This is a genomic window from Flagellimonas alvinocaridis, assembly GCF_965248585.1.
Classification (GTDB): Bacteria; Bacteroidota; Bacteroidia; order Flavobacteriales; family Flavobacteriaceae; genus Flagellimonas; species Flagellimonas alvinocaridis.
This window is the reverse complement of the sequence record NZ_OZ252111.1, coordinates 3,089,301-3,204,643: the sequence shown is the minus strand read 5'-3', so window position 1 is coordinate 3,204,643 and position 115,343 is coordinate 3,089,301. Positions and strand designations below refer to the sequence as shown.

Sequence of the window (115,343 nt, the reverse complement as noted above, 5' to 3'; positions counted from 1 at the left end):
GTGGTGGGGTCATTTCCGCCTTGGGATGGAAGGACCACATACTATTGAATATCACCTTTATGGTCCTTGCCCTATTGGGAATTCTTTGGTCGAAGAAACAATACAACATCCAAACAAATCAAAATACTGTGCAGTAGGGGAAGCCGAAAACCTAGAAAAGAGTAGGCTAAACAATTAAAACATAATATGATGAAAAAACATCTTTTAAAAATCGTTTTACCGGCTTTCGCCATAGTAATGGCGGCTGGCCTAGCCTTTGCCACTGAGGAAAGTAATCTTCCATATGTGGGTTATATCGCAACTGAATCTGGATACGCTGAAATCCAGACAGATTGTCCTAATGAAGGTACAAACCAATGCTATGAGGGGTTAGATCCGGTGTTCAATGACATTGGGCTAACAGACCCAAAGCTCAGGAATTAAATTCCATGATTCATTGATTAAGGTGAGGCTGCCCGAATTGGGCAGCCTCTTTGGTTGAACCAAGTTTAGATTGGGCACTGAATCCAAACCGGGCCTAATCGAATGGGATGTTATATATTGGTTACCCAAAACCTCTCTGATCCTGTAATCAATATTTTACCAGAATTTATTTGAGTATGATGGGATTTATTTATTTGGTATGAAAGGAGTATTCGATGGCATTCCAAGGACTTGCCAAAGAAACTTGATTTTACCTTTAAGTTCAAGGATTTATAGATTTTTTCATAAAGGAAGCCGCCCAGAAATTCCTTCCCAGACGGCTTCATGGCTAATTCAAAACAACGGTCCGTCTCGCATTAAAATGAAACACAAGTCAGGGCCGAAATACCTTTTCCAACTTTGCTAGGCATAAGGCCCATTGTCCCTTTTGCGCTTGATGCGAACTATCTTGCCCTTCTTGAACTTTTTTCTTCAATTGTTTTTTTAACTCCATTAACTGTCCCATCATGATACCCTTGGCATAACCTGTATGTACAAACAATGTTAGATTCATAGTTATATCTTTGGGTTCCTTCTGGATAGCGGCTATCATCAAATCAATATATATTAACTGTAATCCTCGTTTTCTGGGGCTTACCAAAGCATTTTTTTGGTACAGCTCGTTAAAGAATCCCTTTTGCAGTTGCTCCAAATAGTTTTTCAATACCTCTTCGTATCCATTGATGGTCTCCATATGCTGCAACCGTTTCATGAATTGTGGTTTCAACATCTCTTCTATCAATAAGTTTTGGTATGTAAAAACATCATCAGGGTAGGAACTAAGCCGTGAATATGTCATGAATGCCGGATGTACCAACCACTCAGGAGGATCAAAAATCTGGCCCATCAAAAAATCCATGGCCTCCCTTTGAATCCCTAAAGGAAGAGGGTCATACATTTTACCGGGTTGTTCCATCGACTTATAGAAAACGTCATACCCTCCGACCAGTGAGAATACATGCCTCATGGTAAAATACCAAAGTTCGATTGCTTCCTTATAGATCCGATCCACACGTTCATTATCCTTTTGACCTTGATTCAGCTTAGGTAAAAGGGCAATGGCCCGCTCCAGATTTTTCAAGGCCAATTTGGACGCTTTGACCGGGTTGTTGGTCTCAACAACTTCATTGGTCGCAGTAGGACCGATGAAATCACCCAGCATATTGGTATAGCGATACCAGGCAACCGTATCTTGCATTCGGATGACATGTTCGGAACGAACGATCCGATCCTCAATTGAACTATCCTCTGAAAACTCCTGGTACCCCCATCTGATGTAGTATCCATCAGTCGGCCCCACCTTTTGTATCAGTAGGTTTGGAGATACACTGTCCTCGGGTTGGACGATGTTGTTATGACGGGCATAATTCATGATGCTTGGGGTATGCCCCATTGACCTTAACCACTGCCGATCCCTTATTTTTTCGAGGGGATACTTATACTCCCCATAGTTATTATCCTTGATACCCAGGGTATGGCCGATCTCGTGGGCCGTTAAAGATTGGATCAGTTCCCCCAAAAGGTCATCTGGGAAGGGATAGGTTTGGGCACGTTTGTCAAGGGCAGCGCATCGGATAAAATATTCATCCATGAGATTTTCATATGAAGAGCCCAAAAGCACATCGGATTTAATGATTTCCCCAGACCGCTGGTCTATTACAGAATTTACAGTTGATCCACTGGCCTTTTCACCAAAGTGCCTAATGTTTTTGTTCCTTAACCAGCGAATCACAGAATATCCAAGACTATAGCGCGACCAATCATCCAAGGTATCCGCTTCTTTTACGACTATGGCATCCTTAAAACCTGCCGATTCAAATGCCGGGAGCCATTCCTGGATTCCCGCCTTGACATGGGGCCTCCATTTCTTGGGGATATCGGGAGACAGGGTAAAAATGATTGGACTGATCGGCTCACTGATTTCCCTATCCTTATTTTTTTTCTCCAATCGCCAACGGGTAATACTTCCTATATAATTTTGGGTCCTATTGTGACCAACAGTTCTACTTTCGTTCCAATACCCCATTCGATAATCAAACCTCCTGGGTTCCATAGGCACAGGTAATTTCATAAAACTATAGTACACGGGCTGAACAATTTTTGCCCTTCCCTGTTGATGGCCTAATTGTAGCTTGACCATCAGCTCGTTCTTGAGCCATTTTGTATCGATTACCTTGTTCAAATATGGGACCATGGGCTCCTTGGATATCACTTCCCAACCCAAAGATCGATCGAACAACATATCAGTGATATCGAAACGATACCCCGACCCACTTTTCTCCAATATGGGAAAAACACCCAAGATATTCTTTTCCAGATTGGGATCATTTTGGATGGCGATCCATATCCCTGTTTCCGACCATATCCTGGGTTCCTCCAATACAATTTGGTCCCCAGACTTTTTAAAGAGCACCTGTTTGGTTTCGTTGGTATGTAAACGTCCAATTCGTGTCAATAGCAAGGGCTCCTCCAATGCGGTTTCGGGCAAATCGATATAGAGTCGCCCTTCCTCTAGGGAGGCGTTCAAAAAAGGGGCATTGGTCGTTCCCTCTTCTTTAGTAGTCCTTGGATGATCTAGGAATTGTGTCCATCCTAGGATGGGTATCCAATAAAAGACCAATATCCATAATAAGTTTTTCATTGTTCCTTTGTTTAAAGGACACTCCTCCGTCACAACTGCCCCCATTCCAAGGCAATTGATAGAAGGGGCAAGTCCTTCCATTTAATATCCTTGATTTTGTGGTAAGAGGTTGGGGTTGGCCTCCAACTCCATCTCCGGTATTGGCAACAGGGTATCAGAATCCTCCCAGTAAGGCTTTAGCATTCCAAGTACTATTGTTGCCCGATTGGTTCGTTTGAGATCGAACCAACGGTGTCCTTGTTCGGTGAACAGTTCAACCCTTCTTTCAGCAAGAATGGCCTCCAAAAGCCTACTTTCCGAATCGGCCATGATATCTTGGAGTCCCGCCCTATTTCGAATCACATTTAGGTCCTTACGTGCTCCAACCAAATCGCCTAAATGAGTCCGGGATTCCGATCGGATCAAGTATTGTTCCGCCAATCGAAATTGGATGGAATGTTCAAGGGACTCGGTGACATCGAATTGGGCCTTGTACTTGTGAGGAAAATAAAGTGTAATTGTTTCCTCGGCATTCATTATACTATCGACCCATTCCGACCTTCGCCCATCGCCATCCTCAAAAGCGGACATAAGTCCATTGGTCAAGGCGAAAGACTGCCCTGGAATGGAAGGAATGATCAATTGACTGGCCTCCTGGGTATTTCCGGGGAATTCCCCATGGTGCAACTGCCAAATCGTTTCCGGTGACCCTTTTAGAAAAACCATCCCAAGTTCATCTTCCAAACTAAAGGCCTCTATGAGCTCGGTCGCCTCGGTCGATGCCAATTCCCATTGTTCCGTATAAAGGTATAATCGGGCCAATAGGGCCTTGGCTGCAAAAGAGTCTGCTACTGTTCGCTCTTCATTTTCGATAGTACTCATATCCATGAGCTCCTCGGCCAGCTCGAGATCCGAAATTATCCTATCATAAACCAATACCTCCGGCATTCTTGAAACTTGGTTGTTCGGGGCATAATCTGTACTGGTAATATAAGGTACATCACCAAAAACGGAAACCAAAAGACTATGGATAAAGCCTCGGACAAAAAGCGCCTGTCCCAAAAACCTGTTTCGCTCACCCTCCTCCAAATCAGTTGATTCTTCAAGTCCTTCGACTATGGCGTTGGCACTGTACACAACCGCATATGCTTCACTCCACCATGATAAAACCTCGGCATTGGGTGACAACACCTGGTTTTGATAGAATTCCAACAATCGGGTATTGAAACCATAGTAATCTAGTTCGTCGCTGTAGATGGCCAATCTAGTGGTAAACCCATAATTACCTGAGATCATTCCGTTTTCCCGCATGGAAACATACATATCGGCCATTGCGGACTCCACGGTCGATGCATCTTCGAACACGGTTTCAGAAATCATAATGTTCTGTGGAGGGTCAGCTTCCACAAAGTCCGTACAGCCCACAAACCCAATTAGTGCCCATATCGCAACTATTGTTTTTCGAAAGGACGATGTCCATTTCATTTTCATATACTTCAAAATTATTTTCATGATACTTGTTTTGTTGGTTAGAATCCCACTTTAAGTCCCAATGTCAATTGTCTCAGTGGTGGCAATCGATTATTAAGCGTCTGCTCCGGATCGGGCCCTTTGTACTTGGTAAAGGTCAAGAGGTTCTGCCCTTGCAGATATAAATTGACATCCAGACCATTCACCAGATGGGGCACCTTATAGTTCATCGAAATATGGCGTACCCTGATAAAGGAAGCATCCGACACTGCGGCATTGCTCCTCCTCTGAAGGCTTTCGTTGCTAGCGCCTGGAATCAATCCCGAAGAGGCGATCTGAAATGGTTTTACATCGCCCGGTTCGCGCCATCTATCATAGAAAAGATCGACACTGGCATTTCTTCTGTAACCTGGAACGGCGTTGTCTTGAAGAGGATTATAAGCCTTTTGTTTTTTGAATTGAAGGAAGATATCAAAGGTCAGGTCACCCCAATTAATGGTGTTTCCCAGACCACCATAAAACTTGGGAGCCAAATCTTCTATCCATTGACGGTCTCCACTGCTACTGATGGCTCCGTCCCCGTTATAGTCCTCGATCTCATATTGGCCAGTTTCGGGATTGACCCCCAGGGAATGGTAGAGTTTGACAATGGACAACGGCTCTCCAATAACATAACTATCTGCGAAGGTGGAGGTTTCCAAACCATCATAGCGCAGCAATTTGCTCTTTGGAACTGTTAAGTTAAATGTCGTTGACCATTTCAATTTATCCGACACTAAATTGACGGAACGAAAATCCAGTTCAACCCCAGAATTCTCAACCGTAGCATCAAAATTTCCGGTAAGCTCGGGAAAACCGGTTGTTGCGGCCAAGGGTACCCCCACCAGTTGGTTGGAGGAACGGTTCCGATACCAAGAGGCATTGACAAATACCCGGTCCTTAAAAAATCCAAGTTCAAGCCCAGCTTCCAATTTTTTGTTCTCCTCCCATCCAAAATCGGGATTGTAGATGCCTGAAGGGCTCAACGTTGCGATACCACCATAATCCTCTCCTGTGACCGTATAGGTATCCAAGAATTGGTAATCTCCAATATTGTCGCTTCCTGTGGTACCATAGCTGCCGCGTATTTTTCCGAAACTCAGCACGGAACTATCAGTAAACATTGCCTCTTCGGTAAAGACCCAGGCCAGACCAACAGCTCCAAAATTTCCAAATTGCTTTCCGGGGCCAAATCGCGAAGATCCATCCCTCCTTCCGGTAAGGTTCAGGATATACCTGTTCATATGCTTAAGGTTGATCCTTCCAAATACCGCATTATATCTATATTCACTGTCGGTGCTGGAACGCACCTCCACCAGTTCGGCCGCTGTCAGGTTGAAGATCAAGGAATTATTGGGAAAGCCGGTTCCCCGCATGACAAGTTGTTGGGTGGCTTGCTGTTGAAAAGTGGTCCCCAATATCACATCCATGGAGAACCTGCTCCAATCGTGTTTCCATTGTATTTGGGGCTCAACGATCCAGGAAATCCGTTTTGACTCATTGGTGGTCAGATTGGAATAATTTTGAGGGGTAAAGTTGAACCTGGGATTTCTAGTGGAACTTGGCAAGGTCCGGTATGAATCCAAACTATAATCCGTATAGCCTATGCTAGCCCTCACTTGGAGGTCCTCCAATAGTTCATAGGATATCAGCGCATTGGCCAATATCGTATTTGTCTTGGCGCCGAACTTTTCTTCCAATCCCGCCAACGGATTATCCCACGTATTGTTTTCCCAATTAAGGTTTCCATCCTTATCAAATAGCGCAGGTGCATTCGGCGCCAGAGTATAGGCCTGAATGCTAAGGTCTGAGCGTGGCAACAGATTGTCTTCATAGGTGTAGCTGGTGGAGAGGTTCAAACTGAAACGATCATTGTTCGATCGATGGCTGATAGTGTTATGCACAGTGGCCCTTTTATAATTGGCATTCCCAGGAAAGACCGTAGTCTCCTTTAAATAAGATCCACTAACCAAAAACTGGGTACGATCACTGCCCCCAGAAATAGAAAGTTGGGCATTATTGCGATAAGCAGTGCCCCCAATAAGTTCCTTTTGCCAATCGGTATAGCGATCTTGGTCCCATAGTGTGATATCCGGCCAATAAAAGTCATATCTGGGAACTCCCAAAAAACCATCTAGACCATCATTGCTGACCCCTTCCCTTCTCACCTCCAAATATTGATGTGTGTCCATGAGATCCATAAAATGGGTTACCTGTCCAAGTGAGGAACTAAGGTGTGCATCGAACCGAGTTTTGCCTACTTTCCCCTTTTTAGTGGTGATCAACACTACCCCATTGGCCCCTCTGGATCCGTAGATGGCCGTGGCATCGGCGTCCTTGAGCACTTCGATGCTTTCGATATCATTAGGGTTGATGGCATTTAGCGGACTGATATCGCTGTACACGATACTCCTGGAGATGTCATCGGAACCCAGGGATTGGGAGCCAAAGGGTACCCCATCCACAATGTATAGGGGATCGGTAACCCCATTGATGAAATTCCGGCCACGTACCTCAATTTCAAAGCCACCTCCGGGCACTCCGGTATTCTGGACAATATTTACCCCAGAAAGATGGCCTTGCATCGCCGCCAATGGATTGCCTACAGGTTGTTTTTCCATCACCTCGGTCTTGATGGTGGCTATGTTTCCCGTACGTTCCTTTTCAGATACGGTATAATACCCCGCATTGAGTACGACTTCCCCGAGCTGGGTGACATCCTCTTCCATTTGGATATTGATGACAGTTCTTCCGTCAATAGGGACGTTCATAGCTTGAAATCCCACTATGGAAAAGATCAATATGTCATTTGGGCCTGCTTGAATATTATAGGTGCCGTCCATATCTGAAATGGTGCCTCTATTCTTGGACTCCACCACAATATTCACCCCGGCAAGGGGTTCTCCTGTACTATTGGTCACGATGCCGGAAATGGTGGACTGTGGTGGCTCCAAGATATTGCCCGCGTGCATGTGTTGGGCTAATAGGGGAGATATTAGTATATATAAGAGCAGGAAAAGCTTATTCCTGCCTAAACGTATTGGTGATTTCTTCATTATGTTGAGTTCGTTTGATTAAAGCGTTCGTTGGAATTTTAGTTCCCATAGGGCAATTGTTGGACTGCCCAAAAGGGTTTTAGCCACACTGCCCGAAAAGTCAAGACAAAGTCGTAACTTCCCTAAGGGCATTTAGGTTCGGATATAGGCCACCCTGTCCAAGTAGTAATGGTGCCTGGAAATAGGATTCCTAGATGAAAATGACTAAGATTTCGAGTTTGGGCCGGTTGCCCTGAAAGTGTATGCGTCAGTTATGGGACGGAGGATATCGTAAACCGGAAAAATGTTGCGCTTATCCCATAGCTATAGTCGTTGAGTTAGACAGGATTTTTGGGTTTTTTCTTAAAGAGAATATCAAATAGGGTCAGGCCCACTCTAGAACCAGAGCCGACCGAAGATGAATTCTCAATAAAAAAAACAAGCCATTTGTTTCCCATAACCCATTGGTTGGGCGATGCCCCGAAAGATAAAAAGAAACCAAACGCTAAGAAAAAGTTGGGCGTGGAACTCAACTTAACGGAAAGAGGTACTGGTATACCGCGCAACGATAAGAGAGCTCACGCCCGGGTCGTGAGCCTATCTGCTTGTCGTCTCGTTGCTAAAAATTACCAGTTTTCTTTCCGAGATTCAAAGCGATGGCTTCAAATATTGTCTAAATGAAGAATCGCAAATTATGTATTTCTTAGGCAAGATACCAAATAACTTTATTCGATACAAATATGTATCGAATAAATATTCCTCATTTCTCAATTTTTACTGAATGAGGAAATACAGCGGTGTTGAAATAGAATTAATTAATATTCAAATTGGCTGTCTTATAAGATTGGCAAGATTGAAAAAAGGGCTTTCTCAGCTTGATTTGGGACACCAAATAGATTCGAATTCAACCCTTGTAGGTAGAATTGAAAGAGCGGAGGGCAAAACAAGTTGGGAAAAAATTTTCATGTTAAGTAAACAATTAGATGTTAACTTTTATGATCTTTTTGAATTAAAGAAAAAAGATGTCTTGCTATCAATTGTTGATGAAGCGTTACATTATGAGAATAAACTTACTCAGGAGAAGAGGGAATACTATGATTCTCTTAAAATAAAAATTGAGGAAACATATAGTGACTTTATTATGAAACAAAAGTCAAATTAACCACTCGCATATATTTTCCCAATGTATTCTATACTAGAATTTTCTTATATTTAGTTCTCATACTCCCCAAAAGATTTATTGAACGATAAGAAAGCTTTGCTTTGTTTTAAAGAGTAAACTTGGGCATTGCCCACTAAAATGGTTGTATATTCTTAAAAAGATTACCTTTTAAATAAAATTTGTAAGCCTCATAATTTTTGCATGGAATTATCAATTACAAGAGCTAGCCAATATGATAAACATACTCAAAAGAACGATTTAAAAGGGCATGCGGACCGAATTATCCAAGGCATTAAAAAAATCGGATCCACACATGCCAAACGTGCTATTTGGGAACTGTTTCAAAACGCTGTGGACTTAAGTGAACAATGTGAAATCAATGTCAAGGTTACCGATGAAGAGCTCATATTTTCGCACAATGGCGTTCCATTTACGATGCATACTTTGGATTGTTTGTTTACGCAAGTGAGTTCTAAAACCTTAACTGAAAAGAAGCTGGACAGAGAAGAAGCCGACCCCATAGGGCAATACGGGACGGGTTTTATGACTTCACATTCGTTTGGTGATGTAGTAAAAGTTAGTGGAGCCATTAAAGATGAATTTGAAGGCGAAGACGTACAAACCAACTCAGAAGGGCACATCAAGTTTGAAAACCTTGAGATTGACAGAAGCACACAGGATTGGGAAAAATTATGTGACGAAATAAGTAAGCTGAGAAATCAAGTAAAAGAACTTTTAAACCATGCACTAACCGTTGAAGAATTACCCTCAACGGATTTCAGATTTGGTTTCAACAATGACCTTAACAGGAAACGGGCTATTGAAGCTATTGAATCTCTAAAAACAACTCTGCCTTATGTGATGATATTCAATGACCGATTGAAAAAAGTTACGGTCACAGACATTCATGGCACAGCAACAATTTATCAAAAAAACGATTCAGAGGAAAGCTTAGAACACTTCTTCAGCCAGGTGATACGCATTAATGATGAAGAAAAAAAAATCAATTACTTGAAAACGGATAGGCTAACCATAGCACTTCCTTTTACGAGTATTACCAATGAAGGCAACTATTTCGGAATAGCGAATGCCTTACCTAATTCATTGCCTAAGTTATTCTTGTTCTATCCCTTGATTGGAACTGAAGCTTTTGGTTTCAATTTCGTTATTCACTCCAAAAACTTTCAACCAACCGAACCAAGAGATGGCTTGCATCTGAATTCGGAAAACGAAAAGAACAAAATTGAAGAGGAAGCCAACCAAAAATTGATGGAGGAAGCTTCTCAACTCATTTTTGACTTTTTTGAGAATAATCTCTCAAGAGTTAAACAACCGCATTTTTTTGCTGAAATAAACTTTGCTATAAGCTTAGATAATCAGGAACTCAGCGATTATTTCAAAAGTCTGAAAGATACTTGGACAGTCAAGTTTAGAACATTGCCTTTTGTAGAAACACTTTCAGGTCCAATAGCAGCACAAAATGCCGTTTTTCTCGATTCATTGGTTCTTGATGGTGCAACGCCAGAAACTTTAGCTGCCATATACAATATAGCAGGTAGGTTCTTTACTAATCTGCCTAAACCAGACCTTATCCCTATCTGGACAAAACTGACGGATGAATGGAATATACCTGAAATAAATAGAATTGGATTCGCTGATATAGCCGAAAAAATTCAAGAATCAGGAACCATTGAATCTTTTGATAAAGACGAATTGATTCTCTTGTACAAAGAAATGATTTGTAAAGGAGAGGGAGAACTTTTTGCCAACAAGGCACTCTTACCTAACATAAAAGGCGAGTTTAGAAAGCAAGTTGAATTGAGCAAGTCTGTGGAATTGACAGATGAGCTGATTAAAATTGCGGACGTTATAAATCCTAAAATCTCCAATCGTCAGATTGAACCTGATTTTCTTTTAGAAGGTCTTGAATTTGAGCGTTTCGGTAGAAAGGATTACATGGGATTAATCAATGCTTCCTTAGACGAGCATGTTAAAGATGGTACTTGCTCGCATGAACTTCCCGAAAATTATTTAGCAAGATTGATGCAATACGCAAGTATTGTCTCAAGAGAAGATTCCATCAGTGGTCCTGTGCGAGTTATCAAACTAATTGCAGAGCATTATGACTTAACCCTCAATCAATTGGTTCTGCCTATTCTGCCGGGTGAAGATAATATTGATGTGCGTAAAGGTCAATTCGATTTCTTCAAAATTTATCTGAACGATATCAGTAGCAAAGACAAGGAATGGGTTAAAACTAATATTGATGCATTAGCGAAAGTTTTGAGCGAAGCATTTAGTTCAGCTGATGTAAAAAAGTTCTTCTTGAGGTATGATGTTTATCCGAATCAACTTTTTCAGCTTAAACCGATTACATCCTTACATAAAGACAGCCAAATACCTGATTTCGTAAAAGTTTTACACGATAGAGTAGTGGATTCTAACGAACCGGTTAAGTCAAAACTGGCACATTCCGTTATTAAAAATCTGTATGACGAAATGAAATCGACCAGCAGCTTGGATTTAACCAGACAAATTGAACAAAAGTTTTTTGGTGAGTCAGGTAATGAAATCCATATGGAGGAACATCCATACACCTCAGAAATTATTGATATCATCAGAAACTTCAAGGAAGATCAACCTCTATACGAGACATACGTAAAAATTTTCCCTGCCACACACCGTAATAAATCTTCTATTTTGGTTCAGCTGGCTGATGGTGAGGCTTCCTTCACAATTCTGAGTCAACATAAAGACGTTATAAAAAAACTGGCTGGAATTGCTAATCATCCACACCTTGATGAATTGCTCAAACTTGGCGAAGATGCTCTAAGAAAAAAACAACAGGATGAAGCCGAAATGCAGTATAAAAAGAAGATTGGCAACCACCTGGAAGATGTGCTAAGAAAGCATCTTGATAAAAATATTAATGCAACAATTACAAGCGAACAAGACGGACAAGACCTAGTCATATATATTGAAGACAAAGCTGTTTATTACATCGAAGTAAAATCAAAATGGTTGGAAACAACACCCATTAGAATTTCACGAAACCAAACCCTTAGAGCATACGAAAACTCAGATTGCTTTGCATTGTGTTCAATTGACATGACTAAATACACTGGAGCAGACAAAAATGAAATAGAATCGGTTGACAGTATTGTGCAATACATGAAATTCAATACAGATGTAGGTAGTAAAGTTGGACATTTAATCGACATCTATTCAAATGCCCATCAAGTAGATAAATTTAGCTTAGATGGAGATTACAGAACACTGATTCCTGCCAAATATATCCTTGGAGGAATTGACTTAGCGAGTTTTGAAAAATCGCTAATTATAGCAATCAAAAATAAGTACGGTAAAACAGTGGGGGTTTAAAAATGAAAAAAGGAATTCACTTCCCTCTCTTCACACAAAAACTCAGAAGAAGAATATGCTGATTTTGTCGATTAAGCTAACCCAATTTTCAAGCACATTGCAACCGCAGGAACTAGTATTGCAATGTGCTTTCATACCAATGTAAAGCCGTAGGTAGTTAATAGAGAATGAAAGCACAACAATTATAACTATTTTTTAGCCCTGTAACATTGTATACACCCTTATTTCATGGGCCTTACTTTTTTAGACACGTCCGTTAAGAACTTAAATTTAATCGGCCTTACAAGTTGAATGACGATTTGTCAAGAAATCTTTCCATAGTTTTCATAATAATAAATGGTTAATTTCAATGTTGTACCAAAAATGACTTATTGATAATGTTTCAAATAGATTTTGCAAACTCCAATAGGGCAGGGTCATTCTTCAACTTTTCCATATCATCAGATATTTTACTGTCCAATACCTTGGCATATATTTGGGTTGTTTTCAAAGAGGTGTGCCCCAGCATTTTACTCACTGACTCAATCGGAACCCCATTGGAAAGGGTAACAGTCGTCGCAAAGGTATGTCTGGCTAAGTGGGTGGTCAAGGTCTTTTTAATCTTACATGCCGAGGCAATTTCTTTCAGATAGGAATTGGTGCGCTGATTGGTGTATACAGGTAGCAATGTCTTTTTTTCGATTACCCTGGGATGTTCTTTGTACTTGTCTATAATGGCCTCTGGAATGCTCAACAAGGGAATACTGCTCAAAACCTTCGTTTTTTTTCTTTTGGTCTTGATCCACTTGCTTCCCTTGATGTCCTTGACCAGGTCATCCTTGGTCAACTTTTCGATATCGGCGAAGGCCAGCCCGGTATAACAGCAGAATAAAAACATGTCCCGCACCGTGTCCAGTCTTTCAAACTCAAATTCTTGCTTTAGCATCGCTTCCAGTTCCTCGTGTGTCAGGAACTCACGTTCTTTTTGTTTCCAACTGGCGGACCAGTGGAAGAACGGATCCCGGTCGATCCATTGATTGGCGTAGGCGATACGGACAATTTTCTTGAAATTGACAATATATTTGGTCGCTGTATTATGGGAACAATTTTTTTTGCTCTTCAAAAAGTAATCAAAACCCGTTATAAACTCATAATCGAGCTTTTTAAGCGGAAAATCCTTTTTTTGGTACTTGTATACTATATAATCAGAGATGTGTGATTTGGCGGCTTTATATCTTTGAAGTGTTCCCGCGGAATATTCCTTGCCCACTAAACTTTCCATTTCATCATTGTGGTTTTGGAATATTTCCAAGATCATATACTGTTTTTGGCCCTTGCCCAAAAAGATGTTCTTAACGGTATCGGCATCCGCATATTCCCCACTACGAACAAGCTCATCATAGATAGAAATGCACTTCGCCTTTAAGGTGTCGAAAAATCGGTTCAATACTAGTATTTCTGGGCCTTTACCACGAACCCTACAGTTGTCGGTGTCCCATCTGGAAAGCTCAATTTGCTTGCCTGTACTGAACTCCGCACGTTTCCCATCAAGGGTGATTCGTGCATATATAATAGATTTTTTGGGTTCCTTAACTACCTTTCGCTTTGGGTAAAAGATGACATTGATTGTTGAAAACATAAGAATAGGATTGAATTAACACTTTGAAGGTACAAAAAGAGGTCTTAAATAAATGTTAACAAATCTTTGCAATAAATTGCAAAACAGATAATTATGGCGATGGAGGTACCTCTGAAACCAGAGTCTTGAGAGGCACCGAATTAGGCACCTTTTATATGGTGTTTTTTGATGTTTTATGGTAACAATGGAAAAGAAAAAAGCCTGTAAACATTTAATTTACAGGCTTTTGCATAAATTTGGAAATATTCCAAGCGGTCTGGACGGGACTCGAACCCGCGACCCCCTGCGTGACAGGCAGGTATTCTAACCAACTGAACTACCAGACCAATGATTTTATCTTGTTAGACTCCCGCAACAGCGGGATTCAAATCTTGTTCATTTGCTTTTTTAAAGCGAGTGCAAATATACACTCTCATTTCGTATTCAACAAAACATTTTTTAAAAATAATGACTAAACAAATTTTTGCCGTTCCACCATGAAGGTATTCAATACTTGTGAGAAATTGGAACGTACATCCACACCAACATATTTGATCTTGTATTGAGCGCACTTCAACCGTAAGGCATTTGTGTAGTTTTGTACCTCTTGGGTGTAGCTTTTTTTGATGTTCCCGGCATATAGATCTATGTGGGCTCCGGTTTCTACATCCACAAAACGTTTGGGGGTGTTTTCAAAATTAAAGTCCATTTCATGTTCCTGGTCCAAAAGGTGGAACAGGACCACGGCGTGTTTGTTGTATTTTAAATGACGAAGCGCTTCAAATAGCTTCTCTTCCTCGGTTTCGGTTTGGAACATATCGGAAAACAAAAAGATAAGGCTTCTGCGATGAATCTTTTCTGCAATTTGGTGTAGAAAGGTATAGGTCTTGGTCACCTGAGATTTATCCTTGGTATTGGATACCTCATTCAATTTGGAATACAGCATCTGAAAATGACGCTCACTGCTTTTTTCGTTTGCATAAAAATTATAATGATCCGAATATATACTCAGGCCCACGGCATCGCGCTGTTTTTTTAAGATTTGCATCAAAGCGGCGATGGACAGAACCCCAAAACCTATTTTGTTGAAGTTGTCTATGGATGGATTTTTTGTCTCTGGATAGTACATGGAGGCCGAATTGTCCAAGATCATATGGCATCGGAGATTGGTCTCGTCCTCATATCGCTTGGTGTAAAGGCGGTCCGTTCTGGCAAACAGCTTCCAGTCCAAATGTTTGGTACTTTCCCCGGGATTGTAGATTTTATGCTCGGCAAATTCAGCAGAAAACCCATGGAACGGGCTTTTGTGGATACCACTGATAAAACCTTCAACAATTTGGTTGGCCAAAAGTTCAAGGTTTTTAAATAAGGGGGCCTTATGAAGTTCTGATCGGATATCCATAAATAGATTCTGATCTCAATATAAAACAAAAAAGGTTTGGCATTTGCCAAACCTTTTTTAAAATCCAAATAGGAATATTGTTTTATAGTGCCGCATCAATGGCGTCAGTATATACTTTTTTGGGAGATACGCCCACTTGACGGTTTACAATCTCACCATTTTTAAATACCAAAACGGTAGGAATGTTACGCACACCATATTTGGCAGCAAATTGTTGATTGGCGTCTACATCTACCTTCCCTACTACAGCCTTTCCTTCATATTCTTGGCTTACCTCTTCGATGATCGGTCCGACCATTCTACAAGGGCCGCACCATGCTGCCCAAAAATCCACTACGACAGGTATGTCGCTTTTTAAAACTACTTCGTCAAAAGTTGCATCTGTTATTTCTAGTGCCATCTCACTTGTTTTATTATTACGCAAAGTTAGTCAAATATTACGCATCATCCTTACTGTTAAAGTATTCGTTTTAGTTATTGTGCTATCAACTTAAATTATGGGCTCAGTTTAACTTATAATGAATTTCACTTTCTTCTAATGCGGATAGTAGTTCGCTACTGATCTTTACTTTCTGTTTTCGGCTGGATAGGTTCAGTTTTATCTCATCCTGCATTTCGTATACCACAAAATTAAGGGGATGATCTCCTTTGTAGGAATGTAAAGTGTTTTTCAGTGCTTGAATCCTTTTTTCCTGCAAACGGGCTATATCCAGTTTAATGGTCAGCTTTCTGGCATAGGCATCCATGACATCTTGTAGTTGTTTAAAATCATTGAACTGTAAACGAGGTTCCCCTCTTTTGCCTGTATCACGGTTTACCCAACCTTCACGCACATAGGCTTTGATATAGATAAAGGAGTTGATCATTAAAAAATGGCGAAATTTGAGGTACTCTTCGCCAAAAATTCGGAATTCATGAGAGTCGGTGTAGTCTTCAAGGGTAAAGAGGCCCCATCCTTTTCCGTTTTTGGATACCCGATGTTGCACATCCGTAATGACGCCAGCAACGGATAGCTCTCTGTTTACATATTCTTCCAAGTTGGTAAATGCAGAAACACTGCTATTGCAGAAAGCTGTGATCTCTTTTTTAAAGTCATCCAAGGGGTGTCCAGAAATGTAGATGCCCACCACTTCTTTTTCCCTGCGGAGTTTTTCCATGGTGCCCCAATCCTCGCAAGGTGGTACCACAGGTTCGGGAATCTGTACCTCACTGGCATCCCCAAAAAGGCTTACTTGGGAAGAATTTTCATTCTCCTGGAATTTTGCACCATACTTGACGGCTTTTTCCAAAAAGGTGACCTCGTCCCCTTCATGATGGAAATATTGTGCCCTATGGGTGTCCCCAAATGAATCAAACCCACCGGCTAAGGCCAAGTTTTCAAAAGCCTTTTTATTGGCGGCCCTTAAATCGACCCGCTTGGCCAAATCAAATACAGATTTATAGGGGCCACCTTCTTTTCTTTGTTCCACAATGGTTTCCACCGCGGAACGCCCCACGCCTTTAATGGCACCCATGCCAAAACGCACGGCATTGTCTTTGTTCACGGCAAACTTGTAATAGGATTCGTTGACATCCGGACCCAAAACTTCCAAGCCCATACGTTTACATTCCTCCATGAAGAAGGTTACCTGCTTAATGTCGTTCATGTTGTTGGACAGTACGGCGGCCATGTATTCGGCCGGGTAGTGGGCCTTTAAATATGCCGTTTGATAGGCAATATAGGCGTAGCAGGTGGAGTGACTTTTATTGAACGCATAGGAGGCAAATGCTTCCCAGTCCTTCCAAATTTTTTCCAGAATATCGCGGGGGTGTCCATTTTTCTCACCACCGTTCAAGAATTGGGGTTTCAATTTTTGTAGCAGGGCGAAAATCTTTTTTCCCATTGCTTTACGTAGTACGTCCGCATCACCTTTGGAGAAACCGGCCAGCTTTTGGGAAAGCAACATCACCTGCTCTTGGTATACCGTGATGCCATAAGTTTCCTGAAGGTACTCCTCCATTTCAGGAAGGTCGTAGGTGATTTCCTCGTCACCATGCTTACGGGCAATAAAGCTGGGGATATATTCCATGGGCCCCGGACGGTATAGGGCATTCATGGCGATAAGGTCATCAAAAACCGTAGGTTTCAGGTTTTTCATGTGTTTTTGCATCCCGGGTGATTCGTATTGGAATATCCCTACCGTATCCCCGCGCTGAAAAAGCTCATACGTCTTTTCATCGTCCAACGGAAAATCATCCGGGATCAATTCCATCCCGGTCCGTGCCTTAACGATTTTCACCGTATCCTTGATGAGTGTCAGTGTCTTCAATCCCAAGAAGTCCATCTTTAGGAGTCCGGCACTTTCCACAACGGAGTTGTCGAACTGGGTCACATATAAGTCCGAATCCTTGGCGACGGATACGGGAACGAAGTTGGTAATATCATCTGGGGTGATAATGACCCCGCAAGCATGGATTCCGGTGTTTCGCAAGGACCCTTCCAGAACCCGGGCCATATTCACCGTCTGGCCTTCGAGATCATCCCCTTCGGAGATGTTCAATAATTCATGGACCTTTTCCAATTCATCCGATCGGAACTTTTTACGCAAATCGGCCTCATCAACCCCAAATATTTTGCCCAATTTGGACATGTTGGGAATGAGCTTGGCAATGCGATCGGCATCATTCAAAGGTAAATCCAAGACCCTTGCCGTATCCCGGATGGAAGATTTGGCTGCCATGGTACCATAAGTGATGATCTGTGCTACCTGATTTGCTCCATATTTATTGATGACATAATCCATGACCCTTCCCCGGCCCTCATCATCAAAATCAATATCGATATCGGGCATGGACACCCTGTCTGGATTCAGGAAACGCTCAAAAAGCAGGTCGTATTTGATGGGGTCAATGTTGGTAATGGTCAAACAGTAGGCCACAACCGAACCTGCTGCCGAACCCCTTCCGGGTCCAACGGAAACCCCCATGTTCCGAGCTTCGCGGATAAAGTCTTCCACGATAAGGAAATATCCCGGATATCCCGAATTCTCTATGGTGGCCAGCTCAAAATCGATACGTTCCGAGATTTCAGGGGTGATTTCCCCATATCGTTTTTTGGCCCCTTCATAGGTAATGTGCCTTAAATAAGCATTCTCGCCCCGTTTTCCTCCGTCTGCCTCATCTTCCTTGACCTTGAATTCCTCTGGAATCTCAAATTTGGGAAGAAGGATTTCACTGGCTAGGTCATATGGGGTTATTTTATCCACAATCTCCTTTATGTTGAGGATGGCTTCGGGGATATCCTTGAATAGTTCCTTCATCTCATCTGAAGATTTGAAGTAGTACTCTTGATTGGGCAGTCCGTAGCGGTACCCCCGACCTCGACCTATGGGCGTGGCCTGTTTTTCCCCATCCTTTACGCAAAGTAGGATATCGTGTGCCTCGGCATCTTTTTTATCACAATAATAGGTGTTGTTGGTGGCCACCAACTTTACATCATGGTCTTTGGCCATCTGCACCAAAACCTGGTTCACCCGGTCTTCATCTTCCTGGCCGTGGCGCATCATTTCTATGTAGAGGTCGTCGCCAAAATGCTTTTTCCACCACAATAGAGCTTCTTCGGCTTGCTTTTCACCAACATTCAAGATTTTATTGGGTACCTCGCCATAAAGGTTTCCTGTCAGGGCAATCACATTTTCCTTGTACTGCTCCACAATCTTTTTGTCGATACGGGGCACATAATAAAATCCATTGGTGTAGGCAATGGAGGACATTTTGGCCAGATTTTGGTAACCTGCCTTGTTTTTGGCCAATAGCACAATTTGATAGCCATAGTCCTTTACATTTTTATTGGTATGGTCTTCGCAAACGTAAAATTCGCATCCCACAATGGGGGTAATTTCCTTTTCAGTGGTAGGTTCTCCCTTTTCCTCCAGTTCGGCATTTCGTTCCTTGACGCCTTTATTGTGGGTCATGATTTCTTTCACAAAGTGAAAGGCGCCCATCATATTGGCATGGTCCGTCAGTGCAACGGCGGGCATGTGATGGTCTGCGGTGGCCTTAACCAAATCCCTTATGTTGATGGTGGATTGGAGGACCGAAAATTGGGAGTGGTTGTGAAGATGCACAAAAGGAGCATCTTCCAAGGTTTCTATGTTCTCTTGGATTTCAGCCTCGGAAATGTCACCGGTATCTTGTGCCCAAAGGACATCTGCAATCTTTTTGGATGCTGCCTTTAGGTTGATGTGCTTTAATCCAATCAGTTGGATTTCCTGTGGATTGGCCTCGGAAAAACGTTCAAAATAGTCGGGGTGAACATCCAATTCTTGGGCAGTGAACTGCTTTTTTCGAACCAATTCCAGAAAACATCTTGTGGTGGCTTCAACGTCGGCGGTGGCATTGTGGGCCTCGGCAAAAGGTTCCCCAAAAAGAAATTCGTGAAGCTCGGTGAGGGTGGGCAGCTTGAATTTACCCCCGCGGCCCCCAGGAATTTTACAGAGTTCCGCGGTATGTTCCGTACAGGTGTCCAGAACGGGTAGTTCGGTCAGTAAGCTGTCCACTCCTTTTCTGTGGAATTCGCACCCCATGATATTCACATCGAAACCTACATTTTGTCCCACAACAAATTTTGCCTGGACCAATGCTTTATTGAAAGCCTCAAGAACAAATTCCAGTGATTCCCCATCTTGTTCGGCCAATGCTGTGGAGATACCGTGTACCTGTTCTGCTTCATAAGGAATGTTGAACCCATCGGGCCGTACCAAAAAGTCTTGATGCTCCACCACGTTGCCTATTTCATCGTGCAGTTGCCAAGCAATCTGTACACACCTCGGCCAATTATCCGTATCGGTGATGGGGGCGTCCCAGCGCTTGGGCAATCCTGTGGTCTCGGTATCAAATATTAGGTACATGTGCTTGCCGTTTTCGGAGTGGAAAAATCAATGTCTAAAAATATACAAACATGCAGGTTTTAGAAAATGTAGTTTTTAAGATTTATCAACCAACAAAAAACAAAAAACCTGTTGTTGGTTTGGGGATTTGAACTATATTTGCACCCGCTTAAGAGACAAGCGATTAAAAAGAATTAATAACAAGGGTCGGGCACCCTACAAATTAATGTGATATGCCAGTAAAAATTAGACTTCAGAGACACGGTAAAAAAGGTAAACCATTTTATTGGGTGGTTGCCGCAGATTCCAGAGCAAAAAGAGACGGTAAATTCTTGGAAAAATTGGGTACCTACAACCCTAATACCAATCCTGCCAGCATCGATTTGGATATTGACGGATCTGTAAAATGGTTGCAAAATGGTGCACAGCCTACCGATACTGCCAGGGCCATTCTTTCTTACAAAGGAGTTTTGTTGAAGCACCACTTGTTGGGCGGTGTTCGCAAAGGTGCTTTGACCGAAGAGCAAGTTGAGGAGAAGTTCAAAGCTTGGTTGGAAGAGAAAGAAGCTGCCGTTCAAGCCAAAAAAGATGGATTAAGCAAAGCTGAGGCTGAAGCCAAGGCAAAGGCTTTGGAAGCTGAGAAGGAAGTAAACGAGAAAAGAGCCGCTGCCGCTTTGCCAGAAGAGGAAGTAGCTGAAGAAGTTGCCGAAGAGACTGCCGAGGCCGCTACCGAAGAAGTTGCTGCTGAAGCTCCTGCTGAGGAGGCTCCTGCCGCTGAGGAAGCTGCCAAAGAAGAAGAATAGAAGAGAAGGCGATGCGCAAGGAAGATTGCTTCTACCTGGGCAAAGTCGTTTCAAAATATAGTTTTAAAGGTGAGGTGTTGGTCAAATTGGACACTGATGAACCTGAAATCTACGAAAACATGGAATCAGTTTTTGTTTCATTGGGAAACAATCTGATTCCATTTTTTATTGACCGTTGCCGATTGCACAAATCCAACCTGCTCCGCATCGATTTTGAAGAGGTCAAGGATGAGGCCACCGCGGATAAGATCATAGGTTCGGAATTGTATCTCCCCTTGGAAATGCTCCCGCCCCTTACCGGAAATAAGTTTTATTTCCATGAAGTCATTGGGTTTGCATTGATGGATGAGGTCCATGGAAATATTGGGACCATAGTCTCTATAAACGATAGCGCTTCGCAGGAACTGTTTGAAGCTGAAAAGGATGGGAAGGAACTCTTGATTCCCATCACCGATGACATCATAAAGAAAGTAGATCGGGAGAAGAGGGAAATCCATGTAAGAACACCGGAAGGTCTCGTGGAATTGTATTTGGGGTCGTAAGATTTGTGGTTTTCACCTATATTTAGGGCAACCTTTTATTTTACGATATGTTTCGATATTTCTTTGTATTTCTTGTTTTAGGACTGATTTCTTGTGGAGAAAAGAAGGCTCCCGTCAAGGAGGAAGAGCGTTCACCCAATATAGTGTTGATTTTTACGGACGATCAAGGCTACCAAGATGTTGGGGTTTTTGGTTCGCCCAATATCAAAACTCCCAATCTGGACCAGATGGCGGCAGATGGGGTTAAAATGACCCATTATTATGCGGCCCAAGCCGTATGCTCCGCTTCCAGAGCTGGAATTTTAACGGGTTGTTATCCCAATCGGATTGGTATCCATAACGCCTTGGGGCCCGATAACACCCACGGCATCAATGACACAGAGACCACCTTGGCCGAAATGTTGAAGGAGAAGGGATATGCAACGGCCATTTATGGAAAATGGCACTTGGGACACCACAAAAAGTTTTTGCCCACTCGACACGGGTTCGATGAGTGGTTCGGAATTCCATATTCCAATGATATGTGGCCCTATCATCCCCAACAGGGCCCTATTTTTAATTTTCCGGACCTCCCACTCTACGAAAACGAGACCGTTATCGACACCTTGGTGGAGCAATCCCAATTGACTACACAGATTACAGAGCGAAGTGTGGATTTTATCAAGAGAAACAAGGATAAGCCCTTCTTTTTATATGTACCACATCCACAACCCCACGTGCCACTGTTCGTTTCGGATAAGTTTAAAGGGAAATCGGAAAGAGGGCTATACGGGGATGTGATCATGGAGATTGACTGGTCTGTGGGCCAGATCATGCAAGCACTTAAAGACAATGGACTTGAAGAGAATACCATGGTCATCTTTACTTCGGACAACGGGCCTTGGCTTTCCTATGGAAACCATGCCGGAAGTGCCCTCCCCCTTCGGGAAGGAAAGGGTACCGCTTGGGAAGGGGGACAACGCGAGCCATTTATTATGAAATACCCCAAAAAGCTCAAGCCGGGGAGAACAGTGGATGTGCCCATGATGGCCATAGATGTCCTGCCCACCATTGCCCATGTCACCGAATCCAAATTGCCGGAACAAGTGATTGATGGTAAAAATGCATGGTCCATTTTAACGGGAGAGCGTACAGAGCCCGTGCAAGATGCTTACTTTTTCTATTATCGGGTAAACGAAATGTTCGGGGTGCGGTATGGGAAATGGAAGATGTATTTCCCACATCGTTACCGGACCATGGATGGCCAGGAGCCGGGCAAGGATGGACAGCCAGGAAACTACCGATACGTTGATATGGAGGAAATTGAACTTTATGATGTGGTCAACGATGTCGGTGAGACCAACAATGTGGCCGAAGCCCATCCCGAGATTGTGGCTGAAATTAAAGTTTTGGCAAATTCTATGCGACAACGATTGGGAGATTCCTTGTTCGATTTGGAAGGTTCCGAAACAAGGGAGCCAGGAAGATTGGAAGAGTGATTGTCATAAAATAAAAAGGGCGGCCAATGGCTGCCCTTTTTGTGGTTGTTGGTATAGAACTGAAAAGCCAGTTTTATTTTTTCCATTTACCCCCACCTACGTAGAAACCTAAGGAAATTCCAAAGTAGGAGTTTTTAATTTCAGCACTTTCGATTTCTGTTTTTCCTATTAAATTGTAGCTTGCAGCTAGACGAAATTTCCCCCATTCGAAACCTGTACGGATTAGACCACCAAATTTTCCATCTACTTCTGCTTCAGCATCCCCAAAGTCCTCAAAGCTGATATTTGCTAAAGCTGTATAACCGGCACCCGCTCCTACAAACGGAGCAAATGAAGAACTCCCGTTATGGAAGTAGTAGTCAAAAGTTCCTAAGTAGGATGAATTTGCAGCCAAATCAGCTTCAACGGTCAATCCAGTGTCGGTTACATTTTTAGCCATAATTGCAGATTCAAAACGAATACCCACATTCATGTTATCTGCAACATTATATTTAGCCTCAAGGCCGGTTGATAAACCACCGCCACCATCTGGCATGGCATAGCCAAGGTCTAACCCAACACGGAATTTACCTTCTTCTTGTGCTTGAACCATTTGAAAAGTACCAGCAATGATGGCAATCGCAACTAAAATTTTCTTCATAATAAGATGTTTAAGAATTGGAATTTTATGGAATAGGAGTTAGCCTATTCGTTATTTAAGCCACGAATAAAGGGTATAGCATTAAAAGAAATAAGGGTGATCTAACGGATGCCCATTTTCAGCCAACGAATGTTGGTTTTCAATTGACGAGGTAATTGGGTTACAAAGCAAAGTCATGGTTTTCTTTGGGGACTATTTTCCAATTATCTTTGTGTTTATGGGTGAATTTCAATTCAAACAATTCACGGTACACCAAGATCGCTGTGCCATGAAAGTGGGTACGGATGGGGTTTTGCTGGGGGCATGGACCTCTTTGGAGCACCAACCCGATTCCATCTTGGATATTGGCGCAGGCACCGGATTGATTGCCTTGCAAATGGCACAACGCTCTCCTGCCGAACTCATAGATGCCATTGAGTTGGATGAGGCCGCTTACGAACAATGTGTTGCCAATTTTGAAGCCTCTGCATGGTCAGACCGACTGTTCTGTTATCATGCGGGATTGGATGAATTTGTGGATGAGGTTGATGATCATTACGATTTGATTGTTTCCAATCCGCCGTTCTATTCGGAGAATGTATCCAGTGGGGATGCTTCAAGGGATCAAGCCCGTCAGAACAGCTCATTGCCCTTTGATGAGCTGATAGAGGGAGCGGCAAAACTTCTTTCCGATACGGGTGTTTTTTCGGTCATTGTTCCTTTTAAGGAAGAAGAAGGTTTTGTGTCCTTGGCCAAGACATCTGGATTGTTCATCAAGAGAATTACTAGGGTGAAGGGAAACCCAAAAGCAAATTTCAAGAGGAGTTTGTTGGAATTTGGACGCTCAGAAGCGAACACTTCAGTGGATGAGCTCATCATAGAGACCGAACGGCACCAATACACCGAGCAGTATACGGATTTGACCAAATCATTTTATTTAAAAATGCAACAGTGATAGATTAAATTGTTAAATTTCGGCATAACTTTTAGATAAATTTTTTCCGAATGAAGCCTGATCTATTTGAAGCACCGGATTATTATAATCTTGACGATCTTCTTTCCGAAGAGCATAAGCTGGTAAGGGATGCTGCCCGCCAATGGGTAAAACGGGATATCTCCCCCATCATAGAGGAATACGCCCAAAAGGCAGAGTTTCCCAAGCAGATTATCAAAGGTCTGGCCGAAATAGGTGCATTTGGTCCGTACATTCCAGAAGAATATGGAGGTGCGGGACTAGATCAAATCAGCTATGGTTTGATCATGCAGGAGATTGAACGGGGGGACAGCGGAGTGCGTTCCACGGCTTCGGTACAGTCTTCCTTGGTCATGTATCCCATTTTTGCCTACGGATCGGAAGAACAACGTAAAAAATACTTGCCAAAACTGGCCACGGGCGAATGGATGGGCTGTTTTGGTTTGACCGAACCCAACCATGGTTCCAATCCCGGCGGTATGGAAACCAAGTACAAGGATATGGGAGACCATTACCTGTTGAACGGAGCAAAATTATGGATTTCCAATTCTCCCTTTGCTGATGTTGCCGTAGTTTGGGCCAAGAATGAAGAAGGTCGTATCCATGGTTTGATCGTGGAAAGGGGCATGGAAGGTTTTTCCACCCCGGAAACCCATAACAAATGGTCGCTTCGCGCTTCAGCTACGGGGGAACTTATTTTTGACAATGTAAAGGTCCCCAAAGATAACCTGTTGCCCGGTAAGAGTGGGTTGGGTGCGCCGTTGGGCTGTTTGGATTCCGCCCGATATGGTATTGCCTGGGGCGCTATCGGAGCTGCCATGGATTGTTATGATACGGCACTGCGATATGCCAAGGAGCGCATCCAATTTGGGAAACCCATTGCGGCCTATCAGTTACAGCAAAAGAAATTGGCCGAAATGATCACCGAGATAACCAAGGCCCAGTTGTTGGCCTTTCGTTTGGGGCAATTAAAAAATGAAGGACGTGCCACCACGGCCCAAATTTCTATGGCCAAACGTAATAATGTGGACATGGCCCTAAAGATTGCCCGCGAAGCCAGACAGGTTCTGGGTGGAATGGGAATCACCGGGGAGTATAGCATCATGCGCCACATGATGAATTTGGAAAGCGTGATTACCTACGAAGGCACCCATGACATTCATTTGTTGATCACTGGGGCTGATATTACCGGTATTCCAGCGTTTAAATAATCGACACTATATTTTTTCAACCGTTACCTTGATGGATTTGCTGATGGGGGTCTGGCTCTTATCCGCAAAATGGTTGTGGGGCACCAGCAGATTGGTTTCAGGGAAGTAAGCGGCCATGTTCCCTTTGGGAATTTCATAAGGAATGACCAGAAATTGTTCTGCGGTCCGTTGGATACCATCATATTCGCTATGTAGATGCACAATATCCAGTTTTTTCAGTTGATGCTGCTCCATATCATCTTGGTTCATGAACACCACGCGACGCTCATTGTGAACACCTCGATAACGGTCATTCAAACCATAAATGGTGGTGTTGAACTGGTCATGGGACCGAATGGTCATCAACAAGAATTCATTCATTTTTAGACCATGGTCCGGCAATGTATTGATGGTAAGCTGTGCCATGCCGTTGGGCAGCATTCTAAAGTCCCGTTTGCGTACATTGTTGGGCAGGTAATACCCAAAACCTTTGGACTGTTCACTGGTATTTTTGAATCCCTTTATGGTTTTATCAATTAAACTTCGGATGAGGTCGTAATCCGCTCCCAAAGCCTCCCAGTCCATCGTATGTTCCCCTTTAAAATAGGTGTGGGCCATCAATGCGATGATTTCCGGTTCACTTTTGATATGCTCCGAAGCCGGTTTCAACAAACCTTTGCTTTGGCGGACTTTTCCCGTGCTGCTTTCCATGGTCAGAAATTGAAGGGAGCCGTTCTTCTCATCCTTCTCAGAGCGACCAAAAGTGGGAAGCAACAGTGCGGTTTTGCCCGTAATCAAATGACTGCGGTTGAGCTTGGTGCTGATCTGTACCGTCAGGCTGCAATTTTGAAGCGCTTTGGCAGTGTATGCCGTATCCGAGGCGGCCATGGCAAAATTCCCTCCCAAACAAACAAAGACCTTGGCCTTGTTTTCGTGCATGGCTTGGATGGCCTCTACAACATCATACCCTCTTTGGGTCGGAGGCTCAAAACCGAGATGTTCCCGAATCCTCTTGTTCAATCCTTCATTCACAAAATGATGGATGCCCACTGAGCGGTCCCCTTGTACATTGCTATGTCCCCGAACGGGACAAGTGCCCGCAAATGGTTTCCCGATGGCTCCTTTCAGCAGTAAAATGTTCACATATTCCTGGATGCATTCCACGGCATTTTTATGTTGGGTGATGCCCATGGCCCAACAGATCACGATTTTGGAATTTTCGGCCAATAACCGAACGGTCTTGTCAATTTTTCGCATGGAAACCCCAGTTCTCCGCTGAAGTGTTTCGTAATCGAAGTGCTCCAAATCTTTGAGCAGTTCATCATAGCCATCCACATATTCCACAATGAATTCATGGTCCAGGACATTGCTGTTTTTGGCATCGTGGGCCACCAATTTCTTCAAGATCAGTTTGGCGAGTGCAATGTCCTCATTGATGCGAACAGGAAGGTGTAGGTCGGCAATGGGCTGCCCACTGCCCAACATATCCGAAACGTTTTGCGGGTTTTTAAAGTTCACCAGTCCCGTTTCCGCCAGAGGGTTGATGCTGATGACTTTTCCCCCATTCTTTTTGCATTTTTCAAGGGCAGAGAGCATTCTGGGGTGATTGGTCCCCGGGTTTTGGCCCACGACCAAAATAACTTCGGCGCCATAGAGATCATCCAAGGTTACCGAACCTTTTCCAATGCCGAGGGTCTCGGATAGTGCCACACCGGATGACTCATGGCACATATTGGAACAATCGGGCATGTTGTTGGTGCCCAAAGCGCGGGCAAACATGCCGTACAAATAGGCGGCTTCATTACTGGATCGTCCAGAGGTATAAAAAATGGCCTCATTGGGGTCGTTTAATTGATGGAGTTCATTAGATAGTAAATCAAAAGCCTCCTGCCATGCAATGGGTTCGTAATGTACCTTTCCTGGCCTGAGCACCATGGGCTCTATGATCCGACCCAACTTGTTGAGTTGATAATCGCTGAGTTGGGATAGTTCCTCTACCGAGTGCTTACTGAAAAACTCGGCACCTATATGTTCATGGGTAGCTTCGTCGGCCAACGCCTTGGCCCCATTTTCGCAATATTCCGCAACCTTGGAGGGGTGTTCGGGAACGGGCCACGCACAGCTAGGACACCGAAAACCGTCTTCTTGGTTCATTTCGAGCAGAGCCTTCATGGAGCGCACAATGCCCATTTCCTTGAAACTGTGTCTCAAAGCTTCTTTTACCCCCAAGAAACCGGCAGCGGTATGCATGGGTTCCTTAAGACGCAATCCGGTAAATTGGATATCCCCCGTAAGTGAAATGTTTCGTTTGAATTCTTTTTCCATGGGGTTCAATGTTGCAGTTTGGGGTTGGGATAATTATCCGATTGGTCTTCCAGGGTATTGTCCAAGCAGGTAAAATCTTTTTCAAGAAGTAGATGGAGTTTTGTCCCGTTCTTGGTGGTGAGGGTGTGTTCAAAGCCAACACGTTCATCCAAATCCCAGTTTTTTGCCAGCTGTTCGGGAACACTTAAGGTGATTCGGTTGTTTTCATACGAAGACGAGAGGGTCGGTTCAGTTTTACTGAGTTGTACGGCATAGCCGAATACATTTTCCCCGAAAGAGGTGGTCTCCATAAAAAAACCTTTTTCACAAAGCTGTTTTACTTCGCTCTGGGTCAGTCTAAAACGTACCGAATTGCCTCGTATCCTAATTTTCATCGTAACTGATTTACTAGGTAATTTAGCAAAAATCGAGTACTTTGAGGCATGTTTGCGTTGGTGGATTGCAATAACTTCTATGCGTCATGTGAGCGGGCCTTTCAGCCTCAGTTCAATAACATCCCTGTGGCCATTCTTTCCAATAATGACGGTTGTTTTATCTCGCGTAGCGATGAGGCCAAGAAATTGGGCCTCCCTATGGCGGCCCCGGCATTCAAGTACAGGAAGTTCTGTGAAGAAAATGGGATAAAGGTATTCTCGTCAAACTATCCTTTGTACGGCGACATGAGTACCCGGGTGATGAATATTCTGGGAACATTTACCCCGGACATGGAAGTGTACAGCATTGATGAGGCTTTTTTAAAGTTTGATGGATTCCAGGACTATGATTTTGAGGCATATGGAAGGGAGATGCAATACAAGGTGCAAAAAAGCACAGGAATTCCGATCAGTATAGGTATAGCACCGACCAAGGCACTGGCCAAGGTGGCCAATAAGATTGCCAAAAAATTGAAATCCCGGACCGGAGGGGTTTTTGTGATCCAATCCGAAGAGGGGCAAATAAAAGCACTCAAATGGTCAAAAATAGAGACGGTTTGGGGCATAGGCCACGGAAATTTAAAACGACTTCAGACTAGAAACGTAAAAAATGCCTTTGATTTCACCCAGTTGCCCGATAAGTGGGTGAGAAAGCAAATGGCCATTGTTGGGTTGCGGTTGAAAAAAGACTTGGAAGGCATACCTACCTTGGATTTGGAAGATGATGCCCGGGACAAAAAAGCAATTGCCACCACAAGAAGTTTTGAACGGACCTATTCCGATATCGAAGATATTCGGGAACGGATTTCCACCTTTGCCAGCAGTTGCGCCGAAAAACTACGGGCCCAAGAGAGCAGTTGTAACCATATTGTGGTCATTTTAAGAAGTGACCGACATAAGCAGGATGAGCCCCAAGACAGGGGTACGGCCATTATAACCTTGCCCTACGCTACGGATTCCAGTCTTACCATAAGTCGTTATGCGGTCAAGGCGGTGGATACCATTTTCAAAGCCGGAATCAAGTACAAAAGGGCAGGGGTGATCGTATCTGGTCTGATTCCCACCAACGAGCGTCAGTTGGACCTGTTTTCATCAGAAAATCCAAAACACCATAAAATCATGGAGGTGATGGACAGCATGAATGATAGGTATGGGGACTATAAAATGAAAATAGCCAATCAAGATTTAAAACGGACCTGGAAAATGCGCCAAGAGCATCTTTCCCCAAGATATACAACGGACATCAATGACATCATTGTAGTAAAATGACCTCAAAAAAACCTCAAGAAACCAATTCGCTCACGTTTTTTACCCCAGATGATGAGCTAAGCTTAAGTATTCCCATTTCCAGAAATACCGTCTCAGCAGGATTTCCATCCCCTGCTGAGGACTTCAAGCAGAAACGAATCAGTTTAGACAAGACTTTGATCAAGAACAAGGAAGCCACGTTTTATGCAAGGGTCAGTGGGCAATCCATGACCGGGGCAGGGCTAGATGATGGCGATTTATTGATCATTGACAGAAGCTTGGAAGCGGAGAACGGAAAAATAGCAGTTTGTTTTTTGGAAGGGGAGTTTACCGTGAAACGATTGCTGATGGAAAAGGATTCCATAACACTAATGCCGGAAAACAATGCGTACAAGCCTATCAAGATATCCAAGGATAGCGACTTGTTGATATGGGGAATAGTGACTTACGTTATAAAGGCAGTTTGATGAAAAAAATAGCCTTCGACCCCATTAATCGAAAACCTTTGTTATCTTTGTCCCGTTGTGTTGGATTCCAGTCGCGATGATTGGAATCAGGTTGAAGCATCAGACTGATGCTTGCCAATGAAAGGCTTTCCGTTTGGAAGGCTTTTTTTGTTTGTGAGACAGAGAGGTCGAAATTTTCACCTTATGAATTTGAGTAATAGTATGTCACCTCGGCACAGTCGAGAGGTCTTACTTTCTATGGTCTCGACTTCGCTTGACCGGGCAGATAATAAAGCATTAGTACTAATTTGTGCAATTCGTGTTAAACCTTCACACTACTCAAAATGAGAATTCCGGATAATGCCTTTCAATGAATATTGTGGGCTACATAATGCATCAAGGAGGCGGCCAGTTTAGCCGTTTGCCCGTCAATATCATACTTGGGATTCATCTCGGCAATATCCAAGCTGATCAGCTTTCCAGAACCTATAATCGTTTTCAAACATTCCAAAACAATGTGGGGAGTAAAGCCCATGGGAGAAGCGGCACTTACCCCTGGCGCGTAGGCCGATGAAAATCCGTCCAAATCGATGGTTACATAAATGTGGTCCACATTTTTGACGAAAGCATTGATCCATGTGGTGATTTCCTCCAAAAATGGGATTTGGAAGGTGTCAATAAGAATATAATTGGCCTTAAGGTCACGAGCGGTTTCAAATAGGATCCGGTCATTTGCATCTTTTCGAATGCCCAAACAGAGATAGTTGAAATCAATGTCTTCCTTTTGGCAATCCTTGGCAATCTGGTAAAAAGGAGTCCCCGAATTGTTTTGCTCCGAATTTTTCCGCAAATCAAAATGTGCATCAAAATTAATGATGCCAATGGTCTGTCCTTCTTTTTTGCTATCCAAATAGGTTTTGATACCCTTGTAGTGGCCGTAAGCCATATCGTGTCCGCCACCTAAAACAATGGGAAACTGTTTTTTGTCTAAAAGCATCGTGACTGCTTCGGCAAGTTGTTCCTGGGCAGACTCCATATCGCTGTTGGTGCAGCTGATGGAGCCTACATCCTGCAATAATACATGACTGGCCAGATGATTGGGCATTTTCCCAAAACTACTTTTAATGGTATCCGGGCCATCCGCTGCGCCAACCCTACCTTGATTACGACGGACTCCTTCATCACAGGCGTAGCCCAAAAGGGCAATCGATTTTTTATGGGGTTCCGAAAGTTCGGTCAAGGGAGTGCAATGTACCTTTTCATGTAGGTACAACCATTTGTTGGAAACCCTGCCTGTCCAAAGATCTATTTTCGGGGAGTCGTAGTACTTCATCGCATTAAAAAAGATGGTCCAAAATATCCGGTTCAACCAGATGGGGTAAAGTTACTTTTAAATTTGGAGTTCGTTTCATTTCTCGTTCAATGGCAAATCTTGCTTCCTTGTTTCTGGCCCAACTTCTACGGGAAATTCCATTGTTCACATCAAAAAACAACATTCTCTTTAATCGTATGGAGGCTTCTTTGGAACCATCGAGCACCATTCCGAACCCACCGTTGATGACTTCGCCCCAACCAACGCCTCCACCGTTATGGATGGAAACCCATGTGGCGCCCCTAAAACTATCGCCGATTACATTTTGAATGGCCATGTCAGCGGTGAACCTGCTGCCGTCGTAAATATTGCTGGTCTCCCGAAACGGAGAATCGGTTCCACTGACATCGTGATGGTCGCGACCCAATACCACGGGAGCACTGATTTCCCCATTGGCAATGGCGGTATTGAATGCATCGGCAATTTTGCTTCGTCCCTCGGCATCAGCATAAAGGATTCGCGCTTGAGAACCGACCACCAATTTATTCTGTTCCGCTTCCGAAATCCATTTGATGTTGTCCTGCATCTGCTGTTGGATTTCTTCGGGAGCTTCGGATTTTATTTTTTGCATCACCTCAAGGGCAATGGCATCTGTTTTTTGAAGGTCTTTGGGGTCACCAGAGGTACAGACCCAACGGAAGGGGCCGAATCCGTAATCGAAACACATAGGTCCCAAAATATCCTGAACGTAGGATGGATACCTGAAATCGATATTGTTTTCAGCCATCACATCACCGCCCGCTCTGGAAACTTCCAATAAAAAGGCATTGCCATAGTCAAAAAAGTAAGTGCCTTTGGCGGTGTGTTTGTTAATGGCATTGATTTGTCGGCGTAGCGATTCCTGTACTTTTTCCTTGAATGCTTCGGGATTGTCTACCATTAAGGTGTTGGATTCCTCAAAAGAAAGTCCAACGGGATAATAACCACCCGCCCAAGGATTGTGTAAGGAGGTTTGGTCGGATCCCAAGTGCACAAAAATGTCCTCTTCATAAAAACGTTCCCAAACATCAACTACATTGCCGATGTACGCCAAAGAAACCACCTCTTTATTTTTTACAGCTTCTTTGGTGCGAATCACCAATAAGTCCAAATCCACCAACAATTCATCCACCCATCCTTGGTCGTGGCGTTTTTTGGCCGCTTCGGGGTTGACCTCTGCACAAATAGTGATGCCGCCTGCAATATTTCCGGCTTTGGGTTGAGCGCCACTCATTCCCCCAAGTCCAGCGGTCAAGAAAATCTTGCCTTCGGAGGATTCATTTTTCTGCAATACTCTTCTGAAAGCGTTCATTACCGTGATGGCGGTTCCATGGACAATGCCCTGCGGTCCAATGTACATATAGGAGCCGGCCGTCATCTGTCCATATTGAGTGACACCCAATGCGTTGAAGCGTTCCCAATCGTCGGGTTTGGAGTAATTCGGAATCATCATACCATTGGTAACGACCACTCTTGGCGCTTCTTTGGATGACGGAAAAAGCCCCATCGGATGCCCTGAATACATGTTCAAGGTCTGCTCCTCGGTCATTTCAGCCAAATATTTCATGGTGAGTAGGTACTGGGCCCAGTTTTGGAATACCGCTCCATTTCCTCCGTATGTGATCAATTCCTCGGGATGTTGTGCCACCGCAGGGTCCAAATTGTTCTGAATCATCAACATTATGGCTGCCACTTGATGCGTTTTCGCTGGGTAATCCGAAATGGGTCGCGCATACATCTCATAATCGGGCTTGAACCTATGCATATAAATGCGACCATAGGTTTTTAGCTCCTGCGCAAATTCTGCAGCCAGTTCTTGGTGCCAAGCCTCGGGAAAATAGCGTAGCGCATTTTGAACGGCCATTTTTTTCTCTTCCTTGGAAAGGATGTCTTTCCGTTTTGGTGCTGGATTCCCATTTTTCTGATAGGCCTTTTTTGTGGGTAATTCCGAAGGGATTCCTTGAAGAATTTGTGATTTGAAATGATCTTTTTTCATTAGTAATAAAGAATGATTTGTCATTCCTTCGAAAGCAAGAATCCAAAATAGGGTAGTGGATTCCGAATCAAGTGCGGAATGACAAAGCTATTTGCAAACGTTAATTCCATTTTTCCATACCATACTTGGCTTTAATTGTCCTTGGTGGTAGGTGATTTCTTGATAGTTGTCCGTCGGGAAAACCACAAAATCTGCCTGTGCACCCTCTTCCAGTTTGCCTCGGTCCATCATTCGTAATGCTGCGGCTGCCCTAAAGGTGATTCCAGACAAAACCTCGGTATTGGACAATTTTTCAAAGGTTCCCAAAATACTGGCTTGGGCCAACAGGTCGCCCATGGGAGCAGACCCTGGGTTATGGTCGCTGGCAATGGACAAAGCACCGCCTGCATCCAAAATTTTACGGGCAGGGGTGTAGGCACATCCCAAACCGAGTGATGCTCCCGGCAAAGCGGTGGCAATGGTATTGCTATTGGCCAACAATTGAATTTCTTTTTCAGTGCTGGCCTCCAAATGGTCTGCACTCACCGCATCAAAATCTACGGCTACTTGACTGCCTCCTGTGGTAAATTGGTCGGCATGTACGGTAATATCGAATCCCATTTCTTTCGCTTTTTGAAAATAGGGTTTGATTTCCTCCGGAGAAAAAGCACTTTCCTCTACAAAGGCATCCACTCGGTGGGCCAAGTTTTCTGCTTTGATGATGGGGAACAAATCCTTGATGATCACATCCAGATAATCTTCGTTTTGATTCCAGTCTTTTGGTTTCATGTGGGCTGCCAGACAGGTCGGCACCAAGGTCACATTTGAAGTTTCATTGGCCTGTTTGATGGCACGTAGCATTTTCAGTTCTTCATCAACCGAAAGACCATAACCACTTTTCACCTCAATGGTAGTGATTCCGTTTTTCAAATGTTTTTGACTTCTGGCAAGGATTCCGTCAACCAATTCATCCTGCGAAGCTTTTCGGGTTTGGGTCACGGTGTCCCAGATGCCGCCACCCGCTTTGGCGATTTCCAAATAGGTTTTTCCGGCATTTCGATAAGCGTAGTCGCGTGCCCGGGTACCACCAAAACAAATATGGGTATGGGAATCCACAAATCCAGGTAGACAAACATGTTCTCCTTCGATGTGGTGCACATTGACATGATTGGATTTTAATTCATCAAAAACCCCGACTTTGAGAATTTTTCCATCAGCAACCAAAATACCCCCATTTTCAATAATGGGCAGTTGTTCATCCTTGAGTGCTCCCTTTAAAGGGAGCCCCGTCATGGGCAGCAGTTGGGTGAAGGGTCCTATTAAAAGTGGTTTGTTCATGCTAATATGTTTCAAATTCATCGAGATAGGGAGCATCCCAAGTCAGTTCTTTCTCTTTCATGACCGATTCCACCAAATCAATGATTTCGTGGGTTTGAATGATTTCGATTCCTTTTTCAATATCATCCGCAAAAACGCGGTCGTTTTTGGCAAAAGCCACCTTGGTTCTCAGGAAAGTATGGATTTCGTCCAACACAATCCCTGATTTTAAGGGTTTTCTGAATTCAAATGCTTGGGCTGAGGTCAGTAATTCGATAGCGAGAATTTTCTCGACGTTCTCGATAATGTTAAGTGCTTTTCTACCACTAATGGAGCCCATACTCACATGGTCTTCCTGACCTAACGAGGTGGGAATGCTATCGGCACTGGCGGGGAAACACAGACTTTTGTTCTCGCTGGCCAATGCAGCCGTGGTGTACTGCAAGATCATGTAGCCCGAATTGATGCCCGTATCGTTCATCAATAATTTAGGAACCCCGGGACTGTTGCCCTCGAGAGCCAAATAGATGCGTCGGTCAGAAATATTTCCAATTTCCGAGGCGGCCAGAGCGGCATAATCCAAGGCCATGGCCAAAGGCTGTCCGTGAAAGTTTCCACCGCTAATGGTGAGTTCATCATTGATGATGACAGGATTGTCCGTTACCGAATTCAATTCGATTTCCAACAATTCCTTTAAATGCAACCACGCATTTCGGGATGCACCGTGTACTTGCGGCATGCAACGGAGGGAGTAGGGGTCTTGGACCCGTTCGCAATCGATATGGTCTTCCAAAATCTCGGAACCTTGAAGTAGGGTACGGATTCTTCCTGCTACGTGTTGATTGCCCTTGAATGGTCTCAGTTGATGCAATTCTTCAAAAAATGGCTTCATGGAACCTTGAAGTCCTTCCAGCATCATGGCGCCGATAATGTCGGCATGGCGTAAACAATGTTGCAGTTTGTGAACGACCATCACTCCATGGGCAGCAATAAATTGGGTGCCATTGATCAGGGCAAGACCTTCTTTTGGGCCTAATTCCAATGGTTGTAATCCAGTTTGCTTAAAAAGTTCCTGGGTTGGGATGGTCTTTTCTTGGTATTCCACCTTGCCAAGACCTATCAATGGGAGGAACAGATGGGAAAGGGGAGCCAAATCCCCTGAAGCCCCAACCGAACCTTGAGAGGGAACTACGGGAATGGCATCGTTTTCCAAATGCCATAGCATGCGTTGCAGGGTGGTTTCGGCAATGCCCGAAAACCCTTTGGCTAGAGCATGGATTTTAAGAATCAACATGATTTTAGCCAATTCGGTGGAAATGGGGTCTCCCACACCCACACTATGACTTTGCAGTATATTGGATTGAAGGATTTTGGTATCGGCTTTGGATATCTTGGTATTGCATAAAGGACCAAAACCCGTGTTGATGCCATATACCGTATCGCCCTTTTCCACGATACGCTGCACCCGCTGGTAACTGGCATTCACATTTTTTAGGCATACTTCGGAGAAAACACCTGTAATAGTGCCATGGGCCAAACCCAAAGCTATGCTTGCTGTTAAACGGTCCTCGCCAAATTGGAATATTCGGTCTATTGCCATGCTTTAAAATTAATTCACTAGTGATTGTACGCAATCAATCCTATTGATAAAAGGTGTCAGGTCGAGCGCAGTCGAGACCTTGTTTTAAGGCAATGGATTCAATTACTTCTCGACTGCGCTCGAAGTGACAGCGTATGAAGATTGATTACTGTTATCCAAATTTACAGATTAGGTTTAATAATCACCAATACTTATTTTTGTAATAATCAATAAGTATGAATTATCAAATAGAGCTTAGACATTTTATCTATTTTTTGGCCGTGGCCGAAGAACTCCATTACAGAAAGGCAGCAGAAAAGTTGTTTATTTCTCAACCTGGCTTGAGTACCCAAATCAAACAAATGGAGGGGATATTGGGCACCCAACTTTTTGTGAGGGACAAGAAGAAGGTGAGCTTGACCCAAGCAGGGGAGTTTTTAAAAAAAGAGGTTGAATTTATCCTGAATCATCTCGACCAGACCAAAAAGCAGGTAAAACTCATTGGGGATGGACAATTGGGAGAGGTGCGAATCGGCTTTTTGGGTTCCGCCATGCAGAATGTGGTACCCAATTTGTTGCTGGGATTGAAGGAGAAATATCCAACGGTACACACCACGTTGGAAGAACTTTCCAACCGGGCACAGATCAATGCAATCTTGGCCGATCGACTGGATTTGGGTTTTGTACGATTGTCCCGCGTACCCAAAGGATTGGATGTGAAACCTGTTTTTGAAGATACCTTTTCCTTGGTATTGCCCGAGGATCATCCTTTGGATGAATCGAGCTTCAAAAATATTGAACAAGTAGCCGATGAAGATTTTATTCTTTTTTCCCAAGATTATAGTCCCATGTACTACGATACGGTGCTGAGTATTTGTGAGGATAGTAGGTTTGTGCCCCATGTTTCACACAAATCGGTTCATGCGCAGACCATTTTTAAATTGGTGGAAAATAAATTGGGGATTGCCATTGTGCCCACAACGCTTCAGCATGGGTTCCAGATGAAGGTGAAGTTCATAGAAATGAAAAAAATAAAACAACGAGCCGTATTGAGTATGGTCTGGAAGACCGATAATAGAAATCCTGCACTTCAAAAATGTATGGATTTGCTCATGAAATTATGATTCCAACATTTTGGGGAGTAACTTTGGATTTCATCTAAAAGAATAGCTATGATTTTTGATTTGATCAAGCAGCGAAGAAGTATTTTTCCTGCCCAGTATATTGATAAGCCCATTCCCAAAGAAACCCTAGAAAAGATTTTGGAAGCGGCCAACTGGGCCCCTACCCACAAGAAAACAGAACCATGGCGTTTTAAAGTGTTGACAGGGGATAAGAAACAGGAATTGGGGATTTTCCTTTCCAACAAGTATGAGGAGGTGGACTTCAAACCAAAACAGGTCACAATCAAAAAATTACAATTCAACCCGTCCAATTCTGGCGCGGTGATTGCCATTTGCATGCAACGGGACCCTTCTGAAAGTCTGCCCGAGTGGGAGGAAATCGCTTCCGTGGCCATGGCCGTCCAAAATATGTGGTTGTGTTGTACTGAACTGGGTATTGGTTGTTATTGGTCTTCCCCAGGGCTCATCAAATACATGGACGGATTTTTTAATTTGAATGAAGGGGAAAAATGTTTGGGCTTTTTCTATATGGGGTATTATGAGGGTGATGTGGAACCTTCCAACAGAACTCCGATTGCTGAAAAAGTGGAGTGGTTGGATTAAGTAAAGGAAAATAGGTCACCCGCATATTTTACGGCAATGTAGACATAGAATATAGCGTAGAAAACGGTCAAGACCAGTTTCATAAAGGTGCCCGTTAAAAATCCAAGAAATGAACCAAAGGCCGCCTTCAGGGCGGTTTTTTGATTGGCCTTGTTCAATAATTCACCCACCAAGGCACCGATAAAGGGCCATATAATAATTCCGAATGGGCCAAAAACGGGAAAAAAGATGGCCACCAACAACCCAACGATGGTTCCCCACATACCCGCTTTGCTGCCACCAAATTTCTTGGTGCCCATAGCGGGAATCACATAGTCCAGAATGGTAATGGTAATCGCTATGACAAAAGTAACTCCAAGGATCCACCAATTATCGGGGACAGCCTTGGTTAGATATAATAACAATAGTCCAACCCAACTTATGGGAGGACCGGGTAGCACAGGTAAAAAACTACCCAATATCCCAACCAGCATCAGAACAAATCCCAAAATCAATAAGACAATATCCATGGTATGGTGTTTATGGTTAGACAAATGTAGGACACAATTGTTACAAAGAAAGTGGAATAAAACCGACTTGGTAAAGATTTCGTAAGTAGATTTGAAACCCAGAAAGCAATGCTTTTGAAATCGATACCGACATATTCCAAATCCAGACTCACACGAGCAAGCTGCCTTGTACTATGCCTTTTTTATTTGGTGGGACTTTTTAATGGACTCGTAATTGAAGTATTGCACGAAGCATCCCATGCTTTGGATGCCGGCACCCATCAACATGGGAATGAGGAACACCATAGCTTTTTTGCAAATCATCAAACCGTTGACTATTCGTCCTTGGGGGCTATGGCGGGCCACTCGCACGAAGCTTTGGAGGCCTTAAAGGATTTATTGGAGGCCAATCAGCCAGATGAAAAAGAGTCGAAAGATGAAATCCTCTTTAAATTGGACAAACATTTTAGTGAAGAAACCCGTATTACATCGGAAATAAATACGCTGCAAGTCAATGATAGAAATTGGGCGTATCAGGGCATAACTTCTTTTTGGAGCCTAAGTGTGATTACGCCTCCTCCTAAATATTACTGAAAAGGGCTAGGCCAAATTTTTGAGAACAGGTTCCAATCTTCTTTGGAACGGGTCTAGTGTTTCCATAGTTCAGATCTATTTACATAAATCAAATTAAAAAGACAACGACATGAAATATTTTATGGCGGTATGTTCCCTATTTGTCATGGGGGCAGTTGCCGCGCAAGATTATAAGGGTCAATTGGTAACTGCCGATGGCTCCCCGTTGGAAGATGCGGGCATATTCAATAAGACCAATGGCCAACACAGCCATACCGATGGTACCGGACATTTTTTTCTGGACCGTACTTCGGTGAGCGATACCATTTATTTTTCACGGTTAGGGTATGCCACTCAAACTAGGGTAGTGAGTGCTCAAGATTTACAGCAACCCGTTCGGATCGTGCTCAATGAAAGTTCCATTTCCTTGGATCAAGTGGTTTTGGTTTCCGAGGTGAACGCTTTGAGCCGTTTGGTGGATGTGGATGTAAAGGCCGACCCGGTAAAATCCTCACAGGAAATCCTGAGAAAAGTCCCCGGCTTGATCATAGGGCAACATGCCGGAGGTGGAAAGGCAGAGCAAATATTTTTGCGTGGTTTTGATGTGGACCATGGGACCGATGTGGCCATCAATGTGGACGGGATGCCGGTGAATATGGTATCACATGCCCACGGTCAGGGGTATGCCGACCTTCACTTTGTAATTCCGGAAACCATTGAAAACGTCAACTTTGGCAAGGGGCCGTATTATATGGAGCAAGGCGATTTCAACACGGCCGGTTATGTGGATTTAAGGCTGAGAAAAAGCTTGCAAAACAGTATGGTATCCACAGAAGTGGGACAGTTTGATACGCGACGGTTTTTGGGGATGTTCAATGTGTTGGAGCAAGGGAATAGCAGTGCCTATTTGGCCTCCGAGCTATATCTGACCAATGGCCCGGTGGAATCGCCCCAGAATTTTAATCGCCTTAATATTTTGGGAAGATATCGCTATGCCTTGCCCGGCGATCAGGAGTTGTTGTTGACCGCTTCGCATTTTCAAAGCAAGTGGGATGCCTCGGGACAGATTCCGCAACGAGCTGTTGATCAAGGATTGATTAGTCGGTTTGGCTCCATTGACGATACCGAAGGGGGGCAGACCAGCCGGACCAATTTTGTGGTGAACCACAATAAAAATCTAAACGATGGGAAATCGCTCAACACCATGGCTTTTTTATCGCACTACGATTTTGAACTGTACTCCAACTTTACCTTTTTCTTGGACGACCCAGTAAACGGAGATCAAATCAAACAATATGAAGACCGCATGATGTTGGGGGCCAGGACCATATTTAAAAATAATACGGCGCAATTAGGGTCCACTAATTTCAAGTATCAGGCAGGAGTAGGGTTTCGGTACGACAATGTGGATGATAATGAACTTTCACACACCTTGAACCGTCAAGAGCTTTTGGAGCGTTTGGCCTATGGTGATGTGGATGAAGTAAATACCTATGCATTTGCCGGGGCAGCATTCAAATCCGGGAAATTTACATTTGAACCTGCCTTACGGTTGGATTATTTCAAGTTCGATTATGTGAACAAACTCAGTGAACTGTATGACAACCGAAGTGAGGAAAAAGTGGCCTTCAGTCCCAAGTTCAATACTATTTTTAGCCCAACGGCAAACACCCAGTTCTTCCTAAAAACAGGAATGGGATTCCATTCCAACGATGCCAGGGTCGTAGTGGCCAATCAAGGCGAGGATATTCTTCCCACGGCCTATGGTGTGGATTTGGGAACCATCTTAAAGCCGGTGGACAGGCTAGTGTTGAATGCTACAGTTTGGAGCTTGTTCTTAGATCAAGAGTTTGTGTATGTGGGAGATGCCGGTGTGGTGGAGCCTAGTGGCAAGACGCGGCGATTGGGATTGGAAGTGGGGGCCAGATACCAACCCTTTGAGGGACTCTACCTCTATACCGATGCCAATTATACCCATGCCAGAAATACTGAAGAGGCCGATGGGGAAGATTATATTCCTTTGGCCCCGGATTTTACCGTGGTAGGTGGATTTACTGCAGGAACCGACCAAGGGTTTTCAGGGGGACTTAATTACAGATATGTGGACGACAGACCGGCCAACGAGGACAATTCCATTGTGGCCGACGGCTATTTTGTGACCGATGCCACCCTGAACTACGGCCTCAACAATTGGACGTTCAGTGTGATTGTGGAAAACCTGTTCGACACGCAATGGAATGAGACCCAATTTGCTACTGAGAGTAGACTGTTCAGTGAACCTAGCCCCGTGGAAGAGATACATTTTACCCCGGGAATGCCTTTTTATCTTCGAGGGAAGGTCAGTCTTACCTTCTAAAGAAAAATCCGCTGGGGAGGTATACTTCAGCGGATTCATTTTGAACTTTTTAACTATAAAATTAGTTTAAACTAAAAATTTAGTTATATTTGTTTCATGTTGAACTAAAAAATTAGTTGAAAAATGAAACAACTCACCAAGGCGGAAGAAGAAGTGATGCAGTTGCTCTGGAAATTGGAAAAGGCCAATGTGGCGGCCATTTTGGAGGAGCTGCCAGAGCCCAGGCCTGCATACAATACCATTTCGACCATTATTCGGATTTTGGAGGACAAAGGCTTTGTATCCCATGAGAAAGTGGGCAAGGGACATGTGTACTTTCCCTTGGTACAAAAGGAAGCATATAGCAACCAACGGATAAATACCTTGGTTGATGGCTATTTTCAAGGTTCCTTTGAAAGTATGGTGTCGTTTTTTATGAAGAAGAACGATATCAGTATAAAGGAACTGGAGGAAATCATGAAGAAAATCAAAGAAGAGGAAGAATGATCAACTATATCTTGGAATGTCTGGTATTTCAGTTGGTCTTTTTGTTGGTCTATGACCTTTTTCTTAAGAAAGAGACCTTTTTTCAATGGAACAGGATATGTCTTTTGGTCACCTTTGTTTTGTCCTTGGTGTTGCCTTGGGTCAAGATAGAGGCGTTTAAAACAACTATGCCGCCAGAGTTAGCCGAAATCCCGGGCTTTATGTACCAACTGGATGGGGTGGTATTGGGAGTGGAAAGCGCAACCCGGTTTTGGGAAGTGTTGCCATGGTACTATTGGATAATGGGATTGGGCAGCGTTGTTGCTGCAGGTTGGTTGGTACATAAACTGTTTCAGATCATAAAATTGAAGAGGGACGGGGTTGTGGAGCATCACCCGGATTTTACCAAGATCATAGTAAAAGAAAGCGTATTAGCCTTTTCATTCTTCAGGAATATTTTCTTGGGTGGAAATATTGAAAAAGAGAGGGAAGTCCGCATTATTGCCCATGAACTGGTCCACATTAAGCAATGGCATTCCCTAGATCTTCTCTTCTTTGAGTTGGCCCGAATCGCTTTTTGGTTCAACCCTTTGGTCTATGTGTACCAAAATAGAATGGCAGAATTGCATGAATTCATTGCCGACGCAAAAGCGGTGAAGCATCATAAAAAGGCGCATTTTCAAATGCTGTTGTCCGAAGCGTTCCAAACTCAGAACATCAGCTTTGTCAATCAATTTTTTAATCAATCATTAATCAAAAAGCGAATAGTCATGTTACAAAAAAAACGATCCAAGGCCATTTGGCAGCTAAAGTATGTGGTATTGCTCCCCCTTGTTTTGGGGATGTTGGTATACACTTCATGTGAGGTTGGAAAGGAAGATAATAATGAAGAACTTGATACGAGTATACCCCTGACCGCAGTTAAGAAAATACCATTTGGGGTGGTGGATGAAGCTCCAGTTTTTCCGGGTTGTGAAGATGCAGTGGATAAAAGAGCCTGCTTTGTGGAAAATGTGGAAAAGCATATCCGAAAGCACTTCAATTACCCAAAGGAAGCACAAGAAAAAGGCATTCAGGGTAGGGTGGCTGTGATATTCATCATAGATGCCAATGGTAAGATTGTGGATATCAGAAAAAGAGGGCCTCATGAGCTATTGGAGAATGAAGCAGTACGTATTATAGAAAAATTACCCCAAATGCAACCCGGAAAACAAGAGGGCAAAATGGTAAATGTTGCTTTTTCGGTTCCCATTGCATTTCAACTTCAAAATGGACCAGAGGTGGGAATTGGTGCTGACATTCAGAAAGTTATCCAAAGGGTTGCGGACACGCCTACATTTTCCAGTATTGATGAAGTTCCAATCTTCCCCGGTTGTGAAGATGCAACCGACAAAAAGGCATGCTTTTTAGAAAGTGTTCAAACCCATATACGTAAACACTTCAATTACCCAAGGGAAGCTCAGGAGATGGAAGTTCAGGGGAAAGTTTATGTGATTTTCAAAATAGATGCCAATGGGGCCATCACGGATATTAGAACTAGGGGACCCCATGAGTTGTTGGAGGCGGAAGCGGAGCGGATCATAAAACGATTGCCGGTCATGCGGCCCGGAAAACAAAAAGGAGAGGCAGTGGATGTTCCTTTCTCCATACCCATAACCTTTAAACTTCAGTAGTCGTAATAGTTGGAAGTAGGGAGGCCTGAAACATTTTCAGACCTCTTTGCTTTTACCATTCTTCGGTAAAAAGTCGTAATTTCAGCCAAATTCTCGGGGCTGTTATGCAGAAGTACATGTTGTTATCCTTTTTTGGTTTGCTGGTTTCCTGTGAACTCTTTATGTCCAAGGAAGAACAGACCCAGAAAGTGGTCAATGAAAAACTACTGGCCATAGACTGGAACGATGTGGACCAATACCCTCTTTTCGAAGATTGTGATGAAATGGCCACAAAACCTGTCCAGCGGGATTGCTTTCAAAGTGTGATGTTGGACTATTTTTCCGAAGCACTCTCCGGTTTGGAATTTCAGGTGGATAACGATATGAACGATACAGTCTACATTGATTTTCTCATTGATGAACATGGTTTTATCTCCGTGTTGAACGTGGAGGAAAAGAACACCGTGCTCAATGAAATATCGGATTTTAACTTACGGGTCTCCGAACGCTTGAACGATTTGACCACCGTGGCACCGGCCCTAAAACAGGGAAATCCAGTTGGTCTTCGATTTAGGCTACCTTTGGTACTAAATACCCAATAACGATTTGGCAACAGAAAAAATCATTTTAGGGATAGACCCGGGAACCACCATCATGGGGTTCGGGATTATCAAGGTCGTCAACAAACAGATGCACTTTGTGCAGATGAACGAGTTGATGCTCAAAAAATACGATGACCCTTATACCAAACTCAAACTGATTTTTGAACGCACCTTGGAACTCATCGACACCTACCACCCCGATGAAATAGCCATTGAAGCTCCTTTTTATGGGAAGAACGTACAGTCCATGCTCAAATTGGGTCGTGCACAGGGCGTGGCCATGGCCGCTGGACTTTCCCGACAGGTCCCTATCACCGAGTACATGCCCAAGAAGATAAAAATGGCCATTACGGGAAACGGAAACGCCAGTAAGGAGCAAGTAGCGCGAATGCTTCAAAGTGTCTTAAAATTGAAATCACTTCCCAAAAATCTGGATAGTACCGATGGTCTGGCCGCGGCTGTGTGTCATTTCTACAATGAGGGCAGGGTAGAAGTTGGGAAAAGCTATTCGGGATGGGAAGCTTTTGTGAAGCAAAATGAATCTAGAATTAAAAAATAGGAATTGGACAATGTGCAATGATCATCAGATGTCAGATATCGGACATCAGATATCAGATTGAAGTAAATGATCATTGTAAATTGCTAATTGTTAATTGTCCATTGAATGAGCGGTATTTATATCCACATCCCGTTTTGTAAACAAGCATGCCATTACTGTGATTTCCATTTTTCCACACAATTGGGAAAAAAGGAAGCTATGGTACAGGCCATTGCCAAGGAATTGGTGTTGCGGAAATCGGAGGTCGATGATGTGGTGGAGACCATCTATTTTGGAGGAGGTACCCCATCGGTGCTTTCCAATGAAGAGATTGAATTTCTGATTCAAACCATATACGACCATTACAAAGTAATGGACCGGCCCGAAATCACCTTGGAAGCCAATCCAGATGATTTGGTGTCATCTCGAGCGCAGTCGAGAAATCTCTTTTCAATATATAAAAAGTCGGGAATCAATCGCCTCAGCATCGGCATCCAATCTTTTTTTAATCAAGACCTGAAACTGATGAACCGGGCCCACAATGCCTCCGAAGCTGAAAAATGCATTCAAGAAGCCACAAGGTATTTCGATAACATCACCATCGACCTGATTTACGGCATTCCGGGAATGGACAATGACCGATGGAAGGCCAACATCCAAAAAGCCCTCGATTTTGGATTGCCTCATATTTCCAGCTATGCATTGACGGTGGAGCCACGGACCGCCCTCCAAAAGTTTATAGAAAAAGGCGTGGTGCCCAATGTGGACGACGAACAGGCCCAAGAACAGTTTTATATGTTGGTGGACACCTTGGAAGCCCATGGTTTTGTGAACTACGAAATTTCCAATTTTGGAAAACCCGGTTTTTTTTCCAAGAACAATACAGCGTACTGGTTGGGGAAAAGCTACGTTGGGGTAGGTCCGTCTGCCCACTCCTTTGACGGCATAAACCGCAGTTGGAACATCCGCAACAACCCTACCTATATTAAAAAAATTACCGAAGGAGTATTGCCCATGAAAATCGAGACCCTTTCCCAAATGGACCGCTACAACGAGTATGTAATGACGGGCCTGCGAACCATTTGGGGCGTTGATTTGAAACGGGTGGCCTCTGATTTTGGACAGAAGTATGTAGAGTATTTGAACCTACAAGCCCAAAAATATAGGGATAATGACTTATTGGTAGAAAGTGAAGGGAAACTGTTGGCCACTAAAAAAGGAAAGTTTTTGGTAGATGGAATAGCGAGTGATTTGTTTTTTGTGGAGTAACCGTGTCACGTTCAGTCTCATTGGGTGGGGTGCAGTTATCGGTTTGGCTATGGTTTCGTTGTTAGAGGTAAGGATTTCCCTTTTGGTAAATCCGTCACAATTAATCATAGGCAGTATTACAATGAGTTATTTAAATCATTTAGGAATTTTATTATCATTTTGAAACGATTTTTATTAGAGATAGGTTTAATCTTGTTTAAATTATCTTTCAGGAGATTATTGGATTCATGAAATTCGCTTTCTACATCAAATAAGCCCTTCCAACAGTTCATCCGTTCGTCTTTCAAACTTCTTAGGGCTATTCCGTTTCCATAAAATTTCAATGGAGAACAATTGAACTCGGAGTTTATGTCAATACGACCCTGTTTATTATTTGATGCATCTTCAAAAACTTTTATTAAGTATTCGATATGCGATTTCAGCTTTTCTTTTGGACTCTTGGATTTAAATCTCCAGGCGTTGTTTTTTGGATTTCTAGATAGTGATTGATTTTCGCTTTATGAACAAATAGTGTGTCCAACTCCCATAATGCTGGGATTTTTTCTGATTTTAGAACAAAAAAGTTGGTGGTGTCATTGGAATAGAATTGTAGACTAAAATTATGGGGACTTTGTTCCATTGGAGTTTTGTAGGCAACAATTGAAGATTTGTTTGATATTGAAAATTCTAAGTCCGACGTATCAATGATAGAATATGTTCCAGTAAAATAATATGGATAAAAGTAGAAGCTAAAAGTATTGTCTTTATATAATGAGATAAAACCACCATCATGAAATTTGGACCATGATTTTTCCCCGCTTAAGTCAAGTTGTTTTGCCAGTACGTTTCTAATTTTTTCTTTCTCAGATTCTGGATAGCTGTCGTACTCTTTGATAAATTCTATGTTCCCGATTTTTTTTAAATATTGTTTTATTGCATAATCTGAAGCAAACATTTTTACTGCTTTGTAGTAATGTGTTTGGGTCTTCATATCATACATTTCCCAATCTCCCAACAACTTCTTCTTAGAATTAGAACAGGAAACTAATATGAAAAGAGTAAAAGCAAACAGATACTTTAATTTATTCTTCATAATTCATTTTAACGTTAGAGATATGATTCGTTTGTAATGAATTATATCAACCGATTACTAAAACCAGTTCAGCACAAGAAGTGAAGTTAGTGGATGCCATGCTACTATTCTTGTCCAAATTGATGGATGCACTCTCCCTGTTCACAAAACCTGCTTCCCAATTGATATCCCATTTGGGCACTATATGGTCTTAAGTGCCAAGGAGTACTATAAACACCAAAAAATAGAAAGTTTTTGGTGGATGGAATAGTGAGTGGTTTGTTTTTTGTGGAGTAACCGTGTCACGTTCAGTCTCATTGGGGGGGTGTATTTATCGGCGAGTATTGGAAGTGTAGTTTCCCGAAGGTAGGGTGCTACGATTTTTATTCATTATTCTCTTTCAAATATTTAATTATTATTCCGAGTTGTCCTAAATGATAAATGTCGTGATGAAGCATACCATTTACCACAAAACTATATTTAAAGTAGTCTTTAAAATCTGTGTCAAAATATTTCTCATCCAGAAACTCATCATTCTTTAATTTTAACAAGTCAATTAACTTCGTCAAAGTTCTATCATACTCTGATTTAATGTGCCTCCATCCCAGTAATTTAAGTTTGTCATTGTTAAGCCAATTCTCTTCGCAATCATCAGTTTTACTGCCTTCTCCAGTTTGTATTTTTAAAATTGTTTCTTTTCTCCATAATGTCAAATGAGAAATTATTTCTGCAATACTGTGCAAATCTTTAATTGGTCTCGAAAAAACAAGGTTTTCATCAACTTGATTCAATTTGCTGTCGAAAGAGCTGCCAATCCACAATTTTCCATTTTGGACTTCTTGATATTGCCGGATAATATTATCAATTAAGATGTTCATTTTTTAAAAGAATATCTATTTATACCTGTCTTTAGGTAGACAGAAGTGAAGTTGGCTAATCTCACCCAAAAAAAGCATATTTATTGGATTTATCAAAGGAATTGATTTAATTACTGGAATAAGTCCAGCGTACATGATTGCAACCATAAAACACAATTCAAAGAATTACAAGATAGATTTGGCCAACCCCTTGGATATTTCCATTCCCTTGACCGGGAAGAAAACCAATGTGAATGCCTGGTATTTGGGTCCGCCCAAGATCGAGGCCCATCAAGAAGGGGATTTTGTGGGAAGTGTTGCCCAAGGGGCGCCGGTGAACTTTAACGATATCTGGTTCAACCCCCATTCCCATATTACCCATACCGAGTGTCTGGGCCATATCACCGAAGCGTTCCATTCCATCAACCAAAAAATGAAGCGGTTTTTCTTTCTGGCCGAAGTCATCACAGTGGCCCCGGAACAGCAGGGAGACGATTTTGTCATTTCCGAAAAACAACTCCAATACGCCTTGGGCAACAAGAAAAGGGAGGCACTGGTAATTCGTACCTTGCCCAACCTTGGCGATAAGCGTTCCAAACAATATTCAGATACCAACCCGCCATACCTTTTGGAAGAAGCGGTGCAGTATTTGGTGAAAAAGGGAGTGTACCATCTGTTGGTGGACCTTCCCTCGGTGGACAAGGAACGGGACAATGGAGAATTATTGGCGCACAAAGCCTTTTGGAATGTGAATGGAAAACCGAGGAAATCGGCAACCATTACCGAGTTCATCTATGTGCCCAACACCGTATTGGACGGCACCTATTTTTTGGATCTTCAGGTGGCCCCTTTCGAGAATGATGCCAGCCCCAGCAGACCCATTTTATATAAAATCGAGGACAAGTGAAAACAACATTGAAATTGGAGAGGTGATGATGTTCGTTCTGGGCATCTATCTTTTCAGCCTTTTGGACTACGCTTGGTGGTGGTTCCCAGTCTTGATCCTGACCCCGGACATTGGTGCGCTGGGCTACCTTTTTGGGAACAAGGTAGGGACGTTTACGTACAATTTCTTTCACCATAAGGGAGTGGCTATTTTGGTATATCTGCTGGGAAGTTACTTTTCAATACCTTTATGCCAGCTCATTGGGATCATCTTGTTTTCCCATTCGGCCTTGGACAGGGCCTTGGGCTATGGATTAAAATATGAAAAGGGATTTAAGTTTACCCATTTGGGTGAAATAGGAAAAAAGAATGGGTGATATCATCGACGTACTTCTTGGATTGATACTGGGAGCCATACTCATGTATTGGTTGTTCTCGCTATTCCGGAAGAAAAGAAGCAAAGAACTCACCAAACAGCAGTCCACCGTGTTGCTGGACAAGATCAGGAGCGTCTGCAAACTGGTTTCGGTGGAAGGGGATTTTGCCGAAATCTACCACTACGAAAATACCAAAGACCGATTCATGAGCTTGTTGCGAAGCAAAAAAAAGGCATTGATCGTGGTCAAGGCAAAGGCGCATATTGGGTACGACTTGACCAAATTGGACCTGCAGGCCGATACGGAGAAGAAGCGGATCATTTTAAATAATTTTCCAGAGCCCGAAGTGCTTTCCATTGAGCCGGACCTGCAGTTTTATGACATTAAGAATGGATTGTTCAACAGCTTTTCGCCGGATGATCTTACCAAACTCAATCAAGAGGCCAAGGAACACATCAAACAGAAAATACCGGAAAGTGGATTGATGGATACCGCTCGCAAAGAAGCGTTGCAGGCCGTTCTTTTGGTGGAAAAAATTGTGGAGACCATCGGATGGAGATTGGACTACTCCGCTTTGGAAATCTCCAATAGGGAAAAACATTTTTTAGAAGAATAACATTATGAAAACAAGAATTTTGACCCTGCTTTTGGTTGGGGGATTTGCTGCGAGTTGTGTACAGATCAAAAACGGTGGGGAAAATTTTGACCACGCTTTTGCGCATACCGTTTACTTCTGGTTCAAAAATCCGTACAGTCATGCGGACAGGACCAAGTTTGAAGCTTCGTTGAATACGTTTTTGGAAAATTCAAAGTATGCGAAGACCAATTTTATGGGTACTCCGCCCAAAGCGGTCAGGGATGTGGTAGACGATTCCTTTACCTATTCCCTTATCGTGACTTTTGAGTCTGCAGAAGCCCAAGAAGCCTATCAGGAAGAGGAGGCCCATCTGATTTTTATTGAGGAGTGCAAAGACTTGTGGGAAAAGGTGATTGTGTATGATTCCGAAGGCGTGAGACCATGAACATTGAAGAGTTTCGCAACCTGTGCCTGAATAAAAAAGGGATTACCGAGGAATTTCCTTTTGACGAAAGCACCTTGGTATTCAAGGTGATGGGAAAAATGTTTGCCTTGGTGGCCTTAGAGCGACTTCCGGCCCAGTGCAATCTAAAATGTGACCCGGAAAGGGCCATTGAACTTCGGGAAGAACACGATGGGGCCATTATTCCGGGCTACCACATGAGCAAAAAACATTGGAATACTTTGTTTTTGGACAATCTTCCGCCACAGTTGATTAAGGATTTGTTGGACCATTCCTATGATTTGGTAGTGGCCAGTCTTACCAAAAAACTAAGACAGGAATTGGAGGATTTAGATTGATTTTTGAATGAGCAAAGTAAAACAGTTCTACACCCAACAACGGGATAAACATACTGCCCATCTTCAACAAGTAAAAAAGCGATTGGGCCTTTTGGCTACCATCCGACTTGCTATTTTTGTGGCCCTAGTGGCAGGCATCTATTTCTTTTGGGGGCAATCCGCTGTAGTTGGAATTTTTGTGTTTGGCATCACATTGTTTTTATATCTCGTGGCCTGGTTTGTCAATCTGAAAAAGGAAAAAGCCTATTTGGAACGGTTGGTGGGCCTCAATGAGACGGAATTGGAGGTGTTGGACCGTAAATTTCACCATTTGCCAGATGGAAGGGAGTTTTTACAACCAGAGCATCCCTACGCACAGGATTTGGATTTGTTCGGTAGGGGGTCTTTCTATCAGTATGGCAACCGAACCGTTTTGAAACAGGGGAGCGGTGTGCTGGCCCAACTGTTATTGGATGATAAACCCAAGGATATTCTCAAAAAACAGGAAGCCATCAAGGAATTGGCAAAACTTCCTGAATGGAGGCAACATTTCTTGGCCTTGGCGGGGGAAACAAAGCCCAAAATATCGCCTAGCGTGGTTTCCAAATGGATGAAAGACCATAAAACGTTCACACCAAAATGGGTTGGGATAGTGGCCCCGATCTTTGTAATGCTCTCCATTTTATGGATCATCTTGGCCTTCTTGGGAAAAGTGCCTGAAAGTTTGGTACTGGTATGGTATTTTTTAGGATTGGGAATTGTGATGCGATACGCCAAGAAGATTCTAAGTTTTGCAACAAAGGTTTCGGAGGCACAGGAAACCATTCAGCAACATCAAAGGCTGATTTCCGAACTGGAAGGGCAGCAATTTACTTCGGAGCTTTTGCAGGAACTTCAAAAAAAGTTGGAGGTAGAAGGGGAGAAGACCTCCAAAATCGTAAAACGCTTCTACCAAGATATGATGATGTTGGAACAGCAGCAAAATTTGCTCATTGCAATGTTTGCACAAGGCCTTGGTTTATGGAGTCTTTACTACACCTATAAGGTTGAATCTTGGATAGAAAAATACGGTAAGGACATCGAGGATTGGTTTTCTGTCATTGCACAGTTTGATGCGTACATCAGTTTGGGGAATTATGCCTTTAACCACCCCGACCACACTTATCCCGATTTGGTGGAGGGTGATGCCGTTTTAACCGCTAAAGCCGTGGGACATCCTTTGGTAGACCCTAAAAAGAACATACTGAACGATTTCGAAATAGGAAAAGGGCGTTTTTGTATCGTTACCGGAGCCAATATGGCGGGGAAGAGTACCTTTTTGAGGGCGGTTGCCTTGCAAATTGTTATGGCGAACTTGGGGTTGCCGGTAAAAGGGCAAGAGGTAAAATATGCTCCCGTCCGATTGTTGACGAGCATGCGTTCTTCGGATTCGTTGGCGGATGAAACCTCCTATTTTTATGCTGAGCTCAAGCGTTTGAAATTTATCGTGGAAGAATTGCAGAAAGGGAATTGTTTTGTGGTGCTCGATGAAATCTTGAAAGGCACCAATAGTGTGGACAAGGCCGAGGGCTCCAAAAAGTTTGTGGAGCGTTTGGTGCGGATTGGCGCCACAGGTTTGGTGGCCACACACGATTTGAGCTTATGCACATTGTCCGACCAACTTTCGCAAGTGGAAAACAAATATTTTGATGCCCAGATTGTAAAGGGCGAACTCTATTTTGACTACCAATTTAAAGAGGGCATTTGCCAAAATATGAATGCCTCTTTCCTGCTCAAAAATATGGGAATAGTGGATTAAAGTCCCTTTACCTGCACTTTGTGAAAAGAATCCGCCTGAAGACGAAGCAATTCCTCTGCTTTTTGCTTTTTGTAGCGGTACAGTTCTTCCTCATTTTTAATGTCGGCGTAAATCTGCTGGTTGATTTCACCATCGGTAGACAACAACAATTTGCGCTGTTCCACTTTTTGGGTCACCCATGTGGCCACTACACTTTCCTGCTCCTCAAATTTGTAATCGTACTCGCCTCTTGGGGCCAATAATTTGGCGATGATAGGGGCGGTTTCAATCGCCAGGAACAATAAAAAGATAAAAAAGGAGGGAAACCAAGATAATTTGCCCAAGGCATTGATGCGGGCCATCAATCCATCAAACCCATCAATAATGGGTTGTGAATTCGTCACGGCTGTAGCGTAATCGGTTTCCAAAGCCGCAATTTGGGCTTCTATATCTTCAATTTTGGAAGCGTTGGTTTCCTTCAATGTGTTGAGCTCCGCCAAATAGGCATCGTGCTTTTCGCGTTTCTCTTCGTATACGGGGCCTTTGCCCAATAGACCGGTTCCCGCCGTACCTTCCGCTTCGGAAATGTAGGTGTCGTACAGTGCATTGGTTTCGGTTTCCTTCTGGACAATTTCGGATTTAAGGGCTGCTATCTCTTGTTGGAGTGCCTCTATTTTTGGAGTGTATTGAAGGGCCAATTGTTCCTTGTTGTTCAAAGTCATGGCGTTTTTTTCTTCCAACAACACTTGATTGATTTCTTTCTCAAAAATCTTCATCTCCAAAGGCTTCGAAATCACCACGGCAATGATAATCGCCAAAAGGATTCGTGGGGTGGCTTGGAGCAGTTCACTTTTGATATTGTCCCGCTTTTTTATGGTCGATACAATGTATCGGTCCAGGTTGAAAATCAACAGTCCCCAAATCAATCCGAAGAATAGGGAAGTGTAAATATTGTCAAAAACGGTGTATAGGGCATACCCACTGGCGATGAATGCCATGACGGCGGTAAAGAATACGGTGGCGCCAATTCCGGCATATTTGTTTCGTTCCCCATTGGAACAAGTGGATAGAAGGTCTGTATCTGCCCCAGAGCAGAAAATAAAAAAACGTTGCAACATGATTGTGTTCTCTTTGATTGATAGAGTATTAGAACGCAATTTATGGTGATTTGTTACACGAATAGCCGGGAAATTGAGCGTAAACCTCTGGTTGGGGTCATTTTAAAAACCTAAGTTTGCGCATCTTAAAAAAAATGAAATGGGTCTTTTTGAGGATTTGCAACAAAGAAGTGGAGGTGTGTGCGAACTAAGTGGCGCTGCCGACGACTTGGTTATTTATGAGGTTCCGCCCGTATCTACAGGAGGATTGGATGGCAGTATTTTGATAAGTGCCACGTGCAAAAACCAAATAGAAAACCCAGAAGCCACAGATGCCAACCATTGGCGCTGTTTGAACGACAGCATGTGGAGTGAGCATGATGCCGTAAAGGTGGTGGTATGGCGTATGCTGAACCGATTAAAGTCCGAAGGATGGCCCCAAGACCTTTTGGATATAATGTATCTGGAAGATGAAGTTCTGGAATGGGCCAAGGCTACTGGTGAAGGTAAGGAAGAAGGGGAAAAGGTCATCCACAGGGATGTGAACGGGGTTATTCTGGAAAACGGGGACAGCGTAGTGCTGGTCAAGGACCTGAAAGTAAAAGGCTCTAGCATGGTCGCCAAACAGGGAACCGCCGTTAGACGGATTTCCCTAGATCGCGATAATGCCGAATATATTGAAGGTAAAGTGGATGGTCAGCACATAGTGATCATCACCAAATACGTAAAGAAGCTCTAAGCGTTCATTTCCGTAAAGTACTTATAAAAGTAAGGGATGGTCTCGATGCCCTTTAGAAAATTCCAAACACCAAAATGTTCGTTGGGGGAGTGTATGGCATCACTGTCCAACCCAAACCCCAGCAAAATGGTCTTGCTTTCCAATACTTTTTCAAAAAGAGCCACAATGGGGATGCTTCCACCGGTACGTTGGGGTACAGGGGTTTTTCCAAAAGTGGTTTCCATAGCCTTGGCCGCGGCTTGGTACCCTATACTATCTATCGGAGTCACATAGGCCTGTCCGCCGTGGTGTGGTTTAACTTTTACCTTGACACTCTTTGGGGCAATGGATTCAAAATATTGGGTGAAGAGGTCTGTGATTTCATGCCAATCCTGGTCAGGCACCAAGCGCATGGAAATCTTGGCGTAGGCTTTACTGGCAATCACGGTTTTGGCTCCCTCACCCGTATAACCACCCCAAATACCATTGACATCCAAGGTAGGGCGAATGCCGAAACGTTCTGTGGTGGTATAGCCTTTTTCGCCGTGCACATCACCAATATCCAAGGCTTTTTTATATTCCTCAAGATCAAAAGGGGCTTTGGCCATCTCGGCACGCTCCTCATCGGAAATAACTTCAACCTTATCATAGAAACCGGGAATGGTGATGTGGTTGTTCTCATCATGCAAGGTAGCGATCATTTTGGCCAACACATTAATGGGGTTGGGTGCCGCGCCCCCGTAAATCCCGGAATGCAGGTCTCGGTTGGCCCCGGTCACTTCCACTTCCACATAACTGAGTCCCCGAAGTCCTGTGGTTATGGAAGGAACATCATTGGCAATCATTCCCGTGTCGGAAATAAGAATAATGTCGTTCTTTAATTTTTCGCGATTTTCCTTTAGGAAATCGCCCAAACTATCACTGCCTACTTCTTCCTCACCCTCAATCATAAACTTGACATTGCAGGGCAATTGGTTGTTTTTGATCATAAACTCCACAGCTTTCACGTGCATAAAAAACTGTCCCTTGTCGTCACAGGCCCCTCGGGCAAAAATGGCACCATCCGGGTGCAGTTTGGTAGGTTTGATCACAGGCTCAAATGGCGGGGACTCCCAAAGGTCCATGGGGTCCGGAGGTTGTACATCGTAGTGTCCATACACCAATACCGTTGGTAGGTTTGGGTCTATAATTTTTTCACCATAAACAACAGGATAGCCTTTGGTTTCGCAGATTTCGGTGTTTTCGCAACCCGCGGCCAAGAGCGATTCCTCGACAGCCTTTGCCGTGGCCAAAACGTCCTCTGCATAAGCTGGGTCGGCACTAATGGAAGGAAGTCGTAGCAGGTCGTTGAGCTCATTGATGAATCGGTCTTTGTGGGTATTGATGTAGGTGTTTATTTGTTCCATATTTCATTTAAAAAGTGCCCTAAAAGTACAAAAAACAAGTTTTTGCATGTAGTCCATTTGCAAATCGGAAAATTGGGCTATATTTGCACTCCAATTTCGCGGGTGTGGTGGAATTGGTAGACACGCTAGACTTAGGATCTAGTGCCGCAAGGCGTGGGGGTTCGACTCCCTTCACCCGCACCGAAATAAAGGCCTCCCAAAAAGGGAGGCTTTTTTGTTTAAAAATCCTCTGATCCTAGCTGACATAGGGCTGTCACTCCTTCATTTTACTTTTGTTTCAAACAAATCTAAAATCTAAAATGAAACCATTATTGATTATACCTGCGCTACTGTTTTTTATTAGCTGTGGTAACCAAAACAAAGTGAAAATAAATGGACAAACTGAAAAATTGGAAGAACAGCAAGCAATTCCAATGTACCCAAGAGCAAGTAATTTTGTGGAAAGCCCTGTTCGTAACCGTTTAACTTTAGAATTGAATCGACCTGTTTCAGAAGTATATGCATTGGTGGGTGATCCGGGTAATATGCCCAAGTACAGTGCTGGACTGGAAAAGGTTGAAACGGAATCGGAAAATGGAAGATACAGTTCGTACACTTGTTATTTCAAGCCCAAAACTGAGGGTGAAGAGGGTTTGGTTCATACAGAAGCCATCGTTTGGCAAGAAGTTAACCAAGGTTGGGCGTCCATGTCCCATGGACCAGATGAGTTTGGATTTACAGATTACTTTTCATTGACTACTCTTGAAGACAAGGGAAACAAGACCTTGTTGCAATGGCATATGCATTATAATCATGAAAGCCTAGAAATGATTAAAATGAATGCGTCTGAGTTGGTTGATGTATTTGATGATATGGGGAACCAATTGATTGCAAAGTTTGGGGGAAAGGTTGTTGAGAATTTTGCAAAACCGAATCTGTAACATAAAGTACAGTTGTTGATGCGGTAAGCACTCTGAACCGTCCTTTGTGTATAATGCCTTGCTTGATTTGGGTGACGGGAACTGTGCTGTTTTTTGCTTTGTAAGCCCATCATTCCCCTATCAACTTCCAAAAGTTTGGAAGAAAGTAGATTGTTGAAGACCATCTGGGTTGGGAGGCAACTTTTTTGCTCGTACGTTTTTTCATCCCAATCCCCAATGTCTTTTTATTTCTGCATTTTGTGACACTCCCTATAGCTTTGCTGTGAAAATGGTTAATTTTGGGTGTCTGCCATGGAAAGAATAGAAAACATACTAGAGGGCAAACTAGTCCGGCCCACAGCAATGCGGATGTTGGTCTATCAATACTTTATGGGTCAAGATGCTGCCGTTTCGTTGACGCATGTGGAAAATGCCTTTGACAAGGCGGACCGTACTACTCTATATCGCACCTTGAAGGTTTTTGAAGAGAAGGGTGTAGTACATCAAATTGATGATGGCACGGGTACCAAAAAATACGCACTTTGCGAACCTGGCTGCAATTGTGAATTAGAGCAAGACCTACATCTCCACTTTCACTGTGTCCGTTGCAATGAGACCGTTTGTTTGACGGAACATAAAATACCACACATCAATCTTCCAGAAGGCTTTGTGGCCGAAGACGCCAATGTGGTGCTGAAAGGGCTGTGCGATAAATGTAGCGGAAAATAAATGCACTTCCGTTGCATGAATGTTTTTGGGAACTTGCGGCCCATATGGCACAAAAGAAAAAAATTCAGCTGCGAAGTTTAGACCACGATCACAATCACGATCACTGTTGTTCAGGAGAGACCTCCGATTTTAGGACCTATCTGCCCGCACTCTTCAGTTTTGTAATGCTCCTATTGGGCATAACCGCGGATTATTTTGACAGTGTTCCTTTTTTTAAAGGATGGACAAGGGTAGTTTGGTATGTAATTGCCTATTTGCCCGTAGGATTTCCGGTGGTAAGGCAGGGTTGGAACAGCATTAAAAGAGGAAACTTCTTTACGGAGTTTTTCCTGATGTCCATAGCCACACTGGGGGCATTTGCCATTGGGGAATATCCAGAGGGTGTTGCAGTCATGGTGTTCTATGCTGTAGGGGAATTGTTTCAAGAAGTGGCGGTAAAACGCGCCAAAGGAAATATAAAGGCCTTGTTGGATGTGCGTCCCAATGAAGCCTTGGTGTTTCGGAATGGGAATTTTGTTGCGGTAAACCCGGAAATGGTGCAGATTGGAGAACGCATTCAAGTGCGTGTTGGGGAAAAAGTACCTTTGGATGGCGTATTATTATCTTCCAAGGCATCTTTGAATACCGCGGCCATAACCGGTGAAAGCAAACCCCAAACGCTTCAAAAGGATGAAGAGGTGTATGCCGGAAGCATTAATTTGGATGGCGTGATAGAAGTTCAGGCAACCAAAGTGTTCAAGGATAGCTCCATAGCACGGATTTTGGAGATGGTGCAACATGCCACGGCACGAAAATCAAAAACAGAACTTTTCATTAGAAAGTTTGCCCGGATTTATACCCCTATTGTAGTTTTTCTGGCCATTGGACTTACGTTTCTGCCCTACTTTTTTGTGGACGAATATGTGTTTGGGGATTGGTTGTACAGGGCTTTGATATTTCTTGTGGTATCCTGTCCCTGTGCATTGGTCATATCCATCCCTTTGGGATATTTTGGTGGATTGGGTGCCGCTTCGCGGAACGGTATTCTCTTTAAAGGAGCTTCTTTCTTGGATGCGGTGACAAAAGTAAATACCGTGGTGATGGATAAAACCGGAACCGTGACCAAAGGCGTGTTCAAAATAAAAGAGGTGGTGATCTATGCTCCAATGCAGGAAAATGATTTTATGAAATACCTCATGGCCATTGAGGGGCAATCCACCCACCCCATTGCTAAAGCTATCATGGAATATAAGCTTAAAGGTGAAGCATATACTGCCACCGAGGTTGCCGAAATTGCAGGAAAGGGTTTAAAAGGACTTGTGAATGGAAAATCCGTATGGGTTGGGAACAAAGCTTTGATGGTTTCAAACCATGTTGAAATACCCCAAGAACTGGAAGAAATAGTAGAGTCCATGGTCTTGGTGGCCATTGAAGGTCGTTTTGCCGGATACGTTATAATTGCCGATGAGCTCAAGCAAGATGCCCGTGAAGCCATTCAACAGTTACGGAAGGCGGCTGTCTCAAAAATTGGTATGCTTTCTGGGGATAAGGATTCGATCACTCAAAAATTGGCGAAGGAACTTCGGTTGGATTGGGCCAAGGGAGGGTTGCTTCCCGAAGACAAGCTCAAAGAGGTTGAGAAGCTCAAGAAAGACCCAGATACCAAGGTGGCCTTTGTGGGAGATGGAATTAACGATGCTCCCGTGCTTGCTGCTAGTGATGTGGGTATGGCCATGGGAGGCTTGGGCAGTGATGTGGCCATTGAAACTGCCGATGTGGTCATCCAAACCGATCAACCCAGTAAAATAGCCAGAGCCATAAAAATTGGGCGCTCCACACGCAAGATTGTTTGGCAGAACATTACATTGGCATTTGGCATAAAGGCGTTGGTCCTTATTTTGGGTGCCGGTGGACTTGCTACCATGTGGGAAGCTGTCTTTGCTGATGTGGGTGTGGCCTTATTGGCCATCCTAAATGCGATTAGACTGCAGAGGATGGAATGGAAATAATTTGACAAATGAATAGAAAGAAGTCAAATCGGAACCTTGGATAGACTAAAAGCCAAGAAAAAATTCTTACACTACCGTTAAACGACTGACCCTTTGAAATCTATTTTTGTTTTTCATGTGGGAACGTGTCTGTTCAAACTTTAATTATTGATTAGTAGTTGGTTATGTGTTTTCGAGTGAGATAAATGGCGTGTATGTCCTATAAATAATTGACTTTTGTCAATTGACCGTCCTCAATTTTCTTACATTGAAGCGACAATAATTCCCTTCAAAAAATGTTCTCATAGTCGTGAGCTATCGTTTTTTTACGATATTTAACATAAATTACCAAAAAACCAAACAAAACTCATATTACTACCAAAATCATGTACAAGGAAATCTATTTGGTCGATGATGAAGACCTGGTGAACACCGTGAATGCAATCCATTTTAGAAAACTAGGATTGGAAGATAGGATCAAAAGTTTTACAAATCCCGAATTGGCTCTGGATGATCTTCGTTTTAGGGATAATCCCAATACGAAAACACTTATACTGCTTGACATTAATATGCCCGAAATGAGTGGCTTTGAATTCTTGGAATTTATGGCTCTCGAAAGTTTTCCGGAAACCAATGAAGTACTATTGGTCACTTCTTCCGAATCAGAGGCCGATCGCGAGGAAGCGGAGAAATACAAAGCATATGTAAAGGAATTTATTACAAAGCCATTACGCATTGAACATTTGGAAGACTATTTGCAGGGCTCATACAAAGCCAAGTAAATGCTTTAGAAGAATCACATAGTTCCCCTTTGTGAAAACCCGTAGCATTGAAAGAAAAGCAGGTAAGAATAAACAATGACAAGGAAGCCCTTAAAGCAAAGAATGATGCTGTATGGGCCATGGATAAAAGTTTTCTGCTAACTGCTTTCAACGCCCCGTTCAGTGAGAGGTTTAAAAAGGAGTTTCACAAAGACCCCCATATAGGAATCGATTTAAGACCCTATTACAGGAAAAGTATTTTTTTTAAAACTTGTGAGCAAGGCTGTGACCGGGCATTGGATAGATATGCTACCACATCAAGGCAGTCTGTAGGGGACAACGATGGTACGGAAGTTCTTGAATTTTTCTTCCAACCCTATATGGATGCCTCTGGAGCTGTGGTCGGATGTTGTGTTTGGCAAAAGAGCATTTCAAAGGAAGTCGAAAATGTAATCAGATTAAAGGAGGTCGAAAGAAAATATAAGGAAGCCCAGCAAATTGGCAACATGGGGCATTGGAGTTATGATGTTTTGAAGAACGAAATCACTTGGTCCGATCAGGTGTTCAAAATTTATGACCAAGTCCCAGGCGAGTTCAAGGCCAATTCAGAAGCTTTGGTGGAGCTTATTCATCGTGAAGATCGCGAGGCATTCATAGAGGATGTAAAGCGTTGCATGGAAGAAAAATTGCCCCATGACATTACCAATAGGATTATTGTAAGAGATGGGGGAGTAAGATACCTACACCATAAAGGACGGGCATTTTACAATACCGATAATGAGCCCATAAGAATTGCGGGCATTACTCTGGATGTGACCAAGGAAATATTGGCCAATCAACAGATTGTTCAACAAAATAACGAACTTCAAAACTTCATCAGAATCATATCCCATAATTTAAGAGGGCCTATATCCAACCTGTTGATGCTGTCCAAGATTTATGAATTTGGTAAGGATGAAATGAACGATGATTTGCTCAGAAAAATAGAGCAAACCACCGAAGCCCTAGATCAGACCATTAAAGACCTTAGCCTTTCACTTTCGCTTAAAAATGCAAGCAAAGAGCAGTTTAAGAAAATCAGTATGAGCCATGTCATGAAAGATGTGGATGCTTTGTTGGCTGAGGATATAAGCAAGTCCAAAGCCGATATTAGAACAGATTTTTCGAAAGCGGACACCATATTTGGGCTCAAAGGCTATTTGGTGAATATTGTGTACAATCTTGTTCTAAATGCTATCCATTATAGCAAAGATGGAGTTGCTCCAATTATTGACATCTTTACTGAGGAAACAGAGGATGCGATAATTTTAAATGTTTCAGATAACGGTATTGGTATGGATTTGACCCCAGAGCGCGAAAGGAAAATTTTTGATATGTACGGAAGGTTAAGTGGGGCAACAGAAGGGAAGGGACTGGGATTGTATTTGGTGAAGACCCAAGTGGAGGCCATGGATGGAAAAATTGAGATAAAAAGCGAAAAAGATATAGGCAGCACGTTTTTAGTGTCTTTTATAAAATAAAAGATTAGCGGCTTTTGCTTAAAAGGGTAAATTATTTACATCCACATTTCCACCTGAAACAATAACCCCTATTTTTTTGCCTTTAAACTGAAGCTTTTTAGAAAAAATTGCAGCCAAAGCGACAGCGCTTGAGGGTTCACAGACAATTTTCAACCGTTCCCAAATCATCCGCATGGCCTCAATGATCTCATCCTCTGTGACCCGGATAATTTGGCTCACATAGTTTTGAATAATGGGAAAGTTACGGTCACCTAAGTGGGTTTTTAGCCCATCCGCAATGGTGTTTGTGGTGCTATTGGTTTCAATTGTGCCACTTTGCAAGGATCGGTAAGCATCGTCCACTTCTAGGGGCTCTCCACCTATTACTTGACAGGAATTTCCAAAATAATGTGCGGCCAGGGCGGTTCCGGCAATCAATCCGCCACCGCCTACGGGAGCAACAACATAATCAAGGTTGGGATAGACTTCCAATAGCTCTTTGCAGGCAGTTCCCTGTCCCAAAATCACATTGTCATCGTTGGAAGGATGTATGAAAGTTGCACCATGTTCGTCTTCTATCATTTTTGCTTGTCTTTCCCTTGCCTCTAGGGTTGGGTCGCATTCAACAACGATACCGCCATAGCCCTTCACGGCATTTTTTTTTACCTGTGGTGCATTTTTGGGCATCACAATAAAAGCTTTCACACCTAGACCTTGTGCGGCCAAAGAAAGTGCTTGGGCAAAGTTTCCCGAAGAATGTGTAACCACCCCCCTTTGCTGCAATGCTTTGGGTAGTTGCATAATGGCATTGGCAGCCCCACGCATTTTAAAGGCGCCCATTTTTTGGAAGTTCTCGCACTTAAAAAAAACGGAGGCACCTACCATCTGGTCAATAAGGTGGGAGGTAAGCACGGGGGTGTTGTGGATATAGGGTTTTATCCGTTCATGGCATTCAATAAGTTGGTGCTTATCCATTCAATTGCTTTGGTGTACAATGGCATAAAGATAGCGACCCCGAATCAATTTATGATGATGGAAAGGAATGTTCCCATGTTTTGGCTTTGATAGTTGTTCCCTCCATGCCTATTTCGGGAATGACCAATAGCGGAATCTGTGTGTGAAAGGCGGTTTTCTTAACTATGGGCTCTCTGGTCATTTTCTCCATTTGGCTATGCTGATAGTTGAGCATTGCCAATAAATGAATATCGAGCTCCTTAGAGAATATTTCCAAAGTTTTTGAAACAGAATGAAGTTCGGATACAGTATGAATGTAGTGCTCAACATCCTTTAAATATCTGCGTAGCATGTTCAAATTGAACTGCTGGAGTTCCGATAAGGCCTTGATGGTGTATTGTACATGAACGATTCGAATAGTGGCTTGGAACATTCTGGCCATTTCCAATAAAGGGGCAAGTTCCGAAGTGGTGTAGAATCGGTTAAAATCGGTAGCAAATGCAATTTCGGTTGGTGACACAAAATTAAAATGGCGCGGTATTGCCAAAATGGGGCATTTTTTTATACTCTTTATAATTCGTACGGTATTGCTTCCCATGAAAACTTCTTCAATACCGGAGGCTCCCTTGGTTCCTGTAATCACCAAATCGATATTGAATGTGTCCACAATCTCTTTTACCTCTTCAGAGAGTAAGTTAAAGGAGCTGATGGTTTCAAATTGATGATAGGGATTGTTAAACTGTTTTTGGATGCGTTCCACAGTTTTTTGCAGCCCCAATTCGGAAGAATCACGAACCGCATCAACGATACGCTCCCCATCCACCATTTTGGCCATAAACCTACTACTTGGAATTATGGGGGTGTACGTATTCAACAAATAAAAAGTGCACTGCTTATTGCAGAACAGCTGCATGGCGTATGTTATGGCATTCCATGCATTTTCCGAAAAATCCGTAGGTATTAGAATCCTTTGCATCTGGGCAGCTTTTATATAAGGTAAAATTAAGCGTGCAACCCAGGGGATACTATGATAAATATCAGGTTTTAGGAGATGCTAAAAACCTTCGACCATCTCCAATAGTTTTTTTTCGTCTTTGATGCCGATTTTTTTTCCCGAGGTGTGGATAAGACCTTTTTTCTTGAATTCGGAAATAATCCGGATGGCCGATTCCGTAGCGGTGCCAACCACATTTGAAATATCTTCCCGGGAAAGGGTCAAGGCCAAAAAGCCATCTTTGTCCTCGCCAAAATTCTTTTTCAGATACAAAAAGGCCTCGGCAATGCGTTGCTTTACGGTTTTTTGGGAAATGTTGACGATTACATCATCGGCCTCTTTTAAATCATGGGCCATGTGGCGAAGCACTTCCAAGGTAAAGTCTGGGTTTTTCTGAAGAGTATGGGTAATACTCTCTTTGGGAATAAAGCAAACCTCCATATCGCTTACGGCAATGGCACTAAGATTGGTGCTCTCCTCGGCAATCACGGAACGTTGTCCAATGACCTCACCTTTCGAGGCTAATTTTACAATCTGATCTTTGCCGTTGGCACTAAGTTTGGAGAGTTTGGAAACCCCGCTACGAACACAATAAACCCCATTGAGTTTATCACCTTCCCCAAAGATGGATTCTCCCTTTTTTAGAACTTTGGTGGTTTTGGAATCTGAAACTTGTTTTAACTCCTCCTTGCTCATGGCACGCAAGGAATTGAATTGTCTTACAATACAATTTTCACATCTACTTTCCATACCGTTGACTGATTTACCTGACTTATCAAATTTACGGCTTATAATTAAACCAATAACTGATAAATATCATATTTTTAAGAGGAAGAGTATTACAAATTTGCACTAGGTAAAGCAAATGTAAATGGCAAACACAACCTGTTATCATTGTGGGGATGAATGTGGGAAGAACGGGGTGCAGTTTGATGAAAAGGAATTTTGTTGCAATGGTTGCAAGACCGTGTACGAAATATTCTCATCAAATGGCCTTACAGCATTCTATGAGATAGAAGCAAAAGCAGGGACCACACCCAATGAACTGCGTGGTAAATACGATTTTCTGGACAATCAGGAAATTGTAGAACAGTTGGTGGAGTTCAATGAAGAGGGAGTGCAGGTGGTGGGTTTAATGATTCCTTCAATTCACTGTAGCTCCTGTATATGGGTGTTGGAAAACTTGAACCGTCTACATTCGGCGATTACAGTCTCCCAAGTTGACTTTCCCAAGAAAACCATTAGGGTTACCTATAAAACGGAAGAATTTTCTTTAAAGACCTTGGTGTTGCTATTGGGAAGCATTGGGTACGAACCCAATATATCCTTGGAAACCTTGGAAGGGAAGAAGAATGTGGTAGACAGGTCGCTCATATACAAATTGGGCGTTGCCGGATTTGCCTTTGGCAATGTAATGCTGCTTTCCTTTCCCGAATATTTTGAGGTGGAGGAGTTTTGGTTGGATCAATACAAAGGCGTGTTCCGTTGGTTAATGTTCGCCTTCTCCCTGCCTGTGGTTTTTTATGCTGCGCAAGACTACTTTGTTTCGGCTTACAAGGGATTGCGTTCCAGGCTTTTAAATATAGATGTGCCCATTGCCTTGGGGGTTCTCGTGCTTTTTCTGCGAAGTACCGTGGATGTAGCCTTGGATTTGGGTTCAGGATTCTTTGATAGTCTTACCGGGCTTGTTTTCTTCCTATTGCTTGGAAAGTTTTTTCAGCAAAAAACCTATGCGTATCTTTCCTTTGAGCGCGATTACAAATCCTATTTTCCCATTGCGGTCACCCGATTGGATTCCAATGGAAATGAAGAGAACATCCAAATACATAAAATACAGAAAGGTGATCGGATTTTGGTTCGCAGTCAGGAAATCATACCAGTGGACTGTATCTTGATCAAGGGAACTGCCGAGGTTGACTATAGTTTTGTGACGGGAGAATCCCAAGCAGTTTTTAAGGAGTCTGGAGAAAAACTTTTTGCTGGGGGAAAACAGCAATCGGGGGTTTTGGAAGTTGAAGTCCTAAAATCCGTTTCACAAAGCTACCTTACCCAATTGTGGGGGAATACGGTTTTTTCCAAAGATAAGGCCAGTCAATTCCAAACACTCACCGATAGCATTGGCAAACGTTTTACCGTGGCTGTGCTTACCATTGCTTTTCTGGCAACAGCTTTTTGGTTGTTCCATGATTCCAGTATGGCGCTCAACGTCTTCACAGCAGTATTGATTATTGCCTGTCCTTGTGCCATCGCCTTGGCGGCCCCATTTACATTGGGGAATATGCTTCGCATATTTGGAAGACATAAATTTTACCTCAAGAACACGAATGCCATTGAGCGTTTGGCCCAAATAGACATGGCCATTTTTGATAAGACCGGTACTTTGACCACCAATCAACAAGAGACTATCCTGTATGAAGGTGTGGAATTGACAGACGATGAGACCGCTCTTCTTAAGACCACACTTAGAGCATCCAATCACCCTTTGAGCCGTTCGTTGTACGACATTCTTAAATCCAACGCGATAATGACCTTGGATGAATTCCAGGAACATACCGGCAAGGGTATCGAGGGGAAAGTAAACCAACACTCCATGAAAGTGGGTTCGGCCACCTATGTTGGGAAAGAAGCATCCTCGGAATTAACCCATACTGCTGTCTATGTTAGTTCAGATGAAGATGTAAAAGGTCGTTTTGTGTTCAAGAACACCTATCGGGAAGGTGTAAAGGAACTTTTTGATGAATTGGGCACTCAATATAAAGTGGGAATATTGTCCGGAGACAATGATGGAGAGCAAAAACAACTGGAAAAGATACTTCCACCCCAAGCCCATATGCTGTTCAACCAAAAGCCAGAAGATAAATTGGAGTATATAGAAAAAGCACAAGAATCCCACAATGTGCTCATGGTCGGGGATGGGTTGAATGATGCCGGGGCATTGGCCCAGAGCAATGTAGGAGTGGCCGTGTCGGAGAATGTCAACGTGTTTTCTCCCGCCTGTGATGGTATTTTGGATGCATCCAACTTCACCAAGTTGCCTGCTTTTTTGCAATTGTCCAAGAAATCCATGCAGGTCATTAAATTGAGTTTCATGCTCTCGTTGTGCTACAATGTCGTGGGACTCTACTTTGCTGTAACAGGTCAATTACAGCCCGTGATAGCTGCCATTTTGATGCCGTTGAGTTCCGTAAGCATTGTGGCTTTTACCACGGTATGCACAAATTTGTTGGGAAAGAAATTAAAATAATAGGAAAGCTGATATATGTCATTTTTTGAGGAAGATCACCATAGTAGTTTTACATCTAAATTCAGTAAGGTATGAGTGTTATTTATGTTTTGTTGGCCATAAGCATCTCTGTGGCCCTTTGCTTTTTTGCCGCTTTTGTGTTTTCGGTAAAAAAAGGGCAGTATGATGATGTATACACCCCTTCGGTAAGAATGCTCTTTGAAGATGAGCTTCGCAAGGATTCGGACAAACACGCTCACAATAAAGAAAAAATCAAACAAACAGAAAGTACAAACCAATAAATATGGAAATTCAACAGTTTCGCTACGATAACAAAATCGTTCAAAAATTCTTGTACGCCACCATGCTTTGGGGTGTGGTGGGTATGCTGGTCGGGCTTTTATTGGCCTTTATGTTTTTATTCCCCAATCTCACGGATGGTGTTTCTTGGCTAAGTTTTGGGCGTTTACGCCCCTTGCATACCAATGCCGTAATTTTCGCCTTTGTGGGGAACGCCATTTTTGCAGGGGTTTATTATTCCACCCAACGATTGCTAAAAGCACGGATGTTCAGTGATGCGCTCAGCAATATAAATTTCTGGGGCTGGCAGCTAATCATTGTTGCGGCCGCCATTACACTTCCATTGGGATATACCACATCAAAGGAATATGCCGAATTGGAATGGCCCATTGACTTGGCCATTGCCGTGGTTTGGGTGGTCTTTGGATGGAACCTGATAGGCACGATCCTAAAACGTAGACAACGGCACCTGTATGTGGCCATCTGGTTCTACTTGGCCACTTTCGTTACGGTTGCGGTGTTACATATTTTCAATAGTTTGGAACTACCTGTATCTGCATTGAAGAGTTACTCCGTTTATGCTGGGGTACAGGATGCTTTGGTGCAGTGGTGGTACGGACACAATGCGGTGGCCTTTTTCTTGACTACGCCCTTCTTGGGATTGATGTACTACTTTGTACCCAAAGCGGCCAATAGACCCATCTATTCTTATCGATTGTCCATAGTGCACTTTTGGTCGTTGATATTCATTTATATCTGGGCTGGGCCTCACCACTTATTGTACTCGTCTTTGCCCGACTGGGCCCAAAACCTCGGTGTAGTATTTTCTGTAATGTTGATTGCGCCTTCTTGGGGAGGTATGATCAATGGCCTGTTGACATTGCGGGGTGTTTGGGACAAAGTACGAACCGATGCCACTTTAAAATTTATGGTTGTGGCCATTACTGGATATGGTATGGCAACATTTGAAGGTCCCATGCTTTCCCTAAAAAATGTGAACGCGATTGCCCACTTCAGTGATTGGATCATTGCACACGTACACGTTGGAGCATTGGCATGGAACGGGTTCCTGACCTTTGGTATGATCTATTGGTTGGTTCCTAAAATGTTCAAGACCACACTGTATTCCAAAGGATTGGCCAACTTTCACTTTTGGATAGGCACGTTGGGGATTGTACTCTATGCGCTGCCCATGTATGTGGCCGGATTTACGCAAGCTTTGATGTGGAAAGAATTTAATCCGGATGGGACATTGGTATACGGAAACTTCTTGGAGACCGTAACCCAGATTATCCCAATGTATTGGATGAGGGCCATAGGAGGTAGCCTCTTTATTTTGGGAATGTTCGTGATGATATACAATGTTGTGGTAACCATTAAGTCCGGTAGCCGTGTTGAGGATGAGTTGGCCGAGGCCCCTGCCTTGGAACGAGTGTCCAAAAAACGTGTGGCCGGGGAAACCTTCCACAATTGGTTGGAAAGAAAACCCGTTCAATTGACCATTTTGGCCACCATTGCCATTTTGATCGGGGGTATCGTACAGATTGTACCGACCATTTTGGTAAAATCAAACATCCCCACCATTACCAGTGTAAAACCATACACCCCATTGGAGCTTGAGGGGCGTGACCTTTACATTCGTGAAGGATGTGTGGGCTGCCATTCCCAGATGGTAAGACCATTCAGGAGCGAGGTGGAGCGCTATGGAGAATATGCAAAGGCAGGTGAGTTTGTGTACGATCACCCTTTCCTATGGGGTAGTAAACGTACAGGACCCGATTTGCTTCGCGTTGGAGGTAAATATTCAGACAATTGGCATTTGAACCATATGTTGGATCCGCAGAGTACTTCCGCAGGTTCCATCATGCCAGCCTATCAATGGTTGGTTAAAAATGAGCATGACCGTAGTGGTGTTGAAGCCAAGATGGAGGCGATGGTAAAATTGGGCGTGCCCTATACCGAAGAAGATATCGCCAACGCACAACAATCCATGGCAGAACAAGCAGAGCAAATAGAAAAGAACTTATATGCCGATCCAGAGTTTGTAAAGACCTATGAAGCCGATAAAAAATACGCTCAGGAAAATGGAGATGACTTCGTAGAGATGAGAGACCGTGAGATTGTGTCGCTAATAGCCTACCTACAACGTTTGGGTACGGATATCAAGATTAAAGAAACGGAATAACTGTTATCAGAAAATAAAGAGTAAAAAGAAATCATGAATCAAGAGTAAAGAAGCAAGACCAAAATTAAAATGACTTTAAAGTCTTACATCTTGATTCTTGTCTCTAAAATCTAACATAACCATGTTGAAATTTGTAAAGAACCATATGGAAACTATAGAAGGGGTGGCCAACTACCCTATGGTTTCCCTCTTGATCTTCTTCCTGTTTTTTGTTCTTCTTTTTTGGTGGGTATTTACTGCCTCCAAGGAACACATAAAAGAGATGGGGGAACTGCCATTGGACCATAATGATCAACAAAACAAACTATAATACTATGAGCACAAAAACACCCTGGTGGATACGCGTACCCGTACTATTCTTCTTAATCTTCGGATTAATGGAATACTTTGTAGACTCTGGCGACAAACCTGCCATCATCGAATATCCCATAACGCAGGTTTTTATGCTATTGGTGTTGATGATTCTCATTGCCATAGAACTTATCCTAAGTTCCATTGAAAACATCATGTTCCAGACCCTTTCCGAAGAAGGTAAGGAAAGGTACTTGGCCACCAAGAACAAAAAAATGGAGTGGACATGGGTCAATAACCTCATGAAGCGCCTTACAAGGACCAAATCCATAGAGCGTGAAGAAGAAATCATCATGGATCATAATTATGATGGCATCCGAGAATTGGACAATGTCTTGCCGCCGTGGTGGGTCTACCTTTTCTATGCTACCATTGTTTTTGGAGTGGTGTATTTGGTACGCTTTCATGTTATTGGGGAGTATACCCAAGCCGAAGAATACGAACAAGAAGTGGCTGCAGCCAAAATAGAGATTGAAGAGTACAAAAAAACCGCAAAGGATTTGGTGGATGCCAGTACTGTTGAATTGTTGACCGATGCCGCAGACCTAAGTGCAGGAGAGAAGATTTTTACCACTAGCTGTGTAGTTTGCCACATGGCAGATGGTGGTGGTGGAATTGGACCCAACCTAACTGATGAATATTGGATTTTGGGTGGGGGAATCAAAAATGTGTTCAATACCATTTCCGAAGGAGGACGTGATGGTAAAGGGATGGTGGCATGGAAACAAAGCTTTAAGCCCGCCGAGATTGCCCAAGTATCTAGTTATGTGATAAGCTTGGGAGGAACCACACCTGCCAATCCAAAAGCACCCGAAGGAGATATTTGGGTAGATCCAAATGCACCCGAACCTGCACAGGCTACACCGGATACCCAACCAGCAGAGCAGGTTTCAGATTCTACCGATGTGGTAATGGAGTAAGAACAGGATCTAGAAAACAATAGGTTTTCACCAAACAAAAAAGAGGGCAATGGAGGAGAATTTTAGGGATTCCATAGGAACGATTACTGAAGAAGGTAAACGGGCGTGGGTTTTTCCAAAAAAACCAAGTGGGCGTTTTTATGACTATCGCAAGTACGTTAGTTATGCATTACTGGCCTTTTTGGTGGCAGCTCCCTTTATAAAGATAAACGGACACCAGTTTTTAATGTTCAATGTAGTGGAACGGCGTTTCAATATTTTTGGACTCCCGTTTTGGCCCCAAGACTTTCATCTTGTGGTGGTCTCCATGATCATTGGAGTGGTCTTTATTGCATTGTTCACCGTGGCCTATGGCCGTATTTTTTGCGGATGGATGTGCCCCCAGACTATCTTTTTGGAAATGGTCTTTCGGAGGATTGAATACTGGATTGATGGAGACCGTGGAGCCCAGATGCGATTGGATAAATCGCCATGGAATGGCAAGAAAATTAGAAAACGGGTATTAAAGTGGACCATCTTCTTTATCATCTCTTTTTTGATTGCCAATGTCTTTTTGGCCTATTTGATTGGTAGTGATAGGCTGATTCAGTATATCACCGAAGGCCCAACGGCCCATTTGGGAACCATGGTGCCCTTGTTGATTTTCACCGCAGTGTTCTACTTTATTTTTGCCTGGTTCCGGGAACAAGTTTGCATTATTGCATGCCCATACGGACGGCTTCAAGGGGTGTTGTTGGATAATAAATCCATAGTGGTAGCCTATGACCACAAGCGGGGTGAAGGAGAGAATGGACGTAAAAAGTTCAGAAAAAATGAAGATAGGGATGCATTGGGCCATGGCGACTGTATTGATTGTTTTCAATGTGTGAATGTATGCCCCACAGGAATAGACATCCGAAATGGTACCCAGTTGGAATGTGTCAACTGCACCGCCTGTATTGATGAGTGCGATCACATCATGGATAGTATCAACAAACCTAAAGGTTTGATCAGATACGCTAGTGAAGATGAGATACTCAATAAGAACAAGTTTAAGTTCACAGCGAGAATGAAAGGGTATACGGCCGTTCTTGCCGTGCTGATCGGTATATTGATCGGTATGTTGTTCTTACGCAATGAGGTTGAGGCAAACATCCTACGTTTGCCTGGGCAGTTGTACGAACGTAAGGAGAACAACATCATCAGTAATGTGTATACCTACAAATTGGTGAACAAGACCACGAAGGATATAGAAAATGTATCCTTTAAACTAATGTCGCACAGGGGAACCATAAAAATGGTGTCCCAAGATACCTTCAAGGTGCCGGCAGAAGAACTCACCGAAGGAACATTGTTTGTAGAGATCAATGCTTCGGAGTTAACGGGCGACAAGGATAAATTGAAGATTGCGGTCTATAGCGGTGACGAAGTGATTGAAACCACAACGACTCAGTTTTTGGGCCCAAGAAGTTATAATTAGGAGTTGAACGAAGGTCTGGATGTTTGCCGGACCCAACAAAAAGAAAAGCAATGAAGATCAATTGGGGAACGGGAATAGTGTTGGCTTTTATAGGGTTTATAACCTTTATTCTATATTTTGTATTTCGAATGAGTACAGATGATAGGGCCAACCATGATTTGGTTACGGAAGATTACTATAAAAAAGAACTGACCTATCAACAAAACTTGGATGCTTCCAATACGGCCCGTGATATGGATGCCGTACTTCGAATTGAGAAATCTTCGGAAGGGGTGACCATCTTTTTTCCGGAACAGTTCGACCCTCAAAAAATATCAGGAAGAGTGTCCCTATACAGACCGTCCAACAAGCGCTTGGATACTGACTTTCCCATAAGTTTGTCCAAAACACATTTGCTCATACCTGACAATAGCTTGGTGGGCGGTCGCTGGGACATTACCGTAGATTGGCAGTACGAGGGGAATACTTTTTTTCATAAACAGAAACTCGTGTATTAAGTTATGTTGTCATCAGCATTGGTTCTTGGGTTGTTTGGTAGTCTGCACTGTTTGGGCATGTGCGGTCCCATTGCCTTTATGTTACCGGTGGATCAGCAGAACAACGTAAAAAAAATAGGTCAGCTTTCCCTTTACCATGCAGGGAGACTCATGGCTTATGGAATAATAGGAATGCTTTTTGGCTTTTTGGGTAAAGGCTTGTCCCTTTTTGGGATGCAGCAAAAATTGTCCATTGCCATAGGCGCCATCATGATTTTACTGGTTCTGATTCCTGGGAAGTATCTCAATGGGCATAAGTTTTTAAGACCGATTTATACAATTTTGGGCAGGGTGAAATCGAAACTTGGGGCTGAGCTCAAGAAAAAGACGCCGGATGCTTTTTTGACCATTGGGTTTCTGAATGGATTTCTGCCATGCGGATTGGTATATATGGCCGTATTGGGTGCCATTGCCTTGGCTGGCCCAGTTCAGGGAGGACTTTACATGATTTTGTTTGGATTGGGGACAGTGCCTTTGATGAGTCTAGTGGTCTTTTCAAAAACATGGATGGGGAACTCGTTCAAATTTCGTGTGCAAAAACTGATTCCCGTTTTTGTAGTGCTCATTGGTCTTCTTTTTATCATCCGAGGGCTTGGATTGGGTATTCCCTATCTTTCACCCAAACCTGTGCCCACCAACTTGGCTTCGGCCACCATAGAGTGCCATCAACCTTAAATCCGTTGAATATTTAAAACATAAGAATTCGATGGGGTGCAGCGGATTGTTGTGCCCACCATATAAATCTGTGACATGAAGATAACATCAGCTGAAGAAGCAGTACAAATTGTGCAATCTGGAAACAGGGTTTTTTTTCAAGGTGCGGCCATGACTCCCAATGTGCTTATTGATGCGCTTTGCGATCGGCATATAGAGCTATCGGATGTAGAAATTGTGTCCATCCATACCGAAGGCGAGGCTCGGTATACCCAGGCACCCTGTAATGAAAGCTTTCGGTTGAACAGTTTGTTCGTAGGTGGAAACGTTCGCCAATTTGTAAATGGCTTCAAAGGGGACTATGTCCCTATTTTCCTTAGTGAGATCCATTTATTGTTCCGCAGAAAGATTATTGATTTAGATGTGGCGTTCATTCAGGTTTCACCACCTGATAAACACGGATATTGTTCATTGGGGGTATCGGTGGATGTAACTCTTCCCGCCATAGAAATGGCAAAAAAGGTAGTGGCGCAGATCAACCCAAGAGTGCCAAGAACCCATGGAGATGGTATTATCCACATCAATCAAATAGATCATGCCATTGAAGTGAACCAACCCATACATGAACATGGACAAACGGAAATATCCCAACTGGAACTTCAAATAGGAGGCCATGTGGCTTCTTTGATTGAAGATGGGGCTACCCTACAAATGGGCATAGGCAATATCCCCAATGCCGTATTGTCCAAATTGGGAAATCACAAACGATTGGGAATCCATACTGAAATGTTTTCGGATGGGGTGCTGCCTTTAATAGAACAAGGTGTTGTAACAGGAGAGGATAAAAAGGTGAAACAGGGAAAGGTGGTAAGTTGCTTTGCTGTGGGATCAAGAAAACTGTACGACTTTATTGATGACAATCCGCTGTGCCACTTTAAAGAAGCGGCGTATACCAACGACACTGCCGTCATTAGAAAGAACCCCAAAGTAACGGCCATCAACAGTGCCATTGAGATTGATATCACCGGACAGGTGTGTGCGGATACCATTGGAAGCAGGCAGTTCTCTGGAGTTGGCGGACAAATGGACTTTATTCGGGGGGCATCACTTTCTGAAGGAGGGAAGCCTATCTTTGCCATGTCTTCGGCCACCAACAAAGGTGTTTCCAAGATTGTTCCCTATTTGAAGCAAGGGGCGGGAGTAACCACTACCCGGGCCCACGTGCATTATGTCGCCACGGAGCACGGGGTGGTAGACCTCTACGGGAAAAATCTTCAACAAAGGGCTCGGGCCTTGATTTCAATTGCGCATCCAGACCATAGGGAAGTTCTTGAAAAAGCGGCCCATGAACGGTTTAATGGGTGATTTTGGGACATCATGAAAAAAGGGGAGACCGATTTTACCGACCTCCCCTTTTTGGCTTGCATTAAACCAATCAAAAAAAATGCAACCCAATTAAATTTTAAAAGTCATTACGGGTACTTTGGAATGGTTGGCAATGTCCTCGCCAATACTGCCCATAAAGAAATGGGAAAGTCCTCTTCTTCCGTGGGTGGGTATTCCAATAAGGTCCGCAGCAACTTTCTCACTGTAATTAAGAACGCCTTTTTCAACCGTATAGTCATTATGGATTTCTACCTGAATTCCCAAATTGGCATCTTTTAGAAATTTGGTGATTTTGGCGTATGCATCGTCTGTGCTTAGGAATTCATCCCCTGGGGTGTTCACATAAACCAAGAGTAATTCCGATTTTAGCAATTTGGCCATGTCCGCGGCTTTTTGCACGGCGGGAATGCTCTCTTTGGCAAAATCACAAGCAAAAACGAATCGCTCGGGAGTAAATTCCTTCGCATCTCCTTTGATTACAAGTACGGGTACGTTTGAGGTTCTCACCACCCTTTCGGTATTGGAGCCAATAAAGATTTCCTCTAACCCGTCCGTACCATGAGACCCCATTACAACTAGGTCTACATTATGTTTTTCAGCTACTTCATTCACTTCACTGAAAACTTTGTAATGTTTGATTACCGGAATAATTTTAACACCCGTTAAATAGGGTTTATCCAAGAAATCTGCGAACCTTTTTTCCCCTATTTTGATCAAATGGACGACCTGTTCCTGTGAAATATAGCCAGATTCACTCATTAGGGCTGGCGACAGTTCCAACATGTGCAGGACGAGTAACTCTGCATCATTTTTCTTTGCGAGGGAGGCCGCCACTTTTAAGGCTCGTTCGGATTGTTTTGAAAAATCGATGGGTACGATTATGCTTTTCATTTTTTTCATGTTTAGGTTAAACGGTCATGGAAAATATTCGGGTATCGGGCTGTTTTCGATGTAACTTTACATCAAAGGCCATGCTGATGTTCCGTATAAAGGGTCTTCCCTTTGGCGTTACTTTGATGTGGTTTTTTCCGATTTCAATGAGTCCATCGGATTCCATTTCGGAAAGGTTTCCGATGATTTTTTGAAAATCGACCACCTCTTCTTCCTTCTTGTCCCATGAGGTTTCAAACTGACACATCAGGTTAAGAATGTGTTGTCTAACAATTTGATCTTCTTGAGTTAGGATATGTCCCCTAAAAATAGGAATAAGTCCGTGTGATACCAAATGTTGATATTCCTCAACGCTCTTTACATTTTGGGCAAATCCATACCAACTGTCGCTAATGCTTGATGCTCCTAAACCTATCAGAAGTTTGGTCTTGGAGGGTGTGTAGCCCATAAAGTTTCGGTGCAGGGTGCCATTATTGAGTGCGGTGTACAAATTATCGGTAGGAAGTGCAAAATGATCCATGCCCACATCTTTGTATCCGAATTCGGTAAGCATTCTTTTGCCCATTTCATATTGTGCTTTTTTCTCCACGGACGAAGGAAGGTCGGTTTCTTTATAACCTCGTTGTCCATTGCCTTTTAACCATGGAACATGGGCGTAACTGTAAAAGGCGATCCTGTCGGGTTGAAGGGCTTTGGTCTTTGTTAGGGTTTCCTCCACATGGGAACAATCTTGGAAAGGTAGGCCATAGATAATATCATGTCCAACCGATGTGTACCCAATTTCCCTGGCCCAGTCCGTCACATTTTTTACATTTTCAAAAGGCTGTTTTCTGTTGATGGCCCTTTGTACCGTTAAGTTGTAGTCTTGCACACCGTAGCAGACCCTTCTGAACCCTACATCAAAAAGGGCCTGCAAATGTGCCTTTGTTGTATTGTTGGGATGCCCTTCAAAACTGAATTGGGCATCTTCTGCCTTTTTTGCCAATCTAAGAATGCCATTAACTAGCATGGTCAGGTGTTCTGGAGAGAAGAAAGTAGGAGTGCCTCCACCTAAATGAAGTTCCTTTAATATTGGTTTTTTGCCAAGAAGCTCAGTGTACAATCGCCACTCCTCTATTACCGATTTTATATAGGGTAATTCTACCTCATGTCGTTTGGTAATACGTTTATGGCATCCGCAAAAGGTGCAAAGACTTTCGCAGAAGGGCAAATGTATATATAGGCTGATGCCTTCTTCTGGGTTTTCCTGAAACGCTTTTAGTACGGTTGATTTCCATTTCTTGCCAGAGAAGTTCTCCAAATCCCAATAAGGAACCGTGGGGTAACTGGTATATCTGGGTCCAGGAACGTTATACTTTTGAACTAATTCACACATAGCTGCATACCTTTGGATTATAGGTCAAAATTAGACGCGCAGCTTGGTATAAAATATGATAAATGTCAGTCTGGGCGAAATCCTTACATGACAACTATCATGTTTTGGTTAACTTATCTGGTCTATTTTTGATATGAAGGTTTTAAAACACTTAATTTTTTTGGTATGAGCAGCATAAAAAAAATATTGATTCCTTTTGATTTTTCTGAAGCTTCAGTGAACGCATTGGAATATGTGATCAACTTTGTGGGGCCAGATCGTTCCATTGCCATTTTGGCGATGTATGTAGGAGCAATGCCCATTAGCACCTCAGAGGAAGAGTCTTTGAAAGAAGATTTCTCAAATGTGGTAAAGTCAATAGACAAGAAATTAAAATTGCCCCCCGAATTCCAGACGGCTACCGGTAAGATGACCAGCACAATTTTATCGGCCCAATCCGAGAACAATGCAGACCTGATCATGATGGGGACCATGGGGGATAAAATTACGGATGAGGCCATAACCAACACCTCAAGACTTGTTCTGGATGCCAAGTGTCCGGTAATTTCGATTCCTTATGGTTGTCGCATCAAGGAGCCTAAGGACATTGCTTTGGTCATGGGCGGAGAGAAAATTGACGATAAGAAGGTTTTGGAGACTTTATTGGATGTGGCGCGTACTTTTAATTCAAGGGTACATGTGCTGACTATCTACAAAGAATCCATCTATGATGAAGAATCTGTTGCGGAAAGCACCGAGGATTCTTTGGAATACTACTTGGAGCATTTCTATTTGGAGCATACGTTCAATAAGAATCAAGATGTAGAGGAGGGAATTTTCAACTACATCAATGAAAAACAGATTGACTTATTGGCCATCTTGCCCAGAAACCATGCGCAAAACAGTACACCCTCTGAAGGTCGTTTAACAAAACTGTTAACGTTGCATTCGGAAATTCCTGTTCTTGCTTTAGATTGATGATTTTTGTTGCTATTGCTCCTTTTCATGGTAACTTTGGAGAGAGGGGTAATGGCAACAAAATTTTACCTCTAAAACATAGAGAGCAAATGAGTGAATTTCGGATAGCAAGTTTAGGCCACCCCCAATATAAATCACCCCTGAAGCTAAGTACCGTTAAGGGTGATAATATCTTCGATTTTATAAACGATTCCGATAGATTGGTCTTTGACCTATCCATAGACCAGTACCATCACTGTCTTAAGACAGGGGAGGAGCCATCGTGTTTGGAAAAGGCAGGCCCCAGACAGAACATCTTTTTTGATTCCAAGCATACAACAGCGGCCATTGTTACTTGTGGAGGTTTGTGCCCGGGCATCAATAATGTAATTCGTGGTGTGGTCATGGGACTCCATTATTTTTATGGGCTCAAAAAAATACTGGGTGTACCCTATGGATATGAGGGTCTGAATCCGGATAAAGGGCATGGGTTTGTAGAACTTACCCCGGACAAGGTAAAGGACATTCACCAGTTTGGAGGTACATTTTTGGGGTCCTCACGAGGTGGCCAGGACGTTTCGGTAATGGTAGATACGCTTGAGGCCAACCAGATAGATATGTTATTTGCCATTGGTGGCGACGGTACGCTTAAGGGAGTTGATGCCATAGGCGAAGAAATCCAAAAGCGAAATGCCAAGATCAGTGTAGTGGGCATTCCCAAGACCATTGACAATGATATCGACCTTATTGATGAATCTTTTGGGTTTGAAACCGCATTTGATGTGGCCAGCCCTATTCTACGTGATGCCCACAATGAAGCTACAGGGGCTTTCAACGGAGTTTCCATTGTAAAACTTATGGGGAGGGATAGTGGTTTTATTACTGCTTCTGCCGCTTTGGCCATGCCTGTTGTAAACTTTGTGCTGGTTCCTGAAATGGATTTTGACTTGGAAGGAGAAAAAGGATTCCTGAAAGCGTTGGAACAACGCCTGAAACAGAAAAAACATGCCGTAATTGTTGTGGCGGAAGGGGCTGGGCAGCATCTGTTCCAAAAGAAAAGTGGTGTTAAGGATGCGTCGGGCAATGTGAAGCATCAGGACATTGGAATATTTTTAAAGGAACGCATAGCTGAACATTTCAAGGACGCTTCGATAACCATAAAATATATAGACCCCAGTTACATTATAAGAAGTGCTCCGGCAAATTCCAGCGATAGTGTTTATTGCAGTAGGTTGGCATATCATGCAGTCCACGGGGCTATGGCAGGGAAGACCAGATTTGTGAGCAGCAAGGTCAATAACAAGTTTGTCTATGTGCCTATAGCCGAGGTGACCAAAAAAAGGAAGAAAATAGACATGGAGGGAGAGTTTTGGTTCTCGGTACTTCAAAGTACCGGCCAACCCTTTTCATGGCGATGATTCATCAAGCTGACATTTGTCATTTAATTTTCTAGTTTCACTCCATAGCTTTGGAGAAAATCAAAATAAGAATCATGGAAGTACAAATTCAATATTTAAAAATGAAGACCAGCGAATCATTGAATCAAATTTTAATGAAAAAGTTGGACGGGTTGGAGCATAAGTACAATTGGTTGATCAAAGCCAATGTGCTCTTTAAAATGGAGAACGATAAAGCTGGAGAGGGGAAAATATGCGAAATAGAACTGAGTGCTCCCGGACCTAGACTTTTTGCCAAGTCCAAAACGGACGATTTTGAAAAATCCTTGGCAGAAACCATTGAGGAATTGCAGAGACAGCTGGAAAAAAGACAGGGTAAGTTTGTATCCCATTAAATAGAATCAGATCTTTGTTGGGCATGGGCCTAAATCAACTCCAATGAAATTAAAACTGATAGTTCTTGGTATTTTAGTTTTTTCCAGTTGCTCCACGGCAAAGTTGGTGAGCACTTGGAAGAATCCTGACATTGTTCTTTTTGATGCGTACAAGGTATTGGTGGTGGGTATGGCCAAGGATGAAGCCGTACAAATGGATTTTGAGAGCAAACTGGTCAAGAAGTTAGAGGAAAAAGGAGTGGAAGCCATGCGCAGTATAGATCTTTTTGATGTGGATTTTACATCATCGCAAAAGTCGGAAGAAGAACTGTCAGAAGTTGAACAACAATTGTTGGATAAAGATTTCGACGCTATTTTGTTTACCAAGATTGTTGGGGCGGATAGCAAGCGAACCCTCAAGGAAAGAATAAACAACATTGATAGGATGTTCATGCGTTTCAACGCAGATTACTTGGAGCATCAGGATATTTATTACGACCCCGAATATTACGATTCATTCAATATTTACCATCTAGAAACCTCTCTGTACTGTATATGTGTTGGTAAAGAACGGGAACTGATATGGAGAGGCAATATAGATATGACGGAGTCTCCTAACGTAGATAAGGCTGTAGATACCTACATTAAACTGATCACGGGCGAAATGGAAAAGCAGGATATCATTTTTTATTAACCCATGCCTAAGGCGTCCAGTACGCCAAGAACATCCAATAAAATACAAACAGGGATCGCAATCAAAATAATTACCAAGACAAAGACCATGAATCGCAAGAAAGCGACCATGAGCTTGTTGCCAAAAGAGATTTCATCAGTCATAATAGTGTAATTTACTCCAATGTAAGGAATTAATCACGTATTTGCCACCCTAAATTGATCCATATTCGATTAACGGACAGGTTTTCCTCATGTGCCGTACCCTATCAATGTTCGTCACCCTTTTTTCTGCTGAGCAATTTACCAAGTTCCTCCAAACTAACACCTTTGGTCTCGGGCATCATAAAAACGACCCAGAACAACTGCAGTAACATCATAAAAGCGAAGAAGATAAAAATGGGCCAAGGATTATCCTTGAAAATTCCAATTTCTGCATCCAGAAACGTTGGGGTCAATAGGGTAATGAGCGCGGCAAACACCCAATGTGTTCCAGTTCCCCATGATTGACCGTAGGACCGTACTTTGTTAGGGAATATTTCTGAAATGAAAACCCATATCACAGCTCCCTGACCTATGGCATGTGATGCAATGAAAATGAGAATAAAAATGAGCAACAATACAGAACCTGCATTGGAATAAAAGCACCACGCTACCATGGATAGACTTATGATATACCCAAAAGAACCAATGTACATTAATTGTTTGCGGCCCAATTTGTCTATCAAAGAAATCCCAACAAACGTGAAAATAAGATTAATGATGCCTATGGAGATAGAGCTAAAAAGTGATTCGCCGGAAGCCAGACCTGCCCGCTCCAGTATTTCAGGGGCGTAGTACAATACAAAATTTATTCCCGAAAGTTGGTTGAAGGCCGCAATCAGAAAGGCTAAAATAAGGGGTCTGTTGTACTTGCCGGAGAAGAGCTTGTCCTTTTGCTTGTGAGCCGTTTCCTGAAGGGCCAGTTTTATTTCTGATAACTGCACAACTGCCTGATCTTGTCCTATCCCCAATAAGGTCAAGGAACGGATGACAATGGTTTCTTCATGGTTTTTGAGCAAAAGCCATCTGGGGCTATGTGGAATCTTCAGGACCATAAGGGTATAAATGAGTGCAGGCAATGCCTCAATGCCCAGCATCCAGCGCCATGCTACACCCTCTTTAAATATGGCCCCGATCAGAAAATTGGATACAAAGGCAACCAAGATGCCAAAGACAATATTAAACTGGTACAGAGCAGTAAGCCTGCCACGATTTTCCGCCGTTGAGATTTCGGAGATATAAACCGGTGCCGCTACAGATGAGATTCCAACCCCGACCCCACCAATAAATCGGAAGAATGAAAAACTGTACGCTTCCGGTGCCAATGCTGAACCCAAGGCAGAAATAAAGTAAAGCGCTCCTACCCAGAGCAAGGTTTTTTTTCGGCCCAGTCTATCGCATGGGATACCTCCCAAAAGAGAGCCCATTACCGTACCCCAAAGCGCCATGGACATAATAAATATGCCATGAAAGGTGAAAATGGAATCTCCCAAAAACCAATTAGTGTTCCAAAGATCTTTAATGGGTTGGTTAGCCCCGGAAATGACCACAGTGTCAAATCCAAATAGAAAACCCGCCAAAGCGGCGGTCAAAGAAATCCTGAAAATACGCTTATCCATGGAGGTCAGTTTTGTTAAAACTAACCAAAATATTTTAAAGTAAATGGGCTATATGCTGCATAATCAAAGGAGTGGCCCCAACGTTTTGTAAAATGTATGTAGCGTTGATTTTTCCTGTTTTTTCCAAAAAATCAGCATCGGTTATCAGTTGATCTAATGCAAGGGCAAATTCTTTTGAAGTGGAAATAGGAATGATTCCCTTAAGTTCCACCAAATCCTCGGCCTCTTTGAACCCTTTGAAATGGGGGCCAATCAATACGGGTATGCCATACACTGCGGGTTCCAAGGTATTGTGCAGTCCTGTGGCAAACCCTCCACCTACATAGGCCACTTGGGCATAACTATAAATTTGGGTGAGAAGGCCAATGGTGTCAATAATCAAAACGTCATAATCTGATAGGGGATCGTTGCCCATGTTGGAATAGCAGATGGTCTTTCTTGAAATGGAGCCCATCAGTCGTTCAATATGTTCGGGTTTAATTTTGTGCGGGGCAAGTACAAATTTCAAATCATGATCGGAAGAATTGATATAGTCCACCAGTATCTTCTCATCTTCCGGCCAAGTGCTGCCGGCCACAAAGCAGGGTTGGGTTCCTTTAAATTGTTCCATAAAATCGAGACGGTTGTCTCGTTTCAAAATTTCATGAACCCTATCAAATCGGGTATCCCCACTTAGGGTGGTATTGGTAAAACCAATGGAGGCCAACAAGGTTTTTGAGGTCTCGTTTTGAACAAAGAAGTGGGAAAAACTCTTTAGACTGTTTCGCATAAATCCACCAAACGGCTTAAAAAAGATTTGGCGATTGGAGAAAATGGCCGATATCAATATGGTTGGTACATTTCTTTGTTTGAGTTGATGCAGGTAGTTGGGCCAAATTTCATATTTAACGAAAATGGCCAGTGAGGGATTCACCAAATCCAGAAACCGGGATGTATTGGAATGGGTGTCCATGGGAAGATATACCACCACATCAGCAGCTGAGGTGTTCTTTTTTACTTCATAGCCCGATGGGGAAAAAAAGGAAAGTACCAATTTATGGTCGGGGTACTGCAGGCGCAATTGTTCCAAAAGGGGGAGCCCTTGTTCAAACTCTCCCAGTGATGCTACATGCATCCAAATGGATTTGGTGCCTCTTGGGATGGCTGTCTGCACTAATTCGAAGGTTTTTTTTCGCCCCATGACAAAGAGCTTCATTTTGGGCTGAAATAGCGCAATGACCTTCAAGACATGCCATGAAAGATGCATTAGAATGTTGTAAACAAGGCGTAGGACCATCATATTCCGCTAAAATACATTCTTTCGGGAATAGGACATTATGGGATCTTTATTTCTTAATTTTGAGCCATAACTTATCAGCATGAAAAAAATACAGATGGTAGACCTCAAAGGCCAGTATGAAGGCATTAAAAATGAGGTAAACGATTCCATAGCCGAAATCTTGGATTCCTCGGCATTTATCAATGGCCCGCACGTACATGCCTTTCAGAAGGAGTTGGAGGAATATTTGGACGTAAAACACGTAATACCCTGTGCCAACGGTACAGATGCCCTGCAGATTTGCATGATGGGGCTGGGATTGCAACCCGGTGATGAGGTAATTACGGCCGATTTTACCTTTGCGGCCACGGTGGAGGTTATTGCGCTTTTGAACCTGACCCCTGTTTTGGTGGATGTGGAGCCAGATACCTTTAACATTGATATAAAGGCAGTTGAAAAAGCCATTACGCCAAAGACCAAGGCCATTGTTCCGGTTCATTTATTTGGGCAATGTGCCCATATGGATGCTCTCATGGACTTGGCCAAGAAGCATGATTTGTATGTGATTGAGGATAATGCCCAAGCCATTGGGGCCACATATACTTCCGCCAATGGGAAAAAACAAAAGGCAGGGACCATAGGCCATGTTGCGTCAACCTCTTTTTTTCCTTCAAAAAATTTAGGATGCTATGGGGATGGAGGTGCCATATTCACCAATAATGATGATTTGGCCCATATAATAAGAGGGATGGTCAACCATGGCATGTATGAACGGTATTATCATGATGTGGTTGGTGTCAATTCACGATTGGATTCCATTCAGGCGGCGGTGCTGCGCGCCAAACTTCCAAAGTTGGATATGTACAATCAAAAAAGATGGGAGGCTGCCTCTAAATACTCCAAGGCTTTTGAAGGGCAGGAGCACATAGTTGTCCCTAGGATCGTATGTGCTTGTGGCGAGAGCCAAAATAGTTGTGACTGTCATGTTTTCCATCAGTATACGTTACGAATCTTGAATGGCAAAAGAGATGGCTTGGTGCAATATTTAAATAGTAATTCCGTTCCATGTGGAGTGTATTATCCAGTTCCCTTGCACAAGCAAAAAGCTTATGCGGATGCACGATATAATGAAGCTGATTTTCCAGTAACCAATCGGTTGGTGGAGGAAGTGATATCACTTCCCATGCACACTGAATTGGATGATGAGCAGATTCAGTTTATAACCAGTTTGGTTATTGATTTCGTAAACCAATAAACATGAAAATACTTGTAACAGGAGGATTGGGGTACATAGGTTCCCATACTGTTGTTGAATTACAGAACGAAGGCTTTGAAGTGGTTGCCATTGACAACCTCTCCAACTCATCCAAAGATGTTTTGGAAGGTATAGAGGCCATCACAGGAAAGAAACCCATTTTTGAAGAGTTGGATTTAAGGGAAAAAACCAAAGTCCAAGATTTTTTTGCAAGACATGGTGATGTTGCTGGGGTGATCCATTTCGCAGCATCCAAAGCTGTGGGCGAGAGTATGGAAAACCCCTTGCTCTACTACGAAAACAACCTTGGGGTTCTGGTGTACATTTTGCAGGAATTGATTAAAAAGAACAACTCCAATTTTATTTTCAGTTCTTCCTGTACGGTATATGGCGAAGCTGATGAAATGCCCATTACGGAAGATGCACCGGTTAAATCTGCCGAATCTCCCTACGGAAATACAAAACAGGTTGGAGAGGAAATCATTTATGATACATGTCGGGTAAATGCCAACCTAAATGCCATTGCACTTCGTTATTTTAATCCCATTGGCGCACATCCAACGGCACATATTGGGGAACTTCCCATTGGGGTACCGCAAAACTTGGTGCCTTACATTACACAAACAGGGGTTGGACTTCGGGAGCAGCTTTCTGTGTTTGGTAATGACTACCCTACGGAAGATGGTACCTGTATAAGGGATTACATTCATGTAGTCGATTTGGCAAAAGCCCATGTTGTTGCCTTAAAGCGCTTGATTAATGGGAATAACCAAGAGAACTACGAGGTCTTCAATTTGGGTACAGGAAAAGGAAGCTCGGTATTGGAAGTGATTCAAAGTTTTGAACGCGTGTCAGGAAAAGAACTCAATTATAAGATCGTGGATAGAAGGGCGGGGGATATTATACAAGCTTATGCAAATACCCAAAAGGCCAATGAAGTGTTGGGTTGGAAAGCCAAATCTTCTTTGGATGAAGCCCTGAAATCTGCATGGGATTGGGAGCTTAAAGTAAGAAGCTAGAGTTTTTATGATCCATTGGAATAGTGAAGCCTGCCCATTGGACAGGCTTTTTTATTCAAGAGTCCTGGGGTTCTGATTTTAGGTTATCACGGAATGGATACTTACATTAGTCAAACTAATTGACTAAACCCTTTAAAATGAAAAAACTCATCTTTCTTTCCGTATTGCTTTTTAGTACCCTGGCATTGGCTCAAGAAACCTATCTCCATTGTGGGCGTTTATTGGATGTGAAATCAGGTAAAATGCTTACCGAGAAAACCATAATTGTTTCGGGAAATAGTATTAAATCCATTGAGAATGGGTATAAAACTGGCGGCTCGGAAGATACGGTGGTGGATTTGAAGAACAAGACCGTAATGCCTGGATTCATAGATATGCACGTGCATATTGAAGGTCAGTCCAGTCCAAATACCTACATCCAAAGGTTTACTTTAAATGATGCTGATGTAGCATTTCAATCAACAATATATGCCAAAAACACCTTAATGGCGGGCTTTACCACCGTTCGCGATTTAGGTGGAAGCGGGGTCAACATCGCACTTCGAAATGCCATAAACAAAGGGGTTGTTATGGGACCAAGGATTTTTACGGCAGGTAAGGCCATTGGTACAACAGGAGGCCATGCGGATCCAACCAATGGGATGAAGAAAGATTTAATGGGAGATCCCGGTCCCAAGGAAGGGGTGGTTAATTCTCCTGAAGATGGAAAAAAAGCGGTTAGGCAACGTTATAAAGATGGGGCGGATGTTATTAAAATCACCGCTACGGGAGGAGTGCTCAGTGTGGCCAAGAGTGGACAGAACCCGCAATTCACCATTGAAGAAATAAAGGCGATTACAGAGACCGCAAAAGACTACAACATGCTCACTGCGGCCCATGCCCATGGTGATGAAGGAATGCAAAGGGCCATTTTGGGTGGTATCAAAACCATTGAGCATGGAACACTAATGAGTGAGGAAACCATGGATCTCATGGTAAAGCACAATACCTATTTGGTGCCTACGATCACTGCAGGCAAGGAAGTTACTGAAAATGCCAAAAAGCCAGGATACTTTCCCGATGTGGTGGCCAAGAAGGCCAGTGAAATAGGCCCAAAAATTCAAGCTACCTTCCAGAAAGCCTATAAAAAAGGAGTCCCAATTGCTTTTGGAACCGATGCCGCTGTTTTTCCACATGGTGAAAACGCACGCGAGTTTGTATACATGGTAGAGGCGGGGATGCCTGTAGTGGAAGCCATAAAATCAGCTACCATTACCAATGCCCAACTTTTGGGGATGGGAGATAGTCTTGGACAGCTCAAGGAAGGGTTTTTGGCAGACATTGTCGCGGTGAACGAAAATCCAGAGAGCGATGTGAATACCTTAAGGAATGTAGTTTTTGTGATGAAAGAAGGTGAATTAGTCAAGTCCGAGTAAATCTTTTTTACCGGATAGGACGTACATACCATATGCTGTCCAACTTTAACAACAGTCTGGAACTTTTGGAAATGGCCCAAAAGGAGCAATTGTACCAGAATCTACTGCTCCAACTGGAAAAGGACTTTGGTTTGGCCAATGTGCCATTCAATCTTCATGAGGGTATCACACCGACCGAACTCAAAAGTCTTCTCCATGAAAAAATCTATGTGCTCATTGTTGAAAAATTCCCTCAATACCTAAATCTACTCTATGTGGTGGATATTCCAGAGGAAGAGATTAGAAATTTACCTTTTTCCGATGTAGTGGACCTATCGGCACAAGTGGCATTTTTGGTCTTGAAAAGAGAATGGCAGAAAGTTTGGTACAAACACAAATATCACACCTAAAAGTTTTTTTTGATTAAATGCAACTTTGTAGGCCAACTGTTGTATTTGTTGTATTTTTGATAAAATTTTTAGATAGGTTTTTAGCTATTAGCTGTCCATGGACAAATATTCATTTTTAAACGCAGCACACACCTCATTTTTTGCGGAGCTGTACGATAAATATCTTACGAACCCCGATAGTGTGGAGCCCAGTTGGAGGGCTTTTTTTCAAGGATTTGATTTCGGAATGGAAAGCTCCTTGGAAGATTTGGGGATAGATTCCGGCAATACCGGCACGGTAATTCTTGCCAATGGGAAACAGGTGGAAATGCCCGAAACCCTGCAAAAGGAGTTTCAGGTCATCCGTTTGATAGATGGGTACCGTTCCCGAGGGCACCTCTTTACCAAAACCAACCCGGTAAGGGAAAGAAGAAAGTATGAGCCTACTTTGGAGATTGCCAACTTTGGCCTGTCCGAAGCGGATATGGATACCATTTTTGATGCTGGAAAGATTCTGGGAATCGGTTCCACATCTTTGAAGGAAATTGTGGCCCATTTGGAGCGTATTTATTGCGATTCCATTGGGGTGGAATATATGTACATCCGTACCCCTGAACGTATCCAATGGATTCAGGATTGGCTCAACGTAAACGACAACCATCCCAATTTCAGTCCGGGAGAAAAAAAGGCCATCCTTAGAAAATTAAATGAGGCCGTTTCCTTTGAAAGCTTTTTGCATACCAAATATGTGGGTCAGAAACGATTTTCTTTGGAAGGTGGAGAGTCTTTGATTCCTGCTTTGGATGCAATCATAGAAAAGGCAGCGGATAGCGGGGTGAAACAATTTGTAATGGGAATGGCCCACCGTGGCCGTTTGAATGTGCTGACCAACATCTTCGGGAAATCTCCCAAGGACATTTTCAGTGAGTTCGATGGAAAAGATTATGAAGAGACCATCTTTGATGGGGATGTAAAGTATCACCTTGGGTGGACTTCCATGCGGGAGACCGATTCCGGAAAGATGGTGAATATGAACATTGCACCCAACCCTTCGCATTTGGAAACCGTAAATGCCATTGTTGAAGGGATAACCCGTGCAAAACAAGACCGTGACCATGCCAACAATGTTTCAGAGGTCCTACCTATTTTGGTGCATGGCGATGCGGCCTTTGCGGCACAAGGTGTGGTTTATGAAATTATACAAATGGCCCGTTTGGACGGGTATGCTACCGGGGGGACTATCCATATCGTGGTAAATAACCAGATCGGGTTTACCACCAACTATCTGGATGCCCGTTCCTCTACCTATTGTACCGATGTGGGTAAGGTTACCCTGTCCCCCGTATTGCACGTCAATGCGGATGATGCCGAAGCTGTGGTGCATGCTTCCATTTTTGCATTGGAGTACAGAATGCGATACAAGCGAGATATTTTCTTGGATCTATTGGGTTATAGAAAATATGGGCATAACGAAGGGGATGAGCCGAAGTTCACACAACCTTTGCTGTACAAGTCCATATCCAAGCACCAGAACCCAAGGGATATCTATGCAGAGAAACTGATTGCCGAGGGCATTATTGACAAGGACTACGTAAGAAATCTGGAGGAGGAATACAAAAAGAACCTTGAAGAAAACCTTCTCGATTCCAGAAAAATAGAGAAAACAAGAATAACCCCTTTCATGCAAGATGAATGGGAAGGATTTGGCCAAGTGACCGAAGATACCATGTTGGAAACCATGGATACTTCATACGACCTGAAAAAGTTGACAGAAATCGCCAAAGGAATCACTGCGCTTCCTGAAGGCAAGAAGTTTCTGAGAAAGCTGGAGCGATTGGTGGAGGCACGCCATAAAATGTACTTTGAGGACAATCAGCTGGATTGGGCCATGGGCGAACTTTTGGCCTACGGCTCCCTGATCGAGGAAGGTTTCGATGTGCGTATGACCGGTCAAGACGTGGAGCGGGGTACCTTCTCCCATCGTCATGCTGTGATCAAGACAGAGATGCACGAGGAAGAGGTAACTTTGTTGAATGAACTTGGGGACAACCAAAATGGGAAGTTCCATATCTATAATTCCTTATTGTCGGAGTATGCGGTAATGGGATTTGACTATGGGTATTCCATGGCAAGCCCTAAGACGCTTACCATTTGGGAGGCTCAGTTTGGGGATTTCAGTAATGGAGCCCAGATCATTATTGATCAATACCTGTCTTCCGCCGAAGATAAATGGAAATTGCAGAACGGTTTGGTGCTGTTGTTGCCACATGGGTATGAAGGGCAAGGAGCTGAACACTCATCCGCTAGAATGGAGCGGTACCTTCAGTTGTGTGCCAAGGACAATATGTATGTGGCAGATGTCACTACACCGGCCAACCTGTTCCATTTGTTGCGTAGACAGATGAAAGCCGATTACAGGAAACCTTTGGTAGTATTCACGCCAAAGAGTTTGTTGAGGCATCCTAAAGTGGTTTCCACCAAAGAGGAAATGGCCAATGGAAGCTTCCAAATGGTAATCGATGATGCCGAGGCAAAAGCAGCCAAAGTCAAAACATTGGTGTTCTGTACCGGAAAGTTCTATTATGATCTCTTGGATAAACGGGAAGAATTGAAAAGGGATGATGTGGCCTTGGTGCGTGTGGAGCAATTGTTCCCCTTGCCAACAGGCGAGATGCAGAACATCATCAAGAAGTATAAAAATGCAGACGACATTGTTTGGGCTCAAGAAGAACCTAGAAATATGGGTGCTTGGGGGCATTTGATGATGCATTTTGATGAAGCCAAACAATTCAGGGTGGCTTCACGAAGATTTTATGGAGCTCCCGCCGCAGGAAGTGCGGTGCGTTCCCAAAGAAGGCATGCCCAAGTGTTGGAGTATGTCTTTGACAAGAGTAAGGACAATATGTTAATTCGATAATAAAGTATAAACGCGTATAGCATGGTACTAGAAATGAAAGTTCCCTCTCCTGGGGAATCCATTACAGAGGTTGAGATAGCCGAGTGGTTGGTAGAGGATGGAGATTATGTGGAAAAGGATCAAGCCATTGCAGAGGTTGACTCGGACAAGGCAACATTGGAACTTCCTGCGGAAGAAAGTGGAATTATAACGATAAAAGCTGAAGTAGGGGATGCTGTGGCGGTCGGCGAAGTGGTGTGTCTTATTGATACCAGTGCCAAAAAACCAGAAGGAGATGCTCCCAAGGCAGAAGCCAAAGAGGAACCCAAAAAAGAAGAACCTAAGGCAGAAGCCAAGAAAGCCGAGCCTAAAAAGGAAACTTACGCCTCTGGTACACCTTCGCCTGCAGCCAAGAAGATTTTGGATGAAAAAGGGATTGAACCTTCGTCCGTTTCTGGTACGGGTAGAGATGGTCGCATCACCAAAGAAGATGCGGTGCAAGCAGTTCCGTCCATGGGTACACCTACTGGAGGGAATAGGGGGGAGACCCGTTCCAAATTGTCCATGCTTCGTAGAAAAGTAGCAGAGCGTTTGGTAGCTGCCAAGAATGAAACCGCGATGTTGACCACCTTCAATGAGGTGGATATGTCTCCTATCTTTGAGCTACGCAATCAGTACAAGGAAGAATTTAAGGAAAAGCACGGCGTAGGCTTGGGCTTTATGTCATTCTTCACCAAGGCGGTTATCCGAGCATTGCAAATGTATCCTGCCGTAAATTCCATGATTGATGGCAAGGAGATGATTACCTATGATTTCTGCGATATCAGTATTGCCGTATCCGGCCCCAAAGGTCTTATGGTACCTGTAATCCGAAATGCGGAAAACTTGACCTTTAGGGGTGTTGAAGCTGAAGTAAAGCGTTTGGCGCTTAGGGCAAGGGATGGCCAGATTACCGTCGATGAAATGACAGGTGGTACCTTTACCATTTCCAATGGAGGGGTATTTGGTTCCATGTTGTCCACACCCATCATCAACCCACCACAAAGTGGGATTTTAGGAATGCACAACATTGTAGAGCGCCCCATTGTTAGGGACGGTGCCATTGCCATTGCGCCTATTATGTATGTGGCATTGTCCTACGATCATAGAATCATTGACGGAAAAGAGTCCGTTGGTTTCTTGGTAGCGGTCAAGGAAGCTTTGGAAAGCCCGGTGGAGCTGTTGATGGATGGTGATGTGAAAAAAGCTCTGGAGCTTTAAATCGTAGGGTTTTAGTGAGGTTAATGTGGATGCCTCTCTTTCAAACAACTTAAAGTATCGAAAAATGCTGATTACCAACAGCACCAGAAACGATATTCCCGAAATTTTTAGGCTTTATAAACTGGCCACCGATTTTCAGAAAGTGAAGTTTCCTGAGAACCAGTGGCCTGAATTTAGCCATGAATTAGTGGTTACAGAGGTCGATGACAACCGACAATTTAAGTTGTTGATCAATGGTGAGATTGCTTGCGTGTGGGCCATAACATTCAGGGACCCCCAAATCTGGGAGGAAAAGGACAACGAATTTTCCATATATATCCATAGAATTGCTACCAACCCAAATTTTAGGGGCGGGAATTTTGTTGCAAAGATTTTGGATTGGGCCACCGATTTTGCGAAAGCCACCGATAAGAAATTTATCCGAATGGATACGTGTGGAAAAAATGATGGCCTAATAGGACATTATACCAAAAGTGGCTTTGAATTTTTAGGAATTCGGAAGCTTAAGAATACTTCAGATTTACCAGCTCACTACCACAATGCAGATGTTTGCTTTTTTGAAAAGAAATTGAGGTGAAGGTGTCTACTTTAATTTTAGATAAAGGCATTTTTTGTCGTAATCAATAACAGCTTTACCTTTTTTAAGAATATCGGCCCCAATAATGCCATCCACAGGCAATGCGTTATGGGAGGTAAGGGCTTTGTTTACATGTACTAGATCAAAGAGAACGATTTTAAGCCGACTCTTTTTCCAATCCCCTATTTTGATTTTGTTTTTGGTAGAAATCAAGGTTTCCATTTCGGTGGCCCCAGCCCCTGCGGCTTTTACATCGGTGCTTTCGGAAACCATCTTGAAAAAATCAATCCTGTCCATTCCCACACAAGTGTTGGAAGCTCCGGTATCCAAAATAAACCTTCCTGTAACCCCATTGATTTTGGCGGCAATTTCAAAATGGTTGGTCTCGGTGAACGTTAAGAGTACCTTGGTGTAGCTTTTGGTTTTCAGAAATTTTTTAAGTGATGCCATATGGTTGATTGAGAGATGTCATCCTGAGCCCAGTCGAAGCATCTATGTGTAATATGCAAAACAAAGTTTTGGAAGGTCTAAGATAAGCCTATTTTTGCGATATGATTATAACAGACACCCACACCCATCTTTATAGCGAGGCCTTTGACGGTGATAGAAAAGAAATGATGCAGCGTGCGTTGGATGCCGGGGTGCAGCGTTTCTTCATTCCCGCCATTGATTCCACCTATACCCAGTCCATGTTGGATTTGGAAAAGGAATATCCAGAAAATGTGTTTTTAATGATGGGGTTGCATCCTACGCACGTCAAAGAAAACTACAAGGAGGAATTGGTACAGGTCGAGGAATGGTTGTCCAAACGGAAGTTTTATGCCGTTGGCGAAATAGGTATCGACCTATATTGGGACAAAACTTTTTTGAAGCAACAGCAAGATGCTTTCGTGTATCAAATACGTCTAGCCAAGAAACATGGTTTGCCCATTGTAATTCATTGTAGGGAGTCGTTTGATGAAATCTTTGAGATTTTGGAACAGGAAAAAGGAGATGGTCTATTTGGAATTTTTCATTGTTTTACGGGGACTTTGGAGCAAGCCCATCAAGCCATTTCCTATGGTATGAAATTGGGGATTGGCGGGGTGGCCACTTTCAAAAATGGAAAAATCGACCAATTTTTAGATCAAATCGATTTGGAACATATAGTTTTGGAAACGGATTCGCCCTATTTGGCGCCGGTTCCATATAGGGGAAAGCGAAATGAAAGTGCCTATATTAGTAAGGTGTTGGAAAAGCTATCGGATATCTATGGAAAATCCATTGAAGAAATTGCGTCAGTGACCACCAAGAATTCCCAAAAGGTATTTAATATATGACCGCGAAGCAAAAAAGCAAAATTCTACTGATTTATACCGGCGGCACCATTGGTATGGTTAAGGATTATAAGACCGGGGCTTTGCGTGCTTTCAATTTTGATGAGCTCATCAAGAATATCCCGGAGTTGAACCAATTGGATTGTACCTTGACCGGAGTTTCATTTGAAAAGCCTATAGATTCATCCAATATGAATCCAAGGTATTGGGCCACAATAGCTTCAATGATTGAAGAAAACTATGTGGATTATGATGGTTTTGTTGTGCTTCACGGAAGCGATACCATGAGCTATTCCGCATCGGCCTTGAGCTTTATGTTGGAGAACCTGACCAAGCCAGTCATCTTCACAGGGTCTCAATTGCCTATTGGCGATTTGCGAACCGATGCCAAGGAGAATTTGATAACATCAATTCAGATTGCGGCCCTGCAAGAAAATGGGAAGCCTGTAGTGCAGGAGGTGTGTCTGTACTTCGAATATAAGTTATACCGGGCCAATAGGACCACTAAAATCAATGCAGAACATTTTGAGGCATTTGCTTCCCTTAATCATCCACCTTTGGTGGAGTCAGGGGTGCATTTAAATGTGCACTATGGCAATCTACTGCCCAGAACGCCCAAGCACAAAGTCTTTCAAGTGCACAAGAATATGGACGATAATGTCGCTATCTTAAAATTATTTCCAGGTTTGAACAAGGAGGTTTTACGATCTGTATTGAACATTTCGGGTTTAAGAGCGTTGGTTTTGGAGACATACGGTGCTGGAAACGCCCCGATGGATGAATGGTTTTTGGAAGAATTGAAAATAGCCGTTAAAAAAGGATTGCACATAATTAACGTAACCCAATGCTCTGGGGGAAGTGTGTCCATGGGTCATTACGAGACCAGTGAAAAGCTTCAGGAAATGCAACTGGTTAATGGAAAGGATATTACAACTGAAGCAGCCATAACAAAGGCCATGTACCTATTGGGGAGTGATATTTCGGACGAATTGTTCAAAACCATTTTTGAAACATCACTACGTGGGGAAATGCTGTAAAATTAACGCCTCAAATTTCTAAAACTGATTATTTTTTCGTTTATTGGTCGACCCAATTGACAATTAGAGAGGTGGCCGAGTGGTCGAAGGCGCACGCCTGGAAAGTGTGTATACACCAAAAGTGTATCGAGGGTTCGAATCCCTTCCTCTCTGCTAGGTATTTTAATTTTTCAATTATAAAATTTTTATATCTTTAACATTATTAACTAACTAAATTTAAGTTTAAGAGAAATGAAAAAAGTATCCTTTACTCTGGCTGCTGCCGGAATGTTTGTTTTGGGAACAACAACTGCATCGGCTGCTATGTTGCAAGATGAAGCTGCTGCTGAAGCCAGCAAAGGTTTCACCCAAGTATTGAAAGAACAGTTTATTCAAGGAGGCCCTGCTTTTATGGGGATTGTACTTCTATGTCTAATCTTGGGATTGGCTGTTGCTATTGAGAGAATTATTTATTTGAATTTGGCAACCACTAATTCCGCTAAACTAAAGCAGCAAGTTGAGGACGCCTTGGCTTCTGGAGGTGTAGAGGCCGCCAAAGAAGTTTGTAGGAACACCAAAGGACCCGTTGCTTCCATCTTCTACCAAGGATTGGATAGAGCAGGTGAAGGTTTGGAGTCTGCAGAAAAAGCTGTTGTAGCTTATGGAGGTGTACAGATGGGGCAATTGGAGAAGAACGTTTCTTGGTTGTCTTTGTTTATCGCTATTGCGCCCATGCTTGGGTTCATGGGTACGGTAATCGGTATGATCCAGGCCTTCCAGAAAATTGCAGCGGTAGGTAACTTGAGTGCATCTTTGATTGCTGGTGATATCCAGGTGGCACTTTTGACCACGGTATTTGGTCTTATTGTTGCGATTATCCTACAGATTTTCTATAACTATATCATTGCAAAAATCGATAGTATCGTAAACGACATGGAAGACTCCTCCATATCCTTGATTGATATGTTGGCAGCACACAAGAAATAATTACGGAACTAAAACTATCGAGAGTCATGAATAAAATAATTAAAATAGCGCTTATAGTCATCGGGTTGATAGCGGCCGTTCTTTGGTTCTCTTTGCCATCAGCTGATGATCCAAATGCCATCAGTAGTGGTGCCATGAACTTTATGTTCGTGATCATGTACATATTGTTGGCCATAGCCGTCGTATCAGCAGTGTTTTTTGGACTCAAAAAACTGTTGACCACGCCTGGAAGCATTAAAAAGGCCTTGTTCGCCATAGGCGGATTGGCCATAATCGTGGCGGTATCTTACGGACTTTCCTCAGATAACATGGCTGTTGTTGAAGCTATGTCCCAAAGAGGAATTGAAACTACAGAAGGTACTGTAAAGAACATTGGAATGGGACTGAATGTGTTCTTCATCCTAACGGTATTGGCTGTACTTCTTATGGTATTGCCCGGATTGAAGAAAATGTTCGTTAAGTAAAAAAGTTAAGTTATGCCTAGAAGAAAAGGAGCCCCGGAAGTAAATGCCGGTTCCATGGCAGACATAGCGTTCCTCTTGTTGATATTTTTCTTGGTGACCACCACCATTGAAACTGATGCAGGATTGGATCGTATGTTACCGCCCATAGAGCCGCCTGAAGAAGATGTAATCATCAAGCAGAAGAACATTTTTACGGTGAACATCAACAAGAATGGTCAATTGCTAGTGGAGGACGAATTGATGAATCTGAAGAACTTAAGAAATGCAGCTACAGCATTTCTGGAGAACAACGCAGATGGGAGTTGTAACTACTGTAAGGGTAGAAAGGATGCAGCTTCATCAGATAACCCAACAAAAGCCATTATTTCTTTAAAGAATGACCGGGAGACCAAATACAGTACTTATATAACCGTTCAAAACGAATTGGTAGGTGCCTATAACGATTTGCGTAACCGGGAAGCCCAGCGTCTGTACAATCAGGATTTTACAAAAATGGAGGCTGAGTATTTAAATCCAGAAACGCCATCTGCAATTCGGGATGATTTGAAGGATAAGGTAAAGCGTATTCAGGATATGTTTCCGCAGAAACTGTCTGAAGCAGAAACATCAACCAATTAAAACTAGAATTCAGTATGGCTAAGTTTACAAAAAAGAAAGACGGGGATTTGCCAGCGGTTTCAACTGCTTCGCTTCCTGATATTGTCTTTATGTTGCTGTTCTTTTTTATGACGGTGACCACCATGAAAGATAGTTCCCTGTTGGTTGAGAACACACTTCCAAATGCAACGGAAATCAAAAAGTTGGAGAAAAAAGATCGTGTGATTTATATCTACGTTGGAAAACCAACCCAAGAATATCAAAGTGTATTTGGAACAGAACCAAGGATCCAATTGAATGACAAGTTTGCGAATGTTGAAGAAGTTGGATCATACATCTTGGCCGAACGTGCCAATAAACCGCAGGAACTTCAAAATGTATTGACTACTGCCCTAAAGGTTGACAAAAATGCCAATATGGGTCTTATAACCGATATTAAGCAACAACTTAGAGAGGTAAATGCCCTAAAGGTCAACTATACGACCTATGAAGGTGATGCTTTCAATAATTTGCAGTAAACAATAACTTAGATTTAGTGGGAAACGCTCCAAATTTTTAATTGGAGCGTTTTTTGTTTTTAAGTAGTTCTCTTTTTGTTTTTGGAATAGTTGTTGTTGCTTATCTCCTTGAGTACCAATAAGGAGTATCAATGCCAGCTAAACTTTTTAATTATGAACAGGAATAGAGAGAATCCCGAAGTAAATGCGGGGTCAATGGCAGATATTGCTTTTCTGCTATTGATCTTTTTCTTGGTGACCGCAACCATACAGACCGATGTTGGTCTGGACAGAAAACTACCTCCTAAGGAAACCATTCCTCCTCCCCCCGTAAATGAACGTAATATTTTTAGGGTAAGCCTAAATAAAAATGACGAGCTCTTTGTGGAGGATGGTATTATGGAATTGGAAAATCTTAAAATTGCTGCAATGGCATTTTTGGACAATGGAGGCGTTCCAAAAGGAAATGAGAATCATTGTGGGTATTGTAAGGGAACTGGAAGCCCTGATGCTTCTGATAATCCTGTAAAGGCCGTCATATCGTTCAATAGCGATCGCGAAGCTTCGTATGGAATGTATGTAAGCGTACAGGATGCATTAACGGCAGCTTACAACGAATTGAGGAACAGGGAATCCCAAAGACTTTATGGGAAGAATTATGTGGATATGGAGGAATCGTATTATTCCGATGATATGTCCCATGAGGAGAAAATGGCCCTGCAACGGGAGATTGAAACGATTCGGGATATGTTCCCTATGAAACTTTCGGAGGCAGAAACCATATCCAAACTAAACTAAGACATTATGAAAAGCATTAGAAATAGTAAAAAAGCACAGCCTGCCATATCAACGGCAGCTTTACCGGACATTGTTTTCATTTTATTGTTCTTTTTTATGACGGTGACCACAATTAAGTCGGAAACATTGTTGGTGGACAATAACTTGCCCCAAGCGAACCAAGTAAAAAAGCTTGAGAAAAAGGATAGGGTTATTGAAATATATGTTGGAAGGCCCAATCAAGATTTGGCAAAAGTATTGGGGTCAGAACCAAGAATCCAGTTGAACAATAAAATTGCCCATATTAATGAAGTGGGCCCCTATGTTTTACAGGAACTGGCACAAAAGCCCGATGCCATCCGAAACCTGGTCACGGTTTCCCTTAAAATAGATAAGGAGGTAAATGTTGGGGTGGTGTCAGATATAAAGGAAGAGCTTCGCAAGGTCAATTTGCTTAAAGTAAACTATACCGTCTTTCAAGGAAATCCATTATAGGGAAAACTTTGAGTAAAAGAGTAGAGTCAAAAACAATCCAAATGTGTAATTTGGGTTGTTTTTATTTAGGAATAAAGTTTAATGAAGCGCTACATAGTTCTATTCACCTTGTCATTTTCCCTTTTTTCGTTGAACGCACAGGAGGCGCAGAATCTTGGTGTTGGGGTTGATGAACGTTATCTTGAAGATCAATTCTACATCGGATTGGGATATAATCTGCTTTTTAACAGACCCAATAATACGGTACAGCGTAACCTTTCCTATAACTTACAGACCGGTTTTATAAAGGATATACCCCTTAACCTGAAAAGAACTGTAGGTTTGGGAATTGGGCTTGGGTATGCGGTCAATTCTTATTATAGTACTATTGTAGCTGCCAAAGAAGGAGATGCAATACTCTATGAGGTTATGGATCAAGCTGATTTCAAGCGTAGTAAATTGGAAACCCATGCGGTGGAGTTTCCCGTGGAGCTACGTTGGAGGACCTCAACACCAGAAGAATATAAATTTTGGCGTATCTACGCCGGAATGAAATTCGGATATGTGTTTTCAGGACGATCTAAACTGGTTATGGATAGTGGCTCAACAAGTTTCTCCAATACAGATGTACAACAGTTTCAGTATGGGCTAATACTCAATTTTGGTTACAATACGTGGAATATCCATGCCTACTATGGTCTAAATCCATTGCTCGAAGAAAGTGTTCAGTTACAAAGCGGGGAGAGCGTAGACATGAGGGCGTTGCGAATTGGGCTAATTTTCTACATTCTATAGCCAATATTTCAGTATGATTAGTTGGGAGCAAAGTCCAACAAGAAACCCAATAAGCAGTTCAGACTTGCTATGGGCCTTCAAATATAATCTTGATGTGGCCACCAAACCCGTAAATAGTGTGAAGAGGCTAATACCGAGGGTAATGTTTACCTCAAAATGGATGCTAAGTCCGATCATAAACATCAATATACTTCCCATGCCCAGCAAATGCATGCTGGTCTTAAACTTTAAAAACAATAAGATGAGCGCGGTTGCTGTGGCGGTTAAAAGTCCGGTGAAAAAGTAAAAGAGCTCCTGTACGTAGTTATTGGGGATCACCTTATATAATATCATCAAAAATAAGGCACAGCTTATATAGAGCGGGTATTTTCGTTCTTGGAGGGTAGGGAGGAAGATGGAATTAATGATTCCCAAATTTTTCAGGATAAGAAAAAAAATGATGGGGATGATTACCGTTAGGATAAAAATAGGTAGGATGTTGCCGCTCTGGATCTCCAAAGTGCTGTAAGGGGCAATAAGAAAGTAAAGGACGGTGCCACCAACCGGAATAAACAACGGGTGGAACAAGTAGGAAACAATGTTGAAAAAATGGCGCATTAGATTTCCTTTCTTAACCGGGCCACAGGAATTCCCAATTGCTCCCTGTACTTGGCCACGGTCCTACGGGCTATTGGATAGCCTCGTTCCTTAAGGATTTTTGCCAGTTTATCATCCGTTAACGGCTTTCTCTTTTCTTCGTCGCCAATAACGGTCTCCAATATTTTTTTAATCTCTTTGGTGGATACATCTTCCCCTTGCTCATTTTTCATGGCTTCGGAAAAATAATCCTTAATGAGCTTGGTGCCATAAGGAGTGTCCACATATTTGCTGTTGGCCACCCTAGATACCGTGGAGACATCCATGTCTATTTGGTCTGCAATGTCCTTTAGGATCATGGGTCGCAATTTTCGTTCATCACCAGTCAAAAAGTATTCTTTTTGATAGTTCATGATGGTGTTCATGGTGATGAAAAGGGTCTGTTGACGTTGCTTAATGGCATCTATGAACCATTTGGCAGCATCCAGTTTTTGTTTTATAAAAAGAACGGTGTCTTTTTGCGATTTGGACCTCTCTTTTGAGTCCTTGTATCCTTGAAGCATATTACTGTACTCTTTGGATACGTGCAATTCAGGAGCATTTCTCCCATTAAGGGTAAGTTCTAGTTCTCCATCCACAATTCTAATGGAAAAATCGGGTACAATATGCTCTATCATTCGGGTATTGCCCGAGTAGGAACCTCCTGGTTTGGGATTCAATCTTTCAATTTCCCCGATGGCCTCTTTAAGCTCTTCTTCGGTAATATGGTGCTTTTGGATGAGCTTGGCATAGTGCTTTTTGGTGAATTGGTCAAAAGACTTTTCCAATATATTGATGGCCAATTCAACCGAAGGCTTCTGTTCCTTGCGTTTTAGTTGGATGATAAGACACTCATCCAGTGAACGAGCACCCACCCCAGGGGGGTCCAATTCTTGGACCACTTTAAGAACGGATTCAATCTTTTTCTCATCCACATAAATGTTTTGCGTAAAGGCCAAATCATCCATGATATCGGGAAGTGGTCTACGGATATAACCACTTTCATCAACACTTCCTACCAAGAATTCCGCAATGGCCCATTCCTCATCATCCAAATAAACCGTATTGAGTTGGTTGATCAAATATTGGTTAAAGGAAATCCCAGCGGCATAGGGAATGCTTTTTTCTTCATCATCTGGACTATAGTTACTGGTTTGGGTACGATAATCCGGAATTTCGTCATCACTTAGATAGTCATCAATGTTGATGTCTTCAGCGGATATCGACTCATTGTCCGATGAGTCATCATAGGTGTCATCGAATCCGTCATCCATAGTATCGCTCTCCGCCTTTCCACTTTCAAGGGCGGGATTCTCCTCCAGTTCCTGCTTCAAACGTTGCTCAAAAGCCTGAGTAGGGAGCTGTATGAGCTTCATGAGCTGAATCTGCTGAAGAGACAGTTTCTGGGAAAGCTTAAACTGTAGATGTTGTTTTAGCATGGGGATTGAATTACAATCTTCCTACTTATAAAATTAAGAATTCCAATTAAAACTCCGCATTTTGAGGAGTTCTAGGGTACGGGATAACATCTCTAATGTTTCCCATTCCGGTTGCAAACTGCACCATACGTTCAAAACCAAGTCCAAAGCCACTATGTACGGCAGTGCCAAAACGCCTGAGGTCCAAATACCACCACAATTCTTTTTCGTCAATGTTCAATGCCTTGATTTTGTCTTGGAGAATATCCAGACGTTCCTCACGTTGCGAACCACCTACTATTTCTCCAATACCTGGAAAAAGTACATCCATGGCACGAACGGTTTTACCATCATCGTTGAGGCGCATATAAAACGCCTTGATATTGGCAGGGTAATCAAACAGGATTACGGGGCACTTAAAGTGTTTTTCCACTAAAAAGCGTTCATGTTCACTTTGTAGGTCTGCACCCCATTCATCAATGGGGAACTGGAATTTTTTCTTCTTGTTGGGTTTGCTGTTTCGCAGAATGTCAATGGCCTCGGTATAAGTAACCCTTTTAAAATTGTTCTCTACAACAAATCGGAGTTTTTCTATAAGGGCCATTTCGGAACGTTCGGCCTGTGGTTTGGCTTTTTCCTCATCCAAAAGTCGCTTTTCCAAGAATTCCAGATCATCCTGACAGTTATCCAGAACATACTGCAAAATCCATTTAATAAAATCTTCGGCCAAATCCATGTTGGCATCTAGGTCGTTGAAGGCCACTTCAGGCTCGATCATCCAAAACTCAGCCAAGTGCCTGGATGTGTTTGAGTTCTCTGCCCTAAATGTGGGGCCAAAGGTGTATACCTTGCCTAAGGCCATGGCATAGGTTTCAGCCTCTAGCTGACCAGAGACGGTAAGGTTGGTTTCTTTTCCAAAGAAATCTTCACTATAATCCACATTGCCGCTATCATCAACAGGAGGTTTTTGGGTATCCAAAGTGGTCACCCGGAACATCTCGCCAGCTCCTTCGGCATCGGAACCAGTAATGATAGGTGCGTGGAAATAATAGAATCCATTTTGCTGAAAATAGCTGTGAATGGCGAATGATAGTGCTGAACGTACCCGCATTACTGCTGAAAATGTGTTGGTGCGGACCCTTAAATGTGCCTTTTCCCGTAAAAACTCCAAAGAGTGTTTTTTGGGTTGAATGGGGTAGGTCTCTGGATCGGCCGTACCATGCACAAATACATCCGTGGCTTGGATTTCCACACTTTGTCCCTTTCCTTGGCTTTCCACCAAGGTGCCGGATATCTTTAAAGCTGCTCCAGTACTGATTTGTTTGAGCAGGGTCTCGTCAAAATTTTCAAAATCGACAACGCACTGCAGATTATGTATGCTTGAACCATCGTTCAGGGCAATAAATCGGTTACTCCTAAATGTTTTTACCCATCCATTTACTTCAACAGGTTCTCCTACGGGTTGCTTTTCAAGCAATTCTTTTATGGAATAAGACTTCATTATAAGGCTATCGTAAATTAAGGGGTAAAGATAGGTTTTTGATAAAAAATGAAAGCAATGGAATGGCCTAATTTATAGCTGTTCCGTGGATTATTTGTCTTTTGGGCCGTCCTCTTCCTTGGGCAGAATATCAATTTGAGGCTTTTTAAGGACCTGTTTGTTGGCAATGCTTCTTTCCAAAGAAAGTAATAATGAGGGCAAAAGAATCAAATTGGAAAGCATTGCAAAAAGAAGTGTGGCAGATACCAATCCGCCCAAAGCCTTTGTTCCTCCAAAACTTGAAATGATAAATACCGAGAATCCGAAGAATAATACAATGGAGGTATAGAACATGCTTACCCCGGTTTCCCGCAAGGCAGCGTAAACCGACCTTTTGATATGCCATTTGTGGGTAGCCAATTCTTGACGGTACTTGGCCAAAAAGTGAATGGTGTCATCAACCGAAATACCAAAGGCAATGCTGAATACCAAAATGGTGGAAGGCTTTATGGGTACACCCAGATACCCCATCACCCCGGCTGTTATCACCAAGGGAAGCAGGTTGGGGACCAAAGAGATAATTACCATTCGGAACGAGCGGAAGAGATAGGCCATAAAAAGTGAGATCAAACCAATGGCCAAAGCTAGCGAGAGCAATAAATTTTTGACCAGATATTTGGTGCCTTTTAAAAATAATAGGGCCTTGCCGGTCATAAAAACCTTGTATCGATCGGATGGGAAAAATTTGGCGATGGCTTGTAGTACATCTTCCTCAATCTCCTCCATGCGGTCTATTTTTACATCTCGCATAAAGGTAGTTAGACGTGCCGTTTGCCCAGTGCTGTCCACAAAACTTTCCAAAAGATTGTCATTGCCCGAAGATTTCCGGGCAGCGTCCATGATAAACGTATTCTCTTGGGAAGTGGGCAACTGATAGTATTTTGGGATGCCGTTGTAAAAAGCCTGTTTGGAATATTTGATCAGATCTACAACTGAAATGGGTCTGGACAGTTCGGGAATTTCGTCAATCGCCATACCCAGTTGGTCCATCCGTTTAAGAGTGGCAGGTTTGATCACTCCGTTTTTACGTTCGGTATCCACTACAATCTCCATGGGCATTATACCGTCGAATTCTTGTTCAAAAAACCGAATGTCCTTAAAAAAATGGGTATTTTTTGGAAGATCTTCAATTCTGCTTCCTGTAATCTTTATTTGATAGATTCCCACAATGCTTAGTATCAAAATTGCCACTGTGGTAATATAGACTGCTATTCTGTGATGGCGCACCATACGCTCCATCCAATTGACAAAAAAGTCTATCCATCTTTTGTTGAGATGCTTTAAATGCTTGGTCTTGGGAAGTGGCATAAAACTGTAGACAATGGGGATAATCAATAGGGAAAGAATGAAAATCCCAACAATATTGATAGAGGCCACAATACCAAATTCCTTAAGCAAATCGCTATCCAAAATAATAAAGGTGGCAAAGCCGGAAGCTGTGGTGATGTTGGTCATTAACGTGGCATTCCCAATTTTGGAAATGACCCGTTGAAGCGACAGGGCCTGATTTCCATGTTTATTGACCTCTTGTTGGTATTTGTTTATCAGGAAAATACAATTGGGGATTCCAATCACAATGATCAAGGGCGGAATCAACGCGGTGAGTATGGTTATTTCGTATTTCAAAAGTCCTAAAAAGCCAAAGGCCCACATTACACCAATGATCACTACACACATGGATATGAACGTGGCACGGAAACTCCGAAAGAAAAAGAAAAAAATGATTGAGGTCACCAAAAGGGCAGCAACAATAAAAATACCTATTTCATCCACGATGGATTTCGTGTTCCAAGTGCGTATGTAGGGCATGCCGGATACCCTGACATCCAATTGGGTTTCATCTTCGAAGCCTTTGACCAAGTCGCCAAGATCATTTAAGATAAACTCATTGCGTACCGCTGTGTTCATGATATCCTTGTCCAAATAGGCAATGGTCTGTATAGTGCCACTTTTGGGATTGTATACTAGATTGTCATAAAAGGGCAATTCGTTGAAGAGGTGGTTGGTGAGTGAATCAACTTCCTGTTTGGTCCTTGGAGGGTTTTTGATGAAGGGCTCCATGACAAAAGCCTGTGTTTCATCGTCCTTGACAAGTACCTTAAGATTGTCCGTGGATAAAACAAAATCAATCTCAGGGAAAGCCTCCAGTTGCTTACTGAGCTTGTTCCATCGGTTGAAGTTTTGAGGGGTGAACAAAGCAGAGTCCCGAATAGCCAATACAATGGCGTTTCCTTCTTCACCGAAAATTTTGGTAAAGGCATTGTACTCTATCGAAGCAGGATGATCGTCCGGAAGAATGTTGGCCTCAGTATTGGAAAACTGCATGTTCTTCCACTGAAGGGCCAAAAAAACAGTGAATCCTGCAATGGCAATAAGTATCAGAATCCTATTGCGAAGAATAATCCGTGCGACCTTAGGCCAAAATCCTTTAGTGAGCTTTGCTACCATTTGGGTTTTGTTGGGCGCAAAGGTAAAAAATGATCAGCTGTGTTCCTAGGAAAGCCGACAATCTATACCTTGGTTTTACACCTTCATGATTTCGGCTTCCTTTACAGATAAAATGGAGTCTACTTTTTTGCTGTACGAATCGGTCAGTTCCTGTACATCGACTTCGGCATTGCTCAATAAATCTTCGGAGATGTCCAAAGCCTTAAGCTCTTTATTGGCTTCCTGTCGGGCACTTCTAATACTTACTTTGGCATCTTCTGCTTCACTTTTGGCTTGCTTTGTAAGCTGAATTCTTCTTTCCTCTGTCAAAGGTGGTACATTGATAATAACCATTTCGCCATTGTTCATAGGGTTAAATCCTAGATTGGCATTCATAATCGCGGTTTCAATTTCACCCAAAAGATTTTTTTCCCAAGGTTGTACAGAAATAGTCCTTGCATCGGGGGTATTGATGTTGGATACTTGGGAAAGTGGGGTTTTGGAACCATAATACTCCACCATAACGGTAGATAACATCATTGGACTTGCTTTTCCGGCACGTATTTTTACCAAAGCCTTCTCTAAGTGGGTGATACTGGCATCCATGCTTTCTTTAGTGCTGTCAAGTACAAATTTTACTTCTTCGTCCATAATTTTTTAAGTTTAACTGTCTGAAATCAAAGCGTGTGCCAACTTAAATGTTGACCACGGTCCCAATATTTTCGCCTGAAACTATTTTCATAAGATTTCCCCGTGTGTTCATATCAAATACCACTATGGGAAGTTCATTTTCTTGGCTTAATGTAAATGCAGTGGTGTCCATTACTTTAAGGCCTTTGGATAGTACTTCCTTGAAAGATAGGGAATCAAATTTCGTGGCATTTTTATCCTTTTCCGGGTCTGAGGTATAGATTCCGTCAACCCGTGTGCCTTTTAAAATAACATCTGCGTCAATTTCTATGGCCCGCAATACTGCTGCGGAATCTGTTGTGAAATACGGATTACCGGTACCCCCTCCAAATATGACAACTCTTCCTTTTTCCAAATGCCGAATAGCTCTTCTTCTGATAAATGGTTCGGCTACTTCATTGATTTTGATTGCCGATTGTAGGCGGGTCTCAACACCTTGATGCTCCAGAGCACTTTGCAAGGCCAGTCCATTGATTACGGTGGCCAACATGCCCATATGGTCTCCTTGAACACGATCCATTCCTTGGCTTGTTCCCGAAAGACCCCTAAAAATGTTCCCGCCACCAATCACAATGGCCACTTCAATGCCCTTTTCTACCACAGACTTGATATCTTCGGCATATTCAGCCAATCGCTTGGCATCAATACCGTATTGTTGTTCGCCCATGAGTGCCTCGCCACTGAGTTTTAATAGAATTCTTTTGTATTGCATTGAAGGTATCTTGAAGTTCGGACAAAAATAATCAAAATTATTTATGGGGTGGATAGGCTAAAGGTCTTGATTTTGTTGGATGGAAATAAAAAAACCGCTTCCAAATGAAAGCGGTTTTTTTTAACAATCGTTGGGTTTGATTATCCCAAAGCTACTCTTTTAAAGCCAGTTACTTGCAAATCAGCATTTACTGACTTTACATATTGGGCTACACTTTGCTTGCTATCCTTGATGAAGTCTTGGTTTACCAAAGTGTTGTCCTTGAAGAAACGCTTTAATTTGCCCTTGGCGATATTGTCCAACATGGCTTCTGGCTTTCCTTCTTGACGCAATTGATCTTTTGCAATTTCAATTTCCTTGTCAATTACAGATTGATCAACACCTTCTTCGTTAAGTGCAACAGGGTTCATTGCGGCTGCTTGCATCGCTACATCCTTTGCAGCGTCAGCGGCACCATCAACATTGGCGGACAATCCAACCAAAGTGGCAATTTTGTTCCCGGCGTGGATGTATGAACCAACGAAAGGAGCACTCAATTTCTCAAAACTTCCAATCTCTATTTTCTCACCGATAACACCAGTTTGTTCGGTCAGTTTATCGGCAACTGTCATTCCATCAAAAGAGGCAGCAAGAAAATCGTCTTTGCTATCTTGGCCCAAGGCCAAATCAGCCAAATCGTTGGCTAATTTTACAAAGCTTTCATTTTTGGCAACAAAATCAGTTTCGCAATTCAATGAAATAATTACACCTTGAGTGGCATCACCATTTACTTTTGCTATTGCGGCACCTTCAGAAGAATCCCTGTCTGCTCTGTTGGCTGCAACTTTTTGGCCTTTCTTTCTTAGGATTTCAATTGCTTTGTCGAAATCACCTTCGGCTTCGACCAAAGCTTTTTTGCAATCCATCATTCCGGCTCCAGTAGTCTGTCTTAATTTATTTACCTCAGCGGCGGTAATCTTTGCCATTTTTTATGCTTTTAAAATTTATGTAAAGTAAAACACTATAAAGGTGTTTTGTTTTAGGACAATGTTAAATCAGCGTTGGTTTATTCAACCCCACCTTTTACACTGTCTTGCCATTCTTTCAATTCATCCCATTTGCCATCAGCGGCCAATTTTGCTTGTTTTGGCCATGAAGTTGGGTCTAGATGAGCCAAGTTTGAACTGGCTTCGGTTAGGATTTCCTTGATTTTTTCTGGGTCAGCTTTTGCCAGTTCAGCATAGGTTCCAATACCACTGCTTACAATTGCCTCTGCTGCTTTAGGTCCTATACCTTCTACTTTGGTAAGGTCATCGGCTTTGGCGGCTTTGGCCTTTGGGGCTTGTTCCTCTTTCTTAGGGGCTGGCTTAGCTTTTTTTGGAGCTTTGGCTTCAGTGGCATCATCGTCATCATCTTCAGCAACAACAGCTTTTGCAACTACTTCTTCCTCTTCCTCCTTATCGTCTTGTTTGTCATTTTTGCGCTCGGCCAAACCTTCAGCAACTGCTTTGGTTACTTCCTCCAAGATGGCTTCTATGGATTTACCGGCATCGTCGTTGGCAGGAATCACATAATCAATAGGTCTTGGGTCTGAGTTGGTATCCACCATTGCAAAAATGGGAATGTTCAATTTTTGGGCTTCTTTTACGGCTATATGCTCTCGCATGGTGTCCACTATGAAGATAGCACCTGGCAAACGGGTCATATCAGCTATTGAGCCCAAGTTTTTGTCCAGTTTTGCACGTAAACGGTCTACTTGCAATCTTTCTTTTTTGGAAAGGGTGTTAAAAGTCCCGTCCTTTTTCATGCGATCAATTGCAGCCATTTTTTTAACGGCCTTACGAATGGTTACAAAGTTGGTCAACATACCACCGGGCCATCTTTCAGTGATGTACGGCATGTTTACCTTGGATACTTTGTCTGCAACAATATCCTTGGCTTGTTTTTTTGTGGCTACGAAAAGGATTTTTCTGCCAGAAGCGGCAATTTTCTTTAGGGCTTCGTTGGCCTCTTCTAGTTTAGCAACCGTTTTGTAAAGGTTGATAACGTGGATTCCGTTGCGCTCCATGTAGATGTAGGGCGCCATGTTGGGATTCCACTTTCTGGTTAGGTGTCCAAAATGCACACCTGCTTCCAATAAGTCTTTGACTTCGATTTTACTTGCCATTTTTTGTACTTAGTTTACGTTCCGTTGTAGTAGCAATAAAGAGGTGGTCACAAAAGTTCGCCCTCTCCATTTAGATGCTAAACTAAATTCCAAAAAGTCGATTTTTTTCCTTTTGGAACAACGACAACTTGGTTAAAAATTTAACCCTGAAAATAAATTCAGGGTTTTCAATGAACTTATATATAGGTGCAACTGCACCGAAATATTAACGTTTGGAGAACTGGAATTTCTTACGGGCTTTCTTCTGTCCGAATTTCTTTCTTTCCACCATTCTTGGGTCTCTGGTCAAGAGTCCTTCTGGTTTAAGAACGCTTCTGTTCTCTTCATTTATTTCGCACATGGCTCTGGATAAAGCCAAACGAACGGCTTCAGCCTGGCCGGTGATTCCACCACCATATACGTTTACCTTAACATCATAGCTGTCTTCAGTTTCAGTCAAGGCGAAAGGCTGCTTTACTTTATATTGCAAAGTGGCCGTGGTGAAGTAATCGTTTAAATCTCTTTTGTTAATGGTAATGTTTCCTTTACCTTCAGAAACGTATACCCTTGCCACAGCAGTTTTTCTTCTACCAATCTTATGAACCACTTCCATTATTTGTAGTCGTTTAAGTTTATTGCTTTTGGTTTTTGTGCTTCTTGTCCATGCTCAGAACCAGCATATACTTTTAGGTTTCGGAAAAGGTCGGCGCCAAGTCTGTTCTTGGGCAACATTCCTTTCACCGAATTCTCAATGATTCGCTCAGGGTGCTTTTCCAAAACATCCTTAGCGGAAGCAGAGCGCTGTCCACCTGGATATCCTGTATATCTCAAATATACTTTGTCATCCAACTTATTGCCGGTCAAATTGATTTTCTCGGCATTGATGACAATAACATTGTCTCCGCAATCCACATGGGGAGTGTAATTGGTTTTATGCTTTCCTCTAAGCAATTTGGCTACTTTCGACGCCAATCTACCCAATGTCTGTCCTTCAGCATCAACCAATAACCATTGCTTGTCAACGGTAGATTTATTGGCGGAAATAGTCTTATAACTTAATGTGTCCACTGCTCTAATAGTATTGATTTAATAACCTATCCCGATAAACGGGCTGCAAATGTACAATTATTAGATTGAATTACAAACGGTTGATTGGGAATATTTTTTTGGTTTTTCCATTTTATACTGGAAAGGGTCAAAACAACTCATAAATCTATTATTTTTTGTTAAAGAAAGTTTAAAGTCTTCGAAAACTGTAACTGGAATAGCCTTGTTGGGTCTTTATAGGGATCAATCAAAAAACAAATCAGGTGAAATACCTTTGCTTTATCTTTTTTTGTGGTTTGTTCATTGCTGTTGCACAAGCCCAAGACTCAACCCTTGTTATCCCTAAAAAAATTTACCAGACCCATGATTTGGGTGATCAACCAGCACCTGATATAGATGGGATCCTTGATGATTCCTCGTGGAACTTGGTGCAATGGGGAGATAATTTTATAGAACAGCGCCCAGATGAAAATACTCCTCCTAGTCAACAGACTGCATTCAAAGTACTCTATGATGGGAAGTCTTTATATATAGGTGTTCGGTGTTTTGATGACGAACCAGGGAAAATTGTAAAGCGATTGTCCCGAAGGGATGGCTTTGACGGAGATTGGATCGGTATTTTTATAGACAGCTATTTGGATAAGCGAACCTCTTTTGGCTTCATTGTCACCGCAGCAGGGGTAAAGGGAGATGTTTTTGGATCAAACAATGGTGCCGATGAGGACGACAGCTGGAATCCTATCTGGTATGTAAAGACCCATACCGATGAGGAAGGGTGGACCGCCGAAATGCGGATACCGCTCAGTCAAATCAAGTTTGGCCATGCCGAAGATCAGGTCTGGGGGTTTCAGGTAATGCGAAGGTATTTTAGAAATGAGGAGCGCTCCGTGTGGCAGCGCTTGCCCAGGGATGTTGCTGGTTGGACCAGTGAGTTTGGAGAATTGCATGGACTTAAGAACATTGAACCCCAAAGGCAAGTGGAAATTCAACCTTACACAGTTGCCAAGACTGAAACCTTTGAAGCAGAGGAAGGAAATCCCTTTGAAGACGGTAGTGACAGCAATATTACCGTAGGGCTGGATGCCAAGATAGGGGTGACCAATGACCTTACCTTGGATTTGACCGTCAACCCAGACTTTGGACAAGTGGAAGCAGACCCTTCTGCCATTGCGTTGGATGGATTCCAGATTTTCTTTCAGGAGAGGCGACCCTTTTTTGTGGAGAACAAGAATATTTTTGATTTTAATATTTCCCAGTCCGAAGCAGGAAACACTTTTGGTTCCGACAATATTTTTTATTCGAGGCGTATCGGTAGAAGTCCACAGGGAAGTCTCGATACCGAAGATGGTGAGTTTGTGGACCAACCGGCCAATACACCGATCATAGGAGCGGCCAAGTTCAGTGGTAAGACCAAGAATGGTTGGGCCATTGGGGTATTGGAAAGTGTCACCGCCCAAAGACGGGCCACCATTTCGGGGGTGAGCAGTGATCGTCGCAAGGAGATGGTGGAGCCCATGACCAATTATTTTGTGGGAAGATTGCAGAAAGATTTTAATGACCGGAACTCATATATAGGAGGTATCTTTACGGCTACCCATAGAGAAGAATTACCCCAAGCCCTTGACTTTTTACATCGATCCTCGTTTACAGGAGGAGTCGATTTTAAGCACCAGTGGAACAATAGGGATTGGTACTTGGAGGGAAACATCACCTTTAGCCATGTAAAAGGGGGCGAGGCTGCTATCAAAAATACCCAAGAATCCATCACCCACCTGTTTCACCGTGTTGATGCCGACTACTTGGAGCTGGATTCAACCAGGACATCCTTGACCGGTACCGGGGGTAATCTTCAAATAGGAAAACTTGGAAAGGGTAATTTCAGATTTGAAAGTGGGGCAACCTGGCGTTCCCCGGAACTCGAACTCAACGATATTGGCTTTCAACGCCAGTCCGATGATATTAGACACTACACTTGGGTAGGCTACCGTACCTTAAAACCGGACAACACGTTTCGACAATTGGGTATCAATTATAACCATTACACCGCTTGGGACTATGGGGGCAACCACAATTATTTGCAATTCAATACCAACAGCTGGCAAAACTGGAAAGGCAATTGGTTCAGTAATATTGGTTTGAATTATGCACCTCTTGAATATTCCAACTTTGCCTTGCGGGGTGGGCCTCGTTTGCGATTGTCGCCCTGGGTGAGTTTTTGGAACAATATTGAGACGGATAACCGGAAGAAAATGCGGTTTTTCTATTTCCACAATGGCCAAAAGGCACTGGATAATTCATACAAGTCCTATTATATGGAGGGAGGGGTAACCTATCAACCTATCAATGCCTTGAGCGTCTCGGCTTTTCCCTCGCTAAGGATCAACCACGACAAGCTTCAGTTCATTGATAATTTTGATGATGTGAACGGGTCACCCCGATACCTAAATGGCGAGATTGACCAGCGCACCTTGAGTATGTCCATTCGATTGAATTATACCATCAATCCCAACCTTACCATTCAATATTGGGGACAACCTTTTATTTCCAGAGGTAGGTATACGAACTTTAAATATGTGACCGATGCCACGGCCAAACGGTTTGAAGATAGGATTATGACCTATGATCAAGATCAGGTTGCATTGATGGATGATGTTTATTCCGTTGATGAAAATTTGGACGGTACTGAAGATTTCAGCTTTGACAATCCAGACTTTTCATTTGTGCAGTTCCGTTCCAATTTGGTGATTCGATGGGAGTACATTCCAGGTTCCGAACTGTTCTTGGTGTGGTCCCAAGACGTGTCCCGTAATGGAGACCCCACAAACGGATTACTGCCCAGCTTGAACGATAATATTTTTGGACAGAAACCACAGAACATTTTCCTGTTGAAGGCTACCTATCGCTTTGTGCTATGATTGAAGGCCAAGAATTTTTTTAACGGCATGGGCCACGGCTTCGTTGGCCTCGTGGTCACCAATGGTAATGCGCACCTTTCCTGGAGCCCCAAATTGGGAGACCGGCCGTACCATGATGCCTTCATCCATCATCCTATCAGTAAATTCCATTTCAGGAAGTGGAGGGTCTATGATGAAAAAGTTGGCTTGACTGGCCCAATGGGTAATTCCCATTTCATCAAAGGCTTTGGCCAAAAACTTTCGGCCATCGTGTACGGTTTGGACTGTTTTTTTAATAAACCCATGGTCGCTTAAAGCGCCCAGAGCTGCCTCAAGCGAGGTCTGGGGCAACAAAAAGGGTTTGTGGATCAACCGGATGTAATTGGCAATCTTGGCAGTGGTATAGCAATAGCCCACCCGTTGGCCTGCCAAACCATAGGTTTTTGAAAAACTGTTCAAGCCTATCACATTATGACCGCCCAACACATAGGGGAGCGCGGTCACATAGTCTTCGGCATCAGCAAAATGACGGTAGACCTCATCAAACACCACCACAATATTTTTGGGGATACGGGAGATGAAATCATCCATGACCGGTTTGGGGATATAGGTTCCCGTGGGATTGTTGGGGCTGGTCAGGAAAATGACCTTGGTCCGTTCAGAAATGGCATTGAGAATTCCATCGACATCCAAGGTGTAATCGGGTTGTATCAAGGGAACATCTATCAATTGGGCGCCATACCACCTTGAAAAGACCGAATAGGGCAAAAAGCAGGGATTGGAATAAATGACCTCGTCCCCTTCATTGATAAAGGCCCGTAGAATCATATCTATGATTTCGGAGCCACCATTCCCACAGAGAAATTGATTTTCGTTCAGTTTGTCATCAAAATCTTGGGCAAGGGCCTGTCGGAGACGGACATCGGTCTGGTCAGGATACAAATCAATCCGATCGGCGGTTTTTTTTATGGCCTCAACCGCTTTGGGTGATGCTCCCAGCGGATTTTCATTGGAGGAAAGTTTATAAATTTTTTTGTCGGAAGGAGGGATGTTCTTGCCCCCTTTATATACTTCTTTGGGCACCAAATGGGCCTTAAAAATGGATTCTATTCCGTTTTTCATGAACTATAAGGTTTCTGCGTGCAACAAAATGGACATGGCCCTGTGGGTATTTCCTTCTTCCAAAATTCGCTGTGCCAATCGGTGCAACTCAATCTTGGACAATGTTTTTACTTCGGGTGCTTGGGAGATATTCATTACATCTTGTTTGGAAGGGAGCTGTTCCATATTCCCCAATCGTCCCAGATTGTTTCCTGTCAATACCTCACTTTCCTTAATGCCTTGGGGTAAGGCATCCACGCCCATACCTTTGGTGCGAAGGGGCTTGGGAATTTCAAAAAGGGCATCCTTCGAGGCCCTGATATACCAACTGCCTCCCATACGGCCTACCAAATCCAATTTTTCGGTGTCCAAAACACCGTTTGTAAAATAGGCCTCGTTGATATGGATGAGTTCCACCTTGGCCATGATCAAGTTGCCAGCTCCCGGGGTTTGGGCTAGTTCAATGACCTCCATCACACTGCATTCAAACGAAACAGGGGCTTCGCCCACGCGGGGAGGTCTTACTTTTTCACTGGGTACTTGGGTGAAACCGGCCTTTACAAACTCGTTTACCCCTTTGTCATAGGCGGTACTGGACAATGACATCTGTTCCACCATATCGTGGTTGACGATATTGATGACGACCTCGGGGACCTCCTTAACGTTCTCGTGGGTATGTTTCAAGCTATTGTCTCTACCGCTACGTGAGGGAGAAAATACCATCACAGGCGGATTGGAACTAAACACATTGAAGAAACTGAACGGGCTCAGGTTTACATTACCTTCCTTATCCACGGTACTGGCAAAGCAAATGGGCCTTGGGGCCACCGCAGTGAGCATGATATTGTGGAGTTCGGGTTGTGAAATCTGGTTTGGGTCTACGGTCTTGATCATGGGATTGACTTTGCTGTCATATCGAGCGCAGTCGAGATATGGATTAAAACTAAGATGGTATTTCGACTGCGCTCAATGTGATATCTGTAACTCATAAACTTATTTTGCGGGCAATACTTTAGTGGAAATGGCTCCAAAACCAACCCGTATGGCTTCTTTCTGTGCATAACCACGAAGGGTCACGGTATCGCCATCATTGATGAACTTGCGCTCGGAACCATCGTTCAGTTGTACAGGTTTGGTACCCATCCAGGCCAGCTCCAGCATAGAACCATAGGAGTTTTCATCTTTTCCCGAAATGGTGCCGGAGGCCATCATATCACCCACATGGATGTTGCAACCGTTCACGGTATGGTGTGCCAATTGTTGTGCCATGTTCCAATACATGTATTTGAAGTTACTATGGCAAACGGTGGTTTCATCACCTCCATCCGGGGTAATACCCACTTCAAGGTTGATGTCGTAGTTTTTTTCTCCTTCGTACTCTAAATAGGGGAGCACTTCAGGCTTTTGTTCTGGTCCAGTTACGCGGAATGGTTCCAAAGCATCCAAAGTAACGATCCAAGGGGAAATGGAAGAGGCAAAGTTTTTGGCCAAGAATGGGCCTAACGGCACATATTCCCATTTTTGGATATCCCGTGCCGACCAATCATTGAACAGCACCAGTCCAAAAATGTAATCTTCGGCCTCCTTGGTGGATACACTCTCGCCTAAATCAGTGTTCTTGCCCACCACAAATCCCATTTCCAGTTCAAAGTCCAGCCGTTGGGAGGGTCCAAAAACAGGGGTGTTGGCGTCTTTTGGCAAGGTTTGCCCTTTAGGCCTGTGAATGGGTTGGCCACTCACCACAATGGAACTGGCCCTACCGTGATAGCCCACAGGAATGTGCTTCCAGTTGGGCAGCAGGGCATTTTCCGGATCGCGGAACATTTTGCCCACATTGGTGGCATGTTCAATGCTGGAATAAAAGTCGGTATAATCACCGACGCAGACCGGCATATGCATTTGTGCTTCGGATTGTTTTACGAACAATTCAGGTTTGCCAGCCAATGGGGAAGTATCGTCCTTGAGCCAATATTGGATTTTTTTCCGGACCCTTGAGGTGATTTCTTTTCCCAAGGAGATAAAATCGTTAAGGTCTTCCCGCTCCAAAACGGCCACGTTGAAATCAAAAACATCCAACTCCGCCACCGCGACCAAGTCCAAAATATGGTCCCCTACGGCAACCCCGGCCCGTGGGCTTCGGTCTTTGGTTGAAAAAATCCCAAAAGGGATGTTATGGATGGAAAAGTCTGA

The 115,343-nt window shown here is 43.0% G+C and carries 103 protein-coding genes and 3 tRNA genes (2 of these 106 cut by a window edge); 64 read left to right on the top strand and 42 right to left on the bottom strand.

The features are described 5' to 3' along the window. Positions 1-137 carry the 3' portion of a MauE/DoxX family redox-associated membrane protein gene (locus ACP14V_RS14380; protein ID WP_272608689.1) on the top strand. 316 nt of this gene lie to the left of the window's left edge, so only the last 137 of its 453 coding nucleotides appear in the window; its start codon lies off the left edge, out of view; the stop codon is at positions 135-137. 49 nt (positions 138-186) lie between these two features. Then, positions 187-423 (top strand): DUF6520 family protein, encoded by a 237-nt coding sequence (locus tag ACP14V_RS14375; protein WP_272608688.1) that lies wholly within the window; start codon positions 187-189, stop codon positions 421-423. A gap of 373 nt (positions 424-796) precedes the next feature. Here the strand turns inward: ACP14V_RS14375 and ACP14V_RS14370 are convergent, their stop codons facing one another. From ACP14V_RS14370 to ACP14V_RS14360, 3 genes are all read right to left on the bottom strand, one after another. Further along, positions 797-3,103 (bottom strand): zinc-dependent metalloprotease, encoded by a 2,307-nt coding sequence (locus ACP14V_RS14370; protein WP_272608687.1) that lies wholly within the window; start codon positions 3,101-3,103, stop codon positions 797-799. Positions 3,104-3,184: 81 nt separating this feature from the next. Then, complete coding sequence (locus ACP14V_RS14365) at positions 3,185-4,594, bottom strand: RagB/SusD family nutrient uptake outer membrane protein (protein ID WP_272608686.1); 1,410 nt, start codon at positions 4,592-4,594, stop codon at positions 3,185-3,187. A gap of 17 nt (positions 4,595-4,611) precedes the next feature. After that, positions 4,612-7,647 (bottom strand): SusC/RagA family TonB-linked outer membrane protein, encoded by a 3,036-nt coding sequence (locus ACP14V_RS14360; protein ID WP_272608685.1) that lies wholly within the window; start codon positions 7,645-7,647, stop codon positions 4,612-4,614. Between the two features lie 760 nt (positions 7,648-8,407). Here ACP14V_RS14360 and ACP14V_RS14355 point away from each other — a divergent pair. Together ACP14V_RS14355 and ACP14V_RS14350 are read left to right on the top strand one after the other, a co-directional pair. Beyond that, positions 8,408-8,788: a helix-turn-helix transcriptional regulator gene (locus tag ACP14V_RS14355; RefSeq protein ID WP_272608684.1), complete on the top strand. Its 381-nt coding sequence runs from the start codon at positions 8,408-8,410 to the stop codon at positions 8,786-8,788. Positions 8,789-8,989: 201 nt separating this feature from the next. Beyond that, positions 8,990-12,169 carry a sacsin N-terminal ATP-binding-like domain-containing protein gene (locus ACP14V_RS14350; RefSeq protein ID WP_272608683.1) on the top strand — a complete coding sequence of 1,060 codons (3,180 nt, stop codon included), beginning with the start codon at positions 8,990-8,992 and terminating at the stop codon, positions 12,167-12,169. A gap of 382 nt (positions 12,170-12,551) precedes the next feature. On the opposite strand, the gene ACP14V_RS14345 is transcribed toward ACP14V_RS14350, so the two are convergent. The 5 genes from ACP14V_RS14345 to dnaE form a co-directional block, all read right to left on the bottom strand. Further along, positions 12,552-13,787 (bottom strand): site-specific integrase, encoded by a 1,236-nt coding sequence (locus tag ACP14V_RS14345; RefSeq protein WP_272608682.1) that lies wholly within the window; start codon positions 13,785-13,787, stop codon positions 12,552-12,554. Positions 13,788-14,039: 252 nt separating this feature from the next. Further along, positions 14,040-14,113 (bottom strand) — tRNA-Asp (locus ACP14V_RS14340). Between the two features lie 125 nt (positions 14,114-14,238). Further along, complete coding sequence (locus tag ACP14V_RS14335; RefSeq protein ID WP_272608681.1) at positions 14,239-15,168, bottom strand: DUF58 domain-containing protein; 930 nt, start codon at positions 15,166-15,168, stop codon at positions 14,239-14,241. A gap of 82 nt (positions 15,169-15,250) precedes the next feature. Continuing rightward, the gene (gene trxA / locus ACP14V_RS14330) at positions 15,251-15,568 is read right to left on the bottom strand and encodes a thioredoxin (RefSeq protein ID WP_136564614.1); all 318 of its coding nucleotides are present in this window, start codon (positions 15,566-15,568) and stop codon (positions 15,251-15,253) included. A 103-nt stretch (positions 15,569-15,671) separates the two neighbouring features. Then, positions 15,672-20,057 (bottom strand): DNA polymerase III subunit alpha, encoded by a 4,386-nt coding sequence (dnaE, locus tag ACP14V_RS14325; protein ID WP_272608680.1) that lies wholly within the window; start codon positions 20,055-20,057, stop codon positions 15,672-15,674. 212 nt (positions 20,058-20,269) lie between these two features. On the opposite strand from dnaE, the gene ACP14V_RS14320 reads away from it, so the two are divergent. Genes ACP14V_RS14320 through ACP14V_RS14310 form a run of 3 tightly spaced genes read left to right on the top strand, consistent with a single transcriptional unit; the run spans position 20,270 to position 22,859 of the window. Beyond that, the gene (locus ACP14V_RS14320; RefSeq protein ID WP_272608679.1) at positions 20,270-20,839 is read left to right on the top strand and encodes a 30S ribosomal protein S16; all 570 of its coding nucleotides are present in this window, start codon (positions 20,270-20,272) and stop codon (positions 20,837-20,839) included. 11 nt (positions 20,840-20,850) lie between these two features. Beyond that, entirely contained in the window at positions 20,851-21,381 is a 531-nt protein-coding gene (gene rimM, locus ACP14V_RS14315; protein WP_272608678.1) for a ribosome maturation factor RimM, read from the top strand. A gap of 47 nt (positions 21,382-21,428) precedes the next feature. Then, the gene (locus ACP14V_RS14310; protein WP_272608677.1) at positions 21,429-22,859 is read left to right on the top strand and encodes a sulfatase family protein; all 1,431 of its coding nucleotides are present in this window, start codon (positions 21,429-21,431) and stop codon (positions 22,857-22,859) included. 73 nt (positions 22,860-22,932) lie between these two features. On the opposite strand, the gene ACP14V_RS14305 is transcribed toward ACP14V_RS14310, so the two are convergent. Further along, entirely contained in the window at positions 22,933-23,499 is a 567-nt protein-coding gene (locus ACP14V_RS14305; RefSeq protein ID WP_272608676.1) for an OmpW family outer membrane protein, read from the bottom strand. 217 nt (positions 23,500-23,716) lie between these two features. Here ACP14V_RS14305 and ACP14V_RS14300 point away from each other — a divergent pair, with 217 nt between their 5' ends. After that, positions 23,717-24,433, top strand: a complete 717-nt coding sequence (locus ACP14V_RS14300) for a tRNA1(Val) (adenine(37)-N6)-methyltransferase (protein ID WP_272608675.1) — start codon at positions 23,717-23,719, stop codon at positions 24,431-24,433. A gap of 50 nt (positions 24,434-24,483) precedes the next feature. Continuing rightward, positions 24,484-25,662 carry an acyl-CoA dehydrogenase family protein gene (locus tag ACP14V_RS14295; protein ID WP_272608674.1) on the top strand — a complete coding sequence of 393 codons (1,179 nt, stop codon included), beginning with the start codon at positions 24,484-24,486 and terminating at the stop codon, positions 25,660-25,662. A 6-nt stretch (positions 25,663-25,668) separates the two neighbouring features. On the opposite strand, the gene ACP14V_RS14290 is transcribed toward ACP14V_RS14295, so the two are convergent. Then, positions 25,669-27,966, bottom strand: a complete 2,298-nt coding sequence (locus ACP14V_RS14290; protein WP_272608673.1) for an FdhF/YdeP family oxidoreductase — start codon at positions 27,964-27,966, stop codon at positions 25,669-25,671. Between the two features lie 5 nt (positions 27,967-27,971). Further along, entirely contained in the window at positions 27,972-28,340 is a 369-nt protein-coding gene (locus ACP14V_RS14285; protein WP_272608672.1) for a DUF7009 family protein, read from the bottom strand. A gap of 48 nt (positions 28,341-28,388) precedes the next feature. Here ACP14V_RS14285 and ACP14V_RS14280 point away from each other — a divergent pair, with 48 nt between their 5' ends. Both ACP14V_RS14280 and ACP14V_RS14275 read left to right on the top strand, forming a co-directional pair. Continuing rightward, a complete protein-coding gene (locus tag ACP14V_RS14280; protein ID WP_272608671.1) occupies positions 28,389-29,648 on the top strand; it encodes a Y-family DNA polymerase in 1,260 nt (419 codons plus the stop codon). Next, entirely contained in the window at positions 29,645-30,094 is a 450-nt protein-coding gene (locus tag ACP14V_RS14275; RefSeq protein ID WP_272608670.1) for a LexA family protein, read from the top strand. Before ACP14V_RS14280 ends, ACP14V_RS14275 begins: the two co-directional genes overlap by 4 nt. Positions 30,095-30,440: 346 nt before the next feature. Here ACP14V_RS14275 and hutG read toward each other — a convergent pair whose 3' ends face one another. The 4 genes from hutG to hutH all read right to left on the bottom strand — a co-directional run bounded on the left by hutG (position 30,441) and on the right by hutH (position 36,316). Further along, entirely contained in the window at positions 30,441-31,406 is a 966-nt protein-coding gene (gene hutG / locus ACP14V_RS14270; protein ID WP_272608669.1) for a formimidoylglutamase, read from the bottom strand. Positions 31,407-31,410: 4 nt separating this feature from the next. Then, on the bottom strand, positions 31,411-33,420 hold the full coding sequence (locus ACP14V_RS14265; protein ID WP_272608668.1) for a urocanate hydratase: 2,010 nt from the start codon (positions 33,418-33,420) through the stop codon (positions 31,411-31,413). Between the two features lie 87 nt (positions 33,421-33,507). After that, a complete protein-coding gene (gene hutI / locus ACP14V_RS14260) occupies positions 33,508-34,737 on the bottom strand; it encodes an imidazolonepropionase (protein ID WP_272608667.1) in 1,230 nt (409 codons plus the stop codon). 1 nt (position 34,738) lies between these two features. Next, positions 34,739-36,316, bottom strand: a complete 1,578-nt coding sequence (gene hutH, locus ACP14V_RS14255; protein ID WP_272608666.1) for a histidine ammonia-lyase — start codon at positions 36,314-36,316, stop codon at positions 34,739-34,741. Positions 36,317-36,531: 215 nt separating this feature from the next. On the opposite strand from hutH, the gene ACP14V_RS14250 reads away from it, so the two are divergent. Both ACP14V_RS14250 and ACP14V_RS14245 read left to right on the top strand, forming a co-directional pair. After that, on the top strand, positions 36,532-37,419 hold the full coding sequence (locus tag ACP14V_RS14250; RefSeq protein ID WP_272608665.1) for a LysR family transcriptional regulator: 888 nt from the start codon (positions 36,532-36,534) through the stop codon (positions 37,417-37,419). A gap of 48 nt (positions 37,420-37,467) precedes the next feature. Further along, positions 37,468-38,022: a nitroreductase family protein gene (locus tag ACP14V_RS14245; RefSeq protein WP_272608664.1), complete on the top strand. Its 555-nt coding sequence runs from the start codon at positions 37,468-37,470 to the stop codon at positions 38,020-38,022. Here the strand turns inward: ACP14V_RS14245 and ACP14V_RS14240 are convergent. Next, positions 38,019-38,531 (bottom strand): DUF456 domain-containing protein, encoded by a 513-nt coding sequence (locus ACP14V_RS14240; protein WP_272608663.1) that lies wholly within the window; start codon positions 38,529-38,531, stop codon positions 38,019-38,021. The two genes, ACP14V_RS14245 and ACP14V_RS14240, sit on opposite strands and share 4 nt — an antisense overlap. A gap of 108 nt (positions 38,532-38,639) precedes the next feature. Here ACP14V_RS14240 and ACP14V_RS14235 point away from each other — a divergent pair, with 108 nt between their 5' ends. The 7 genes from ACP14V_RS14235 to hemW all read left to right on the top strand — a co-directional run bounded on the left by ACP14V_RS14235 (position 38,640) and on the right by hemW (position 45,965). Continuing rightward, complete coding sequence (locus ACP14V_RS14235) at positions 38,640-39,104, top strand: hypothetical protein (RefSeq protein ID WP_272608662.1); 465 nt, start codon at positions 38,640-38,642, stop codon at positions 39,102-39,104. 109 nt (positions 39,105-39,213) lie between these two features. Continuing rightward, the gene (locus ACP14V_RS14230) at positions 39,214-41,439 is read left to right on the top strand and encodes a TonB-dependent receptor (protein WP_272608661.1); all 2,226 of its coding nucleotides are present in this window, start codon (positions 39,214-39,216) and stop codon (positions 41,437-41,439) included. Positions 41,440-41,562: 123 nt separating this feature from the next. Continuing rightward, positions 41,563-41,925: a BlaI/MecI/CopY family transcriptional regulator gene (locus tag ACP14V_RS14225; RefSeq protein WP_272608660.1), complete on the top strand. Its 363-nt coding sequence runs from the start codon at positions 41,563-41,565 to the stop codon at positions 41,923-41,925. Then, entirely contained in the window at positions 41,922-43,577 is a 1,656-nt protein-coding gene (locus tag ACP14V_RS14220) for a M56 family metallopeptidase (protein ID WP_272608659.1), read from the top strand. Before ACP14V_RS14225 ends, ACP14V_RS14220 begins: the two co-directional genes overlap by 4 nt. Positions 43,578-43,681: 104 nt before the next feature. After that, positions 43,682-44,158 (top strand): hypothetical protein, encoded by a 477-nt coding sequence (locus ACP14V_RS14215; protein ID WP_116217105.1) that lies wholly within the window; start codon positions 43,682-43,684, stop codon positions 44,156-44,158. A gap of 4 nt (positions 44,159-44,162) precedes the next feature. Further along, positions 44,163-44,717, top strand: a complete 555-nt coding sequence (gene ruvC / locus ACP14V_RS14210) for a crossover junction endodeoxyribonuclease RuvC (protein ID WP_116217106.1) — start codon at positions 44,163-44,165, stop codon at positions 44,715-44,717. A gap of 105 nt (positions 44,718-44,822) precedes the next feature. Further along, a complete protein-coding gene (hemW, locus tag ACP14V_RS14205) occupies positions 44,823-45,965 on the top strand; it encodes a radical SAM family heme chaperone HemW (RefSeq protein ID WP_272608658.1) in 1,143 nt (380 codons plus the stop codon). A gap of 418 nt (positions 45,966-46,383) precedes the next feature. On the opposite strand, the gene ACP14V_RS14200 is transcribed toward hemW, so the two are convergent. Both ACP14V_RS14200 and ACP14V_RS14195 read right to left on the bottom strand, forming a co-directional pair. Continuing rightward, positions 46,384-47,037 carry a hypothetical protein gene (locus ACP14V_RS14200; RefSeq protein ID WP_424987549.1) on the bottom strand — a complete coding sequence of 218 codons (654 nt, stop codon included), beginning with the start codon at positions 47,035-47,037 and terminating at the stop codon, positions 46,384-46,386. 362 nt (positions 47,038-47,399) lie between these two features. Beyond that, positions 47,400-47,894, bottom strand: coding sequence for a DinB family protein (locus ACP14V_RS14195; protein WP_272608656.1), 495 nt, complete (start codon positions 47,892-47,894; stop codon positions 47,400-47,402). Positions 47,895-48,027: 133 nt separating this feature from the next. On the opposite strand from ACP14V_RS14195, the gene ACP14V_RS14190 reads away from it, so the two are divergent. From ACP14V_RS14190 to ACP14V_RS14165, 6 genes are read left to right on the top strand one after another with little or no spacing between them, the layout of a single operon-like run. After that, positions 48,028-48,780, top strand: a complete 753-nt coding sequence (locus ACP14V_RS14190; RefSeq protein ID WP_272608655.1) for a cyclase family protein — start codon at positions 48,028-48,030, stop codon at positions 48,778-48,780. Further along, positions 48,731-49,135: a DUF4260 domain-containing protein gene (locus tag ACP14V_RS14185; RefSeq protein WP_272608654.1), complete on the top strand. Its 405-nt coding sequence runs from the start codon at positions 48,731-48,733 to the stop codon at positions 49,133-49,135. Before ACP14V_RS14190 ends, ACP14V_RS14185 begins: the two co-directional genes overlap by 50 nt. Next, positions 49,128-49,751: a DUF4230 domain-containing protein gene (locus tag ACP14V_RS14180; RefSeq protein ID WP_272608653.1), complete on the top strand. Its 624-nt coding sequence runs from the start codon at positions 49,128-49,130 to the stop codon at positions 49,749-49,751. Before ACP14V_RS14185 ends, ACP14V_RS14180 begins: the two co-directional genes overlap by 8 nt. Before the next feature lie 4 nt (positions 49,752-49,755). Then, entirely contained in the window at positions 49,756-50,157 is a 402-nt protein-coding gene (locus ACP14V_RS14175; RefSeq protein ID WP_272608652.1) for a Dabb family protein, read from the top strand. After that, on the top strand, positions 50,154-50,513 hold the full coding sequence (locus tag ACP14V_RS14170; RefSeq protein ID WP_272608651.1) for an MmcQ/YjbR family DNA-binding protein: 360 nt from the start codon (positions 50,154-50,156) through the stop codon (positions 50,511-50,513). Before ACP14V_RS14175 ends, ACP14V_RS14170 begins: the two co-directional genes overlap by 4 nt. 7 nt (positions 50,514-50,520) lie before the next feature. Further along, the gene (locus ACP14V_RS14165) at positions 50,521-52,290 is read left to right on the top strand and encodes a MutS-related protein (protein WP_272608650.1); all 1,770 of its coding nucleotides are present in this window, start codon (positions 50,521-50,523) and stop codon (positions 52,288-52,290) included. Here the strand turns inward: ACP14V_RS14165 and ACP14V_RS14160 are convergent. Beyond that, positions 52,287-53,387 (bottom strand): DUF4407 domain-containing protein, encoded by a 1,101-nt coding sequence (locus tag ACP14V_RS14160; RefSeq protein ID WP_272608649.1) that lies wholly within the window; start codon positions 53,385-53,387, stop codon positions 52,287-52,289. The genes ACP14V_RS14165 and ACP14V_RS14160 overlap by 4 nt on opposite strands. Positions 53,388-53,526: 139 nt before the next feature. Between ACP14V_RS14160 and ACP14V_RS14155 the strand changes: the two genes are divergently transcribed. Continuing rightward, positions 53,527-54,105: a PhnA domain-containing protein gene (locus ACP14V_RS14155; RefSeq protein ID WP_272608648.1), complete on the top strand. Its 579-nt coding sequence runs from the start codon at positions 53,527-53,529 to the stop codon at positions 54,103-54,105. On the opposite strand, the gene ACP14V_RS14150 is transcribed toward ACP14V_RS14155, so the two are convergent. Further along, positions 54,102-55,490 carry a dipeptidase gene (locus ACP14V_RS14150; RefSeq protein WP_272608647.1) on the bottom strand — a complete coding sequence of 463 codons (1,389 nt, stop codon included), beginning with the start codon at positions 55,488-55,490 and terminating at the stop codon, positions 54,102-54,104. The genes ACP14V_RS14155 and ACP14V_RS14150 overlap by 4 nt on opposite strands. Before the next feature lie 98 nt (positions 55,491-55,588). Between ACP14V_RS14150 and ACP14V_RS14145 the strand changes: the two genes are divergently transcribed. The 6 genes from ACP14V_RS14145 (at position 55,589) to ACP14V_RS14120 (ending at position 61,366) form a co-directional block, all read left to right on the top strand. Then, positions 55,589-55,670: transfer RNA gene (locus ACP14V_RS14145), tRNA-Leu, on the top strand. A 119-nt stretch (positions 55,671-55,789) separates the two neighbouring features. Next, complete coding sequence (locus ACP14V_RS14140) at positions 55,790-56,410, top strand: SRPBCC family protein (RefSeq protein WP_272608646.1); 621 nt, start codon at positions 55,790-55,792, stop codon at positions 56,408-56,410. A 291-nt stretch (positions 56,411-56,701) separates the two neighbouring features. Then, the gene (locus ACP14V_RS14135; RefSeq protein ID WP_272608645.1) at positions 56,702-57,118 is read left to right on the top strand and encodes a Fur family transcriptional regulator; all 417 of its coding nucleotides are present in this window, start codon (positions 56,702-56,704) and stop codon (positions 57,116-57,118) included. Between the two features lie 44 nt (positions 57,119-57,162). After that, positions 57,163-59,106, top strand: a complete 1,944-nt coding sequence (locus tag ACP14V_RS14130; protein WP_272608644.1) for a heavy metal translocating P-type ATPase — start codon at positions 57,163-57,165, stop codon at positions 59,104-59,106. A 365-nt stretch (positions 59,107-59,471) separates the two neighbouring features. Next, positions 59,472-59,867 (top strand): response regulator, encoded by a 396-nt coding sequence (locus ACP14V_RS14125; RefSeq protein ID WP_136566626.1) that lies wholly within the window; start codon positions 59,472-59,474, stop codon positions 59,865-59,867. Positions 59,868-59,914: 47 nt separating this feature from the next. Beyond that, positions 59,915-61,366 (top strand): sensor histidine kinase, encoded by a 1,452-nt coding sequence (locus ACP14V_RS14120; RefSeq protein WP_272608643.1) that lies wholly within the window; start codon positions 59,915-59,917, stop codon positions 61,364-61,366. Positions 61,367-61,384: 18 nt separating this feature from the next. Here the strand turns inward: ACP14V_RS14120 and ACP14V_RS14115 are convergent, their stop codons facing one another. The 3 genes from ACP14V_RS14115 to ACP14V_RS14105 form a co-directional block, all read right to left on the bottom strand. Further along, positions 61,385-62,320, bottom strand: a complete 936-nt coding sequence (locus tag ACP14V_RS14115) for a pyridoxal-phosphate dependent enzyme (protein WP_272608642.1) — start codon at positions 62,318-62,320, stop codon at positions 61,385-61,387. A gap of 49 nt (positions 62,321-62,369) precedes the next feature. Next, positions 62,370-63,275, bottom strand: a complete 906-nt coding sequence (locus tag ACP14V_RS14110; protein WP_272608641.1) for a universal stress protein — start codon at positions 63,273-63,275, stop codon at positions 62,370-62,372. Between the two features lie 78 nt (positions 63,276-63,353). Next, positions 63,354-64,043 carry a Crp/Fnr family transcriptional regulator gene (locus tag ACP14V_RS14105; protein WP_136566632.1) on the bottom strand — a complete coding sequence of 230 codons (690 nt, stop codon included), beginning with the start codon at positions 64,041-64,043 and terminating at the stop codon, positions 63,354-63,356. A gap of 121 nt (positions 64,044-64,164) precedes the next feature. On the opposite strand from ACP14V_RS14105, the gene ACP14V_RS14100 reads away from it, so the two are divergent. The 9 genes from ACP14V_RS14100 (at position 64,165) to ACP14V_RS14060 (ending at position 74,286) form a co-directional block, all read left to right on the top strand. Next, positions 64,165-66,537, top strand: coding sequence for a heavy metal translocating P-type ATPase (locus ACP14V_RS14100; protein WP_272608640.1), 2,373 nt, complete (start codon positions 64,165-64,167; stop codon positions 66,535-66,537). Positions 66,538-66,608: 71 nt separating this feature from the next. Then, positions 66,609-66,818: a cbb3-type cytochrome oxidase assembly protein CcoS gene (ccoS, locus tag ACP14V_RS14095; RefSeq protein WP_272608639.1), complete on the top strand. Its 210-nt coding sequence runs from the start codon at positions 66,609-66,611 to the stop codon at positions 66,816-66,818. Positions 66,819-66,820: 2 nt separating this feature from the next. Beyond that, positions 66,821-69,001, top strand: coding sequence for a cytochrome-c oxidase, cbb3-type subunit I (ccoN, locus tag ACP14V_RS14090; RefSeq protein WP_272608638.1), 2,181 nt, complete (start codon positions 66,821-66,823; stop codon positions 68,999-69,001). Between the two features lie 121 nt (positions 69,002-69,122). Continuing rightward, positions 69,123-69,311: a CcoQ/FixQ family Cbb3-type cytochrome c oxidase assembly chaperone gene (locus ACP14V_RS14085; RefSeq protein ID WP_136566636.1), complete on the top strand. Its 189-nt coding sequence runs from the start codon at positions 69,123-69,125 to the stop codon at positions 69,309-69,311. A 4-nt stretch (positions 69,312-69,315) separates the two neighbouring features. Continuing rightward, positions 69,316-70,272, top strand: coding sequence for a cbb3-type cytochrome c oxidase N-terminal domain-containing protein (locus ACP14V_RS14080; protein WP_272608637.1), 957 nt, complete (start codon positions 69,316-69,318; stop codon positions 70,270-70,272). Between the two features lie 49 nt (positions 70,273-70,321). Next, positions 70,322-71,731, top strand: coding sequence for a cytochrome c oxidase accessory protein CcoG (gene ccoG, locus ACP14V_RS14075; protein ID WP_272608636.1), 1,410 nt, complete (start codon positions 70,322-70,324; stop codon positions 71,729-71,731). Positions 71,732-71,781: 50 nt separating this feature from the next. After that, positions 71,782-72,228: a FixH family protein gene (locus ACP14V_RS14070; RefSeq protein WP_136566641.1), complete on the top strand. Its 447-nt coding sequence runs from the start codon at positions 71,782-71,784 to the stop codon at positions 72,226-72,228. Between the two features lie 3 nt (positions 72,229-72,231). Further along, a complete protein-coding gene (locus ACP14V_RS14065) occupies positions 72,232-72,942 on the top strand; it encodes a sulfite exporter TauE/SafE family protein (RefSeq protein WP_272608635.1) in 711 nt (236 codons plus the stop codon). Between the two features lie 75 nt (positions 72,943-73,017). Beyond that, positions 73,018-74,286, top strand: coding sequence for an acetyl-CoA hydrolase/transferase family protein (locus ACP14V_RS14060; RefSeq protein ID WP_136566643.1), 1,269 nt, complete (start codon positions 73,018-73,020; stop codon positions 74,284-74,286). Between the two features lie 90 nt (positions 74,287-74,376). Here the strand turns inward: ACP14V_RS14060 and ACP14V_RS14055 are convergent, their stop codons facing one another. Continuing rightward, entirely contained in the window at positions 74,377-75,198 is an 822-nt protein-coding gene (locus ACP14V_RS14055) for a universal stress protein (protein ID WP_272608634.1), read from the bottom strand. Between the two features lie 16 nt (positions 75,199-75,214). Continuing rightward, the gene (gene hemN, locus ACP14V_RS14050) at positions 75,215-76,573 is read right to left on the bottom strand and encodes an oxygen-independent coproporphyrinogen III oxidase (RefSeq protein ID WP_272608633.1); all 1,359 of its coding nucleotides are present in this window, start codon (positions 76,571-76,573) and stop codon (positions 75,215-75,217) included. 165 nt (positions 76,574-76,738) lie between these two features. On the opposite strand from hemN, the gene ACP14V_RS14045 reads away from it, so the two are divergent. The 4 genes from ACP14V_RS14045 (at position 76,739) to ACP14V_RS14030 (ending at position 79,974) form a co-directional block, all read left to right on the top strand. Then, positions 76,739-77,530: a universal stress protein gene (locus tag ACP14V_RS14045; RefSeq protein WP_136566646.1), complete on the top strand. Its 792-nt coding sequence runs from the start codon at positions 76,739-76,741 to the stop codon at positions 77,528-77,530. 89 nt (positions 77,531-77,619) lie between these two features. Further along, positions 77,620-78,927: an ATP-dependent 6-phosphofructokinase gene (locus ACP14V_RS14040; protein ID WP_272608632.1), complete on the top strand. Its 1,308-nt coding sequence runs from the start codon at positions 77,620-77,622 to the stop codon at positions 78,925-78,927. Positions 78,928-79,001: 74 nt separating this feature from the next. Beyond that, positions 79,002-79,301, top strand: coding sequence for an HPF/RaiA family ribosome-associated protein (locus tag ACP14V_RS14035; protein WP_272608631.1), 300 nt, complete (start codon positions 79,002-79,004; stop codon positions 79,299-79,301). A 43-nt stretch (positions 79,302-79,344) separates the two neighbouring features. After that, positions 79,345-79,974 carry a hypothetical protein gene (locus tag ACP14V_RS14030; RefSeq protein ID WP_272608630.1) on the top strand — a complete coding sequence of 210 codons (630 nt, stop codon included), beginning with the start codon at positions 79,345-79,347 and terminating at the stop codon, positions 79,972-79,974. On the opposite strand, the gene ACP14V_RS14025 is transcribed toward ACP14V_RS14030, so the two are convergent. The 3 genes from ACP14V_RS14025 to ACP14V_RS14015 all read right to left on the bottom strand — a co-directional run bounded on the left by ACP14V_RS14025 (position 79,971) and on the right by ACP14V_RS14015 (position 82,793). Further along, positions 79,971-80,117, bottom strand: coding sequence for a hypothetical protein (locus tag ACP14V_RS14025; RefSeq protein WP_161594410.1), 147 nt, complete (start codon positions 80,115-80,117; stop codon positions 79,971-79,973). The genes ACP14V_RS14030 and ACP14V_RS14025 overlap by 4 nt on opposite strands. A gap of 104 nt (positions 80,118-80,221) precedes the next feature. Beyond that, on the bottom strand, positions 80,222-81,613 hold the full coding sequence (locus tag ACP14V_RS14020) for a sugar porter family MFS transporter (protein ID WP_409557916.1): 1,392 nt from the start codon (positions 81,611-81,613) through the stop codon (positions 80,222-80,224). Between the two features lie 34 nt (positions 81,614-81,647). Next, positions 81,648-82,793: a 3-deoxy-D-manno-octulosonic acid transferase gene (locus ACP14V_RS14015; protein WP_313791635.1), complete on the bottom strand. Its 1,146-nt coding sequence runs from the start codon at positions 82,791-82,793 to the stop codon at positions 81,648-81,650. Positions 82,794-82,971: 178 nt separating this feature from the next. Here ACP14V_RS14015 and ACP14V_RS14010 point away from each other — a divergent pair, with 178 nt between their 5' ends. The 7 genes from ACP14V_RS14010 to ACP14V_RS13980 all read left to right on the top strand — a co-directional run bounded on the left by ACP14V_RS14010 (position 82,972) and on the right by ACP14V_RS13980 (position 91,661). Further along, a complete protein-coding gene (locus ACP14V_RS14010; RefSeq protein ID WP_272608629.1) occupies positions 82,972-84,126 on the top strand; it encodes a DegT/DnrJ/EryC1/StrS family aminotransferase in 1,155 nt (384 codons plus the stop codon). A 2-nt stretch (positions 84,127-84,128) separates the two neighbouring features. After that, complete coding sequence (gene galE, locus ACP14V_RS14005; protein WP_272608628.1) at positions 84,129-85,145, top strand: UDP-glucose 4-epimerase GalE; 1,017 nt, start codon at positions 84,129-84,131, stop codon at positions 85,143-85,145. A gap of 137 nt (positions 85,146-85,282) precedes the next feature. Further along, on the top strand, positions 85,283-86,560 hold the full coding sequence (locus tag ACP14V_RS14000) for a metal-dependent hydrolase family protein (protein WP_272608627.1): 1,278 nt from the start codon (positions 85,283-85,285) through the stop codon (positions 86,558-86,560). A 32-nt stretch (positions 86,561-86,592) separates the two neighbouring features. Continuing rightward, entirely contained in the window at positions 86,593-86,949 is a 357-nt protein-coding gene (locus ACP14V_RS13995; RefSeq protein WP_272608626.1) for a hypothetical protein, read from the top strand. Positions 86,950-87,046: 97 nt separating this feature from the next. After that, complete coding sequence (locus ACP14V_RS13990) at positions 87,047-89,845, top strand: 2-oxoglutarate dehydrogenase E1 component (protein ID WP_272608625.1); 2,799 nt, start codon at positions 87,047-87,049, stop codon at positions 89,843-89,845. A gap of 21 nt (positions 89,846-89,866) precedes the next feature. Further along, positions 89,867-91,084, top strand: a complete 1,218-nt coding sequence (gene odhB, locus ACP14V_RS13985; protein WP_272608624.1) for a 2-oxoglutarate dehydrogenase complex dihydrolipoyllysine-residue succinyltransferase — start codon at positions 89,867-89,869, stop codon at positions 91,082-91,084. A 64-nt stretch (positions 91,085-91,148) separates the two neighbouring features. Next, positions 91,149-91,661, top strand: a complete 513-nt coding sequence (locus ACP14V_RS13980; protein WP_272608623.1) for a GNAT family N-acetyltransferase — start codon at positions 91,149-91,151, stop codon at positions 91,659-91,661. Positions 91,662-91,667: 6 nt separating this feature from the next. On the opposite strand, the gene ACP14V_RS13975 is transcribed toward ACP14V_RS13980, so the two are convergent. Next, entirely contained in the window at positions 91,668-92,111 is a 444-nt protein-coding gene (locus ACP14V_RS13975) for a retropepsin-like aspartic protease (protein WP_272608622.1), read from the bottom strand. 101 nt (positions 92,112-92,212) lie between these two features. Between ACP14V_RS13975 and ACP14V_RS13970 the strand changes: the two genes are divergently transcribed. The 10 genes from ACP14V_RS13970 to ACP14V_RS13925 all read left to right on the top strand — a co-directional run bounded on the left by ACP14V_RS13970 (position 92,213) and on the right by ACP14V_RS13925 (position 98,584). Further along, a complete protein-coding gene (locus ACP14V_RS13970; RefSeq protein WP_272608621.1) occupies positions 92,213-92,980 on the top strand; it encodes a TatD family hydrolase in 768 nt (255 codons plus the stop codon). Beyond that, complete coding sequence (locus ACP14V_RS13965; RefSeq protein WP_272608620.1) at positions 92,977-94,014, top strand: asparaginase; 1,038 nt, start codon at positions 92,977-92,979, stop codon at positions 94,012-94,014. The genes ACP14V_RS13970 and ACP14V_RS13965 overlap by 4 nt, the downstream gene beginning before the upstream one ends. A gap of 65 nt (positions 94,015-94,079) precedes the next feature. Further along, positions 94,080-94,167, top strand: a tRNA-Ser gene (locus tag ACP14V_RS13960). Positions 94,168-94,245: 78 nt separating this feature from the next. After that, positions 94,246-94,980: a MotA/TolQ/ExbB proton channel family protein gene (locus ACP14V_RS13955; protein ID WP_136566660.1), complete on the top strand. Its 735-nt coding sequence runs from the start codon at positions 94,246-94,248 to the stop codon at positions 94,978-94,980. Positions 94,981-95,006: 26 nt separating this feature from the next. Beyond that, complete coding sequence (locus tag ACP14V_RS13950; protein ID WP_136566661.1) at positions 95,007-95,444, top strand: hypothetical protein; 438 nt, start codon at positions 95,007-95,009, stop codon at positions 95,442-95,444. A gap of 12 nt (positions 95,445-95,456) precedes the next feature. Next, positions 95,457-96,062, top strand: coding sequence for an ExbD/TolR family protein (locus ACP14V_RS13945; protein ID WP_272608619.1), 606 nt, complete (start codon positions 95,457-95,459; stop codon positions 96,060-96,062). Positions 96,063-96,076: 14 nt separating this feature from the next. Continuing rightward, positions 96,077-96,559, top strand: coding sequence for an ExbD/TolR family protein (locus ACP14V_RS13940; RefSeq protein ID WP_272608618.1), 483 nt, complete (start codon positions 96,077-96,079; stop codon positions 96,557-96,559). 153 nt (positions 96,560-96,712) lie between these two features. Beyond that, positions 96,713-97,336, top strand: coding sequence for an ExbD/TolR family protein (locus ACP14V_RS13935; RefSeq protein ID WP_272608617.1), 624 nt, complete (start codon positions 96,713-96,715; stop codon positions 97,334-97,336). Between the two features lie 6 nt (positions 97,337-97,342). Beyond that, complete coding sequence (locus tag ACP14V_RS13930; RefSeq protein ID WP_272608616.1) at positions 97,343-97,810, top strand: ExbD/TolR family protein; 468 nt, start codon at positions 97,343-97,345, stop codon at positions 97,808-97,810. Positions 97,811-97,891: 81 nt separating this feature from the next. Next, positions 97,892-98,584, top strand: coding sequence for a porin family protein (locus ACP14V_RS13925; RefSeq protein ID WP_272608615.1), 693 nt, complete (start codon positions 97,892-97,894; stop codon positions 98,582-98,584). Here ACP14V_RS13925 and ACP14V_RS13920 read toward each other — a convergent pair. From ACP14V_RS13920 to rplM, 10 genes are all read right to left on the bottom strand, one after another. After that, a complete protein-coding gene (locus ACP14V_RS13920; RefSeq protein WP_136566664.1) occupies positions 98,579-99,181 on the bottom strand; it encodes a hypothetical protein in 603 nt (200 codons plus the stop codon). The two genes, ACP14V_RS13925 and ACP14V_RS13920, sit on opposite strands and share 6 nt — an antisense overlap. Further along, entirely contained in the window at positions 99,181-100,638 is a 1,458-nt protein-coding gene (rpoN, locus tag ACP14V_RS13915; RefSeq protein ID WP_424987531.1) for an RNA polymerase factor sigma-54, read from the bottom strand. Before rpoN ends, ACP14V_RS13920 begins: the two co-directional genes overlap by 1 nt. Before the next feature lie 46 nt (positions 100,639-100,684). Then, positions 100,685-102,118: an asparagine--tRNA ligase gene (gene asnS / locus ACP14V_RS13910; RefSeq protein ID WP_272608613.1), complete on the bottom strand. Its 1,434-nt coding sequence runs from the start codon at positions 102,116-102,118 to the stop codon at positions 100,685-100,687. 90 nt (positions 102,119-102,208) lie between these two features. After that, the gene (locus ACP14V_RS13905) at positions 102,209-104,605 is read right to left on the bottom strand and encodes an efflux RND transporter permease subunit (RefSeq protein WP_136566667.1); all 2,397 of its coding nucleotides are present in this window, start codon (positions 104,603-104,605) and stop codon (positions 102,209-102,211) included. A gap of 75 nt (positions 104,606-104,680) precedes the next feature. Further along, positions 104,681-105,235: a ribosome recycling factor gene (gene frr, locus ACP14V_RS13900; RefSeq protein WP_136566668.1), complete on the bottom strand. Its 555-nt coding sequence runs from the start codon at positions 105,233-105,235 to the stop codon at positions 104,681-104,683. Between the two features lie 43 nt (positions 105,236-105,278). Further along, positions 105,279-105,986, bottom strand: a complete 708-nt coding sequence (gene pyrH, locus ACP14V_RS13895; RefSeq protein WP_136566669.1) for a UMP kinase — start codon at positions 105,984-105,986, stop codon at positions 105,279-105,281. Between the two features lie 140 nt (positions 105,987-106,126). Continuing rightward, positions 106,127-106,951, bottom strand: a complete 825-nt coding sequence (gene tsf / locus ACP14V_RS13890; RefSeq protein ID WP_136566670.1) for a translation elongation factor Ts — start codon at positions 106,949-106,951, stop codon at positions 106,127-106,129. A gap of 80 nt (positions 106,952-107,031) precedes the next feature. Continuing rightward, complete coding sequence (gene rpsB, locus ACP14V_RS13885) at positions 107,032-108,132, bottom strand: 30S ribosomal protein S2 (RefSeq protein WP_272608612.1); 1,101 nt, start codon at positions 108,130-108,132, stop codon at positions 107,032-107,034. Positions 108,133-108,337: 205 nt separating this feature from the next. After that, positions 108,338-108,724, bottom strand: coding sequence for a 30S ribosomal protein S9 (gene rpsI, locus ACP14V_RS13880; RefSeq protein ID WP_136566672.1), 387 nt, complete (start codon positions 108,722-108,724; stop codon positions 108,338-108,340). Further along, the gene (rplM, locus tag ACP14V_RS13875) at positions 108,724-109,179 is read right to left on the bottom strand and encodes a 50S ribosomal protein L13 (RefSeq protein ID WP_136566673.1); all 456 of its coding nucleotides are present in this window, start codon (positions 109,177-109,179) and stop codon (positions 108,724-108,726) included. The genes rpsI and rplM overlap by 1 nt, the downstream gene beginning before the upstream one ends. 242 nt (positions 109,180-109,421) lie before the next feature. On the opposite strand from rplM, the gene ACP14V_RS13870 reads away from it, so the two are divergent. Continuing rightward, positions 109,422-112,073, top strand: coding sequence for a DUF5916 domain-containing protein (locus tag ACP14V_RS13870; RefSeq protein ID WP_272608611.1), 2,652 nt, complete (start codon positions 109,422-109,424; stop codon positions 112,071-112,073). Here the strand turns inward: ACP14V_RS13870 and hisC are convergent. The 3 genes from hisC to fahA form a co-directional block, all read right to left on the bottom strand. Next, positions 112,068-113,174 (bottom strand): histidinol-phosphate transaminase, encoded by a 1,107-nt coding sequence (gene hisC, locus ACP14V_RS13865; protein WP_272608610.1) that lies wholly within the window; start codon positions 113,172-113,174, stop codon positions 112,068-112,070. The two genes, ACP14V_RS13870 and hisC, sit on opposite strands and share 6 nt — an antisense overlap. Before the next feature lie 3 nt (positions 113,175-113,177). Continuing rightward, entirely contained in the window at positions 113,178-114,047 is an 870-nt protein-coding gene (locus ACP14V_RS13860; protein ID WP_272608609.1) for a flavin reductase family protein, read from the bottom strand. A 99-nt stretch (positions 114,048-114,146) separates the two neighbouring features. Then, positions 114,147-115,343 carry the 3' portion of a fumarylacetoacetase gene (gene fahA, locus ACP14V_RS13855; protein ID WP_272608608.1) on the bottom strand. The gene runs 24 nt beyond the window's last position, so 1,197 of the gene's 1,221 nt are visible here — the last part of the coding sequence; its start codon lies beyond the right edge, outside the window; it ends in the stop codon at positions 114,147-114,149.

Bases quoted from the DNA above. Each gene is read 5' to 3' on its own strand.
- ACP14V_RS14375 (WP_272608688.1), top strand. From the start codon at position 187: ATGATGAAAAAACATCTTTTAAAAATCGTTTTACCGGCTTTCGCCATA.
- ACP14V_RS14370 (WP_272608687.1), bottom strand. From the start codon at position 3,103: ATGAAAAACTTATTATGGATATTGGTCTTTTATTGGATACCCATCCTA.
- ACP14V_RS14365 (WP_272608686.1), bottom strand. From the start codon at position 4,594: ATGAAAATAATTTTGAAGTATATGAAAATGAAATGGACATCGTCCTTT.
- ACP14V_RS14360 (WP_272608685.1), bottom strand. From the start codon at position 7,647: ATGAAGAAATCACCAATACGTTTAGGCAGGAATAAGCTTTTCCTGCTC.
- ACP14V_RS14355 (WP_272608684.1), top strand. From the start codon at position 8,408: ATGAGGAAATACAGCGGTGTTGAAATAGAATTAATTAATATTCAAATT.
- ACP14V_RS14350 (WP_272608683.1), top strand. From the start codon at position 8,990: ATGGAATTATCAATTACAAGAGCTAGCCAATATGATAAACATACTCAA.
- ACP14V_RS14345 (WP_272608682.1), bottom strand. From the start codon at position 13,787: ATGTTTTCAACAATCAATGTCATCTTTTACCCAAAGCGAAAGGTAGTT.
- ACP14V_RS14335 (WP_272608681.1), bottom strand. From the start codon at position 15,168: ATGGATATCCGATCAGAACTTCATAAGGCCCCCTTATTTAAAAACCTT.
- trxA (WP_136564614.1), bottom strand. From the start codon at position 15,568: ATGGCACTAGAAATAACAGATGCAACTTTTGACGAAGTAGTTTTAAAA.
- dnaE (WP_272608680.1), bottom strand. From the start codon at position 20,057: ATGTACCTAATATTTGATACCGAGACCACAGGATTGCCCAAGCGCTGG.
- ACP14V_RS14320 (WP_272608679.1), top strand. From the start codon at position 20,270: ATGCCAGTAAAAATTAGACTTCAGAGACACGGTAAAAAAGGTAAACCA.
- rimM (WP_272608678.1), top strand. From the start codon at position 20,851: ATGCGCAAGGAAGATTGCTTCTACCTGGGCAAAGTCGTTTCAAAATAT.
- ACP14V_RS14310 (WP_272608677.1), top strand. From the start codon at position 21,429: ATGTTTCGATATTTCTTTGTATTTCTTGTTTTAGGACTGATTTCTTGT.
- ACP14V_RS14305 (WP_272608676.1), bottom strand. From the start codon at position 23,499: ATGAAGAAAATTTTAGTTGCGATTGCCATCATTGCTGGTACTTTTCAA.
- ACP14V_RS14300 (WP_272608675.1), top strand. From the start codon at position 23,717: ATGGGTGAATTTCAATTCAAACAATTCACGGTACACCAAGATCGCTGT.
- ACP14V_RS14295 (WP_272608674.1), top strand. From the start codon at position 24,484: ATGAAGCCTGATCTATTTGAAGCACCGGATTATTATAATCTTGACGAT.
- ACP14V_RS14290 (WP_272608673.1), bottom strand. From the start codon at position 27,966: ATGGAAAAAGAATTCAAACGAAACATTTCACTTACGGGGGATATCCAA.
- ACP14V_RS14285 (WP_272608672.1), bottom strand. From the start codon at position 28,340: ATGAAAATTAGGATACGAGGCAATTCGGTACGTTTTAGACTGACCCAG.
- ACP14V_RS14280 (WP_272608671.1), top strand. From the start codon at position 28,389: ATGTTTGCGTTGGTGGATTGCAATAACTTCTATGCGTCATGTGAGCGG.
- ACP14V_RS14275 (WP_272608670.1), top strand. From the start codon at position 29,645: ATGACCTCAAAAAAACCTCAAGAAACCAATTCGCTCACGTTTTTTACC.
- hutG (WP_272608669.1), bottom strand. From the start codon at position 31,406: ATGAAGTACTACGACTCCCCGAAAATAGATCTTTGGACAGGCAGGGTT.
- ACP14V_RS14265 (WP_272608668.1), bottom strand. From the start codon at position 33,420: ATGAAAAAAGATCATTTCAAATCACAAATTCTTCAAGGAATCCCTTCG.
- hutI (WP_272608667.1), bottom strand. From the start codon at position 34,737: ATGAACAAACCACTTTTAATAGGACCCTTCACCCAACTGCTGCCCATG.
- hutH (WP_272608666.1), bottom strand. From the start codon at position 36,316: ATGGCAATAGACCGAATATTCCAATTTGGCGAGGACCGTTTAACAGCA.
- ACP14V_RS14250 (WP_272608665.1), top strand. From the start codon at position 36,532: ATGAATTATCAAATAGAGCTTAGACATTTTATCTATTTTTTGGCCGTG.
- ACP14V_RS14245 (WP_272608664.1), top strand. From the start codon at position 37,468: ATGATTTTTGATTTGATCAAGCAGCGAAGAAGTATTTTTCCTGCCCAG.
- ACP14V_RS14240 (WP_272608663.1), bottom strand. From the start codon at position 38,531: ATGGATATTGTCTTATTGATTTTGGGATTTGTTCTGATGCTGGTTGGG.
- ACP14V_RS14235 (WP_272608662.1), top strand. From the start codon at position 38,640: ATGCTTTTGAAATCGATACCGACATATTCCAAATCCAGACTCACACGA.
- ACP14V_RS14230 (WP_272608661.1), top strand. From the start codon at position 39,214: ATGAAATATTTTATGGCGGTATGTTCCCTATTTGTCATGGGGGCAGTT.
- ACP14V_RS14225 (WP_272608660.1), top strand. From the start codon at position 41,563: ATGAAACAACTCACCAAGGCGGAAGAAGAAGTGATGCAGTTGCTCTGG.
- ACP14V_RS14220 (WP_272608659.1), top strand. From the start codon at position 41,922: ATGATCAACTATATCTTGGAATGTCTGGTATTTCAGTTGGTCTTTTTG.
- ACP14V_RS14215 (WP_116217105.1), top strand. From the start codon at position 43,682: ATGCAGAAGTACATGTTGTTATCCTTTTTTGGTTTGCTGGTTTCCTGT.
- hemW (WP_272608658.1), top strand. From the start codon at position 44,823: ATGAGCGGTATTTATATCCACATCCCGTTTTGTAAACAAGCATGCCAT.
- ACP14V_RS14200 (WP_424987549.1), bottom strand. From the start codon at position 47,037: ATGAAGAATAAATTAAAGTATCTGTTTGCTTTTACTCTTTTCATATTA.
- ACP14V_RS14195 (WP_272608656.1), bottom strand. From the start codon at position 47,894: ATGAACATCTTAATTGATAATATTATCCGGCAATATCAAGAAGTCCAA.
- ACP14V_RS14190 (WP_272608655.1), top strand. From the start codon at position 48,028: ATGATTGCAACCATAAAACACAATTCAAAGAATTACAAGATAGATTTG.
- ACP14V_RS14185 (WP_272608654.1), top strand. From the start codon at position 48,731: ATGATGCCAGCCCCAGCAGACCCATTTTATATAAAATCGAGGACAAGT.
- ACP14V_RS14180 (WP_272608653.1), top strand. From the start codon at position 49,128: ATGGGTGATATCATCGACGTACTTCTTGGATTGATACTGGGAGCCATA.
- ACP14V_RS14175 (WP_272608652.1), top strand. From the start codon at position 49,756: ATGAAAACAAGAATTTTGACCCTGCTTTTGGTTGGGGGATTTGCTGCG.
- ACP14V_RS14170 (WP_272608651.1), top strand. From the start codon at position 50,154: ATGAACATTGAAGAGTTTCGCAACCTGTGCCTGAATAAAAAAGGGATT.
- ACP14V_RS14165 (WP_272608650.1), top strand. From the start codon at position 50,521: ATGAGCAAAGTAAAACAGTTCTACACCCAACAACGGGATAAACATACT.
- ACP14V_RS14160 (WP_272608649.1), bottom strand. From the start codon at position 53,387: ATGTTGCAACGTTTTTTTATTTTCTGCTCTGGGGCAGATACAGACCTT.
- ACP14V_RS14155 (WP_272608648.1), top strand. From the start codon at position 53,527: ATGGGTCTTTTTGAGGATTTGCAACAAAGAAGTGGAGGTGTGTGCGAA.
- ACP14V_RS14150 (WP_272608647.1), bottom strand. From the start codon at position 55,490: ATGGAACAAATAAACACCTACATCAATACCCACAAAGACCGATTCATC.
- ACP14V_RS14140 (WP_272608646.1), top strand. From the start codon at position 55,790: ATGAAACCATTATTGATTATACCTGCGCTACTGTTTTTTATTAGCTGT.
- ACP14V_RS14135 (WP_272608645.1), top strand. From the start codon at position 56,702: ATGGAAAGAATAGAAAACATACTAGAGGGCAAACTAGTCCGGCCCACA.
- ACP14V_RS14130 (WP_272608644.1), top strand. From the start codon at position 57,163: ATGGCACAAAAGAAAAAAATTCAGCTGCGAAGTTTAGACCACGATCAC.
- ACP14V_RS14125 (WP_136566626.1), top strand. From the start codon at position 59,472: ATGTACAAGGAAATCTATTTGGTCGATGATGAAGACCTGGTGAACACC.
- ACP14V_RS14115 (WP_272608642.1), bottom strand. From the start codon at position 62,320: ATGGATAAGCACCAACTTATTGAATGCCATGAACGGATAAAACCCTAT.
- ACP14V_RS14110 (WP_272608641.1), bottom strand. From the start codon at position 63,275: ATGCAAAGGATTCTAATACCTACGGATTTTTCGGAAAATGCATGGAAT.
- ACP14V_RS14105 (WP_136566632.1), bottom strand. From the start codon at position 64,043: ATGGAAAGTAGATGTGAAAATTGTATTGTAAGACAATTCAATTCCTTG.
- ACP14V_RS14100 (WP_272608640.1), top strand. From the start codon at position 64,165: ATGGCAAACACAACCTGTTATCATTGTGGGGATGAATGTGGGAAGAAC.
- ccoS (WP_272608639.1), top strand. From the start codon at position 66,609: ATGAGTGTTATTTATGTTTTGTTGGCCATAAGCATCTCTGTGGCCCTT.
- ccoN (WP_272608638.1), top strand. From the start codon at position 66,821: ATGGAAATTCAACAGTTTCGCTACGATAACAAAATCGTTCAAAAATTC.
- ACP14V_RS14085 (WP_136566636.1), top strand. From the start codon at position 69,123: ATGTTGAAATTTGTAAAGAACCATATGGAAACTATAGAAGGGGTGGCC.
- ACP14V_RS14080 (WP_272608637.1), top strand. From the start codon at position 69,316: ATGAGCACAAAAACACCCTGGTGGATACGCGTACCCGTACTATTCTTC.
- ccoG (WP_272608636.1), top strand. From the start codon at position 70,322: ATGGAGGAGAATTTTAGGGATTCCATAGGAACGATTACTGAAGAAGGT.
- ACP14V_RS14070 (WP_136566641.1), top strand. From the start codon at position 71,782: ATGAAGATCAATTGGGGAACGGGAATAGTGTTGGCTTTTATAGGGTTT.
- ACP14V_RS14065 (WP_272608635.1), top strand. From the start codon at position 72,232: ATGTTGTCATCAGCATTGGTTCTTGGGTTGTTTGGTAGTCTGCACTGT.
- ACP14V_RS14060 (WP_136566643.1), top strand. From the start codon at position 73,018: ATGAAGATAACATCAGCTGAAGAAGCAGTACAAATTGTGCAATCTGGA.
- ACP14V_RS14055 (WP_272608634.1), bottom strand. From the start codon at position 75,198: ATGAAAAGCATAATCGTACCCATCGATTTTTCAAAACAATCCGAACGA.
- hemN (WP_272608633.1), bottom strand. From the start codon at position 76,573: ATGTGTGAATTAGTTCAAAAGTATAACGTTCCTGGACCCAGATATACC.
- ACP14V_RS14045 (WP_136566646.1), top strand. From the start codon at position 76,739: ATGAGCAGCATAAAAAAAATATTGATTCCTTTTGATTTTTCTGAAGCT.
- ACP14V_RS14040 (WP_272608632.1), top strand. From the start codon at position 77,620: ATGAGTGAATTTCGGATAGCAAGTTTAGGCCACCCCCAATATAAATCA.
- ACP14V_RS14035 (WP_272608631.1), top strand. From the start codon at position 79,002: ATGGAAGTACAAATTCAATATTTAAAAATGAAGACCAGCGAATCATTG.
- ACP14V_RS14030 (WP_272608630.1), top strand. From the start codon at position 79,345: ATGAAATTAAAACTGATAGTTCTTGGTATTTTAGTTTTTTCCAGTTGC.
- ACP14V_RS14025 (WP_161594410.1), bottom strand. From the start codon at position 80,117: ATGACTGATGAAATCTCTTTTGGCAACAAGCTCATGGTCGCTTTCTTG.
- ACP14V_RS14020 (WP_409557916.1), bottom strand. From the start codon at position 81,613: ATGGATAAGCGTATTTTCAGGATTTCTTTGACCGCCGCTTTGGCGGGT.
- ACP14V_RS14015 (WP_313791635.1), bottom strand. From the start codon at position 82,793: ATGGGGCGAAAAAAAACCTTCGAATTAGTGCAGACAGCCATCCCAAGA.
- ACP14V_RS14010 (WP_272608629.1), top strand. From the start codon at position 82,972: ATGAAAAAAATACAGATGGTAGACCTCAAAGGCCAGTATGAAGGCATT.
- galE (WP_272608628.1), top strand. From the start codon at position 84,129: ATGAAAATACTTGTAACAGGAGGATTGGGGTACATAGGTTCCCATACT.
- ACP14V_RS14000 (WP_272608627.1), top strand. From the start codon at position 85,283: ATGAAAAAACTCATCTTTCTTTCCGTATTGCTTTTTAGTACCCTGGCA.
- ACP14V_RS13995 (WP_272608626.1), top strand. From the start codon at position 86,593: ATGCTGTCCAACTTTAACAACAGTCTGGAACTTTTGGAAATGGCCCAA.
- ACP14V_RS13990 (WP_272608625.1), top strand. From the start codon at position 87,047: ATGGACAAATATTCATTTTTAAACGCAGCACACACCTCATTTTTTGCG.
- odhB (WP_272608624.1), top strand. From the start codon at position 89,867: ATGGTACTAGAAATGAAAGTTCCCTCTCCTGGGGAATCCATTACAGAG.
- ACP14V_RS13980 (WP_272608623.1), top strand. From the start codon at position 91,149: ATGCTGATTACCAACAGCACCAGAAACGATATTCCCGAAATTTTTAGG.
- ACP14V_RS13975 (WP_272608622.1), bottom strand. From the start codon at position 92,111: ATGGCATCACTTAAAAAATTTCTGAAAACCAAAAGCTACACCAAGGTA.
- ACP14V_RS13970 (WP_272608621.1), top strand. From the start codon at position 92,213: ATGATTATAACAGACACCCACACCCATCTTTATAGCGAGGCCTTTGAC.
- ACP14V_RS13965 (WP_272608620.1), top strand. From the start codon at position 92,977: ATGACCGCGAAGCAAAAAAGCAAAATTCTACTGATTTATACCGGCGGC.
- ACP14V_RS13955 (WP_136566660.1), top strand. From the start codon at position 94,246: ATGAAAAAAGTATCCTTTACTCTGGCTGCTGCCGGAATGTTTGTTTTG.
- ACP14V_RS13950 (WP_136566661.1), top strand. From the start codon at position 95,007: ATGAATAAAATAATTAAAATAGCGCTTATAGTCATCGGGTTGATAGCG.
- ACP14V_RS13945 (WP_272608619.1), top strand. From the start codon at position 95,457: ATGCCTAGAAGAAAAGGAGCCCCGGAAGTAAATGCCGGTTCCATGGCA.
- ACP14V_RS13940 (WP_272608618.1), top strand. From the start codon at position 96,077: ATGGCTAAGTTTACAAAAAAGAAAGACGGGGATTTGCCAGCGGTTTCA.
- ACP14V_RS13935 (WP_272608617.1), top strand. From the start codon at position 96,713: ATGAACAGGAATAGAGAGAATCCCGAAGTAAATGCGGGGTCAATGGCA.
- ACP14V_RS13930 (WP_272608616.1), top strand. From the start codon at position 97,343: ATGAAAAGCATTAGAAATAGTAAAAAAGCACAGCCTGCCATATCAACG.
- ACP14V_RS13925 (WP_272608615.1), top strand. From the start codon at position 97,892: ATGAAGCGCTACATAGTTCTATTCACCTTGTCATTTTCCCTTTTTTCG.
- ACP14V_RS13920 (WP_136566664.1), bottom strand. From the start codon at position 99,181: ATGCGCCATTTTTTCAACATTGTTTCCTACTTGTTCCACCCGTTGTTT.
- rpoN (WP_424987531.1), bottom strand. From the start codon at position 100,638: ATGCTAAAACAACATCTACAGTTTAAGCTTTCCCAGAAACTGTCTCTT.
- asnS (WP_272608613.1), bottom strand. From the start codon at position 102,118: ATGAAGTCTTATTCCATAAAAGAATTGCTTGAAAAGCAACCCGTAGGA.
- ACP14V_RS13905 (WP_136566667.1), bottom strand. From the start codon at position 104,605: ATGGTAGCAAAGCTCACTAAAGGATTTTGGCCTAAGGTCGCACGGATT.
- frr (WP_136566668.1), bottom strand. From the start codon at position 105,235: ATGGACGAAGAAGTAAAATTTGTACTTGACAGCACTAAAGAAAGCATG.
- pyrH (WP_136566669.1), bottom strand. From the start codon at position 105,986: ATGCAATACAAAAGAATTCTATTAAAACTCAGTGGCGAGGCACTCATG.
- tsf (WP_136566670.1), bottom strand. From the start codon at position 106,951: ATGGCAAAGATTACCGCCGCTGAGGTAAATAAATTAAGACAGACTACT.
- rpsB (WP_272608612.1), bottom strand. From the start codon at position 108,132: ATGGCAAGTAAAATCGAAGTCAAAGACTTATTGGAAGCAGGTGTGCAT.
- rpsI (WP_136566672.1), bottom strand. From the start codon at position 108,724: ATGGAAGTGGTTCATAAGATTGGTAGAAGAAAAACTGCTGTGGCAAGG.
- hisC (WP_272608610.1), bottom strand. From the start codon at position 113,174: ATGAAAAACGGAATAGAATCCATTTTTAAGGCCCATTTGGTGCCCAAA.
- ACP14V_RS13860 (WP_272608609.1), bottom strand. From the start codon at position 114,047: ATGATCAAGACCGTAGACCCAAACCAGATTTCACAACCCGAACTCCAC.